General features: G+C 63.9%; 115 protein-coding genes and 1 tRNA gene (2 of these 116 running past the window's edge). 62 read left to right on the top strand and 54 right to left on the bottom strand.

Annotated features, from left to right (window positions below):
* The 4 genes from AC58NV_RS13320 to hmgA form a co-directional block, all read right to left on the bottom strand.
* A protein-coding gene (locus AC58NV_RS13320) for an FAD-dependent oxidoreductase (protein WP_497227558.1) crosses the window boundary here: on the bottom strand, positions 1–453 show its 5' portion. 1,158 nt of this gene lie to the left of the window's left edge; only the first 453 of its 1,611 coding nucleotides appear in the window; its start codon is at positions 451–453; its stop codon lies off the left edge, out of view.
* A gap of 151 nt (positions 454–604) precedes the next feature.
* Positions 605–1,555: an MBL fold metallo-hydrolase gene (locus tag AC58NV_RS13315; RefSeq protein WP_497227557.1), complete on the bottom strand. Its 951-nt coding sequence runs from the start codon at positions 1,553–1,555 to the stop codon at positions 605–607.
* An 11-nt stretch (positions 1,556–1,566) separates the two neighbouring features.
* Positions 1,567–2,823 carry a fumarylacetoacetase gene (fahA, locus tag AC58NV_RS13310; RefSeq protein WP_497227556.1) on the bottom strand — a complete coding sequence of 419 codons (1,257 nt, stop codon included), beginning with the start codon at positions 2,821–2,823 and terminating at the stop codon, positions 1,567–1,569.
* Positions 2,824–2,929: 106 nt separating this feature from the next.
* Positions 2,930–4,285: a homogentisate 1,2-dioxygenase gene (gene hmgA, locus AC58NV_RS13305; RefSeq protein ID WP_497227555.1), complete on the bottom strand. Its 1,356-nt coding sequence runs from the start codon at positions 4,283–4,285 to the stop codon at positions 2,930–2,932.
* Between the two features lie 71 nt (positions 4,286–4,356).
* On the opposite strand from hmgA, the gene AC58NV_RS13300 reads away from it, so the two are divergent.
* Positions 4,357–4,797, top strand: coding sequence for a MarR family winged helix-turn-helix transcriptional regulator (locus tag AC58NV_RS13300; protein ID WP_497227554.1), 441 nt, complete (start codon positions 4,357–4,359; stop codon positions 4,795–4,797).
* A 51-nt stretch (positions 4,798–4,848) separates the two neighbouring features.
* Positions 4,849–6,081 carry an adenylate/guanylate cyclase domain-containing protein gene (locus tag AC58NV_RS13295; RefSeq protein WP_497227553.1) on the top strand — a complete coding sequence of 411 codons (1,233 nt, stop codon included), beginning with the start codon at positions 4,849–4,851 and terminating at the stop codon, positions 6,079–6,081.
* A gap of 18 nt (positions 6,082–6,099) precedes the next feature.
* On the opposite strand, the gene AC58NV_RS13290 is transcribed toward AC58NV_RS13295, so the two are convergent.
* The 4 genes from AC58NV_RS13290 to rplS form a co-directional block, all read right to left on the bottom strand.
* Positions 6,100–6,909 carry a division plane positioning ATPase MipZ gene (locus AC58NV_RS13290; RefSeq protein WP_497227552.1) on the bottom strand — a complete coding sequence of 270 codons (810 nt, stop codon included), beginning with the start codon at positions 6,907–6,909 and terminating at the stop codon, positions 6,100–6,102.
* Positions 6,910–7,020: 111 nt separating this feature from the next.
* Complete coding sequence (locus tag AC58NV_RS13285; RefSeq protein WP_497227551.1) at positions 7,021–9,087, bottom strand: DEAD/DEAH box helicase; 2,067 nt, start codon at positions 9,085–9,087, stop codon at positions 7,021–7,023.
* A 114-nt stretch (positions 9,088–9,201) separates the two neighbouring features.
* Complete coding sequence (rpmE, locus tag AC58NV_RS13280; RefSeq protein WP_039132115.1) at positions 9,202–9,423, bottom strand: 50S ribosomal protein L31; 222 nt, start codon at positions 9,421–9,423, stop codon at positions 9,202–9,204.
* An 11-nt stretch (positions 9,424–9,434) separates the two neighbouring features.
* The gene (gene rplS, locus AC58NV_RS13275; RefSeq protein WP_019296661.1) at positions 9,435–9,809 is read right to left on the bottom strand and encodes a 50S ribosomal protein L19; all 375 of its coding nucleotides are present in this window, start codon (positions 9,807–9,809) and stop codon (positions 9,435–9,437) included.
* A gap of 393 nt (positions 9,810–10,202) precedes the next feature.
* Between rplS and AC58NV_RS13270 the strand changes: the two genes are divergently transcribed.
* The gene (locus AC58NV_RS13270) at positions 10,203–12,281 is read left to right on the top strand and encodes a hypothetical protein (RefSeq protein ID WP_497227550.1); all 2,079 of its coding nucleotides are present in this window, start codon (positions 10,203–10,205) and stop codon (positions 12,279–12,281) included.
* Between the two features lie 38 nt (positions 12,282–12,319).
* Here AC58NV_RS13270 and AC58NV_RS13265 read toward each other — a convergent pair whose 3' ends face one another.
* The 12 genes from AC58NV_RS13265 to AC58NV_RS13210 all read right to left on the bottom strand — a co-directional run bounded on the left by AC58NV_RS13265 (position 12,320) and on the right by AC58NV_RS13210 (position 20,554).
* The gene (locus AC58NV_RS13265) at positions 12,320–12,655 is read right to left on the bottom strand and encodes a YegP family protein (RefSeq protein WP_497227549.1); all 336 of its coding nucleotides are present in this window, start codon (positions 12,653–12,655) and stop codon (positions 12,320–12,322) included.
* A gap of 106 nt (positions 12,656–12,761) precedes the next feature.
* Positions 12,762–13,571, bottom strand: a complete 810-nt coding sequence (gene trmD, locus AC58NV_RS13260) for a tRNA (guanosine(37)-N1)-methyltransferase TrmD (protein WP_497227548.1) — start codon at positions 13,569–13,571, stop codon at positions 12,762–12,764.
* Between the two features lie 173 nt (positions 13,572–13,744).
* On the bottom strand, positions 13,745–14,248 hold the full coding sequence (rimM, locus tag AC58NV_RS13255; RefSeq protein ID WP_497227547.1) for a ribosome maturation factor RimM: 504 nt from the start codon (positions 14,246–14,248) through the stop codon (positions 13,745–13,747).
* Positions 14,249–14,401: 153 nt separating this feature from the next.
* Complete coding sequence (bluB, locus tag AC58NV_RS13250; protein ID WP_497227546.1) at positions 14,402–15,040, bottom strand: 5,6-dimethylbenzimidazole synthase; 639 nt, start codon at positions 15,038–15,040, stop codon at positions 14,402–14,404.
* Between the two features lie 4 nt (positions 15,041–15,044).
* A complete protein-coding gene (gene rpsP / locus AC58NV_RS13245) occupies positions 15,045–15,413 on the bottom strand; it encodes a 30S ribosomal protein S16 (RefSeq protein ID WP_019296654.1) in 369 nt (122 codons plus the stop codon).
* A gap of 61 nt (positions 15,414–15,474) precedes the next feature.
* A complete protein-coding gene (locus AC58NV_RS13240) occupies positions 15,475–15,783 on the bottom strand; it encodes a chorismate mutase (protein WP_019296653.1) in 309 nt (102 codons plus the stop codon).
* 114 nt (positions 15,784–15,897) lie between these two features.
* The gene (locus AC58NV_RS13235) at positions 15,898–16,500 is read right to left on the bottom strand and encodes a GNAT family N-acetyltransferase (protein WP_497227545.1); all 603 of its coding nucleotides are present in this window, start codon (positions 16,498–16,500) and stop codon (positions 15,898–15,900) included.
* On the bottom strand, positions 16,500–17,018 hold the full coding sequence (locus tag AC58NV_RS13230; RefSeq protein ID WP_497227544.1) for a GNAT family N-acetyltransferase: 519 nt from the start codon (positions 17,016–17,018) through the stop codon (positions 16,500–16,502). The genes AC58NV_RS13235 and AC58NV_RS13230 overlap by 1 nt, the downstream gene beginning before the upstream one ends.
* Positions 17,019–17,079: 61 nt before the next feature.
* Positions 17,080–17,646, bottom strand: a complete 567-nt coding sequence (locus tag AC58NV_RS13225) for a GNAT family N-acetyltransferase (RefSeq protein WP_497227543.1) — start codon at positions 17,644–17,646, stop codon at positions 17,080–17,082.
* A gap of 140 nt (positions 17,647–17,786) precedes the next feature.
* A complete protein-coding gene (locus AC58NV_RS13220; RefSeq protein ID WP_497227542.1) occupies positions 17,787–18,338 on the bottom strand; it encodes a GNAT family N-acetyltransferase in 552 nt (183 codons plus the stop codon).
* A gap of 2 nt (positions 18,339–18,340) precedes the next feature.
* Positions 18,341–19,861: a signal recognition particle protein gene (gene ffh / locus AC58NV_RS13215; protein WP_497227541.1), complete on the bottom strand. Its 1,521-nt coding sequence runs from the start codon at positions 19,859–19,861 to the stop codon at positions 18,341–18,343.
* A gap of 24 nt (positions 19,862–19,885) precedes the next feature.
* The gene (locus AC58NV_RS13210; protein ID WP_497227540.1) at positions 19,886–20,554 is read right to left on the bottom strand and encodes a hypothetical protein; all 669 of its coding nucleotides are present in this window, start codon (positions 20,552–20,554) and stop codon (positions 19,886–19,888) included.
* A gap of 276 nt (positions 20,555–20,830) precedes the next feature.
* On the opposite strand from AC58NV_RS13210, the gene AC58NV_RS13205 reads away from it, so the two are divergent.
* Together AC58NV_RS13205 and AC58NV_RS13200 are read left to right on the top strand one after the other, a co-directional pair.
* Positions 20,831–22,738, top strand: a complete 1,908-nt coding sequence (locus AC58NV_RS13205; RefSeq protein WP_497227539.1) for an elongation factor G — start codon at positions 20,831–20,833, stop codon at positions 22,736–22,738.
* A 229-nt stretch (positions 22,739–22,967) separates the two neighbouring features.
* On the top strand, positions 22,968–23,495 hold the full coding sequence (locus AC58NV_RS13200; protein ID WP_497227538.1) for a prolyl-tRNA synthetase associated domain-containing protein: 528 nt from the start codon (positions 22,968–22,970) through the stop codon (positions 23,493–23,495).
* Here AC58NV_RS13200 and AC58NV_RS13195 read toward each other — a convergent pair.
* A complete protein-coding gene (locus AC58NV_RS13195) occupies positions 23,492–24,244 on the bottom strand; it encodes an aspartate/glutamate racemase family protein (RefSeq protein ID WP_497227537.1) in 753 nt (250 codons plus the stop codon). The two genes, AC58NV_RS13200 and AC58NV_RS13195, sit on opposite strands and share 4 nt — an antisense overlap.
* A 123-nt stretch (positions 24,245–24,367) precedes the next feature.
* Entirely contained in the window at positions 24,368–24,949 is a 582-nt protein-coding gene (locus AC58NV_RS13190) for an FMN-dependent NADH-azoreductase (RefSeq protein ID WP_366660914.1), read from the bottom strand.
* Between the two features lie 124 nt (positions 24,950–25,073).
* Between AC58NV_RS13190 and AC58NV_RS13185 the strand changes: the two genes are divergently transcribed.
* The 3 genes from AC58NV_RS13185 to AC58NV_RS13175 all read left to right on the top strand — a co-directional run bounded on the left by AC58NV_RS13185 (position 25,074) and on the right by AC58NV_RS13175 (position 27,336).
* On the top strand, positions 25,074–25,952 hold the full coding sequence (locus AC58NV_RS13185) for a LysR family transcriptional regulator (protein ID WP_497227536.1): 879 nt from the start codon (positions 25,074–25,076) through the stop codon (positions 25,950–25,952).
* A complete protein-coding gene (locus AC58NV_RS13180) occupies positions 25,940–26,845 on the top strand; it encodes a DMT family transporter (RefSeq protein WP_497227535.1) in 906 nt (301 codons plus the stop codon). The genes AC58NV_RS13185 and AC58NV_RS13180 overlap by 13 nt, the downstream gene beginning before the upstream one ends.
* An 80-nt stretch (positions 26,846–26,925) precedes the next feature.
* Positions 26,926–27,336, top strand: a complete 411-nt coding sequence (locus AC58NV_RS13175; protein WP_497227534.1) for a universal stress protein — start codon at positions 26,926–26,928, stop codon at positions 27,334–27,336.
* A gap of 9 nt (positions 27,337–27,345) precedes the next feature.
* On the opposite strand, the gene AC58NV_RS13170 is transcribed toward AC58NV_RS13175, so the two are convergent.
* Positions 27,346–27,690: an ArsR/SmtB family transcription factor gene (locus AC58NV_RS13170; RefSeq protein WP_039186793.1), complete on the bottom strand. Its 345-nt coding sequence runs from the start codon at positions 27,688–27,690 to the stop codon at positions 27,346–27,348.
* A gap of 86 nt (positions 27,691–27,776) precedes the next feature.
* Here AC58NV_RS13170 and AC58NV_RS13165 point away from each other — a divergent pair, with 86 nt between their 5' ends.
* From AC58NV_RS13165 to AC58NV_RS13140, 6 genes are all read left to right on the top strand, one after another.
* Positions 27,777–28,673 carry a DMT family transporter gene (locus AC58NV_RS13165; RefSeq protein ID WP_497227533.1) on the top strand — a complete coding sequence of 299 codons (897 nt, stop codon included), beginning with the start codon at positions 27,777–27,779 and terminating at the stop codon, positions 28,671–28,673.
* Positions 28,674–28,868: 195 nt separating this feature from the next.
* A complete protein-coding gene (locus tag AC58NV_RS13160; RefSeq protein WP_175392902.1) occupies positions 28,869–29,213 on the top strand; it encodes an AtpZ/AtpI family protein in 345 nt (114 codons plus the stop codon).
* Between the two features lie 40 nt (positions 29,214–29,253).
* Positions 29,254–30,054, top strand: a complete 801-nt coding sequence (locus AC58NV_RS13155) for a F0F1 ATP synthase subunit A (RefSeq protein ID WP_039132155.1) — start codon at positions 29,254–29,256, stop codon at positions 30,052–30,054.
* A gap of 89 nt (positions 30,055–30,143) precedes the next feature.
* Complete coding sequence (locus AC58NV_RS13150; RefSeq protein WP_008553903.1) at positions 30,144–30,380, top strand: F0F1 ATP synthase subunit C; 237 nt, start codon at positions 30,144–30,146, stop codon at positions 30,378–30,380.
* 83 nt (positions 30,381–30,463) lie between these two features.
* Positions 30,464–30,991 (top strand): F0F1 ATP synthase subunit B', encoded by a 528-nt coding sequence (locus AC58NV_RS13145; RefSeq protein WP_497227532.1) that lies wholly within the window; start codon positions 30,464–30,466, stop codon positions 30,989–30,991.
* 4 nt (positions 30,992–30,995) lie between these two features.
* Entirely contained in the window at positions 30,996–31,553 is a 558-nt protein-coding gene (locus AC58NV_RS13140; RefSeq protein ID WP_019296634.1) for a F0F1 ATP synthase subunit B, read from the top strand.
* 139 nt (positions 31,554–31,692) lie between these two features.
* On the opposite strand, the gene AC58NV_RS13135 is transcribed toward AC58NV_RS13140, so the two are convergent.
* Positions 31,693–32,463, bottom strand: a complete 771-nt coding sequence (locus AC58NV_RS13135; RefSeq protein ID WP_497227531.1) for a FadR/GntR family transcriptional regulator — start codon at positions 32,461–32,463, stop codon at positions 31,693–31,695.
* A gap of 157 nt (positions 32,464–32,620) precedes the next feature.
* Here AC58NV_RS13135 and AC58NV_RS13130 point away from each other — a divergent pair, with 157 nt between their 5' ends.
* From AC58NV_RS13130 to AC58NV_RS13115, 4 genes are all read left to right on the top strand, one after another.
* On the top strand, positions 32,621–33,829 hold the full coding sequence (locus AC58NV_RS13130) for an aminotransferase-like domain-containing protein (RefSeq protein WP_497227530.1): 1,209 nt from the start codon (positions 32,621–32,623) through the stop codon (positions 33,827–33,829).
* A 165-nt stretch (positions 33,830–33,994) separates the two neighbouring features.
* Positions 33,995–37,450, top strand: coding sequence for a chromosome segregation SMC family protein (locus AC58NV_RS13125; RefSeq protein WP_497227529.1), 3,456 nt, complete (start codon positions 33,995–33,997; stop codon positions 37,448–37,450).
* A gap of 65 nt (positions 37,451–37,515) precedes the next feature.
* On the top strand, positions 37,516–37,983 hold the full coding sequence (locus AC58NV_RS13120; protein WP_497227528.1) for a YbjN domain-containing protein: 468 nt from the start codon (positions 37,516–37,518) through the stop codon (positions 37,981–37,983).
* Positions 37,984–38,053: 70 nt separating this feature from the next.
* The gene (locus AC58NV_RS13115; RefSeq protein WP_497227527.1) at positions 38,054–38,398 is read left to right on the top strand and encodes a hypothetical protein; all 345 of its coding nucleotides are present in this window, start codon (positions 38,054–38,056) and stop codon (positions 38,396–38,398) included.
* Here AC58NV_RS13115 and AC58NV_RS13110 read toward each other — a convergent pair.
* From AC58NV_RS13110 to AC58NV_RS13095, 4 genes are all read right to left on the bottom strand, one after another.
* Positions 38,395–39,564, bottom strand: coding sequence for a lytic murein transglycosylase (locus tag AC58NV_RS13110; protein WP_497227526.1), 1,170 nt, complete (start codon positions 39,562–39,564; stop codon positions 38,395–38,397). The genes AC58NV_RS13115 and AC58NV_RS13110 overlap by 4 nt on opposite strands.
* 46 nt (positions 39,565–39,610) lie before the next feature.
* On the bottom strand, positions 39,611–40,522 hold the full coding sequence (gene cbiB, locus AC58NV_RS13105; protein ID WP_497227525.1) for an adenosylcobinamide-phosphate synthase CbiB: 912 nt from the start codon (positions 40,520–40,522) through the stop codon (positions 39,611–39,613).
* Positions 40,519–41,481, bottom strand: coding sequence for a threonine-phosphate decarboxylase (locus AC58NV_RS13100; RefSeq protein WP_497227524.1), 963 nt, complete (start codon positions 41,479–41,481; stop codon positions 40,519–40,521). Before AC58NV_RS13100 ends, cbiB begins: the two co-directional genes overlap by 4 nt.
* A 128-nt stretch (positions 41,482–41,609) precedes the next feature.
* A complete protein-coding gene (locus AC58NV_RS13095) occupies positions 41,610–42,584 on the bottom strand; it encodes a glutathione S-transferase family protein (protein WP_497227523.1) in 975 nt (324 codons plus the stop codon).
* Between the two features lie 214 nt (positions 42,585–42,798).
* Here AC58NV_RS13095 and AC58NV_RS13090 point away from each other — a divergent pair, with 214 nt between their 5' ends.
* Positions 42,799–43,167 carry a hypothetical protein gene (locus tag AC58NV_RS13090; protein WP_497227522.1) on the top strand — a complete coding sequence of 123 codons (369 nt, stop codon included), beginning with the start codon at positions 42,799–42,801 and terminating at the stop codon, positions 43,165–43,167.
* A gap of 9 nt (positions 43,168–43,176) precedes the next feature.
* On the opposite strand, the gene AC58NV_RS13085 is transcribed toward AC58NV_RS13090, so the two are convergent.
* Both AC58NV_RS13085 and AC58NV_RS13080 read right to left on the bottom strand, forming a co-directional pair.
* Entirely contained in the window at positions 43,177–43,707 is a 531-nt protein-coding gene (locus AC58NV_RS13085) for a L,D-transpeptidase family protein (protein WP_497227521.1), read from the bottom strand.
* A gap of 2 nt (positions 43,708–43,709) precedes the next feature.
* Positions 43,710–44,882 carry a MalY/PatB family protein gene (locus AC58NV_RS13080; RefSeq protein WP_497227520.1) on the bottom strand — a complete coding sequence of 391 codons (1,173 nt, stop codon included), beginning with the start codon at positions 44,880–44,882 and terminating at the stop codon, positions 43,710–43,712.
* A 99-nt stretch (positions 44,883–44,981) separates the two neighbouring features.
* Here AC58NV_RS13080 and def (AC58NV_RS13075) point away from each other — a divergent pair, with 99 nt between their 5' ends.
* The 4 genes from def (AC58NV_RS13075) (at position 44,982) to AC58NV_RS13060 (ending at position 47,278) form a co-directional block, all read left to right on the top strand.
* Positions 44,982–45,500, top strand: a complete 519-nt coding sequence (gene def / locus AC58NV_RS13075) for a peptide deformylase (RefSeq protein WP_497227519.1) — start codon at positions 44,982–44,984, stop codon at positions 45,498–45,500.
* 13 nt (positions 45,501–45,513) lie between these two features.
* A complete protein-coding gene (def, locus tag AC58NV_RS13070; RefSeq protein ID WP_497227518.1) occupies positions 45,514–46,011 on the top strand; it encodes a peptide deformylase in 498 nt (165 codons plus the stop codon).
* Positions 46,012–46,123: 112 nt separating this feature from the next.
* Entirely contained in the window at positions 46,124–47,029 is a 906-nt protein-coding gene (gene fmt / locus AC58NV_RS13065) for a methionyl-tRNA formyltransferase (protein ID WP_497227517.1), read from the top strand.
* Positions 47,030–47,041: 12 nt separating this feature from the next.
* Positions 47,042–47,278: a GlsB/YeaQ/YmgE family stress response membrane protein gene (locus tag AC58NV_RS13060; RefSeq protein WP_497227516.1), complete on the top strand. Its 237-nt coding sequence runs from the start codon at positions 47,042–47,044 to the stop codon at positions 47,276–47,278.
* Between the two features lie 9 nt (positions 47,279–47,287).
* Here AC58NV_RS13060 and AC58NV_RS13055 read toward each other — a convergent pair whose 3' ends face one another.
* The 5 genes from AC58NV_RS13055 to ispH all read right to left on the bottom strand — a co-directional run bounded on the left by AC58NV_RS13055 (position 47,288) and on the right by ispH (position 50,672).
* Positions 47,288–47,911, bottom strand: a complete 624-nt coding sequence (locus AC58NV_RS13055; protein ID WP_497227515.1) for a trimeric intracellular cation channel family protein — start codon at positions 47,909–47,911, stop codon at positions 47,288–47,290.
* Positions 47,912–47,927: 16 nt separating this feature from the next.
* Positions 47,928–48,389 (bottom strand): ribonuclease HI, encoded by a 462-nt coding sequence (gene rnhA / locus AC58NV_RS13050; protein ID WP_497227514.1) that lies wholly within the window; start codon positions 48,387–48,389, stop codon positions 47,928–47,930.
* Entirely contained in the window at positions 48,382–48,981 is a 600-nt protein-coding gene (locus AC58NV_RS13045) for a class I SAM-dependent DNA methyltransferase (protein ID WP_497227513.1), read from the bottom strand. Before AC58NV_RS13045 ends, rnhA begins: the two co-directional genes overlap by 8 nt.
* Before the next feature lie 23 nt (positions 48,982–49,004).
* Positions 49,005–49,619: a LysE family translocator gene (locus AC58NV_RS13040; protein WP_497227512.1), complete on the bottom strand. Its 615-nt coding sequence runs from the start codon at positions 49,617–49,619 to the stop codon at positions 49,005–49,007.
* 102 nt (positions 49,620–49,721) lie between these two features.
* On the bottom strand, positions 49,722–50,672 hold the full coding sequence (ispH, locus tag AC58NV_RS13035; protein WP_497227511.1) for a 4-hydroxy-3-methylbut-2-enyl diphosphate reductase: 951 nt from the start codon (positions 50,670–50,672) through the stop codon (positions 49,722–49,724).
* A gap of 143 nt (positions 50,673–50,815) precedes the next feature.
* Here ispH and AC58NV_RS13030 point away from each other — a divergent pair, with 143 nt between their 5' ends.
* The gene (locus AC58NV_RS13030) at positions 50,816–51,280 is read left to right on the top strand and encodes a c-type cytochrome (protein ID WP_497227510.1); all 465 of its coding nucleotides are present in this window, start codon (positions 50,816–50,818) and stop codon (positions 51,278–51,280) included.
* A gap of 64 nt (positions 51,281–51,344) precedes the next feature.
* On the opposite strand, the gene AC58NV_RS13025 is transcribed toward AC58NV_RS13030, so the two are convergent.
* The gene (locus AC58NV_RS13025) at positions 51,345–51,914 is read right to left on the bottom strand and encodes a LabA-like NYN domain-containing protein (protein ID WP_019296609.1); all 570 of its coding nucleotides are present in this window, start codon (positions 51,912–51,914) and stop codon (positions 51,345–51,347) included.
* A gap of 135 nt (positions 51,915–52,049) precedes the next feature.
* On the opposite strand from AC58NV_RS13025, the gene folK reads away from it, so the two are divergent.
* The 5 genes from folK to AC58NV_RS13000 all read left to right on the top strand — a co-directional run bounded on the left by folK (position 52,050) and on the right by AC58NV_RS13000 (position 56,776).
* Positions 52,050–52,619 carry a 2-amino-4-hydroxy-6-hydroxymethyldihydropteridine diphosphokinase gene (folK, locus tag AC58NV_RS13020; protein WP_497227509.1) on the top strand — a complete coding sequence of 190 codons (570 nt, stop codon included), beginning with the start codon at positions 52,050–52,052 and terminating at the stop codon, positions 52,617–52,619.
* A 93-nt stretch (positions 52,620–52,712) separates the two neighbouring features.
* Positions 52,713–53,066 carry a DNA-directed RNA polymerase subunit omega gene (gene rpoZ, locus AC58NV_RS13015; RefSeq protein ID WP_039186722.1) on the top strand — a complete coding sequence of 118 codons (354 nt, stop codon included), beginning with the start codon at positions 52,713–52,715 and terminating at the stop codon, positions 53,064–53,066.
* Positions 53,067–53,102: 36 nt separating this feature from the next.
* Positions 53,103–55,238, top strand: a complete 2,136-nt coding sequence (locus tag AC58NV_RS13010; protein ID WP_366660882.1) for a RelA/SpoT family protein — start codon at positions 53,103–53,105, stop codon at positions 55,236–55,238.
* Between the two features lie 43 nt (positions 55,239–55,281).
* Positions 55,282–55,923: a DUF2062 domain-containing protein gene (locus AC58NV_RS13005; protein WP_497227508.1), complete on the top strand. Its 642-nt coding sequence runs from the start codon at positions 55,282–55,284 to the stop codon at positions 55,921–55,923.
* 106 nt (positions 55,924–56,029) lie between these two features.
* Entirely contained in the window at positions 56,030–56,776 is a 747-nt protein-coding gene (locus AC58NV_RS13000; RefSeq protein WP_497227507.1) for a pyridoxine 5'-phosphate synthase, read from the top strand.
* Between the two features lie 76 nt (positions 56,777–56,852).
* On the opposite strand, the gene AC58NV_RS12995 is transcribed toward AC58NV_RS13000, so the two are convergent.
* A complete protein-coding gene (locus AC58NV_RS12995) occupies positions 56,853–57,590 on the bottom strand; it encodes a hypothetical protein (protein ID WP_497227506.1) in 738 nt (245 codons plus the stop codon).
* 90 nt (positions 57,591–57,680) lie between these two features.
* Between AC58NV_RS12995 and AC58NV_RS12990 the strand changes: the two genes are divergently transcribed.
* The 5 genes from AC58NV_RS12990 to rnc are packed head-to-tail and all read left to right on the top strand — an operon-like array spanning position 57,681 to position 60,678.
* Complete coding sequence (locus AC58NV_RS12990; RefSeq protein WP_497227505.1) at positions 57,681–58,259, top strand: MarR family winged helix-turn-helix transcriptional regulator; 579 nt, start codon at positions 57,681–57,683, stop codon at positions 58,257–58,259.
* A 2-nt stretch (positions 58,260–58,261) separates the two neighbouring features.
* Positions 58,262–58,681, top strand: coding sequence for an ABZJ_00895 family protein (locus tag AC58NV_RS12985; protein WP_366660877.1), 420 nt, complete (start codon positions 58,262–58,264; stop codon positions 58,679–58,681).
* Complete coding sequence (gene acpS / locus AC58NV_RS12980) at positions 58,678–59,109, top strand: holo-ACP synthase (protein WP_497227504.1); 432 nt, start codon at positions 58,678–58,680, stop codon at positions 59,107–59,109. The genes AC58NV_RS12985 and acpS overlap by 4 nt, the downstream gene beginning before the upstream one ends.
* A 58-nt stretch (positions 59,110–59,167) precedes the next feature.
* Positions 59,168–60,004: a signal peptidase I gene (lepB, locus tag AC58NV_RS12975; RefSeq protein ID WP_497227503.1), complete on the top strand. Its 837-nt coding sequence runs from the start codon at positions 59,168–59,170 to the stop codon at positions 60,002–60,004.
* On the top strand, positions 60,001–60,678 hold the full coding sequence (gene rnc / locus AC58NV_RS12970) for a ribonuclease III (RefSeq protein WP_497227502.1): 678 nt from the start codon (positions 60,001–60,003) through the stop codon (positions 60,676–60,678). Before lepB ends, rnc begins: the two co-directional genes overlap by 4 nt.
* 2 nt (positions 60,679–60,680) lie before the next feature.
* Here rnc and AC58NV_RS12965 read toward each other — a convergent pair whose 3' ends face one another.
* Entirely contained in the window at positions 60,681–62,063 is a 1,383-nt protein-coding gene (locus tag AC58NV_RS12965) for a multicopper oxidase family protein (protein WP_497227501.1), read from the bottom strand.
* Between the two features lie 204 nt (positions 62,064–62,267).
* On the opposite strand from AC58NV_RS12965, the gene era reads away from it, so the two are divergent.
* The 3 genes from era to recO all read left to right on the top strand — a co-directional run bounded on the left by era (position 62,268) and on the right by recO (position 64,386).
* The gene (era, locus tag AC58NV_RS12960; protein ID WP_366660872.1) at positions 62,268–63,173 is read left to right on the top strand and encodes a GTPase Era; all 906 of its coding nucleotides are present in this window, start codon (positions 62,268–62,270) and stop codon (positions 63,171–63,173) included.
* Positions 63,174–63,261: 88 nt separating this feature from the next.
* Positions 63,262–63,591 carry a DUF1491 family protein gene (locus AC58NV_RS12955; RefSeq protein ID WP_497227500.1) on the top strand — a complete coding sequence of 110 codons (330 nt, stop codon included), beginning with the start codon at positions 63,262–63,264 and terminating at the stop codon, positions 63,589–63,591.
* A 69-nt stretch (positions 63,592–63,660) separates the two neighbouring features.
* The gene (recO, locus tag AC58NV_RS12950) at positions 63,661–64,386 is read left to right on the top strand and encodes a DNA repair protein RecO (protein ID WP_497227499.1); all 726 of its coding nucleotides are present in this window, start codon (positions 63,661–63,663) and stop codon (positions 64,384–64,386) included.
* Here recO and AC58NV_RS12945 read toward each other — a convergent pair.
* From AC58NV_RS12945 to AC58NV_RS12935, 3 genes are all read right to left on the bottom strand, one after another.
* Positions 64,370–64,759, bottom strand: coding sequence for an META domain-containing protein (locus AC58NV_RS12945; protein WP_497227654.1), 390 nt, complete (start codon positions 64,757–64,759; stop codon positions 64,370–64,372). The two genes, recO and AC58NV_RS12945, sit on opposite strands and share 17 nt — an antisense overlap.
* Positions 64,760–64,973: 214 nt before the next feature.
* Positions 64,974–65,657 (bottom strand): SGNH/GDSL hydrolase family protein, encoded by a 684-nt coding sequence (locus AC58NV_RS12940; RefSeq protein ID WP_497227498.1) that lies wholly within the window; start codon positions 65,655–65,657, stop codon positions 64,974–64,976.
* Positions 65,658–65,835: 178 nt separating this feature from the next.
* Entirely contained in the window at positions 65,836–67,521 is a 1,686-nt protein-coding gene (locus AC58NV_RS12935) for an acyl-CoA dehydrogenase family protein (RefSeq protein WP_497227497.1), read from the bottom strand.
* A gap of 145 nt (positions 67,522–67,666) precedes the next feature.
* On the opposite strand from AC58NV_RS12935, the gene AC58NV_RS12930 reads away from it, so the two are divergent.
* From AC58NV_RS12930 to dgt, 3 genes are all read left to right on the top strand, one after another.
* Complete coding sequence (locus AC58NV_RS12930) at positions 67,667–68,434, top strand: sulfite exporter TauE/SafE family protein (protein ID WP_497227496.1); 768 nt, start codon at positions 67,667–67,669, stop codon at positions 68,432–68,434.
* 15 nt (positions 68,435–68,449) lie between these two features.
* Positions 68,450–69,346, top strand: coding sequence for a cation diffusion facilitator family transporter (locus AC58NV_RS12925; RefSeq protein ID WP_497227495.1), 897 nt, complete (start codon positions 68,450–68,452; stop codon positions 69,344–69,346).
* A gap of 64 nt (positions 69,347–69,410) precedes the next feature.
* A complete protein-coding gene (gene dgt, locus AC58NV_RS12920; RefSeq protein WP_497227494.1) occupies positions 69,411–70,772 on the top strand; it encodes a dGTP triphosphohydrolase in 1,362 nt (453 codons plus the stop codon).
* Here the strand turns inward: dgt and AC58NV_RS12915 are convergent.
* Together AC58NV_RS12915 and AC58NV_RS12910 are read right to left on the bottom strand one after the other, a co-directional pair.
* Positions 70,763–71,446: a PAS domain-containing protein gene (locus tag AC58NV_RS12915; protein ID WP_497227493.1), complete on the bottom strand. Its 684-nt coding sequence runs from the start codon at positions 71,444–71,446 to the stop codon at positions 70,763–70,765. The genes dgt and AC58NV_RS12915 overlap by 10 nt on opposite strands.
* A 173-nt stretch (positions 71,447–71,619) precedes the next feature.
* On the bottom strand, positions 71,620–73,218 hold the full coding sequence (locus AC58NV_RS12910; RefSeq protein WP_497227492.1) for a phosphoenolpyruvate carboxykinase: 1,599 nt from the start codon (positions 73,216–73,218) through the stop codon (positions 71,620–71,622).
* Positions 73,219–73,559: 341 nt separating this feature from the next.
* Here AC58NV_RS12910 and AC58NV_RS12905 point away from each other — a divergent pair, with 341 nt between their 5' ends.
* The 7 genes from AC58NV_RS12905 to AC58NV_RS12875 are packed head-to-tail and all read left to right on the top strand — an operon-like array spanning position 73,560 to position 78,956.
* Positions 73,560–74,264: a response regulator transcription factor gene (locus AC58NV_RS12905; protein ID WP_497227491.1), complete on the top strand. Its 705-nt coding sequence runs from the start codon at positions 73,560–73,562 to the stop codon at positions 74,262–74,264.
* A 50-nt stretch (positions 74,265–74,314) separates the two neighbouring features.
* A complete protein-coding gene (locus tag AC58NV_RS12900) occupies positions 74,315–76,018 on the top strand; it encodes a sensor histidine kinase (RefSeq protein ID WP_497227490.1) in 1,704 nt (567 codons plus the stop codon).
* 15 nt (positions 76,019–76,033) lie between these two features.
* Positions 76,034–76,471 carry an HPr kinase/phosphorylase gene (locus AC58NV_RS12895; RefSeq protein WP_497227489.1) on the top strand — a complete coding sequence of 146 codons (438 nt, stop codon included), beginning with the start codon at positions 76,034–76,036 and terminating at the stop codon, positions 76,469–76,471.
* Entirely contained in the window at positions 76,464–77,342 is an 879-nt protein-coding gene (gene rapZ, locus AC58NV_RS12890) for an RNase adapter RapZ (RefSeq protein WP_497227488.1), read from the top strand. The genes AC58NV_RS12895 and rapZ overlap by 8 nt, the downstream gene beginning before the upstream one ends.
* Positions 77,343–77,351: 9 nt before the next feature.
* A complete protein-coding gene (locus tag AC58NV_RS12885; RefSeq protein ID WP_019296581.1) occupies positions 77,352–77,759 on the top strand; it encodes a PTS sugar transporter subunit IIA in 408 nt (135 codons plus the stop codon).
* Entirely contained in the window at positions 77,760–78,029 is a 270-nt protein-coding gene (locus AC58NV_RS12880; protein WP_019296580.1) for an HPr family phosphocarrier protein, read from the top strand.
* A gap of 33 nt (positions 78,030–78,062) precedes the next feature.
* Entirely contained in the window at positions 78,063–78,956 is an 894-nt protein-coding gene (locus AC58NV_RS12875; RefSeq protein WP_497227487.1) for a lysophospholipid acyltransferase family protein, read from the top strand.
* A gap of 69 nt (positions 78,957–79,025) precedes the next feature.
* Here AC58NV_RS12875 and AC58NV_RS12870 read toward each other — a convergent pair whose 3' ends face one another.
* On the bottom strand, positions 79,026–79,901 hold the full coding sequence (locus AC58NV_RS12870) for a 3-hydroxybutyryl-CoA dehydrogenase (RefSeq protein WP_497227486.1): 876 nt from the start codon (positions 79,899–79,901) through the stop codon (positions 79,026–79,028).
* A 153-nt stretch (positions 79,902–80,054) separates the two neighbouring features.
* Here AC58NV_RS12870 and AC58NV_RS12865 point away from each other — a divergent pair, with 153 nt between their 5' ends.
* The gene (locus AC58NV_RS12865) at positions 80,055–80,876 is read left to right on the top strand and encodes a DUF6473 family protein (protein ID WP_497227485.1); all 822 of its coding nucleotides are present in this window, start codon (positions 80,055–80,057) and stop codon (positions 80,874–80,876) included.
* A 95-nt stretch (positions 80,877–80,971) separates the two neighbouring features.
* Here AC58NV_RS12865 and AC58NV_RS12860 read toward each other — a convergent pair whose 3' ends face one another.
* The 6 genes from AC58NV_RS12860 to AC58NV_RS12835 form a co-directional block, all read right to left on the bottom strand.
* Positions 80,972–81,901, bottom strand: coding sequence for an electron transfer flavoprotein subunit alpha/FixB family protein (locus AC58NV_RS12860; protein ID WP_366660855.1), 930 nt, complete (start codon positions 81,899–81,901; stop codon positions 80,972–80,974).
* Positions 81,901–82,659, bottom strand: coding sequence for an electron transfer flavoprotein subunit beta/FixA family protein (locus AC58NV_RS12855; protein WP_222508859.1), 759 nt, complete (start codon positions 82,657–82,659; stop codon positions 81,901–81,903). The genes AC58NV_RS12860 and AC58NV_RS12855 overlap by 1 nt, the downstream gene beginning before the upstream one ends.
* Positions 82,660–82,944: 285 nt before the next feature.
* Positions 82,945–83,517, bottom strand: a complete 573-nt coding sequence (locus AC58NV_RS12850; RefSeq protein WP_497227484.1) for a cob(I)yrinic acid a,c-diamide adenosyltransferase — start codon at positions 83,515–83,517, stop codon at positions 82,945–82,947.
* Between the two features lie 6 nt (positions 83,518–83,523).
* Positions 83,524–83,727, bottom strand: a complete 204-nt coding sequence (locus AC58NV_RS12845) for a twin transmembrane helix small protein (protein ID WP_366660852.1) — start codon at positions 83,725–83,727, stop codon at positions 83,524–83,526.
* 65 nt (positions 83,728–83,792) lie between these two features.
* The gene (locus tag AC58NV_RS12840) at positions 83,793–84,623 is read right to left on the bottom strand and encodes an SDR family NAD(P)-dependent oxidoreductase (RefSeq protein ID WP_497227483.1); all 831 of its coding nucleotides are present in this window, start codon (positions 84,621–84,623) and stop codon (positions 83,793–83,795) included.
* Positions 84,624–84,657: 34 nt separating this feature from the next.
* A complete protein-coding gene (locus tag AC58NV_RS12835) occupies positions 84,658–85,296 on the bottom strand; it encodes an SH3 domain-containing protein (protein WP_497227482.1) in 639 nt (212 codons plus the stop codon).
* A 235-nt stretch (positions 85,297–85,531) separates the two neighbouring features.
* Between AC58NV_RS12835 and parC the strand changes: the two genes are divergently transcribed.
* The 3 genes from parC to tuf all read left to right on the top strand — a co-directional run bounded on the left by parC (position 85,532) and on the right by tuf (position 89,909).
* The gene (gene parC / locus AC58NV_RS12830) at positions 85,532–87,880 is read left to right on the top strand and encodes a DNA topoisomerase IV subunit A (protein WP_497227481.1); all 2,349 of its coding nucleotides are present in this window, start codon (positions 85,532–85,534) and stop codon (positions 87,878–87,880) included.
* A gap of 128 nt (positions 87,881–88,008) precedes the next feature.
* A complete protein-coding gene (locus AC58NV_RS12825) occupies positions 88,009–88,608 on the top strand; it encodes a hypothetical protein (RefSeq protein ID WP_497227480.1) in 600 nt (199 codons plus the stop codon).
* 125 nt (positions 88,609–88,733) lie between these two features.
* Positions 88,734–89,909, top strand: coding sequence for an elongation factor Tu (tuf, locus tag AC58NV_RS12820; protein ID WP_497227479.1), 1,176 nt, complete (start codon positions 88,734–88,736; stop codon positions 89,907–89,909).
* A gap of 253 nt (positions 89,910–90,162) precedes the next feature.
* On the opposite strand, the gene AC58NV_RS12815 is transcribed toward tuf, so the two are convergent.
* Entirely contained in the window at positions 90,163–90,927 is a 765-nt protein-coding gene (locus tag AC58NV_RS12815) for a hypothetical protein (protein ID WP_497227478.1), read from the bottom strand.
* Complete coding sequence (locus AC58NV_RS12810; protein WP_497227477.1) at positions 90,928–91,638, bottom strand: lysophospholipid acyltransferase family protein; 711 nt, start codon at positions 91,636–91,638, stop codon at positions 90,928–90,930. It abuts the gene before it with no gap.
* A 178-nt stretch (positions 91,639–91,816) separates the two neighbouring features.
* Here AC58NV_RS12810 and AC58NV_RS12805 point away from each other — a divergent pair.
* Positions 91,817–91,892, top strand: a tRNA-Trp gene (locus AC58NV_RS12805).
* 60 nt (positions 91,893–91,952) lie between these two features.
* Here AC58NV_RS12805 and AC58NV_RS12800 read toward each other — a convergent pair.
* Positions 91,953–94,082 (bottom strand): O-linked N-acetylglucosamine transferase, SPINDLY family protein, encoded by a 2,130-nt coding sequence (locus AC58NV_RS12800; protein WP_497227476.1) that lies wholly within the window; start codon positions 94,080–94,082, stop codon positions 91,953–91,955.
* Positions 94,083–94,330: 248 nt separating this feature from the next.
* On the opposite strand from AC58NV_RS12800, the gene secE reads away from it, so the two are divergent.
* Together secE and nusG are read left to right on the top strand one after the other, a co-directional pair.
* Positions 94,331–94,528, top strand: a complete 198-nt coding sequence (secE, locus tag AC58NV_RS12795) for a preprotein translocase subunit SecE (protein ID WP_019298606.1) — start codon at positions 94,331–94,333, stop codon at positions 94,526–94,528.
* A gap of 224 nt (positions 94,529–94,752) precedes the next feature.
* A complete protein-coding gene (gene nusG, locus AC58NV_RS12790) occupies positions 94,753–95,286 on the top strand; it encodes a transcription termination/antitermination protein NusG (protein ID WP_039150217.1) in 534 nt (177 codons plus the stop codon).
* Between the two features lie 144 nt (positions 95,287–95,430).
* On the opposite strand, the gene AC58NV_RS12785 is transcribed toward nusG, so the two are convergent.
* Complete coding sequence (locus AC58NV_RS12785; protein WP_497227475.1) at positions 95,431–96,315, bottom strand: ankyrin repeat domain-containing protein; 885 nt, start codon at positions 96,313–96,315, stop codon at positions 95,431–95,433.
* Between the two features lie 277 nt (positions 96,316–96,592).
* Here AC58NV_RS12785 and rplK point away from each other — a divergent pair, with 277 nt between their 5' ends.
* The 8 genes from rplK to AC58NV_RS12745 all read left to right on the top strand — a co-directional run.
* Positions 96,593–97,018: a 50S ribosomal protein L11 gene (gene rplK, locus AC58NV_RS12780; RefSeq protein WP_019298608.1), complete on the top strand. Its 426-nt coding sequence runs from the start codon at positions 96,593–96,595 to the stop codon at positions 97,016–97,018.
* A 1-nt stretch (position 97,019) separates the two neighbouring features.
* Positions 97,020–97,718: a 50S ribosomal protein L1 gene (rplA, locus tag AC58NV_RS12775; RefSeq protein ID WP_497227474.1), complete on the top strand. Its 699-nt coding sequence runs from the start codon at positions 97,020–97,022 to the stop codon at positions 97,716–97,718.
* 221 nt (positions 97,719–97,939) lie between these two features.
* Complete coding sequence (locus AC58NV_RS12770; RefSeq protein ID WP_497227473.1) at positions 97,940–98,992, top strand: Hint domain-containing protein; 1,053 nt, start codon at positions 97,940–97,942, stop codon at positions 98,990–98,992.
* A gap of 304 nt (positions 98,993–99,296) precedes the next feature.
* Complete coding sequence (rplJ, locus tag AC58NV_RS12765; protein ID WP_174149354.1) at positions 99,297–99,815, top strand: 50S ribosomal protein L10; 519 nt, start codon at positions 99,297–99,299, stop codon at positions 99,813–99,815.
* Positions 99,816–99,896: 81 nt separating this feature from the next.
* Complete coding sequence (rplL, locus tag AC58NV_RS12760; RefSeq protein ID WP_027236232.1) at positions 99,897–100,271, top strand: 50S ribosomal protein L7/L12; 375 nt, start codon at positions 99,897–99,899, stop codon at positions 100,269–100,271.
* A 248-nt stretch (positions 100,272–100,519) separates the two neighbouring features.
* Positions 100,520–104,656 carry a DNA-directed RNA polymerase subunit beta gene (gene rpoB / locus AC58NV_RS12755; RefSeq protein ID WP_497227472.1) on the top strand — a complete coding sequence of 1,379 codons (4,137 nt, stop codon included), beginning with the start codon at positions 100,520–100,522 and terminating at the stop codon, positions 104,654–104,656.
* A gap of 53 nt (positions 104,657–104,709) precedes the next feature.
* The gene (gene rpoC, locus AC58NV_RS12750) at positions 104,710–108,951 is read left to right on the top strand and encodes a DNA-directed RNA polymerase subunit beta' (protein ID WP_497227471.1); all 4,242 of its coding nucleotides are present in this window, start codon (positions 104,710–104,712) and stop codon (positions 108,949–108,951) included.
* Positions 108,952–109,096: 145 nt separating this feature from the next.
* Positions 109,097–109,600, top strand: the 5' portion of a protein-coding gene (locus AC58NV_RS12745) for a DMT family transporter (protein WP_497227470.1). The gene runs 381 nt beyond the window's last position; only the first 504 of its 885 coding nucleotides appear in the window; the start codon lies at positions 109,097–109,099; its stop codon lies beyond the right edge, outside the window.

The following is a 109,600-nucleotide window of genomic DNA, read 5'->3' as shown; positions in this document are numbered from 1 at the left end:
GCCGCGGATCTCGATTGGCGCGCCCTGCTCCTGCAGTTCGCGGACCCGGTTTACCAGGTATTCCTCGAAGTAATACTGCTGCAGATTGATGAAGGCGGGGCGCTTGTGGCCCTCTTCCGGCAGCAGGTTGAAGTCATAGACCTGACGGTCGTCAAAGAACACCTTGCCGACATTCCACTGCACGCCCTTGTCCACCATCGGCTGGCCGCAGCCCAGCCGGTCGAGGATTTCCAGCGGCCGCTTGGCAAAGCAGATCGCGCGGGAGCCGAAGCTCACCTTGTCGTTGTCATCCAGAACCACCACTTCGGTGCCCTGCTGGGCCAGGTCGATGGCCGCTGCCAGGCCGATGGGGCCTGCCCCGATCACCACCACCTTACGGCGTACGGGGGCAGGGGCATCCTGATCCGCGTGACGCGCGTAGGGGTACAACGGGACTTCAAAGATCTTGTTCATCAGGTCTCCTCCCAATATCCGGGTGCCGTCAGGCACAGCTCAACCCTTTCCCGGCAGGGGGCAGCCGGGAGCAGGGTCTAGCGTCTCACAGGTTCTGCCGGGGCGATACGATCTGGATCAAACCGCCCCGGTTGCAATTTTTGCCCGGGGCTCAGCCCTGCAGGGCCTCCCACATCTCCAGATCGCGCTGGGCGGTCCAGATCCGCGGGGTGTCGATGCCGCGGGCCTCGTCATACGCACGGGCAACGTTGAAGGGCAGGCAGTGCTCGTAGATCGCATAGTCTGCGAACTTCGGGTCGCATTCGGCGCGCACCGCGTCCCAAGCCTCTTTCAGGGTGCCGTTGCGGGCCGCTACCTTGGCTGCGGGGCGGTAGGTGCTCTCGACGAAATCGCGGGTGTTCTCGATGGCGGCATTGACCATTTCCTTGCCCACCAGCGCATCGCCGCGGCCCGGCGCGATGGCGTCAACGTCATAGGCCTTGATGTTGTCCAGCGTCCGGCCCCAGTCGCCGAAATGCCCGTCGCCGCAGTAGCAGGCAGAGTGGTATTCGACGATGTCGCCGGTGAATATCACGTTCTGATCCGGCACATGGATCACCGCGTCGCCTGCGGTATGGGCGCGGCCAACGTGCTTGATGTCGACGCGGCGGTTGCCGAGGTAGACGGTCATCGAGTCGCTGAAGGTGGTGGTCGGCCAAGTCAAGCCGGGAATGCTCTCATGGCCTTCGAACAGACGCGGGAATCGCTGGAACTCGCTGTCCCAGTCCTCCTGCCCGCGCTCGACCACCATCGAGCGTGCCTTGTCCGACATGATGATGTTCTGCGCGCCGAAGGCGGAGGCGCCCAGCACCCGCACAGCGTGGTAGTGGGTCAGCACCACATGGGTGATCGGCTTGTCGGTCACGGACCGCACGCATTCGATCACCTTGTTTGCCAGCCGCGGGGTCGCCTGTGCCTCGACGATCATCACGCTGTCATCGCCGATGATCACGCCGGAGTTCGGGTCGCCCTCGGCGGTGAAGGCATAGAGCCCCTCGCCGATCTCATCAAAAGTGATCTTTTTTTCGGTCAGGTCCCCTTGGGACGCAAAAGCCTTTGCCATGGTGGTCTTCCTTATCTTGCGTAGGGGTCTTCAAGCGCGGGCAGGACGGTGCCGGTGCAGTCGCCGAAGCCGATGGTGTAGCCGTCGCCCTTGGCCGCGCCCTTCAGGGTCAGGGTGTCGCCATCGGCGATGAAGGAGCGCTCCTCGCCGCTGTCCAGCGTCAGCGGCTCCTTGCCGCCCCAGCTCAGCTCCAGCAGCGAGCCGCGGCTTTCCTTCACCGGGCCGGAGATGGTGCCGGAGCCCAGCAGGTCGCCTGCGTTCATCGGGCAGCCAGAGGTGGTGTGATGCGCCAGCTGCTGCGCGGCGGAGTAATACATTTCCTTGTAGTTGGTCCGCGCGATGGTGGTCGCCGCCTTGCCTTCCGGCGCCAGGGTCACTTCGAGGTCGATGTCATAGAGCATCGGGCCGCAGTCCTTCAGGTGGTCCAGCAGTTCCACCTCACGCTTCGGGGTGTCGCAGCGGAACGGCTCCAGCGCCGGCTTGGTCACGATCCAGGGGGAGATCGTGTTGGCAGTGGCCTTGGCCTGGAACGGGCCAAGCGGCTGGTACTCCCAGGCCTGGATATCGCGCGCCGACCAGTCGTTCAGCAGCACGTAGCCAAAGATATTGTCGTCCGCTTCCTGAACGGTGATGGGTCCATCGGAGGGTGTGCCGACGATGGCGCCCATCTCCAGCTCGATATCGAACCTTGCACAGGGTGCCCAGCGGGGGGCGGCGTCATTCGGGCCTTTCAGCTGACCCCAGGGACGGCGCACATCAGTGCCGGACACCACCACAGAGGACGCCCGCCCGTTGTAGCCGATCGGGATGTGCAGCCAGTTCGGCGGCAGCGCGTTTTCCGGGCCGCGGAACATGGTGCCGACGTTGAAGGCGTGGTTCTTGCCTGCGTAAAAGTCGGTGTATTCACTGACGGCAAAGGGTATGTGCAGTTCGGCATCCGCTGCGGCAACCAGCAGAGGTTCCAGCTTCTCCTGCTCGGCAGCGCCCTCGGACAGCAGCGTCGTCAGACGGTCGCGCAGCGCGGCCCAGACGGCCGGGCCTTCTTCCATCAGGTCGTTCCAGTAGGGCACGTCGAACAGCGGCGCATCGCCCAGCTGGACCAGACCGGCCTCCTCGGCGGCCTGCATGTCCAGGATCATGTCGCCGATGGCCACACCGCAGCGCGGGTCGTCGCCACTAACGGAAAACACGCCATAAGGCAGGTTGTTCAGCGGGAACGGGTGGTTAGCGTCGTTTGCCGAGGCCACCCAGGATTTCAGCAGAGGCATCGTGTCTCCAGTTTCCGGATCCGAAGATCCTTTTCATCTTTGCCGGAAATACTCCGGGGGTGAATGGGCCGGTAAGGCCCAGAGGGGGCAGCGCCCCCTCACCGTTTCATTTCAGGCCGGGCGTGCCGTCGAACTTCTTCTCGATGTCGCTCCAGCAATCGATGTAGTCATCCTGCAGCGGCGCGTCCTTGGCTGCAAATGCGGTCAGATGCTGCGGGAAGCGGGTCTCGAACATGAAGGACATGGTGTTGTCCAGCTTTTCCGGGCCGAGGTTGGAGTTCGACGCCCCCTCAAAGGCGTTCTTGTCCGGACCGTGCGGCAGCATCATGTTGTGCAAGCTCATGCCGCCCGGCACAAAGCCCTGCGGCTTGGCGTCGTACTGGCCGTAAATGTTGCCCATCAGCTCCGACATGATGTTCTTGTGATACCACGGCGGGCGGAAGGTGTTCTCCGCCACCATCCAGCGCTCGCGGAACAGCACAAAGTCGATGTTGGCGGTGCCCGGCACGCCCGACGGCGCGGTCAGCACGGTGAAAATCGATGGGTCCGGGTGGTCGAACAGGATCGCACCGACCGGGCAATAGGTGGTCAGGTCGTATTTATAGGGCGCGTAGTTGCCGTGCCAGGCGACCACATCAAGCGGCGAGTGGCCGATTTCGGTCTCATGAAACTGGCCGCACCATTTGATGGTCACGGTTGAGGGCACCTCGCGGTCCTCAAACGCCGCTACCGGAGCCTTGAAGTCACGCGGGTTGGCCATGCAGTTGGCGCCGATCGGGCCGCGGCCCGGCAATTCGAACTTCTGGCCGTAGTTTTCGCAAACAAAGCCGCGGCAGGGGCCTTCGAGCACTTCCACCTGGTAGACCAGCCCGCGTGGGATGATCGCAATCTCCTGCGGCGCCAGGTCAATGATGCCCAGTTCGGTCGCAAACCGCAGCCGTCCTTCTTGCGGAACCACTAGGAGCTCCGAGTCGGCGGAGAAGAAATAGCTGTCCACCATCGACTCGGTGACCAGATAGATATGGCTGGCCATGCCCACTTGGGTGTTCACATCGCCGGCGGTGGTCATGGTGCGCATGCCAGTGAGCCAGGTGAGGCCTTCATCCGAATGCGGCACCGGGTCCCAGCGGTACTGGCCCAGCGAGATCACGTCCGGATCGACGCAAGGCGCCGACTTCCAATGCGGCAGGTCGATTTTTTCATAGCGGTGCGAATGCTTGACCGACGGGCGGATGCGGTAGCACCAGGTCCGCTCCGGCACGTCGGCGGTGAAGGCGGTGCCGCTCAGCTGTTCGCCGTAAAGGCCATAGTTGCACTTTTGCGGGCTGTTCATGCCCTGCGGCAGCGCGCCGGGCAGCGCCTCGGTTTCAAAGTCGTTTGCAAAGCCGGGCATATAGCCCTCGTGCGGCCCCTGAAGAGAGGGAGCCTGGATCATTTCATGGGGATCGGCTGGCCGATTCATCGCGCGTTTCTCCTCTTGCTGCTTGCGGAATATTAGTTGTTTTTGTAACTAACAAGGGGAAGGGGACGAAAATGGACGAAAAAGATGATTTCGCTTTGCAGGATTTCCTGCCCTATCTGCTGAACCGCGCGGCAGAGGAAAGCTCGCTGGGGTTCCAGAAACACTACAAGAACCGCTATGGAATGCTGCGCACCGAGTGGCGGGTGCTGTTCCATCTGGGCAATTACGGCCAGATGACAGCCAAGGAAATCGGCAGCCGCGCCAAGATCCACAAGACCAAGATCAGCCGCGCGGTGGCCAAGCTGGCAGAGAAGCGCTTCGTGACCCGCACCCGCGATGAAAGCGACCGCCGGTCTGAACATCTGGCGCTGACCCCGGCAGGGGAGGCCGCCTACAAGGACCTGCGCGAGCACGCGTTGGAGTTCGATACCCGGATCTGCGCCCGGTTCACCACCGGCGAGGTTGCAATTTTGCGGTATATGCTGCGCAATTTAGCAGGGATCGAACCATAGACATTGTACGGCCCAGACCCCAGATAAAGCAGCGGGATTGAAGGTGAAGCGATGATACAGATTGATGTCAATTCAGGGCCGCTGATTGCCTGGCTCATGGAGCAGGGCCTGCACGGGGCGCCGCAGCAGGATCTTTTACAGGGGTATTGCCAGCGTCTGGTTGATGCAGGGGTGCCGCTGTGGCGCTTTCATGTGGCGCAGCGGGCGTTCCACCCGAAGTTCGGCGGCATCGGCTTCAACTGGACCCGGGCCGACGGCATCAGCCACGAGCACTACGAATACCGCGAATCCCCGCGCGAGGAATGGCTGCGCAGCCCGTTCTTCCACATCCTCGAACATAATCTGGAAGAGTTCCGTGAGCGGCTGGAAGACGGCGCGCCGGAACAGTTCCCGTTGCTGCCTGAGCTCCGCGAGCGCGGGGCGACCGACTACTTCGCTAAGGGTGTGCGTTTTGCACCGCCGGATGACGAGCCCAACGATCCGCGCCATCCCAGCGAGGGGATGCTTGTCTCCTGGGCCTCGGACCGCCCCGGCGGGTTTTCCAGCCGCGAACTTGACCTGATCCGCACCACCCTGCCGCATCTGGGGCTGGCGCTGAAATCCTCCTCCAACCGGCAGATGGCCAGTGACCTGCTGCAGGTCTATCTGGGGCGCGACGCCGGCCGCCGGGTGCTGTCCGGCGAGATCCAGCGCGGTTCTTCGCAGCAGATCGGCGCGGTGATCTGCCTGTTCGACCTGAAGGGATTTACCCAGCTGGCGGAGCGGCTGCCCGGCACCGAGCTGATCGAGATGCTGAACGGCTATTTCGGCCTGGCGGTGGAAACCATCCAGGCGCATGGTGGCAATATCCTCAAGTTCATGGGGGATGGCATGCTGACCATGTTCAACCTGGGCAGCATTGAGGAAGACGCCCACGCAGCGCTGGCGGCAGCAAATGAGCTGTGCGGCAAGGTGCGGGCCTATAACAGCGAGCGCGAGGAGCAGGGTCTGCCAACAGCAGGCTTCACCTTGGCGCTGCATGCGGGCGACATTCTCTATGGCAACATCGGGGCCGAGAACCGGCTGGATTTCACCGTGATCGGCCAGGCGGTGAACCAGACCGCCCGGATTGCCGGCATGCACCGCTCCGTCGGCCAGAACATCATCATGTCCGAAGATGTGAAGGCCGCGGCCAGGGGGACCAATCATGACCTGGTGTCCCTGGGCCGCTACATGCTGCGCGGCGTGGCAGAGCCGATGGAGCTGTACACGATCTACCGCGGCAATTGCGGCTGCGACAGCTAAGCAGCCGCACGATCGGGGTCAGATGCTGATCTCGACCCCGGGCAGGTTCACCTCTTTCATCATGTCGCGCAGCTCCTGCCGGGCGGCGATGTTGGAGATGTTCAGCTGCTTGACGCCGATGTCCTTGAGGTCCAGCAGCGTCAGCCCCCGCGGGAACAGTTCGCGGAAGATCACCCGTTCGGAAAAGCCGGGGGCGACGCGGAAGCCGATCCGCTTGGACAGCATCTTGATGGCGCGTTCCATCTTTTCCTTGTTGACCATGCGCTGGGTGCCGACCCGGTTGCGGATCACGATCCAGTCGATCGGCTTGAGCCCGGCCTGCGCCCGCAGCTGGCGGGCGTTCCAGACCATTTCCGAATAAACTGACGGCCCGGTGATGGTCTCACCCTTCTGGTCCACATGCGCCAGCAGGTCGAAATCGACAAAGCTGTCGTTGAGCGGCGTGATCAGGGTGTCCGCCAGCGAATGCGCCACCTGGCTGAGGCGCGTGTGCGAGCCGGGGCAGTCGATCAGGATGAAATCATGGCCCGGCTCCAGCGCGGAAACCGCCGCCGACAGGCGGTGGTCATAGATGTTCTCGCCCGGCTGCAGGCTGGCCGGGTCGATCTCCGGCAGCTCGTGGATTTCCACCATCGGCAGGTTCAGGCCGGATTTGACGCAGAAATCCTTGCGGTTTTCCAGGTAACGCCCCATCGAGCGCTGCCGCAGATCCAGATCCAGTGCCGCGACCTTGTGGCCCAGTCGGGCCAGGGTGGTTGCGACATGCATGGAGACAGTGGATTTGCCCGCGCCGCCCTTCTCGTTGCCGACGACAATGATATGCGCCATGTACAGGTCCCTTCGCTCGTGCTTTCTCGCACGTCTTTCGCTTTGGGACCCTGTATAGGCTCTGGTTTCCGCCAAGAAAAGCCGCGCGGGCAGGCTGGTAAACTTAGTGTATCACCTGTGTTTTGCAGGACCCGCCGGCTTGCGCTTGGGGCGGGCATCGCCGCCCTTGCCGCCTTTTACAGTCAGGGCTGCTGCAGCACGCGCCTTGTTCTTCTTGCTGTTCGGCTTGCCGACCGGCGGCTTGGGGCCTTTCGCCTTGAATGGCTTGGCCGCGGGCGCGCCGGGCCGGGTCATGCGTTTGGACGGATCCGATGCGCCTTTGGGCTTGGCGGTCACAGCCGGTTTGGGCTTGCTGGGGCGTGCGTCGCTGCGCGGCTCGCGGCGCTCTTCCCGTGCGGGTTTGTCTTTCCACTCCTTGCGCGGCGGACGGCTGTCCTCGGAGCGCTCGGATTTGGCGCGGTAGGGTTTGGAGCTCTCCTCTTTGGCGCGGTACGGCTTCGGGCCGTCGTCCTTGCCGCGGTGCGGCTTGGGCTTGCGGTCGCCCTTGAAGCCGCCTTTCGGCCCGCCGGGTCCGCGGCGCGGGGCTGGGGCCAGTTCCGGTGCTTCAGCCAGCTGGGTCAGGACGGCGCCCGGCTCCAGCTCTGTCTTGCCGTCCAGCGCCTTGAGGAAGCCCTCAACCGCGCCTTCGCTGATTTCGGCAAAGGTCTCATTGTCCTGCACCCGGATTGCGCCGATGGCATCGCGGTCGATATTGCCGGCCTTGCACAGCATCGGCAGCACCTTGCGCGGGTCGGCCCCGGCCTCGCGGCCGCCCGACAGGGAGAACCAGACGGAGGGGCCGAAGGCTTTGCGTTCCTTACGCTCTTTGCGCGGCTCCGGCGTGTCCGCCGGGCGCAGGTCTTCGGGTGCCGAATGGCGGCTGCGGAACAGGCGCAGGTAGGTTGCGGCGATCTGTTCGGGTGTGAACGTGTCCAGCAGGGTCTGAACGCCTGCCTGCTCGTTTTCGGCAACCGGCTCTTGCCAGACCGGATCGGCCAGCATCCGTTCTTCGTCGCGCGCCAGCACGTTATCAGCAGAGGGGGCTTCGCAATGCTCGGCGGTCAGCTTGGCCCATTTCAGCAGGCGCAGCGCCTTGGCGCGCGCTTTCGGCGGAGCGATCAGCGCACTGACGCCCTTACGGCCCGCACGGCCGGTGCGGCCGGAACGGTGGAGGAGGGTTTCGTGATTCGAGGGCAGCTCAGCATGGACCACCAGTTCCAGCCCGGGAAGGTCGATACCGCGTGCCGCCACATCGGTGGCCACGCAAACCCGCGCGCGCCCGTCGCGCATTGCCTGCAGCGCGTGGCTGCGTTCGGTCTGGCTCAGCTCGCCCGACAGAGACACTACCGGCAGGCCGCGGTTGGTCAGCCGCGCCGCCAGACGGTTCACGGCAGCGCGGGTGTTGGCAAAGACGATGGAGCTGGGCGCCTCATAGTAGCGCAGCACGTTGATGATGGCGTTTTCCGCATCTGCTTGCGCCACGCTCATCAGGCGGTATTCGATATCCGCGTGCTGCTTGGTCTCGCCCGCGGTCTTGATCCGCATCGCATCGCGCTGGAAGGTCTCGGCCAGGCTGGCAATCGCAGGCGGCACGGTGGCGGAGAACAACAGGGTGCGGCGGTCTTCGGGCGCCTCGCCCAGGATGAACTCCAGATCCTCGCGGAAACCGAGGTCCAGCATTTCGTCGGCCTCATCAAGCACCACGCCGCGCACCTGGCTGAGGTCAATGGAACCGCGCGCGATGTGGTCGCGCAGACGGCCCGGAGTGGCCGCCACGATATGGGCGCCGCGTTCCAGCGCCCGGCGCTCGTCGCGCATGTCCATGCCGCCCACGCAGGAAGCAATCCGTGCGCCCGCGCCGCGGTAGAGCCAGCCCAGTTCGTGTTTCACCTGCAATGCCAGTTCGCGGGTCGGGGCGATCACCAGCGCCAGCGGCGCCGCGGCCTCGCCGAACTCCTCGTCGTCACCCAGCAGATCCTGGGCCAAGGCCAGGCCAAAACCGACGGTCTTGCCCGATCCGGTCTGTGCAGACACCAGCAGGTCGCGCCCTTCCACGTCGGGTTGGGTCACAGCCTCCTGCACTTGGGTCAGGGTTTCATATCCGCGCTCTTGCAGTGCGTTGGCCAGGGCTTGTTTCACGAGGGGGCTGTCTTTCCCGCGGGGTGCGCATCCGGCCCCAGCGTCAGGAGAAAAAGAAAGAAGGCTGCCCGTCCGGGGCAGCCTTCGGGAGTTCTGCAAAATACGGCAGGCGGCTTAGAAGCCCAGGCCTTCGTATTTCTTCTTGAACTTGGACACGCGGCCGCCGGCGTCCAGCAGGCGCGAGGTGCCGCCGGTCCAGGCCGGGTGCACGGTCGGGTCGATGTCCAGAGCCAGCTGATCACCCTCGGAGCCCCAGGTGGAGCGCATCTTGATGATGGTGCCGTCGGTCATTTTGACGTCGATGAAGTGGTAATCGGGATGGGTGTCTTTTTTCATGATACCGCTCCTTAGGCTTTCTTGGGCTTGTAGTTCGCATCTTCTGCGATACGGGCCGACTTACCGCGGCGGGCGCGCAGGTAGTACAGCTTGGCGCGGCGGACGCGGCCGCGGCGCACCACTTCGATCGAGTCGATGTTGGTCGAGAACAGCGGGAACACACGCTCCACGCCTTCGCCGAACGAAATCTTGCGGACGGTGAACGAACCGGCAATGCCCGAGCCGTTTTTGCGGCTGATGCAAACGCCTTCGTACATCTGCACGCGCGAACGCGAGCCTTCGGTCACCTTGTAGCCGACACGGATGGTGTCACCGGCTTTGAAGTCGGGGATCTCTTTCCCCAGGGCGGCGATCTGTTCCGCCTCCAGCTGTGCGATCAGGTCCATCGCAACTCTCCTAATCTGCCTGCGGTTCATTCCGCAGAGGTTTGTGCCGTCATGAGAGCTCCTGGTCTTCACCGGGTCCCGCCAAAGGCAGCCCGCCAGAGATCACGCCGTCTGTTCCTTGCTGCTGGCGGGCTGGATCCGGAAGGAAACCGAAGAAGATTTCCATGGCTGATCCAACAGCCAGCGGCCCGGGGCCGATTCCCGGCACCAGACGAGCGGCTTTTATGCCTGCCGGGCCAATGTTTCAAGGGAATTTTGCGGCAGCGGTCTGAACGCAGGCGGTGATTTCATTTTGATCGGGTGCCGATCTGCGGTTACCGTTCAAATACAAAAGTTTACGCGGCGGGAAGATAAACAAGCAGCCGGGCGCGCCTCACCAGGGAGGGAAACAGCATGCCATTTAAGAAGACCGACGTTTTCAACAGCGAACAGACTTACAAGGCAGAATTGAAGAAGGAGCTCAAAAAGCTGGATGCCTCGCTGAGTGATTTCTACTTCTACGATGAGGTCACGCTGAACGGGGCTGCTCAGTCTATCCTTATTGTCGGCGAGGTGTCTGCCCCCCTGCTGAAGGAGTTGAAGTCCAAGGCCAAGCAGCGGGCCGTCGGGCAGTGTTTCGTCGAAGGCAGCACCCTGAAGCTGAGCCTTGTGAAGGGCAAGATGCCTGACAAGAAGCTGAAACCGCTGATGAAGGGCACCCAGTTCGACTACAAGATGGTGGCCGCAGACCTTGACGCAGGCGGTGAGGAAGACCCGGACAAGCGTTTCCTGAAGCGCCTTCAGGCGGTGGAAAGCCGGTTCGACAAGATCAAGGGCAGGATTACGGATGACGAGCGCAAAGAGCTGCGCATCCTGTTCGGTCAGATAGAGGAGCAGAAAGACACGGATCAGGCAAAGGCTGCCAAGACCCTGATCGCCCTCAACACCCGAATGGAGGAGCTGATCAAGCTGATCGGTGGCGGCAAAGAGGCCTCCAAGGAAGAAACCAACGCCAAGACCCGGCTTAAGGCCACGACCGCCCGGTTCGACAAGGTCAAAGGCAAGATCATGGATGACGAGCGCAAGGCGCTGCGCCAGCATTTCGGAGCTGTCGCGGAACATTTGGAGAAAGGCGAATGGCAGCAGGCCTATGCCCGGCTGGAGGTGCTCGACAAGGAAATGGTCGGTTACGTGAAGGCGGCGCTGGCGTCGGATGAGCAAGACGCGGAAAAGCGCAGCGAGGAGTTCGCGCAGTCGGATAGCGGCAAAGCAGCCAAGATGCTGGCCAGCCGGATCAAGGAGGAAATCGCGAAGCTGGGCAAGCTGGAAACGGCCGTGACCCGCGAAGCCGGGGTGCTGAAGGACTTGCAGGAAACCCTGTCAGGGCTGACCAAAGCCAAGGACATCAGCAAGAAGCAGCAGCAGGTCGACGCCAGCGCCGAGCGGCTTGAGAAGGCCAAACAGGTGCTGGAGCAGTCCCGCGGCCAGCTGCTGAAAAATGTCGAGGAGCTGAAGGCCGAGAAGCTGGAAAAGGAAAAAGCTTTTGTCACAGCCTTAGGCAATATCAAATCCCGCATCACGGCTTTGGATGAAATGCTGGACAGCGTGCCGGTGGATCAGGCCCGCAGCCAGATCGAGGCGCTGATCAAGAAGCAGGCCGAGGCGCAGCAATGGCAGGAAGAGCGCATCAAGGCAGAGGACGGCGGCGAAGGCCACGGCACCGGCCGCCACGGCGCGCAGACCGGCATGGAACGCCAGGCGATGCGGGCCTCTTCGCAGGACGGGGTGACCCCGGATCAGAGCGGCAATTCCTCCGGCACCGCGCAGGTGACCGAGAAGTGGAACAAGGTGAAAATCACCTATACCGAGGAGGACGGCAAACGGGTGATCGCCAACCGCTCGGAAGTCGAAAAGCAGATCGCAGCCAGCTTTGACCGCAAGCAGTACAGCGGCGGCAATGCCTCCATGTGGGCAACCCCGGTGCTGGAAAAGGAAGCCTTCGACCGGGCCACCTCCATCGCCGCAAAGTTCAAGGGGTTCACGCATTATGCCACCGGCAAAAAGACCCAGGCCAATCAGGTTACGGACGAACTGACCTCGCTGACCTTGAAGATGGGGCCGCCGGCCTCGGCGCCGGGCTGGGGTTATGCGCTCAAGCGTGACGGAGCTGCCGTTTCGCTCAACGATATCAAATCCGCGGTTTCCGACTTTGAACAGGGCAAATCCAGCCTGGATGACATGTTCAAGGCCCTGAACGTGAAACTGGTTGAAAAATCCGGTGGCGACGGTGTGAAGATGGTGCCCCACTGCCTGGTTGTGCTGACCCGCTCGTCCACGGCTGGCGACTGGAAGTTCAAGACCCACTTCCCGGATGACCGGCTGGGCAGCAGTGATATTGGCTGGGAAACGGAGCGGAACCAGTCCAAGGGCGATGTCACCTTCAAGCAGGGAACAACGCTGACGGTCTGGAAAAACAATAAGATGCCGAACTAGCCGGCTGCGGCCGGGCCCGGACAGGGCCCGGTGCTGTTTCAGGCGGTCTGGTCGTCCAAAGCCGCGTCAGGCGCGTTCTTCTTGACCGACTCGATGCCGTTATCGCGGCCAGAGGTACTGGTGTAGCTCTGTGAGGTGCCGATCACCTGGCCATTGGTGGCCTTGAGGTTGAACATATGTTTGCCGGCCGCGGTTTCCTTGCGCTCATAGCGCGCGTCGTCGCCGGCATTCTTGCGGACCGATTCAATACCGTTCTCGGCGCTGGCCTTCTGCTTGTAGCCTTCGCTGGCCAGAATGTTCTCGCCGTTGCCTGCCTTCAGGCGGAAGCGGAATTCGCCTGCGTTGTCGGTGTAGAGTTCAAATTTCCCAGCCACCCTGCTGTCTCCTGTCATTTAACTTATGCAGGAGGAGTAAAACACGGGTTCGCCAATGCGGCAACGGCTTGCATTGGGGAAAAGCCAGGCTGGTGCGTCACTTGCGCTATGGCTTGCCGCTATCCTTGGAGCGGATGTAGGCCTCCCACAGGTCCGGGCGGCGGGCCTTGGTGATCTCTTCGCTCATCCCGTGGCGCCAGTCTGCGATCTTGCCGTGATGGCCGGACATCAACACATCAGGGATTTCCCGGCCTTTCCATTCGGCAGGGCGGGTGTATTGCGGGTGTTCCAAGAGGCCGGAGGAAAAGCTCTCCTCCTCGGTCGAGGCGTGGTTGCCCAGAACCCCCGGGATCAGCCGAACGGTGGCGTCGATCAGCGCCTGCGCCGCCAGTTCACCACCGGTCATCACGAAATCGCCCAGCGAGACCTCCTGAATGCCGTAGTGCTCCAGCACCCGTTCATCGACGCCCTCGAACCGCCCGCAGAGCAGGGTGATGCCGTCGCATTGGGCAAAATTATGCATCATCTGTTGGTTCATCGGCCGTCCGCGCGGGGTCAGGTAGACCAGGGGCCAGTTGCCGCGGGTATCCGCCATCGTGTGTTCGATCGCTTCGCCCAGCACATCGGCGCGCAGCACCATGCCGGCGCCGCCGCCTGCGGGCGTGTCATCGACATTGCGGTGCTTGCCAACGCCGAATTCGCGCAGATCGGTGGTCTCCAGCTGCCAAAGGCCCTCCTGCAGCGCCTTGCCGGTCAGGCTTTCGCCCAGCACACCGGGAAAGGCCCCTGGAAACAGGGTGATGATCTTGGCCTTCCACACGCCTGCCAGGTCCGGCGTCGGCGTCATCAGCTCACGCGGTTTCAGCGTGGGGCGGATGGCCTTGCGGCCATGGGAGCGGGAGGGCGTGTCTGTCATGGCGTCCTCTTAGGCGATGGCGCGCTGCGAAGAAAGCGGAGTTATGCGAGGCTCTGCCTCGCGCTCCGGGATATTTTCGGCCAGATGAACAAGAGATCCAGTCTTCTTCTGGCAGGTAGTATCCTGGGGGTGAGCGCCAATGGCGCAAGGGGGCAAAGCCCCATATGCACCTTTCAGAACAATCCTTCGGGCGGGTCGGCGACAATACGGCGCTGGGTCAGATCCACGGTTGGCACCGCTTCCAGGGTGAAGGGCAGCAGCACGGTTGTCTTGAGGCCGGGGCCGTGGATCTCCAGCAGGTCAGAGGCGCCGTGGTTCTGCACCGATTTCACCGTTCCCAGCAGCGTGCCGCCGGTGTCATAGACTTCCAGCCCGATCAGGTCGGTGTGGTAGAACTCGTCATCCGGCAGCTGCGGCAGCTGATCGCGGCGGGCAAACAGCCGCAATCCCTTGATAGCGTCGGCCTCTTCCTTGGTTTCAACACCTTCCAGCAACGCGGCAAAGCCGTTCTTGATCGGGCGGGTGATGGTCAGGGAGTAGGTCTTGGTCCCGTCCTCATTGCTGAGCGGCGAGTACTCCTCGATCTCTTCCGGGATGGCACAGAAGCTCTTGAGCCGCACCTCGCCGCGCACCCCGAAGGACCCGGAAATGGCGCCTACGCAGATCAGATCGCTCATGCTGTCAGTCCTTTGCACAGAACCCCGCGCGCAGCCATTGGCCGCCGGATTGTTCGCAGAGTTCACTTTGATGGTTGCGTTCAAAGAAGATGCCCGCGGTAAAGGCCACTGCAACAAAAAACACAAGCCTTATCAACCGTCCCATGACAGGCCTCAGCGGGTTTCAAGCGGCAGGTCCGCCATCCGGCTTTCCCAGCCGGTTTCTTCCAGTTCCGGCGTGTCCGACAGCCGCTCCGGGTAGCCGATGCAGAAATAGCCGATCAGCTGCCAGCCTTCGGGGGCGTTCAGATCGCGGTTCAGCTGCTGGGGGTCCAGCACCGAAACCCAGCCCAGCCCCAGTCCTTCGGCGCGCAGCGCGAGCCAGAACAGGGTGATGGCGGTAACCACTGAATAGCGGCGCATCTCCGGCATGGTGGCGGCGCCCAGGCCGTGGCCCTGGGTGGTCTCATCGTCGCAGTAGACCGCAAGCTGCACCGGAGCATCGCGCATGCCGGACAGTTTCAGTTCCGCGTAACGCTCAGCCCTTTCGCCGGAATACCCGGTCAGCGCCTGGGCATTGGCGGCTTCGAAATTCTTCAGCGCAGCGGCGCGGGCGGTTTCGCTCTCCACCCGCAGGATGCGCCAGGGTTCGCTCAAGCCCACCGAAGGGGCGAGCGGAATGGCAGAGAGGCAGCGCATCAGCACTGCCTCCTCCACCGGATCGCTGCGGAACCGGCGCACGTCGCGCCGGAGCCGCATCAGCAGATCAAGCTGGCTGCGGAACTCCTCGGGAAAAGCGCCCCGCAGCTCCACGGAATTATTCCGCGTCTGCAGCTGCTTCGGCGGCTTCAGCGGCCTTTGCAGCTTTCTCTTCGGCGCGCTCCTGGGCTTTCTTGCCCGGGGTGCCTTTTTTCGGGTTGCTGCGCTCGGCCTTGGCACGGACGCCTGCGGCTTCCAGCATGCGGGCGATACGGTCGGTCGGCTGCGCACCCTGGTCCAGCCAGTGCTGCACGCGCTCCAGGTCCATTTTCACGCGGTCTTCCGAGTCTTTCGGCAGCAGCGGGTTGTAGGTGCCCAGCTTCTCGATGAAGCGGCCGTCGCGCGGCATGCGGCTGTCAGCAGCCACGATGCGGTAGAAGGGGCGTTTTTTGGAGCCGCCGCGGGCCAAACGGATTTTCATTGCCATGGGTACATCTCCTTTGATGGCATTGTCCGGGGTATGCCCCGGTTGTTCCTGTTGTTCGTTGTTATTCTTGGTGTTTCTTGTGGTGGCGGATGACTTCATCAATGATGAAGTTCAGGAATGCCTTGGCGAATTCAGGGTCCAGATCGGCCTGATCCGCCAGGTCTTCGAGCCGTGCGATCTGGGCCGCTTCGCGGGTGGGATCGGACGGGGGAAGGTCGTGTTCGGCCTTGAGCCGGCCCACCGCCTGGGTGTGCTTGAACCGCTCGCCCAGAGTATAGACGAGGATTGCATCCAGACGGTCGATGCTTTCGCGGTGGCCCTTCAGCAGCGCGGCTGCGCGGGCAACGGGATCTTGGATATCTGTTGTCATCGGGGTCTCCGCAATACAGCAGGGCGGGGTGCCGTCGAGGGGGTGCCAGGCGTGCACCGGCTGTGCACCACCTGTGCACCGCCGCAGCGCAGCATCCGGGAAATCGCGCGCAGTTCAGTCAATGGCCCAGCCCTCCGGTTTGAAGAGCGGATCGGCGTAATGGCTGATTTCCATTTCGATCCCATGTCCAATCTGGCTGTCCTTCAGGGCGTCCGGTGCGGGGTGGCGGTAGACGGCATCGTTGCCGTCAATGGTGTCGGCACCGTGGTCCTTCCGGGCGCCGAGCCGTTCCGCGAGCCGGATCGAGTCGAGATTCTTCGGGTCGATATAGCTGACCGCAGTCTCCCAGCCCAGATTTGAATAGAAATGCTGGCGGGCGGCATGGGCTGCCTCCAGCGCATAGCCCTTGCCGGCGGCGCCGGGCCAGATGATCCAGGCAATCTCGCGCTCCGGCCAGCCCGCGGGCTGCCAGCCGCCGGCCATGCCGTAGGTCTCGTTGCTGTCCTTGTCGTGGATCATCCACATGCCGAAGCCGCGCACCTGCCAGTGGCCGATCTCGGCGGCATAGAGCATCCAGGCCTCGTAGGGGTTCAGCGGCCCGCCCATGAAGCGGGAGCGGTAGGAGCTGAAGGTGGCCTTGAAGTCGGGGTAATCCTGCGCCTCGGGGCCGCGCAGCACCAGGCGGCGGGTTTCGATCACCGGGATGTCAAACGGCATCAGGCGGCCTCCCCTTGGCTGGGGTGGCGCCAGACCTGGCAGGGGATGCCCATGACGGTGCCTTCGCGCTCGTACCGGGCGCCCAGGCGCTCGGCAAGTGCAAGCGAACGGGTGTTGGCAGGATCGATATAGGAGATCACGCCATCAAGACCGAATTGCTTGGCGCCATAGCTGCGCGCGGCTGCTGCAGCCTCGAAGGCGATGCCTTTGCCTTCGGCCGAGGCATAGAGGTGCCAGCCGAGTTCTGGCTCGTCCCAGCCTTCGTGGTACAGGAAACCAGTGCGCCCAAGCGGGGTGCCATCTGCCTTGTCCGCGATCGTCCACATTCCATAGCCGCGGGCGGCCCAGTGGCCAAGGCTGGTGCAGAAGCCGAACCAGGCATTTTGGCGGTCTTGCGGCCCGTCGACATAGCGGCTGCGCTCAGAGGCCAGGAAAGCGGCATGCGCCTCGAAATCCCCGGTGCGCGCAGCGCGCAGCACCAGGCGTTCGGTTTCGATCACCGGGATGTCAAACGGCATCAGCGCGCTCCTTCCAGCGGAAGGGCGCGGCAAGGCCGGGATATGACCCGGTGCAGGCGCATCAGTGCAGCAGCCCTTGTGCAGCGCCGGGGCTGGCCGGACGGGACGAGGGCATATGGCGCCAAGCGCGGATGTTGGGCGCAGGCTGCAGCCGGAAAGATGCCAGCCGTTCCGGCTGGGCGCCGACGCGGCGGGCCAGCGCGATGGAGGCCTCGTTTTCCTCCGGCACGTAAGAGACGATGCTGTCCCAGCCGGCCTCGGCAAACAGCCAGTCCAGCACGCAATGAACCGCTTCGCTGGCATAGCCCTTGCCCCCGCCGGTCTCCATCAGGTGCCAGGACAGTTCCGGTTCCGGCCAGCCCTTGGGGAACCAGGGGCCGACCAGGCCCACGGTGCTGCCGGTGCTGCGCTCCACCACGGCAAACAGGCCGTAGCCGTGCAGGTGCCAGTGGCCGATGATGGTGGCGATCGACCACCACAGGGAATCGGAATCATCCGCCGCATTGATGAAACGCGGCGCGCCCGGTGCCAGGAAGGCGGCCTGGGCGTCGAACTCCGGGTCCGCCGGAGAAATCAGCATCAGCCGCTTGGAAAGCAGCCGCGGATACCGCTGTTGCGCGTCTTTCATGTCATACCCCATTGCGCGGGCGGCGGGCCGCCCGGCGTCTTTTTCACCCATCCGGTGAAGGAGTATCTGAGAGACTGCGTAATATTCCGTTAAACGGCCGCGGCCTGCGGCGGTCCGGACAGCGCGGATCTGGCGGGAGGTCATGCGTAGGCCTCCATCCCGCCGTCGCAGGGCGCGTTGGGGGCAGGGTGGCGGTAAACCAGCTCGCGCCCGTGTTTCGGGTTGTCGATTTTTTTTTCGAATACGGCACCCAGCCGCTCGGCCAAAGCCACCGAGCGTGTATTGCCGGGGAAGATATTGGAGCTCAGCGCCGGCAGGCCCATGACTTCATAGGCGTGGGTGCGCGCCGCCAGGGCCGCCTCGGCCATGATGCCGCGGCCTTCTCCCGCCGGGAAGGCAACCCACCCCAGTTCCGGTTCCGTCCAGCCTTCGGGCTGCCAGATGCCGGTGATGCCAAGCGCCTCGCCGCTGTCCTTGCAGGTGATGGTCCAGAAGCCGAAGCCGCGCATCGCCCAGTGGCCCACCGACATGGTGAACCAGCGCCAGGCCTCGTTGCGGTCGAGCGGCCCGCCGAACCCCCAGGAGCGTGCTTCATCAGCGAAGAACGCAGCCATCGGGCCGAGATCCGCCGCCTCCGGTCCGCGCAGGACCAGGCGTTCGGTTTCAAGCTGAGGGATGGCGGGGAGCTGCATGATTACTTCTTCTTGCCGAAGCCGCTGAGGCCCGCGGGCAGGCCCATGCCACCGCCGAGGCCGGGGAGGCCGCCGGGCAGGCCGCCTTTGCCGCCCATCGCCTTTGCCGCCGCTTCCAGCGCCTTGGGGTCCATCTGGCTGGGATCCATGCCGCCCATATCCGGCATTCCGCCTTTGCCGAACATGCCCTTCATGGCCTGTTTCAGCATCTTGCCTTTGCCCATTTTGCCCATCTTCTTCATCACATCGGCCATCTGGCGGTGCATTTTCAGAAGCTTGTTGAGGTCGGAGACCTCCATGCCGGAACCGGCCGCGATGCGTTTCTTGCGGGAGGCCTGCAGAAGTGCGGGGTTGGCGCGCTCTTTCTTGGTCATCGACTGGATCATGGCGATCTGGCGCTTCAGCACCTTGTCGTCCATGCCGGCGTCCTGCACCTGCTTGGCCATTTTGCCCATGCCGGGCATCATCTGCATCATGCCCTCCATGCCGCCCATCTGGAGCATCTGCTCAAGCTGCATCTTCAGGTCATTCATATTGAAATGACCCTTCATCATGCGCTTCATCATCTTCTCGGCCTGTTCGGCCTCGATGGTTTCCTGTGCTTTTTCGACCAGCGCCACGATGTCGCCCATGCCGAGGATGCGGCCGGCGATCCGGTCAGCCTCGAAGGTCTCCAGGGCGTCCATCTTCTCGCCCAGGCCGACAAAACGGATCGGCTTGCCGGTGACGGCGCGCATCGACAGCGCGGCACCGCCGCGGCCGTCGCCGTCCATCCGGGTGAGAACAACGCCGGAGATGCCGATCTTGGCGTCGAATTCTTCTGCAACTTCAACGGCCACCTGGCCGGTCAGGCCATCGACGACCAAGAGGGTCTCGCGGGGGGAGACCACGTTGCGGACGTCTTCGACCTCCTGCATCAGCACTTCGTCGATATGCAGGCGGCCGGCGGTGTCGAGCATGTAAACGTCATAACCGCCAAGCGTCGCCTGCTGCTTGGCGCGTTTGGCGATGTCGACGGGTTTCTGGCCGGGCACGATGGGAAGGGTGTCGACGCCGATCTGGGTGCCGAGCACCGCCAGCTGGTCCATCGCCGCCGGGCGGTAGACGTCGAGCGAGGCCATCAGGACCTTTTTGCCCTCTTTCTCCTTCAGCCGTTTTGCCAGCTTGCCGGTGGTGGTGGTCTTACCGGAGCCCTGCAGGCCGACCATCAGGACGGGGGCAGGCGGGTTGTCGACCTTGAGCTTGCCGGGGTCTTCGTCGCCGCGCAGCACGTCGACCAGCGCGTCATGCACGATCTTGACGACCTGCTGGCCCGGGGTCACCGATTTGGTGACCGCCTGGCCGGTGGCCTGTTCCTGCACTTTCTTGACGAAATCGCGGGCAACCGGCAGCGAGACGTCGGCCTCCAGCAGGGCGACACGGACTTCGCGCAGGGCGGATTTGACGTCCTCTTCGTTCAGGGCGCCCTGTTTGGTCAGCCGGTCAAAGACGCCGGAAAGGCGTTCGGATAGATTTTCAAACATGCCTGCGGCCTCCTAATGCCGGTTTCAACGTGTGGCGCCCCCGTATGTAGGGGACAAGCGAACCATGCGCAAATGCCCCCACGGGCGTAACACGCTGGTGGGGGGCGATCCCTGGCACGGGCAGGGACCGGAAGACTCGGGTTCTTCCGGATGTTGGGGCGGGGGTAACGCGGAATGGGGGGCAGAGTCAACCTTTGCGGGGCCGCTGGCGGGGAGCCATGCGTTTATCGCATCGCTCAGCCGCTGGGCGCCGCGGCCGCTGGTGTAGGCCTCGACCACCGGGTGGCGGCCGGCGCTCATGCCGCCGTCCAGCACCAGGACGGGGCGGTAGAGGGTGCGGGTGCCGCCCTCGCTGCGGCTGGTGGTGCTTTCCAACTCGGCGTGGGACAGGTCGGCGAGGCGGTGCTCTACCTGGCTGTAGCCGAACACCGACTGGCGGCGGATCATGATGCTGCCGTCAGGGCGGTCGAGGATCACCTGCACCCGGCGCACGAACAGGCAGAAGGCTAGCGCCCCCATGCCGCCGCCGGCCAGGGCAAAGACGAGGCCTGGCAGGATCAGGTCGCCGCCCTGGCTGAGCATGCCGAGGCCGGCGCCTGCAAAGACCAGAATGAAAACCGCTAGCATGATGCCGATCAGCCAGGGCGTGTCGGACAGGATCAGCTGCTCAGGCGTGTTGCGGGTGATATTCATGACGTCAGCTTACTTGGGGGCAGCCCCGGGGAGAGGGGAAAGTGGCGCCCAAAACGTCAAAACCGTGCGCGCGGCGCCGCCGCTACGCCCTCTGCACGCTTGACTCGGGGGGCGGCGCTTGGCCAACATCGGAAGACTGGCCCATGCTGCCCACTCAGCGGCCGGGCCTGCTCAAGCGAGCATCGAGGCAGATCTTCATCACAGGCATGGCGCGCGATCCCGCGCGCCCGCAAACCTTGGCGGGCAGCCGCATTAGCTAAGGGAGGATCTGAGAACATGCGCGTTTTCACTATTCTGGGACCGTCGCAGTCCGGCAAATCAACGCTGGCCTCGGCGCTGGCCAATCTGGGCGGCGCTGCGGGCAAGCGGCAAGAGGTTGCAGGCGTCGCCGCTTTGCAGCCTTTTTCATTTATGGACGAGGACTGGGCTGCGATCGACATCGCGGGCGGGGCCGACAACCTGGCGCAGGCGGGACCGGCATTGGCTGCCAGTGATGCTGCCGTCCTCTGCGTTCCGGCTGACGCCGGCGCTGCGGTGCTGAGCGCGCCGTATCTGCGCAAGCTGGAGGAGGCGGGCATCCCCGCCTTTATTTTTGTCAACCGCATGGACCAGGCGGCGGACCGGGTGGCGGAGATCGTTGCCGCGCTTCAGGCCTATTGCAGCCACAACATCATCCTGCGGCAGGTGCCGATCCGCGAGGATGGGCAGGTTGTGGGTGCTGTGGATCTGATTTCCGAGCGCGCCTGGCAGTATCAGGAGGGCAAGCCCTCGGCGCTGATCGAGCTGCCGGTGGCGATGTATGCGCGCGAGCAGGAGGCCCGCACCGAGCTTTTGGAGGCGCTGGCGGATTTTGACGACACGCTGCTGGAGGAGCTGATCGAGGATCAGCAGGTGATGGCGGAGGAGGCCTATGAGGTGGCCACCAAGGTGTTGCAGCACAACGACCTGATCCCGGCGCTGATGGGATCGGCGGAGCACAAGAACGGGATCATGCGGCTGATGAAGTCGCTGCGCCATGAGGCGCCGGATGTGGGTGCGGCGCTGGAGCGGCTGTCGCCGGACGGCAGCGTTGTGGCGGTCGGCTGCATGGCGGATCTGGTCAAGCATCTGGGCAAGACGGTGATGGTGCGCGCATTTGACGGCAGCGTCGGCAATGGCACCCCGGTCGGGGGCGCGGCGCTGGGGTCGCTGACCGGGGTCGGATCAGCCGCAAACACCAGCCTGACGCCGGGCGATATGGGGCAAGCGGTGAAGTCGGACCATCTGAACCTGGGCTTTGCCTATGGCCGCGATGGCGCGGCGCCGCTGCCGGACTGGGCGCAGCCGCGGCCCTCGACCTTCCGTCGGGTGATCACTCCGGTGCATGAGAAGGACGACGCCCGGCTGTCGGGCGCTCTGGAGCGGCTGGCGGAAATCGACCCGGCGCTGGTGGTGGGGCAGGACGAGGCCAGCGGCCATGTGTTGCTTAACTTGCAGGGGCCGCTGCACATGCGCCGGATCAAGCAGGCGCTGAAGGATGAATTCGGTGTCGAGGTGGAGGAAGGGCCGGTGCCGCCGGCCCTGCGCGAGACCATCAAGAAACCGGTGCAGGTGCATCACCGCCACCGCAAGCAGTCCGGCGGCGCCGGCCAGTTCGCCGATGTGGTCATAGAGGTGAAGCCTTTGCCGCGTGGCAGCGGCTTTGTGTTCGAGGAAACGGTGAAGGGCGGCGCGGTGCCCAAGAACTACATTCCCTCGGTCGAGGCAGGCGCGCGCGAGGCGCTGGCGCAGGGCCTGAACGGCCACCCGGTGGTGGATGTCTGCGTGACGCTGAAGGACGGCAAGCATCACTCGGTCGACAGTTCCGACTATGCCTTCCGCACCGCAGGCAAGAATGCGGTCCGTGAGGCGCTGACAGAGGCCGGCGCGGTGCTGCTGCAGCCGATCATGCGGGTGCACATCCATGTGCCGTCGGTGTTCACCGGCGGGCTGGTGCCTGTGGTGAGCGGCATGAAGGGGCAGATCCTGGGCTTTGATGCCGAAGACGGCGTCGCCGGCTGGGATGTGTTCGAGACGCTGCTGCCGATGTCGGCGCAGGACGATCTGTGCAGCACGCTGGCCAGCGCCACCCGTGGCACCGGCTGGTTCAGCACCGATTTCGACCACTACGAGGAAGCGCGGCGGGCGGATTTCGCCGAGGCGTAATGCGGCAAGGAATGGTGGGAGGACAGCCGTGACCGGATCGGTGGGCGGAAACGCCCGCCCTGCGGCGTGGATTGGTAGGGTGGGCAATATGCCCGCCACCCGGCGCGCGGTCTGCCCGCCCGCTTGAATTGGCGCAAAACGGGGCGCAGGGGGCGGAACAGCTCTTGCGCCCTGCGGCCGTTTTTTGTGATCTGCGCAGCAACTCGACACTGGCTTGCGGAGAAAGATCATGGATGCCTCATCGGCCTATCAGGACAGCCTGCCCATTTCCTCGGATGCGCTGCTGAAGCAGCTGGACGATTGGGGCATTGCCTACCGGCTGCATACCCATGTGCCGCTGCGCACGGTGGAGGATGCAAAAGGCGTCGAGGAACAGTTCATGGTGCCGGGCGAAAACGCGCTGCGGCTGAAGAACCTGTACCTGCGGGACAAGAAGAAGCGGAACTACCTGGTGACGCTTCAGCAGGACCGCGAGATCGACCTTAAAGGCCTGGGTGCGGAGATCGGCGTGGGCAACCTGTCATTCGGCTCGGCGGACCGGCTGCTGGAGAACCTCGGCATCCGCCCGGGCGCGGTCAGCCCGCTGGCGATGATCACCGGCGCACAGAAGGGCGTGACCTTCTACATGGACGCGCAGGCGCAGGAGGCGGATGTCATCTATATGCATCCGCTGGTCAATGACCGCACCGTGGCAATGAAGCGCGATGACGTGATGACGTTCTTTGAAAAGACCGGCGCCGAGGTGAACTGGGTCTAACCGCCCCTTTCCTCCGCCAGCGCGAGGTCCAGCGCCGCGGCCACATGGGCGGCGGAGGGGTTCACGAACAGGAAACCGCCGACCTCGAAGCTGACATCGTCGATGCGGTCCGGGAAGGCCAGCGGCAGCTCGGTGCAGGCCAGCAGGATGGCGGTGCCAGGCCGGGCATGTTTGCTGCAGAACCGCAGCAGGCGGTCCTGCGCGCCACTGGCCGCGCCGCCGTAGAACTCCTCGTCGACCATCGCTTGCATTTCGGCGATCTCGGCGTCCGGCAGGGCATCATTCGCGCTGATGCCGTGTTCGGCAAGCACCTTGGCGTAGTTATGGGCCTGCATGGTGACCGCCGTGCCCAGTACCAGCGCCTGAGTGGCGCCGGTTGCGGCGGTGGCCCTGGCGGCAGCGTCGAAGATGCTGAGGATCGGCATCATCACACCCTCCTTGATTGCATGCAGCCGGGCGTGCGGGGTGTTCGAGGCGATCAGGGCGAAATCGCAGCCTGCGCGCTCCAGCGTCAGCATCGCCTCGCGGAAGACGGCGTCGAAGGCGGCCCAGCTGGCCTCATCCCCCGGGCGGCCGCGCAAAGACCGTGTCTGGGCCTGCACCACGGATTCGATGGTGACCGGCGGCACCGGCAACGGCGAGCCGGCACCGCGGTCCGCAAAGAACCTTCCGGCGCCTTCGCAGATGGCGCGGTAATAGTCGATTGTGGAGGCCCAGCCGACGCCGCCCAGAATGCCGATCTTCTTCATGGGAATGCCTGTGGTTTGAAATGCTGATGCGGGCAGACTGGCACATCGGAGCGCTGGCCGCCAAACGCAAAAATACCGCCAGCCGGAACGGCTGGCGGCAGTTGCGCCGGACAGTGCAGGGGATCAGGCTGCCAGCGCTTCGATCTGGGTTTGTGCTTTGGCCAGGGCGCCCTCGGCGTCGATCGACATGGCGTCTGCCGCCACGATCTCAACGTCGGTGATGCCGATGAAGCCCAGCACATGGCGCAGATAGGTGGTGGCAAAGTCGATGTCGGACCCCGCCTGGGTGCCGCCGGAGGCCACCGCAACGATGGCGCGCTTGCCTTCCAAGAGGCCGATGGGGCCGGATTCCGTGTAGCGGAAAGTGACGCCGACGCGGGCCACCAGGTCGATCCAGGCCTTCAGCGTGGAGGGCACCGAGAAGTTGTAGATCGGCGTGCCGATCACGATGGTATCGGCCTGCTTCAGCTCCGCAATCAGCGAGTCGGAAAGGGCGAGCAGCTGTTTCTGCTCGTCGCTGCGCTGGTCTGCCGGGGTGAAGTTGGCCCCGATCCAGGCGCCGTCCAGCAACGGCAGCGGCGCGGCCAGGTCGCGGCGGACCACATTGCCGGCGCCAAGGCGGCTGACGATCTGTGCGGAGAGGTCCCGAGTGACCGAACCTTCGGTACGGGCGGAGGAGTCGATATGCAGAACGGTGCGGGTCATTTTGGTGTTCCTGTGCTTGTTGCTGACAGGAATTTGGGGTATTGCAAATTCGAACGCAACGCCGCAAAACTCACAGCGAGTGTGCATTTGCGCGCATGATGCGCGGAGCGGCAAGGAGGCTGCCATGGAAAATTGGGATGAAGTCCGCACCGCCTATCAGGTGGCCCGGATGGGGACCGTGAGCGGCGCCGCCGAGGTGCTGGGCGTGCACCATGCCACGGTGATCCGGCACATCGACGCGATCGAGGCGCGGCTGGGGGTGAAGCTGTTCCAGCGCCATGCCCGCGGCTACACCCCGACCGAGGCCGGCCAGGATCTGTTGCGGGTGGCACAGGCGACTGACGACCAGTTCAGCCAGCTGGTGGGCAGGCTGAAGGGGCACGGGGACGATGTCTCCGGCGAGCTGGTGGTGACCTCGCTGGCCTCTTTTGCACCGATGCTGGTGCCGGCGCTAAAGGACTTTCAGGACATGCATCCGGACCTGATCATCCGCTATCTGACCGGCGACCGTCTCTTCCGGCTGGAGTACGGCGAGGCGCATGTGGCGATCCGGGCGGGCAATGCGCCGGACCAGCCGGACAATGTGGTGCAGCCCTTCATGAAGCAGCAGATCGGGCTGTATGCGTCCAAGGCTTACGTGGAGAAGTACGGCGTGCTGAAAGGGGTGGAGGACATGCCCAACCACCGGTTCATCGGCAATGACGATGAAAACAGCCGCGCGCCGTTTTCGCGCTGGCTGCGGGTCAATGCGCCGGCGGAGGCGATCTCCTTCCGCTGCTCGAACGGGTTCACCATGCAGAATGCGGTGCGCAGCGGCGCGGGTATCGGGTTCATGGCGGCCTGGGAGGCGCGGCAGCAGCCGGACATGGTGGAGATGATGGCGCCGGAGGAAGAATGGGAAGGCACCCTGTGGCTGGTGACCCATGTGGACCTGCACCGCACCACCAAGGTGCAGGCGTTTCTGAAATTCCTCAAGGAGCAGGCCAAGGAATGGCAGCTGTGAGCGAGGCGCTGCGCGGGCATCTGGCGATGCTGCTGTTCTCGGCGCTGGTGGCGGGATCGTTCTCGCTGGGCGTGATGGTGGCAAACGAGATCGCGCCGGCGGCGCTGAACGCGGCGCGGTTCGGCATCGCCGCGGTGGTGATCGGCGCCGCGGCGCTGGCAACCACCGGGATGCGGCGGGTGCATTTCCAGGCGCCCTGGCGGTTCGCGGTGCTGGGCGGGCTGTTCGGCGGCTATTTCGTGCTGATGTTCTACGGGCTTCAAACCGCGGCGCCGGTCAGCGCGGCGGCGGTGTTCACGCTGGTGCCGGTGATGAGCGCAGCGTTCGGCTGGCTGCTGCTGCGGCAGGTGACCACCCGCTGGATGGCGCTGGCGCTGTCGATCGGCGCCGCTGGCGCGGTCTGGGTGATCGTGCGCGGCGATCTGGGGGCGCTGGCGGCGTTCCAGATCGGCCAGGGCGAGATCATCTATTTCTGGGGCTGCGTGCTGCATGCGATCTACACGCCGATGGTGCGCAAACTGAACCGGGGCGAGCCGGCCGTGGTCTTCACCTTCGGGATGCTGCTGGCGGGCGGCGCGCTGCTGGCGGCGTTTGGCTGGCAGGACATTCTGGCCACAGATTGGATGCGGCTGCCGGGCATCGTCTGGATCGGCCTGGTCTACCTCGCGGTCTTTGCCAGCTCTGCCACCTTTGTGCTGCTGCAATACGCCACCCTGCGGCTGCCATCGGCCAAGGTGATGGCCTATACCTACCTGACCCCCAGCTGGGTGATCCTGTGGGAGATCGCGCTGGGCCGCGGCGCGCCGCCGGGCATGGTGCTGATCGGGGTGGTGATGTCGGTGGCGGCGCTGGTGATGCTGCTGGAAGGCGACGCCAAGCCGGTGCGGGCCTGACCGCTTGCGGTGAGTCAAGAAAGATCCCTTGTTTTTCGCTATACTGGTCCTGAGGGACGTGCCAGGAGAAGGAGGGAGAAATGTTCAAGCATATCATGGTGCCCGTCGACCTGCACATGCCCCCGGCGGTCAAGAAAGCCCTGAACGTGGCCACGGATTTTGCCAGGAACCACGGCTCGCGGGTGACGCTGGTGCATGTGACGGATCAGCAGGTTGAAGGCGCCCACACCCTGGGGCCGTCCGGCGAGGAACTGGCAGCACTTGCCAGCAAGATGGCAGAGAGCAGCGGCACAAGGGTCGAAGCGCTGCCGATCCATTCTGTGGATGTCGGATCAGAGATCGACTCCATCCTGGCCCGGACCGCGAAGGAACTGGAGGTGGACCTGATCGTGATCGCGACGCATATGCCCGGTATCCTGGACTATGTGTTCTCGTCCCACGCCAGCCATCTGGTGCTGCATTCCGAAATTTCGGTGTTCGTCGTCCGCTAGGTCAGACCCCTAGGTTTCGGACGGGGCATCCTCTGACAGGTGCTCCGCCTCCAGGAAGCGTTCGAAGGCATCCAGGTTCACCGGCTCGAACTGGCCGAAGCCCTGCATCCAGACAGAGGCGGCCCGCATCGCGTCGGGCTGCAGCTTGCACCATTTGACCCGGCCGCGCTTCTCCTGCGCGATGAGGCCTGCGCGGGTCAGGATCGTCAGATGCTTGGAAACTGCCGCCAGCGACATCTCGAACGGTTCCGCCACGTCAGTCACCGCCATGTCGTCCTCAAGCAGCATGGTGAGGATCGCCCGGCGGGTCGGGTCGGCCAGGGCCGCAAAGACAGTGTCGAGGGTGTCGCTCATGCCTCCACTCCTATCCACAGCCCGGGGATTTGACAATCTGTCCCGAGCCGTCATGGTAGCGCCTTTCAGGCGCGGAGATTGATGGCATGGCATTGAAGTACTGGCTGGTGATCTTCATCCTCGGCATCGGCTGGGGCATGTCTTTCATGTTCAACGCCATCCTGCTGCGAGAGCTGGGGCCGCTGTCGGTCTCGATGGGGCGGGTGGGCTTCGGCGCGCTGGGCTGCTGGATCTATGTTCTGGCGGCGCGCAAGAAGGTGCCGGCGGGCATGGGACGCTGGCTGGCGCTGTTCGGGTTCGGCGCGCTCAGCTATGCCGGCCCTTTTGCCTTCTACGCTCTGGGGCAGCAGCATATCGCCAGCGGTGTCGCCGGGATCGTCAACGCAACCACGCCGGCGCTGGCGGTGGTGGTGTCGCATTTCTGGCCGGGCGGCGAGCGGGCGACGGTGCTGAAGTCGCTGGGGGTGATCTGCGGTTTCCTGGGCATCGTGCTCCTGTCGCTGCCATTGCTGCAGGGCGGCCAATCGTCGGAGGTCTGGGCGGTGCTGATCACCCTGTGCGCGCCGCTGTGCTATGCCTTCTCGGTCAATATCGCCCGCAGCTTCCGGGACATGGAGCCGGTGGTGCTGGTGGCGATTGCGCTGACCGGCTCCACAGTGGCGATTGCCCCGCTGGCCATCTGGAGCGAGGGGCTTCCCCATATCACCCGGATGGAAACCTGGGCGTCGCTGTTCGTGATCGGCTTTGTGCTGACCTCGGCGGCCTTCATTGCCTTCTACTGGGTCTTGCCCAAGGTGGGGCCGACCAACATCACCATGCCGACGCTGATCGCGCCGGTCTCGGCCCTGTTTCTGGGAACGTACATTCTGGGCGAGACGCTGCTGGCGGAGCATCTGTGGGGCATGGCAGCGATCCTGTTGGGGCTGTTGCTGATCGACGGGCGGATTGTGCCCTGGCGGCTGGTAAAGCGGCCTGTCCGCTAAAATCAACCTTTCGGTTGAATATGGATTCCGGACAGGTTTGGCGCTAACGGCGGCTGCGGCAGAGCGGCGCGGCGCGCGCAGGTTGGGGTAATTTAATTCTAAAACAACATGTTAGGCGCAATCTGAATCTTCAATCCTTGTAATTGACTCCTAAGCCCCGTGGCCTTAGCACCCTGCATAGAAATTCGCGTGAGGATGGCGCCCGTGACCGACGACGACCAAAAGCAGCGCATGGCGCAGCTGGAGGAGAAGCTCGCGGCGGCGCGTAAGGCCCAAGAGCCCAAGCCGCGCGCGGATGAGCATTATTCCCTGGCCAATCAGGCCTGGCGGATGGTGATCGAATTGGTGGCCGGTCTCGGGATCGGCTTTGGCATCGGATACGGGCTGGACCATCTGTTTGGAACCCTGCCCATCTTTATGGTGCTGTTCATAATGCTGGGCCTGGCGGCTGGGGTGAAGACGATGCTTCGCACCGCGCAGGAGATCCAGAAAGAGAAACTGGCCGAAGAGGCCGACAAAAATGCGCAAGACCGGGATTGATCCGACGGGATCGGCGACCGGCGACAGGAGAAGCGGACCGATGGGCAAAATTTTCTTTTTCGCAGCTCTGGCACTGGTAGTTGTGTCGGGTCTGATTTTCGCTCCGGCGGAAGCAAAGCTGGCGATCCACCCGATGGATCAGTTCCAGGTGAGCGCGCTGTTCGGCGATCACATCTCCTGGTACACTCCGACCAACGTGACCCTGTGGATGGCACTGGCCGTTGCCGCCGTGTTCGCGCTGCTGGTGCTGGGATCCTCGCGCCGCGCCATCGTGCCGGGCCGCGCCCAGTCGGTTGCGGAACTGGCCTATGGCTTCATCTACAAGATGGTTGAGGACGTGGCCGGCAAGGACGGCGTCAAGTTTTTCCCCTACATCATGACCTTGTTCATGTTCATCGTGATGGCCAACTTCCTGGGCCTGATCCCCGGCTCCTTCACCACCACCTCGCACATCGCGGTGACCGCGGTTCTGGCGGCGCTGGTGTTCGTGACCGTGACCGTGGTCGGCTTTGTCAAGAACGGCGTTGGCTTCCTGGGCCTGTTCTGGGTGTCGAGCGCGCCGCTGGCGCTCCGCCCGATCCTGGCCATCATCGAGCTGATTTCCTACTTCGTGCGCCCCGTCAGCCACTCCATCCGTCTTGCCGGTAACGTGATGGCGGGCCACGCGGTTCTGAAAGTGTTCGCAGGCTTTGCCGCGGCACTGGGCATGTTCAGCTTCCTGCCGATCTTTGCCATCACCGCTGTCTACGCACTCGAAGTTCTGGTGGCCTTCATCCAGGCCTACGTCTTCACCATCCTGACCTGCGTGTACCTGAAGGATGCGCTGCACCCGAGCCACTAAGGCCAGGATCTGAAAAGCTAAGCGGGCGGCGCCCTGACCGGGCCTGCCCACCCTAGAAATCACCACATTCCATCGTAAGGAGAGAAATCATGGAAGGCGATATCGCACAACTCGGTCAGTTCGTCGGCGCAGGCCTGGCAGCAATCGGTTCCGGCGCAGCCGCAATCGGTGTGGGCCACGTGGCTGGCAACTTCCTGGCAGGCGCTCTGCGTAACCCGTCGGCAGCTGCCGGCCAGACCGCAACCCTGTTCATCGGCATCGCGTTTGCAGAAGCACTGGGCATCTTCTCGTTCCTGGTCGCTCTGCTGCTGATGTTCGCCGTCTAAGACCTTAGGAACCTATTTCCTTACGGCCGGGCAGTGCAGATCCTGCGCTGCCCGGTGTAACGGCAAGTTCCTGGGAGGACGACATGGCATCAAATACGCAAGAGGCAGCACACGGCGGCGGTTCCGCAATGCCGCAGCTGGACTTCTCGACCTTCGGGAACCAGATCTTCTGGCTCGTGGTCGCCCTGGTCGTGATCTACCTCATCCTGTCGCGCGTCGCGCTGCCCCGCATTGCTGCGGTGCTGGCCGAGCGTCAGGGGACCATCACCAACGACCTCGCCGCGGCTGAAGACCTGAAAGCCAAGGCTGTCGAGGCCGAAGACGCATATAACAAAGCTCTGGCGGATGCCCGTGCGGAAGCGCAGCGCATCGCTGCCGAGACCCGCGCAGAAATTCAGGCCGGGCTGGATGAGGCCATCGCCAAAGCAGACGAACAGATCGCTGCCAAGGCCGCCGAATCCGAGAAGGCTATCGCCGAAATCAAGGCTGGCGCGCTGGAAAGCGTGAAGGCCGTGGCCACCGATACCGCAGAGGCGCTGGTTTCTGCTCTGGGCGGTTCGGCAGACAAAGACGCAGTTGCCGCGGCAGTTGCCGAGCAGACGAAAGGATAAGGACATGCGCAATATTCTCGCTCTTGCCCTGACCCTTGGCGCGGCTTCGCCCGCGTTTGCTGCCGGCGGCGGCATGGACCTGTCCAACACCAACCTGGTTGTTGCGCTGGCGTTCATCCTGTTCATCGGCATCCTGCTGTTTGCCAAGGTGCCGTCGCTGCTGGCTGGCCAGCTCGACAACCGCGCCGAAGGCATCCAGAAGGAACTGGACGAAGCCCGTGCGCTGCGTGAAGAGGCCCAGACCGTTCTGGCGTCTTATGAGCGCAAGCAGCAGGAAGTTCAGGCCCAGGCCGACCAGATCGTGGCTGCCGCCCGTGACGAAGCTGCCCGTGCAGCTGAGCAGGCCAAGGCCGATCTGCAAACTTCCATCGCCCGCCGTCTGGCGGCTGCCGAGGAGCAGATCGCTTCGGCAGAAGCTTCGGCTGTGAAGGAAGTGCGCGACCAGGCGATCTCCATCGCTGTTGCCGCTGCGGACCAGGTGATCTCCAAGCAGATGACCGCCGCCGAGGCCAACAAGCTGATCGACGCCGCCATCGCGGATGTGGACGCCAAGCTGCACTAAGCGCTGGCTGATACAGACAAGTTAAAAGAACCCGGTCCAGAGCGGCCGGGTTTTTTTGTGCCCGCAGGTGGTGGGCGGAACTGCGCACCCTACGGGGCTGGCATGGCTGTAGGGTGGGCAATTTGCCCACCGTTTAGCGTCAACCCTTCCCCGTCTCATGCTCCAGCCGCTGCTTTGCAACTTCGGCGTTGCGCTCGGCGCGCTGGTGGTCGGTGAGGGCCTGTTTCACATAGTCCAGATGCGCCTCGACCGCGGTGCGGGCTCCTTGCGGGTCGCGGGCCTGCAGGGCGGCGTTGATGGCGCGGTGCTGCTCCAGCAGCGCCTCATAGGTGGTGTGCTGCTGGAACATGATGCGGCGGTTGTAGAAGACGCCCTCTCGCAGCAGATCGAACATCGAGCGCATCATGTGCAGCATGATCACGTTGTGGCTGGCGTCCATGATGGCTGAGTGGAACTGGGCGTCGAGCTTGGCCGCTTCCTCGGATACGGCGGGATTGCCGGCGGCTTCCATCTTGTCAAAGATCGCCTGGATCACCTGCAGGTCGTAGTTCGACCCGAACCGGGCGGCGCGCTCGGCAGCCAGCCCTTCCATGTCGCGGCGGAAGTTGAGGTAGTCGAACACCGCCTCATCATGGGTGGCGAACAGCTGGATCAGGGCGGGGGAGAAGGCGGAGCCCAGAACATCCGCCACAAACACGCCGGAACCGGCCTTGGAGGCCAGCAGCCCGCGGGCCTGCAGCTCGCCAATGGCGTCGCGCAAGGAGGGGCGGGAAACGCCGAGCCGCTCCGCCAGTTCCCGCTCGGCGGGCAGCCGTTCGCCGGGCGACAGGATGCCGCGCAGGATCAGCTGTTCGATCTGTTTGACGACGGAGGCGGAGAGTTTCTCGGGCTGGACTTTCTGGAAGGGCATCTGGTCGCTCTGGCGGATTGGTCAATTTATATGACCACGCAGGGCGGGCAGCCGCAAGAGCGGACCGCATCACGAAGGCTGTAACAATAGGTCAGCATTGTTGACTTTAATTTGGAGCCTCCTACCGTGGTCCTAGATGTTCAGCGAGGAGAGAGCCATGCAACTGGACCAGATCTTTGCCACCCGCAACAGCCGGATGAAGGCGTCGGAAATCCGCGAGCTGCTGAAGCTGCTGGACCAGCCGGATATCATCTCCTTTGCCGGCGGAATTCCGGATCCGGCTCTGTTCCCGGCCGACGAGTTTGCCGATGCTTTCAAGGCGGCGCTGAGACCGGACCGGCAGGCGCAGGCGCTGCAGTATTCGGTGAGCGAGGGCTATCTGCCGCTGCGCCAGTGGATCGTGGCGGAGATGGCGAAGATCGGCATTGCCTGTGAGCCTGAGAACGTGCTCATCACCTCCGGCTCGCAGCAGGCGCTGGATTACCTGGGCAAGCTGTTCCTGTCACCGGGCGACACCGCGCTGGTGGGCTGGCCGACCTACCTGGGTGCGCTGGCGGCCTTCAACGCCTATGAGCCGCGCTATGACCGGCTGTCGCTGAACGGGAACCGCACCGCGGAGAGCTATGCCGAAGGCGCGGCAGAGGCGGGCAGTGCGGTGAAATTCGCCTATCTGTCGCCGGACTTTGCCAACCCCACCGGTGAGACGCTGGATCGTGCCGGGCGGCTGCGGCTGTTGGACATCGCGGACACGCTGGACTGTGCGGTCATAGAGGACGCCGCCTATCAATCGCTGCGCTATGACGGGGCGCCGGTGCCGCCTGTGCTGGCACTGGAGATTGAACAGAAGGGCACGATCGAGGACTGCCGGACGATCTATTGCGGCACCTTCAGCAAGACGCTGGCGCCTGGGGTGCGGATCGGCTGGGCGGTGGCGGCCAAGCCGGTGATCTCGCAGATGGTGCTGCTGAAACAGGCAGCAGACCTGCACACCTCGTCGATTAACCAAATGGCGGTGCATGGTGTTGCCGGGGCCTGTTTCGACGATCACGTGGAGCAGCTGCGCGCGGTCTATCAGCGCCGCCGGGACGTGATGCTGTCGGCCCTGGAGGAACACATGCCGGAGGGCGTGGACTGGACCCGTCCGGAGGGCGGCATGTTCATCTGGGTGACCCTGCCGGAAGATTTGGACGGGGCGCAGCTGCTGGCCCGGTCGCTGGAGACAGAGCGGGTGGCCTTTGTCCCCGGTAAGGCGTTTTTTGCCGATGGCAGCGGGGCCAACACGATCCGGCTGAGCTTCTCAAACTCAAATCATGCAGCCATTGAGGAAGGCATTGCCCGGCTGGGACGGCTGCTCGGTTCCACCTGAGGGCGGAAAACGCCGGGTTGAGCAAAAGACCGCTTGAACCTTCGGGTTATCCACAAGATATGGTGTGATTTGCCGGAAATTCGCCCCGATTTGGGGGTGCGGAGCGTTGACTCACGCGATAGGAACCGCTGAACTTTCTCGATACGGAATCACGAAGGGGCAGCTTTGCGGTTTTCCAAGCTCAGGCTGAACGGCTTCAAAAGCTTTGTTGATCCTACCGAACTGGTCATTGCCGATGGGCTGACAGGGGTTGTGGGTCCAAACGGTTGCGGCAAATCCAATCTTCTGGAGGCATTGCGCTGGGTGATGGGGGAAACCCGCGCCAAGGCGATGCGCGGCGGCGGCATGGAGGATGTAATCTTTGCCGGCACCTCGTCGCGGCCAGCGCGCAACTTTGCCGAGGTCAGCCTCAACATCGACAACTCGGAGCGACTGGCGCCTTCGGGCTTCAATGATGCCGACGGGCTGGAGATTGTGCGCCGCATCACCCGCGATGTGGGCAGCGCCTATAAGTCCAACGGCAAGGACGTGCGGGCGCGCGATGTGCAGATGCTGTTTGCCGATGCCTCCACGGGTGCGCATTCGCCGGCGCTGGTGCGGCAGGGGCAGATCGCGGAGCTGATCAACGCCAAGCCCAAGGCGCGCCGCCGCATTCTGGAAGAGGCGGCGGGGATCTCCGGCCTCTACCAGCGCCGTCACGAGGCGGAGCTGAAGCTGAAGAACACCGAGGCCAACCTGCTGCGCGTCGATGACGTGATCGAGCAGCTGGCGGCCCAGCTGGCGCAACTGGCCAAGCAGGCCCGGCAGGCGCAGCGCTACCGCGAGATTGGTGAGAAGCTGCGGCTGGCCGAAGGCATGCTGCTCTACCGGCGCTGGCGCGAGGCGGATGAGGCGCGGCTGGCCTCAGAGGATGAGCTGCGGGTGCGGGTTGAGCAGGCTGCCAAGGCTGAGGCGCTGGTTCGTGCCGCCGCTGCGCAGCGCGGCACGTTTGAGGAAAAACTGCCGCCCCTGCGCGAGGAAGAGGCCATTGCGGCGGCCATCCTGCAGCGGCTGGTGGTGCAGCGGGATTCACTGGGCGATCAGGAGGCGCAGGCGCGCCAGACCATCGAACGGCTCAGCAGCCGGATTGTGCAGCTGGGCAATGATATCGAGCGTGAGGCGGGCCTGAACAAGGACGCGGGCGAGACCATCGAGCGGTTGGAGTGGGAGCAGCGCGAGCTGTCCAAGGCCGGTGATGGCCACGACGGCAAGCTGGCTGAGGCCGCGGAACTGGCGCGCGATGCGGGCTCGATCCTGCAGGCGCGTGAGGATCACCTGGCGCAGGTGACCGAGGACGTGGCCCGCCTGGCGGCCCGTCACCAGTCGGCGCGGCGTGCGGTCGAGGACTGCCAGCGCGCGTTGGGCCGCTCCGAGGGCGAGGCGGAGAAAGCCCGCGCCGCCCAGGGCGAGGCGCAGGAGGCGCTGGAACTGGCGGCTGAGAAATTCGAAACAGCGGTGACGGCTGAGGAAGAGGCGCGTGAAGCCTCTGAGATGGCAGAGGAAGCGCTGGAAGCTGCGGACGAGGCGCGCACAGATACCCAAGCCCGTGAAGCCGAGGCGCGCTCGCAGCGCTCTGAAGCTGAGGGCGAACTGGGTGCGCTGCGCGCCGAGGTGACGGCGCTGGCCAAGCTGGTGGAGCGCGACACCGCCGAGGGCGGTCAGGTGCTGGATGAGCTGACTGTCTCGCCCGGCTATGAGAAGGCGCTAGGCGCGGCGCTGGCGGATGACCTGCGCGCGCCGCTGGCGGATGCCGACGGGCCGACCGGCTGGCTGTCTCTGCCGGGCTATGACCGTGACGCGGCACTGCCGGAGGGCGTTGAGCCGCTGGCGCTGTTTGTCTCCGGCCCCGAGGCCCTGTCGCGCCGGGTGGCGCAGATCGGGCTGGTGGATGGCGACGCGGCAGCGGGCCTGCAGGCGCAATTGCAGCCGGGCCAGCGGCTGGTGACGCTGGAAGGCGATCTGTGGCGCTGGGACGGCTACCGCGCCTGGGCCGAAGATGCGCCGAGTGCCGCAGCCCTGCGTCTGGAACAGCTGAACAAGCTGGAAGCGCTGAAGCAGGAAATGGAGCGTGTCAGCGCCACTGCCGACGGCGCCCGCGCTGCGCATGAGATGCTGCTGCGCAAGCTGGAAGAGGTGACGCAGGCCGACCAGAACGCCCGTCAGGCGCGCCGGGTGGCGGATCAGCGGGTGGCCGATGCCGCCCGTGCCCTCAGCCGGGCAGAGGCCGACCGCAACCTGGCCGAGGGCAAGCTGGAAACCCTCGGCATTGCGGTGTCGCGCCACGAGGAAGACGCGCTGAACGTCAGCCTGCAGCTGAAGGAGGCGGAAAAGGCGCTGGGGGAACTGGGCGATCTGGACCAGGCGCGCACCGCGGTCGAGGACATCAAACAGTCGGTGGAAGCGGCGCGGATCACTATGCTGACCCACCGCTCGAGCCATGACGAGCTGCGCCGCGAGGGCGAGGCCCGCACCAAGCGCGCGCAGGAGGTGACCAAGGAGCTGTCCGGCTGGCGCCACCGCCTGGAGAGCGCCGAGGCGCGGATCGAGGAGTTGGCGGAGCGCCGTGAAGCCTCGCAGGAGGAACTGGAGGAAGCCAATGCGGTTCCGGCGGAAATTGCGGAGAAGCGTGAAGAGCTGAACGAGGCGATCTCCGAGGCCGAAGCGCGTAAGTCCGCAGCCACCGAAGCACTGATCGCCGCTGAGGCCGAACTGCGCGAGGCGGTCCACAAGGAGCGCGAATGCGAGCGGCTCGCCTCCGAGGCGCGCGAAGCGCGGGCCCGGTCCGAGGCACGCAGCGACGCGGCCAAGGAGGCGGTGACCCAGGCCGCGGGCCGGATCATCGAGGCGCAGCAGATCACTCCGCAGGCGCTGCTGGAAAAACTGGGCGTGTCGCCGGACGAAATGCCTGCCTCGGATGATCTGGAGCACGACGTAGACCGCTACAAGCGGCAGCGCGATGCCCTGGGCGCGGTCAACCTGCGCGCCGAGGAAGACGCCCGCGGTGTGCAGAATGAGCATGACACGCTGGTGGCTGAAAAGCTGGACCTGGAAGGCGCGGTGAAGACCCTGCGCGATGGGATTTCCAGTCTCAACCGCGAGGGCCGCGAGCGGCTGCTGACCGCGTTCGAGCAGGTGAACAACAGTTTTGCCATGCTGTTCACCCATCTGTTCGGCGGCGGCGAGGCCAATCTGGTGATGGTCGAGAGCGACGACCCGCTGGATGCGGGCCTTGAGATCATGTGCCAGCCGCCGGGCAAGAAACTTTCAACCCTGTCGCTGCTCTCCGGCGGCGAGCAGACGCTGACCGCGATGGCGCTGATCTTTGCGGTATTCCTGTCGAACCCGGCGCCGATCTGTGTGCTGGACGAGGTCGACGCGCCGCTGGATGACGCCAACGTCACCCGCTTCTGCGACCTGCTCGATGAGATGTGCCGCCAGACCGACACCCGTTTCCTGATCATCACCCACCACGCGGTGACAATGGCGCGGATGGACCGGCTTTTTGGTGTCACTATGCAGGAAAAGGGCGTCAGCCAGCTGGTTTCGGTTGACCTTAAGAAAGCAGAGGCGATGGTGGCTTGAGTTCCGGCGCGGCGGGGATCTGTGCCGGAGGCTGTTTGCAAAGACAAAGTTTTGTGGAGTGACAGATGAATATGCTCAAGATCTTTGCCGCCGCTGCGGCGCTGATGGTGCCTGCCGCCGCGATGGCGGAAAACGTGGTTGCCAAGACCGGCGACAGTGTCGCCAATTTTTTTAAGGATGAGGGCGCCAATGTTGAGGTGACCACCGACAGCGTCGGCGACCCGAACCTGAAGGTCGAATACTACGGCAATGATTTCTCGGTTTACTATTACGGCTGCGACAACAACACCAACTGTGAAGCGATCCAGTTCTTCTCCGGCTATCAGACCGACGGCAGCGTGCGCTTGTCCAAGATCAACGAATGGAACACCAACAACCGTTTCGCCCGCGCCTATGTCTCTGCGGAAGGTTCTGCCCGGATCGAGATGGATGTGCTGCTGGGCGACAAGGGCATGAGCCCGGATGATTTTGCCGATGCGGTGGGGATCTGGAACCGCGCGGTGCAGGACTTCGAGGAATTCATCGACTGGTAACCTGGCCTGTCACCGGAACGTGACTCCGGGCCGCAAGATCAAGCGCTAGGGTGGGGGCATGAGATGGATCATGCCCCTTTTCCTTTGCCTGATCGCAGGCGGTGCCGCGGCGGACAGCTGGCAGCTGCGTCCCGGCGACACGCCCTTTGCGCAAGCGGAACTTGAGGCGCTGCCGGGCCGTGCCTTCCGCTTTTTTGACGGCGGCGAGTCGCAATACGGCGGCGATGGCGCCTATGCCTATACTTACTCCGCCGAAAACGGCGGCGGCACCGCCTGGGGCACCTACCGGATTGCCGATGACGGCAGCATCTGTGTGGATTTCACAAATGGGTTTGGCCGCTGCGACCTGTATGTCCGCAACGGCAGCCGGATCATTCTGATCACCGAAAAGGGCGAGAGGTTCCCGGTGCGTTAAAGCTTCTTGAGCAGTGCCGGCGTCGGCCAGGCGTCTGCGGGCAGGCCGAGGCGTTTCTGCTCTTTCTGAACTGCTACCCGGGTTCGGGCGCCGAGAATGCCGTCGATGTCGCCGACATTGTGGCCGCGGGCCTGCAGTTTCTGCTGCAGCTGCTGCATCTGGGCGCCGTTCAGCCCGCTGTCGGGTTTGCCGGCCTCGTAGACGTCAGCGCCTTGCAGCCGGTTGGCGAAATAGGCGGCGGTCAGAACATAGGTGAAGCTCTGGTTCCACTCGAAATAGACGTCGAAGTTCGGATAGGCGAGGAAGGCCGGCCCCTTGTGGCCCTGCGGCAGCAGCAGCGACGCTCGCAAGGAGGGTTCCGGCAGATTGCCATCGCGCGCGGCAACGCCCAGCTTGCGCCACTGGGACACGGATTTCTTGTGCGCCGTGCCGCTATTGGACAGGTCCAGGCCTTCGGGGATGGTGACCTCTTGCAGCCATGGCTGGCCCGGCTGCCATCCCATGTGCGACAGCATCCTCGCGCCGGACATCAGCGCGTCAGGGGCGGAGGTCTTCAGGCTGACCTTGCCGTCGCCATCGGCATCAACGCCATGCTGCAGGATGTCACCCGGCAGCATCTGCACCATGCCGATCTCACCGGCCCAGGCGCCGGTGGTGCGTTTGGGGTCGAAATTGCCCTGCTTGAACAGCTCCAGCGCGGCAAACACCTGCGGCCGGAACAGCTCCGGGCGGCGGCAGTCATGGGCTAGGGTGACCAGCGCGTCGCGGGTATTGAAATCGCCCTGAAAGCCGCCGTAGTCGGTTTCAAATGCCCAGAAGGCCAGTAGCACGCCGCGGTCGATGCCATAGGTGCTCTCGATCCGCTGGAAGGTTGCGTCGTGTTTCTGCGCCATCTGGCGGCCGGCCTTCAGCCGGTTCTGCGAGATCAGGCGGCGGGAAAAGTCGATGAAGGGTTTTTGAAAAACGCCCTGGCCGCGGTCGGCCTTGAGCACGCGGGCGTCCTGGCGGGTGCCGGCAAAGAAGGCATTGACCGTCGCGGTGTCATAACCGGCCTGAACGGCCTCTTCCTTCATCAGTTTCACGAAGTTCTGAAAACCGCCGCCGCATTGGGCCGCCGCTGCAGCAGGCAGCAGCGCTGCTGCGAGGACAAAGGGCAATAGGCGCATGGTTCTGGCGCTCCTTGGTCTTACCGCTCCCACAGGAACTTATGTGCTAGAAAACCGCGGCAATGGCAACCGTCAGGGCCAGAGCAAGCGCCCAGGTTTTCCAAAGGAGCGCAACGGAACGGGTTATGGTTTCAGCGCTGGCGCTTTTGGTGCCCTCGGCGTGGACCCAGGCGAAATCGCGCATCTCACCGTCGTAGGAACGGGGGCCGGCCAGCGATGTGTCCAGCGCCCGTGCCATTGCGGCCTCGGGCCAGCCGGCATTGGGGGAGCGATGCTTGCGCGCATCTTCCGCGATGGCGCGCCAGTGGCGCAGCTGGCCGCCGGCGGCGGCGATCAGCAATCCGGTCAGGCGGGCTGGGATCAGGTTCAGCAGGTCGTCCAGCCGGGCAGAGGCCCAGCCGAAGTCCTCGTACCGTTTGTTGCGGTATCCGATCATGCTGTCTGCGGTGTTGACCATCTTGTAGATGATCAGCCCCGGCAGCCCGGCGATCAGGAACCAGAAGGCAGGTGCAATGACCCCGTCTGACAGGTTCTCGGCGCCGCTTTCGATGGCGGAACGCGCGGCCTGTGGTGGGGTCATCGCGCCGGTATCGCGGCTGACGATCATCGCCACGGCCTCGCGGCCTTCCTCCAGGCTGCTGCGCAGGCCCTTGGCAACCGCGGCGACATGTTCGGTCAGGGACCGCTGGGCGATCAGGATTGCCGCCACCAGGATTTCCACCAGAGTGCCGGGCAGGGCCAGCAGTTTGCCAGCGAAGAAGCCGGCCAGAACCAGAGCCGCTGCTGCCAGCACGCCATTGATGCGGCGGCTGGGGCCAGTGTTGAGCTTGCGGTCCAGAAAGCCGACCAGCTTGCCCATCAGCACTGCCGGGTGGGCCAGGCGCGACCACAGCCATTTCGGCTCCCCCAGGACAGCGTCCAGCAGCAGGGCAACGGCGAGCATTCCGGCAGTGGTCATAGCGCGGTCTCCAGCCGGTCCCAGCCGTCCGCGGGCGGCAGTCCAAGACGCAGGTAGGTTTTCGAGTAGGGAAAGATGCGGCTCCAGATGTGGGCGCGGGCCAGTTTCCGCTGCCAGGCTTCGGCATCATCCACATAGTAGAGCCGGAACAGATCGGTGCCGCCTGCCAGGCTGGCGCCCTTGGCAAGCACCAGTTCATCCAGCCGGGCCGCATCCTGATGCAGCCGGGTGCGGGTTGCCTCTGCCCAGGCGTGATCCTGCAAGGCAAGCGCGCCTGTGCGCAGGGCCGGGCCGGACACCGCCCAGGGGCCCTGCCAGGTGGCCAGCTGCGCAATCAGCTTGGGGTCGCCGATGGCAAATCCCAGCCGCAGCCCGGCGAGGCCCCAGAACTTGCCAAAGCTCTTCAGTACCACCACGCCGGGACGGGCCGCCATGCGGATCAGGCTTTGACCGGGGCAGACATCGCAGAAGCTCTCGTCGATGATTGTCAGCGGCGCGGTAAGTTCATCCTCGCGCCATATGCGGCCATCCGGGTTGTTGGGGTGCACAGCAACCTTGGCTTCTGCCGGTCCATGCACCCTGACGATCCAGCCGCGGGCCTCGAAGGCGGCGGCGTGTTCATTGTAGGTGGGTTTGGTGATCTGCACCCAGCGCGGTTCGGCCAGGGCGGGCAATGCGGCAATCAGGGCCGAGGCGCCGGGCGCCGCCAGAACCGCAGCCTGATCCGGGATTTTCCAGAAGCTGCGGGCGGCTTGTTCCAGATCCGCCAGCGCGTCCGCATCCGGCAGCGCGCCCCAGTCGCCGGCGGAGAACTCCGGCAGAGTGTAGGGGTGCGGGTTGATGCCGGTGGACAGGTCCATCCAGCCGTCGCGGCCGCCGCCGAATTCGGCGATGGCGGCGCTCAGGTTGCCGCCATGATCGCGGGGCTGGGCTGCGGGGTCGTGAGAGAGGTCATGCATCGCGGTCGCCACCGGTGAGAGTTCGTTCCGGCCCGGGCCGGATGCCATCTGAGGCACTGCGCGTATTAACCTATGCCGCGCGGGGCGTGAACTCCCTATTTACGGCGGGGCAACGCCGCGGTGCGGCGTCAGCCGCGCCCGTGCGGCTCCTGCCAGTTGATCTCCGGGTTGATCGGGATGATCCGGTGCGGATTGATGGTGTCGTGGCTGTAGTGGTAGTGGCGCACGATATGCTGCATCCCCACGGTGCCGGCCACCTCTGGCCACTGGTACAGCTCGCGGGTGTAGGTCCAGAGGTTCGGGTAGTCCATCAGCCGATTGCGGTTGCATTTGAAATGGGTGTGATAGACCGGATCGAAGCGCAGCAGGGTGGTGAACAGGCGCCAGTCGGCCTCGGTAATGCGCTCGCCCAGCAGGTAGCGGTGCTGCGACAGCAGGTCCTCCAGCCATTCCAGGCTTTCGAACAGCGGCTCTACCGCAGCGTCGTACGCCTCCTGCGAGGTAGCAAACCCGCATTTGTAGACGCCGTTGTTGATGGTGCTGTAGATGCGGGCGTTCACCGCCTCGATCGGCTCGCGCAGCTCTTCGGGCCAGTAATCATCGCTGTTGCCGGTGATCCCGTCAAAGGCTGAGTTGAACATGCGGATGATTTCGGCGCTTTCGTTGGAGACGATGGTGTTCTGCGCCTTGTCCCACAGCACCGGTACCGTCACCCGGCCGGTATATTCCGCATCCGCGCGGGTATAGACCTGATGCATATGCGAGCTGCCGAACAGGCTGTCGCCGGTGGCGCCGTGCTCGTCTGTTTCGAACGTCCAGCCCTCCCCCAGCATGTCCGGGTGCACGACGGAGACGGAGATGTGATCCTCCAGCCCTTTCAGCTGGCGGAAGATGAGCGTGCGGTGGGCCCAGGGGCAGGCCAGCGACACATAGAGGTGGTAGCGCCCGCTTTCCGCCTTGAAACCGCCCTTGCCCGACGGGCCTGCGCTGCCGTCCGCGGTGATCCAGTTGCGGAACTGCGATTCGCTCCGCTTGAAGGCGCCGCCGGTGGATTCGGTGTCATACCACTGGTCGTGCCATTTTCCGTCGATCAAAAGGCCCATCGCGTCTGCTCCTGCTGCTGTGCAGGGCAAACATATGCAGACAAGGCGCGTGCGCCTATGCAAGCCAGCGCGCAGGCTGTCTGCACCCCTGCACAGGAGCAACAAAATTGCGCGACCGTTAAATTTTCGAAAATGTTCACTTGATTTTATATATTTGTGACGCACCGTTGAAAGAAGGACCCGTGTAGACCCAAGCATTTGGAAGGCCGCTGCTATGAACACCTACGTACCCAAAGCCGTGCAGGAAGCGCTGGACACCGCCCGCCTGCAGGGGATGCGGCGCAAGAGCCGTTTGCGGGTGATGGCTGATAATGAGCTGTATCCGGTGCTGCGGCTGTGGAAGACCGGTTTCTCGGTCGAGGCGGAAACCGCGCCGATGCTGCGCGGGCTTGTCGATATCTACGACGGTGCCCGCCATGTGTCGCAATGCCTGATCGTGGCCGGCGAGGAAGAGGGCGGCGAGATGCGCTATGAGTTCAAGCGCTCCACCCCGGCAGCGAACCAGGCGCCCCTGGATTTCTACAAGTCGCCGGACGGGCCGGCGGGGCTGATCCCCTTCGACCAGTCGCAGGGCAAGATCTGATCCGGCGCCCTAAGGCCGGATCTCCACTTCTGTCCCGATCTCTGAAAGGCGCCATAGCGTTTGGATCTGTTCATTGCTGACAGCAATGCAGCCGGCGGTCCAGTCGCCGGGCAGGGTGATCAAATTGCCCACCGAATTGGGCTGCCCGTGAATGAAGATATCGCCGCCGGGGCTGACCCCTGCGGCCTTGGCGCGGGCGCGGTCATCGGGCTGCGGATAGTTGATTCCCAGCGACAGGTGATAGGCGCTGTTGGGGTTGCGCCGGTCGATCCGGAAGATGCCCTCCGGCGTCTTGCCGTCGCCTTCCTGCTGTTTGTCGCCTGCAGGCGCAAAGCCCAATGCGATAGGGAACTCCAGCACCGTTTCTCCATCCCGGCTGGCGGTGAGGCGGCGGGCGGATTTCTCGATCAGGATGCGGTCGATCCGGTCCACCGCCGCGGATAGCGGCGGAGGTGCGGGGGGCGGGGCAAAGGCCTGCCAGGCCATCCAGGCGGCGCCGGTCAGGAGGACCAGCGCCAAGAGGCGCAGCAGGCGCTTCATGGTTACTGCAGGTCCGAGAAGGCTGCGGTCAGGCGGCGGCAGGCGTCCTCCACCCGCGACCGCTGGGTGGCTAGGTTGAAGCGCTCCATGAATTCGCCGCCGGTGCCGAAGCCGTCACCGGGCGACGTGGCGATCCTGGCGTCTTCGCGCAGCCGCTTGATGAATTCTTCCCGGCTCATGCCGGTGCCGGAGAAATCGACCCAGGCCAGATACGTCGACTGCAAAGGCAGCGACTTCAGCCCCGGCAGCGCGTTCACGGTCTCGTCAAACAGTTTCCGGTTGCCCTCCAGATGGGTGAGTTGGGCATCGACCCATTCGGCGCCTTCGGGCGAATAGGCGGCAGTGATCATCGCCACGCCAAGCGCGCTGGGGTCATAGTCCAGCGTGTTCTGGCGGTGCCGCATCGCCGCCCGCAGGTCCGGGTCCGGGATGATCATGTTGCCGGTGCGCTGACCCGCAATGTTGAAGGTCTTGGAGGGCGCTGTCAGGGTGACGGTCCAGGGGCGCGCATCCGGCGCGGCGACGTCCATCGGCACAAAGGTGCTGCCCGGGTAGACCAGGTCATGGTGGATTTCATCCGCGACCAGGATCAGCCCGTTGCGCTTAGCAAACTCCGCCACCGCGCGCAGCTCTTCCGAGGTCCAGACCCGGCCCGAGGGGTTCTGCGGCGAGCACCACAGCAGCAGCTTCTCCGTCCCGTTCAGGCGCGCCTGCGCATCGTCCAGGTCCAGATTGTAGGTGTCGCCGTCGCGCGCCAGCGGGCATTCGGTCACCTTGCGCCCGGATTTGTTCACCTTGTGGGCGAACTCATGGTAGACGGGCGAGAAGATGACGACGCCGTCGCCCGGTTCGCTCCAGACATCCAGGCAGAGCGCAATGGCATTGCCCAGGCCTTGGGAGGTCAGCACCCATTCGGTTTCGATGTCCCAGCTGTGGCGGTTATTCATCCACCATTGCACCGCCTTCAGATACTCCGGGTGCTGCCAGGAATAGCCGAACACGCCATGCTCTGCAGCCTGTTTGACCGCCTCGATCACGCAGGGCGCTGTCTCATAGTCTGAGTCCGCTGTCCACATCGCCAGACCATCCTCGGGGGAGACGCCGAACAGCTGCTCCATCTTGTCCCATTTCGAGCTGTGGGTGCCGCGGCGGTCGGTGGGTTTGTCAAAATTCATTTGGTGAACTCCCGTGTCGTTGGCAGCGAAGCTAACCGTTGCGGCGGCGCGTGCAAGGGGGGCGTTGCGATGGGGCTGCTGATCGCATACATGAAGCACATGAAAAGACCGATCCTGATCCACCCCGATCCCCGCCTGAAAAAGGTCTGCGTGCCTGTGCCGGACTTGAGCGATGAGTTGCGCGCGCTGGCGGATGATATGCTGGAAACCATGTATGCCGCGCCCGGCATCGGCCTGGCGGCGCCGCAGATCGGTATCCTGCAGCGGCTGATCGTGCTGGACTGCGTCAAGGAAGAGGACGGCGAGCCGCGCCCGCTGGTGATGTTCAATCCTGAGATCATCTCCTCATCTGACGAGACCAATGTCTACGAGGAAGGCTGTTTGTCGATCCCGGATCAATATGCCGAGGTGACCCGCCCCAAGGTGGTGGAGGTCGAATGGATGGACCGCGACGGTAATGCGCGGCGGGAGACCTTTGACGGGCTGTGGGCGACTTGCGTGCAGCATGAGATCGACCACCTGAACGGCAAGCTGTTCATCGATTACCTGAAGCCGCTGAAGCGCCAGATGATCACCCGCAAGATGCAGAAGCTGAAGCGCGAACGCGCCCGCGCCTGAGGGATAGCCCGACATGACCGTCCGTACCTGCCTGCCCTGGCCTGACAAGCGCCTGCGCACCGAGGCTGATGAGGTGACAGAGATCACCGACGAAATCCGCGGCATCTGGAATGACATGGTCGACACCATGGACGCAATGCCGGGCGTGGGCCTGGCTGCCAATCAGATCGGCGTGATGCTGCGGCTGGCGGTGGTGGACGGCTCCACCGGGCGCGGCCGGGCCGTGAAGCTGGCGAACCCAGAAATCCTGCATGCCTCGGTCGAGCTGCGCGAGCATGACGAGGCCAGCCCCAACCTGCCGGGCGTTTCGGCCAAGATCAAACGCCCGCGCGCGGTGACCGTCCGGTTCATCAACGAGCAGGGCGCGGTGGACCGCAAGGATTTTGTCGGCATCGAGGCGACCTCGGTGCAGCACCAGATCGACCATCTGAACGGCAAGATGTATTTCGACCGCCTCAGCAAGGTGAAGCGCGACATGCTGATCCGAAAAGCGAAGAAGCTGAACGGCTGAAACCTGAATTCATTCCCGGATCGCATGCGGTCCCTTTTGCGTCCGGCGACGGACTGCAAGGCGCTCCGGGGAAGGGCATGGCGGGCAGATTGCCCACCCTACGGAGGCATAGATGCGCATCATCTTTATGGGAACGCCTGATTTCTCGGTGCCGGTGCTGGATGCGCTGGTGGAGGCCGGGCACGACATTGCCGCCGTCTATTGCCAGCCGCCACGGCCTGCGGGCCGCGGCAAGAAGGACCGTCCAACCCCCGTTCACGCCCGCGCCGCGGCCTTGGGGCTGCAGGTGCGCCACCCGGTCTCGCTCAAAGGCGGGGAGGAGCAAGGAGCCTTTGCGGCGCTGAATGCGGATGTGGCGGTTGTTGTGGCCTACGGCCTGATCCTGCCGCAGGCTATTCTGGATGCGCCCCGGCACGGCTGCATCAACATCCATGCGAGCCTGCTGCCGCGCTGGCGCGGCGCGGCGCCGATCCACCGGGCGATCATGGCAGGCGATGCGGAAACCGGCGTCTGCATCATGCAGATGGAGGCAGGGCTGGACACCGGCCCGGTGCTGTTGCGCGAGGCCACCGCGATTGGAGCGGAGGAAACCACCGCCCAACTGCATGACCGGCTTTCGGGGATGGGGGCCGGACTGATCGTTGAGGCCTTGCGGCGCCTGCCGGGGTTGACACCGGAAGTGCAGCCCGAAGAAGGCGTCACCTACGCGGAGAAGATCGACAAGGTGGAGGCTCAGATCGACTGGTCCCGTCCGGCGGCGGAAGTGGACCGCAAGATCCGCGGATTGTCGCCCTTTCCCGGCGCCTGGTGCGAGATCGAAGGCCAGCGGGTCAAGCTTCTGGCCTCACGGCTGGCAGAGGGGCAGGGCGCGCCCGGCGAGGCGGTGGACGACGCCCTGACCGTGGCGTGCGGGACCGGCGCAGTGCAGCTCTTGCGCTTGCAACGGGCGGGCAAAAGCGCGCAGGATCCGGATGTATTCCTGCGCGGCTTCCCGGTTCCGAAGGGCAGCCGCCTGTAACCGGAGGGTCTGATGCCCATAATAGCCCTGATCATCATCGGCGCCGCGGCGGGTTTCCTGGCAACCCGGCTGATGAAACTGGAAACCGACATCATCACCACGGTCTGCATCGGCATGGCCGGGGCGCTGGTCGGCGGCCTGGTGCTGCGCGCGCTGCTGGCGGTGATGGGCTTCATGGCAGGTTTCGTGGGCGCGGTGCTGGGCGCTCTGCTGCTGATCTGGCTTTGGCAGAAATACGCCCAGCGCTAGCAGCCCCGTCTAGCTGCGCGGCGGGCGGCTCTTGTAAACCGGCAGGTGCCAGCCGAATGTGATCGAGCCCGCGCGCAGGGTCCAGCAGACGATGGCGCAGGCGAGCAGGGCAAACCTCAGCTCCAGCCCTGCCGAGATTGCCAGCACGGCGGTGATCGCGCCGGCCATGGCGCAGGTGATGTACAGCTCGCCCTGTTTCAGGACCAGCGGCACCTCGTTGCAGACCACATCGCGCATCAGCCCGCCCAGCGAACCGGTGGCCATGCCCATCAGCACCACGATCACCGGCCCCTTTCCCAGCGCAATCGCGGCGCCGGTGCCGGCGGGCACGGCAACCGCCAGGGCAAAGCTGTCCAGCCAGATCACCCAGCGCAACCGGCTTTCCACCAGATGCGCGGTAAAGAACACTACCACCGCGGCACCCGCCGCGAGCAGGATGTAATTCGGATCGCCGATCCAGAAAACCGGATCACGGTTCAACAGCAGATCCCGGACCGTGCCGCCGCCGACCGCTGTCAGGCAGGCGACGAAGGCAAAGCCGACAATGTCGAGCTGCGCCCGGCTGGCGACCAGCGCCCCGGTCAGGGCAAAGACCAGCACCGAGGCGTAGTCGAGCAGGGTCAGAAAGCTCATGCGCAGGCCCTGCGCATCAGGCGCTTTTCTTCTTGAAGGGGGCCATTCCGGCCCTGGCCAGCTCATCCGCGCGCTCGTTTTCGGGGTGGCCCGCGTGGCCCTTGACCCATTCCCAGGTCACCTTGTGGCGGGCTTGCGCCTCGTCCAGCCGCTGCCACAGCTCGACATTCTTCACGGGCTTCTTGCTGGACGTCTTCCAGCCGTTCTTCTTCCAGCCGAAGATCCAGCCGGTGACGCCGTTCTTCACATAGGCGGAGTCGGTCACCACGGTGATCGTGGACGGCCGCGCCAGGCTCTCCAGCGCGTTGATTGCGGCCAGCAGTTCCATCCGGTTGTTGGTGGTCTCAGCCTCGCCGCCCCTCAGTTCTTTTTCTTTGACGATGGTGTCACCGTCCATGGCGCGCAGCAGAACGCCCCAGCCGCCGGGGCCGGGGTTTCCAGAGCAGGCGCCGTCGGTATAAGCAAATAATTCAGGCATGCGCCGTCAGTACTACGAACTCCTGGGCAGTGCCAGCCAGTCCTTTGCCCTCGCCGCGGCGGCTGCCAAGGACCGTGAAACCGGCGGTTTCGAGTTTTCCGCGCAGTTCTTCCTCGCTGTAGTAGGCATAGAACCGGCCCAGTTCATCGCGGCCCTCGCTCTCGCCCAGTTTCATCGCCAGGCATAGTGTCCCGCCAGCAGTCAGGGCCCGGTGCGCGGCGGACAGGTGAATGGCCAGCTCTGCCCGCGGCACATGCAGCAGGCTGAAATAAGCCCAGATGCCGTCAAAGACCGCCTCTGCGTCCAAGGCCTCAAACCCTGCGACCGTAACTTCGACCCCATAGGCGGCGCGGGCGGCTTCCGCCATTTCCGGCGAGGCGTCCAGCGCCGCCACCCGGTAGCCCGCATCCCGGAACCGCGCTGCCCAATGGCCGGGGCCGCAGCCGAGGTCCAGCACTGTGCCGTCCCCGGGGAGCCGGGCGGTGAAAGCGAGATAATCAGCTTCTTCGCCTTCATCCCTGCGGCCCGTAAAGCACTCGGCGTAGTCCGCGGCACGGTCGTCGTAGACACTGACGGTTCTGTCGTCGCTCATCTGGTTGTCTCCGGCCTATGCATTCAGGCGCGCTCCGCGGCTAGCCGGGCGGCGAGGCCGGCAAAGACGGCGGCAAAGCCGCGGCTCATCCATTTCAGCACCCGCTCGCTGTTCAGAAGGTAGGTGCGGGCCTGGGCGGCAAACAGTCCGTAGAGCACGAAGATGGCAAAGGTCATCGCCATGAACACCAGCCCCAGAACGGACATCTCCAGCGTGGCGCTGGCGGGATTGCCGCTCAGGAACGGCGGCAGCAGCGCCAGGAAGAACACCGACAGCTTGGGGTTCAGGATATTGATCAGCGCGCCGCGCCAGGCGATTTTCCAGCCGGGCTGGCTGGTGCGTTTCGAATCCACTGCCAGCACGCCGCCGCTGCGCAGGGCCTGCCAGGCGAGGTACAGGAGATAGGCAACACCCGCGGCCTTGACGATTTGGAACAGCAGGGCAGAGCTGTGCAGCACCGCCGCCAGCCCCAGCGTGGCAGCGGCCAGATGCGGAACAATGCCGAAGGTGCAGCCGATTGCGGCCCAGATGGAAGCGCGCCAGCCTTGGCCGAGGCCAAGCGCCAGCGTGTAGATGACGCCCGTGCCGGGCGCGAGGACGACAATAAAGGCGGTAATCAGAAAGTGCAGCGTGATCATCAATATGGCTCCAGAAATAGTGCCCGGGGACTAATGCGTAGCACGGTTAGCCCGAAGCGGGTGCAATTTCTGTAACCTGGGTTGCTTTCAACGGGCTTTCAATCACGCAGGCTGCCGCAACACGCGGGGCACCTTGAATTCCACCGTCTCAACCGCGGTTTCCACCACTTCGACCGTGACGTCATAACGCTCGCGGAAGGCATCGATCACCTCGTTGACCAGCAGTTCGGGGGCAGAGGCGCCGGCAGTGATGGCGACCGAGCGGATACCCTCCAGCGCGCGCCAGTCGATGTTTTCGGCGCGCTGCACCAGTTGGGCGTAGCCGCAGCCGTTCTTGGCCCCGACCTCCACCAGACGGCGGGAGTTCGAGGAGTTTGGCGCGCCGACCACCAGCAGGGCATCCGCCTTGGGCGCCACCGATTTCACCGCCTCCTGGCGGTTGGTGGTGGCATAGCAGATGTCTTCCTTGTGCGGGCCGATGATGTTGGGGAAACGCTCTTCCAGTGCCGCAACGATGCCCTTGGTGTCATCGACCGACAGGGTGGTCTGGGTCACATAGGCCAGACGGTCCGGGTCGCGCACTTCAACCGTCGCCACATCAGCCGCGGTTTCCACCAGCAGCACCTCGCCCTCGGGCAGCTGGCCCATGGTGCCGATGGTTTCCGGGTGGCCCTTGTGGCCGATCATGATCATCTGCAGCCCGGCCTCGGCGTGGCGCTGCGCCTCGATATGCACCTTGGAGACCAGCGGGCAGGTGGCATCGACATAGATCATTTCACGCGCCTCAGCCGCGGCGGGCACCGATTTCGGTACGCCATGCGCGGAGAAGATCACCGGCCGGTCGTCGGGGCATTCGTCCAGCTCCTCGACAAACACCGCGCCTTTTTCGCGCAGGGAATCAACCACGAATTTGTTGTGCACGATTTCATGGCGCACATAGACCGGCGCACCCCATTTGCCGATTGCCATTTCGACAATCTTGATGGCGCGGTCCACTCCGGCGCAAAAGCCGCGCGGTGCGGCGAGGTAGAGGGTCAGGGCTGGCTTGGTCATGGGCGTCTCCTTGCGCGCCAGAGGTAAGCACTTCAGGCCGCGAGGTCCAGTGCTGCAGGCGCCTCACGCGGATGTGATTTCAGCTTCCAGCGCCGGAAGGCGGCAGGGAGTGCTATGGTAAATGAGGACGGGAGGCGGAATTAATGCGGGCAATCACAAGGGCTGCGGCTTTGGTGCTGGCGGGCGGTGGCGGCGTCGGGCTTGCAGCTGTGCAGGGGCAGGCAGCAGGCATCCTGCCGTATGACGAACCGGCTGCCGTCGAAGCGGGCAGGGCGGTCTATGATGAAAATTGCGCCAGCTGCCACGGCAGCACCCTGCAGGGGGAGCCGGACTGGCAGTCAAGGGACAGCGAAGGGTATCTGCCCGCACCGCCATTGGACGGGACCGGCCATGCGTGGCACCATCCGGATGAGCAGTTGCTGGAAGTTGTCAGGAAAGGCGTGGCGGCGATTGCCGGCAATGGCTACAAAAGCCGCATGACCGGCTTTGGCGGCGTGCTGAGCGAAGAGGAAATGCGCCAGGTGCTCGCCTATGTCAAAAGCCGCTGGCCTGCGGCCACCGTTGCCCGCCACAATCAGATCAACAGCCAAGGGCACGCGCACAACTGAGTTGTTCCGGAACAGGCGCCACCCCATCTGGCGTCTGTTCCGGGCTGTTTTCCAGCGTCTCCGATCAGCCGTGGGCGGCTGTCGCGGAGCGCGGCTCGCTCTGCTCGCGCGGCGGGCGGCCGATCACGTCGCGCAGCTCCTCCAGCTCGATGAAATTGTCGGCCTGGCGGCGCAGGTCGTCAGAGATCATCGGCGGCTGGCTGCGGATGGTCGACACCACCGAAACCCGAACGCCTTGGCGCTGCAGGCTGGCAATCAGCGGGCGGAAGTCCCCATCGCCCGAGAACAGCACGATATGGTCCACCCGCGGCGCCAGCTCCATGGCATCGACCGTCAGTTCGATGTCCATGTTGCCTTTGACTTTGCGGCGGCCCATGCTGTCGGTGTATTCCTTGGCCGGTTTGGTGACCATGGTGAAGCCGTTGTAATGCAGCCAGTCGACAAGCGGCCGGATCGGCGAATACTCGTCGTTCTCGAGCAGAGCGGTGTAATAAAAGGCCCGCAGAAGCTTGCCGCGGCGCATGAATTCCTGCCGCAGAAGCTTGTAGTCGATATCAAACCCAAGCGCCTTCGCTGCGGCGTATAGGTTTGATCCGTCTATGAACAGCGCGAGCCGTTCGTCCTTGTAAAACATCAAATTTCCCTTCCGGTATATCCGCTTCGGCCGGGGAGTCCGTGAGTGAATGCCTGAAATCGGCGAAACGGGTAGACTTAATGTAAGTTATTTGTCATTTGCCGCAAGTATGCTGTCCGTTGAATGGGGTCAAAGATGGCCGCAAACCGAAAAACAGCGCTGATTGCTCTTGGCGGCAACCTGCCGGCTGACGCTGATGCGCCTCAGATCACCCTGTCAAAGGCCATTCGCGCGCTGCAGTCGGAGGATATTGCCCTGCGCTGCGTGTCCAGGTTTTTCCAGACGCCTTGTTTCCCGGCGGGGGCAGGGCCGGACTACGTGAACGCCGCGGTTTCAGTGGAAACCGGGCTGTCCGCGGGCGATCTTCTGGCACGGCTGCATCAGGTCGAGGCGCAGTTTGCCAGGGTGCGGGAACAGCGCTGGGGGATGAGGACGCTGGATCTGGACCTGGTGGACTATGATGGCGCGGTGCTGCCGGACGAGGCTGGATACGCCCGCTGGCAGGGGCTGCCTTTGGACCAGCAGATGCAGGAGGCGCCGGGGCAGCTGATCCTGCCGCATCCGCGCATTCAGGACCGCGCCTTTGTGCTGGTGCCGCTGGCTGACATTGCACCGCGCTGGCGCCACCCGGTGCTGCAGAAATCCGTAACGGAGATGCTGGCCGAACTGCCGCCGCAAGACGTGGCTGAGGTGGCACCGCTCTGAGCCGCGCAATGCGTTGTTTTCCGCCCTTGTCAAGAGAAAGATATGGGCGTAAATGTCTGCCTTCTGGACCAGGAATGAAATGGAGAGTCGCTGATGGCCCGCGTGACGGTTGAAGATTGCGTCGATAAAGTGCCCAACCGCTTTGAGCTGGTGATGCTGGCTGCGCATCGTGCCCGCGAAATCTCGGCTGGTGCCCCGATCACCGTCGAGCGCGACAACGACAAGAACCCGGTTGTGTCCCTGCGCGAGATTGCCGACGAGACCCAGAGCGCCGATGAGCTGCGCGAGCGCCTGATCGAAAGCAACCAAACCCAGATCGAAGTGGACGAGCCGGAAGAAGATTCCATGGCTCTGCTGATGGGCGCGGACAACGACAAGCCGGCCGACGACGACATGTCGGAAGAGAAACTGCTGCGCGCGCTGATGGAGGCCCAGGGCCAGGGCTGAGGCGCGCGTCTGGACTTTTGAGGCTGCGGACCGGACATGATTTCCCCTGACGACCTGATTGCTCTGGTCCGCAACTACAATCCCAAAACCAACGCGGACAGGATCGCCGAAGCCTATGCCTTTGGCGAGCAGATGCATGAGGGGCAATTCCGCCATTCGGGCGAGCCCTATTTCACGCATCCGGTGGCGGTGGCCGCCATCCTGACCGAACAGCGCCTGGATGATGCAACCATCATCACCGCGCTGCTGCACGACACCATCGAAGACACCAAGGCCAACTACGAGGAAGTCGCCCGCCGCTTCGGCGATGAGGTGGCGATGCTGGTCGATGGCGTCACCAAGCTGACCAACCTGCAGCTGTCCAGCCGTGAAACCAAGCAGGCGGAAAACTTCCGCAAGCTGTTCATGGCGATGTCCAAGGACCTGCGGGTGATTCTGGTGAAGCTCGCAGACCGTCTGCACAACATGCGCACCATCAAGGCGATGCGCCCGGAAAAGCAGGCCCAGAAGGCACGCGAGACGATGGATATCTATGCACCGCTGGCAGGCCGCATGGGTATGCAGTGGATGCGCGAGGAGCTGGAGGATCTGGCCTTCCGGGTGCTCAATCCCGAAGGGCGACAGTCGATCATCCGCCGCTTTGTGACCCTGCAGCGGGAAACCGGCGATGTGATCCACCGGATCACCGGCGACATGCGGCTGGAGCTGGAAAAGGCCGGGATCGAGGCGGAGGTCTTCGGCCGCGCCAAGAAACCCTATTCGATCTGGCGCAAGATGCAGGCCAAGGACCAGGGATTCTCGCGGCTCTCCGACATCTACGGCTTCCGCGTTATTACCCTCTCTGAGGAGGACGCCTACCGCGCGCTGGGGGCCATTCACCAGCGCTGGCGGGCGGTGCCGGGCCGGTTCAAGGATTACATCAGCCAGCCGAAATCCAATGGCTACCGTTCTATCCACACGACCGTGTCGGGTCGTGACGGCAAACGGGTGGAGGTGCAGATCCGCACCCGCCAGATGCATGATGTGGCGGAAACCGGGGTCGCAGCGCATTGGTCCTACCGGGACGGGGTGCGCACCGAGAACCCCTTTGCGGTGGACCCGGCCAAGTGGATCGCCTCGCTGACTGAGCAGTTCGATGCCGAGGACGACCACGACGAATTCCTCGAGGCCGTGAAGCTCGAGATGTATTCGGACCAGGTGTTCTGCTTCACCCCCAAGGGCGATGTGATCAAGCTTCCCAAGGGCGCCACGCCGATCGATTTCGCCTATGCCATCCACACCCGTATCGGCCACGCCTGCGTCGGTGCCAAGGTGGACGGCATCCGGGTGCCGCTGTGGACCCGGCTCCGGAACGGCCAGTCGGTGGATGTGATCACCGCCGAGGGCCAGACCCCGCAGGTCAGCTGGCTGGAAATCGCCACCACCGGCAAGGCCCGCACCGCCATCCGCCGCGCCCTGCGCGAGGCGGACCGGGCACGGTTCGTGAAGCTGGGCCACGAGCTGGCACGTTCGGCGTTTGAACACGTCGGCAAGAAGGCCACGGATAAGGCATTGGAAACCGCTGCCCGTGCCCTCCGCGCCAGCGGGGTGAATGAGCTGCTGGCGCGGCTGGGTGCGGCAGAAATCACTGCGCATGATGTGGTGCAGTCGGTCTACCCGGAACTGACCACCACCGGCGACAGCGACGAAATTTCCCCGCGCCGCGCGGTGATCGGCCTCGAGCCGGGCCAGAGCTTTGAGCGTGCGGCCTGCTGCCAGCCGCTGCCGGGCGAGCGCATCATCGGCATCACCTACCGCGGCCGCGGGGTGGTGGTGCACGCCGCCGATTGCGACAAGCTGGGCGAATTCGAGGACCAGCCGGAGCGCTGGATGGACGTGCATTGGCACAGCGGCACCCACCCGGCGGTCTATGGCACCACGCTGGAACTGACCATCGGCAACGACGCCGGGGTGCTGGGACGCATTTGCACATTGATCGGCGAGAAAAAGGCCAATATCTCGGACCTTGAATTTGTAGACAGGAAACCAGACTTTTACCGGCTCATGATCAATGTGGAGCTGCGGGATGTGGAGCAGCTGCACTCGCTGATGCTGACGCTCGAGGCGGAAAGCGATGTTGCCGCGGTGGCGCGGTTCCGGGAACGGCCGGAAGAGCGCCACTTTCCGGGGTAAGCCGCTGAAATTCTGAGCCGGAAACTGGGAAGGACGGACAGCTTTGGTATTCAGGCGCCGGGACAGACGTCCGCCCCTCCGGGTGCTGGCGGACTTTCTCTGGCCGCGCGGCGGCTGGGGCCGGGCGTTCCTGTATGTGAAGCACCGGGTGCGCCGCCTGCCTGATTCGCCCGAACGCATCGCCCGCGGCATCTGGGCCGGGGTGTTCACCACCTTCACACCGTTTTACGGGCTGCATTTCTTTATCGCCGCATTCATTGCCCGGCTGATGAACGGCAACATCCTGGCCTCGCTCAGCGCCACCTTCTTCGGCAACCCGCTGACCTATGTGCCGATCGGCGTCGCCTCCCTGCAGACCGGGCACTGGCTTTTGGGAACCGAGTTCGACCAGGAGGTCGACAAATCCCTGGTGGGCAAGTTCCTGGCGGCCGGCGGCGATCTGAAGGACAACCTTATTGCCCTTTTCATGGACCGGCCCGCCGATTGGCAGGGGTTGCACCTGTTCTATAACGAGGTGTTCTATCCCTACCTGATCGGCGGCATCATTCCGGGCGTCATTGCCGCCACGGTCTGCTATCTGCTCAGCCTGCCGGTGATCCGGGTTTACCAGCAGCGCCGCCGGGCCAAGATCAAGGCCAAGTTCGAGGCGATCAAGAAACGCGCCGAGGTCGACACCAGCGTCTGAGCCTGGCACCGGGATTGTACCAATATTGCCTGCGAGCTTGCTCTTGCCCGTTCTGTGCCTAGTCTTTGTGCCAAGCCTTTGACTTCAGACGGATGAGATACCTCTCATGACAGATAAAAAGCTGCGCCTGGGCGTGAACATCGACCATGTGGCCACCGTGCGCAACGCCCGCGGCGGCGCCTATCCGGATCCGGTCCGCGCCGCAAAACTGGCCGAGGAAGCCGGCGCCGACGGCATCACCGCGCATCTGCGTGAAGACCGCCGTCATATCACCGACACCGATATCGACGCGCTGATGGAAGCGTTGAGCGTGCCGCTGAACTTTGAGATGGCCGCGACGGAGGAAATGCAGAAGATCGCCCTGCGCCACAAACCGCACGCGGTCTGCATCGTGCCGGAAAAGCGCGAGGAGCGCACCACCGAGGGCGGACTGGAAGTGGCGCGAGAGGAAAACCGCCTGGCCCACTTCATCGCGCCCCTGCGCGATGCCGGCTGCCGGGTGTCGATCTTCATCGCGGCTGACCGGAAGCAGATCGATGCCGCCCACCGTATTGGGGCGGAGGTTATCGAACTGCACACCGGCGCTTATTGCGACTATCACGCGGAGGGGCGTTTCGAGGACCGCGACCGCGAGCTGGAGGCGCTGCGTGACATGTCCGCCTTTGCCCATTCGCTGGGGCTGGAGGTGCACGCGGGCCATGGCCTCACCTATGAAACGGTCCAGCCCGTTGCGGCCCTCCCGGAGGTGCGTGAGCTGAACATCGGCCACTTCCTGATCGGCGAAGCGATCTTCCGCGGCCTGACACCGGCAGTGCAGGAAATGCGCCGCCTGATGGACGCCGCCCGCGGCTGACAGCCGCCTGACGGATTAGGGCCGGGGCAAGGCTTTACCGCTGCCCCGGCCGGTCTTCACACGCGCATGGCGCGGGTCATTCCAGCTTGCCGGGCAGGCTCAGGTCGCCCGACACAATGTCGAACACATCGGTCACACACAGCAGCGGCGCGTGGATGTTCGCATTGACCTGCAGCCCGGCCGTCACCCCGTCAAACGCCAGCGCCTCAGGCTCCAGAGGCACTGTCAGGCTGACCTCCTTGCCGTTCAGGACCGGAGAGTAGCCGGGGCTGTCGATGTAGAGGGGCAGTCCCGGCCAGGTCGCGGGCAGCGCAGGCGTTGCGCCTTCGGGAATGTCCTTGACCGACAGCATCCCTTCGCCGCAGCCGTCGTTGGCGATCAGCACGACCCAATGGCTGTGCCAGCCGGCCCCGTCATTGGCCAGATCGCCATCTCCGTTCTCGTCGAACAGCGGCGTGTCGTCAAAATCCGGATGCGCCGTGGCCACCAGTGCCAGCGTACCGCTGCCGGCTTCAAAGCCAGCGGTTGAGGGATCCAGCGACAGCGGCCAGACGTAGGCCTGCACCCCGGCACCACCCAAGGAGCCGGTGGCGGCCGGCACCGTGCTGCCAGCCTCGCCGCCGGTTTCCATCCGGAAGGTGACATGCCCGCCGCTGCGGCTGGCATGAACGCTGCGGATGTCGGTGTCCGGTGCAATCCCTTCCTTGGCTTCTGACAGCAGCTCAGCATGGGCAGCGGCATGGCTGCCGCCCGCCTGTGCGGCTTGCCCGGACGCCAGCGCGGCAAGTGCCGCTGCATAAATCGCAAGTTTCATTTCGATCTCCTTGATTTCGACTCGATGTCATATCGATAGTATCGAGTCGAAAGTATTGCAATGGTAATTTTGACTCGCTATCAAGCTTGCATGACAGCGGCATATGAAATCGCCAGCTTGCTTGACCGGCTCTCGCGCCTGCATGGCACCGGGCGCCGGGCTGCCGGGCTGAACCCGGCGCAGGCTTCGGCTCTGGACTATCTTGCGCGGGCCAACCGGTTCTCCAGGACGCCGTCGGCGGTAGCCGACTACCTGTCGGCGACCCGCGGCACGGTTTCCCAGACACTGAAGTCGCTGGCCGCCAAGGGTTTGGCGCAAGAAGGGCCGGGCGGCAGCGACCGGCGCTCCCGGCGCTATGACCTCACGCCGCAAGGCCAAGCCGTGGCTGAAGCACTGGACGCAGCACCGCCAGCGGACTTGACGGACCGCCAGATGGAGGACGTGCGGGATGCGCTGCGGCAGCTGGTCAGGGGCATAATCGAGGCCCGCGGCGGGCGCAGTTTCGGGCTCTGCCGCAGCTGCCGCCATCACCGTGCATCAGTGCAGGGCGCCCATTGCGCTCTGCTGGATGTGCCGCTGCGGGATGAGGAAACAACGCAGATCTGCCAGGAGCATGAGCCCGGCATTGCGGAAAATGCGCGGCCGGATGGCTGCACTGGGAGAGGGTGAAAATGCAAGTCAATCTGATCCGGTACGGGCTTTGGTGGATGGGGGCCTCAGTTGCGATGCTGCTGGCAGGCCTCCTGCTGGCGCAGTTCGGCATCGGCATGCCGGCCGGGCTGGCAACGGTGCTGCCGCCGATGGTGGCTTCGGTTGCCGAAGGCATGCGCATTGCCCGGGCCACCCGCGCGCCTTTGCCGGGAAGGGACGCCTGGGTTTGCGCAGCGGCAATGACCGGGGTGGTGGCGGTGCTGACCGTCATCCAGCTGCCGCTCTACTGGAACAGCCCGATGGTGACCGAGGCGCGGCAGACAATTCCCTTTGTCTATCTCGCCGGGATCTTCCTGCTCCTGCTGGCCGTCATCCTGATGGTCAACCGGCTGTTTCTGGGTCACGGCATCAAACTAGGCCTCAAGCGGCTGGAAGAATGATCCTGGGCATCGGAACCGACCTCGCCAATATCGAGCGCATCCAGCGCACTCTGGACCGCTTCGGCGACCGCTTCCTCAACCGCGTGTTCACCGACGTGGAGCAGCGCAAAGCCGAGCGCCGCCGCGATGTGGCCGGCACCTACGCCAAGCGCTGGGCCGCCAAGGAAGCCTGTTCCAAGGCGCTGGGCACCGGCCTGCGCATGGGCATCGCCTGGAAGGACATGGCCGTCTCCAACCTGCGCACCGGCCAGCCGGTGATGCATGTGACCGGCTGGGCTGCCGAGCGGCTGCAACAGATGACCCCGCCCGGCCATGAGGCGATGATTCACGTGACATTGACCGATGACCACCCCTGGGCGCAGGCCTTTGTGCTGATCGAAGCCCGCCCCATTGAGCCGAACCCGGCGGAATTGCCCGCCGGAACTTGACTTGCCCCCTTCAGGCCCGCATGTAGCCCCGGACCCTGTTTTCAAACCGGAGAGCCTGATGACGGCCAAAGCAAAGACCAGCAGTTCGATCATCGAGACGATCAAGACCGTCGTCTACGCGCTGCTGATCGCCGGTGTCTTCCGCACCCTGTTCTTCCAGCCCTTCTGGATTCCGTCCGGTTCGATGAAGGAAACCCTGCTGATCGGGGATTTCCTGTTCGTGAACAAGATGGCCTATGGCTATTCCTATGCCTCCTGCCCCAGCCTCCGCTTCCCGGCAATCGGGGTGAACATCGATGCCAAGAAGATCTGCGCTTTCCTGGACGGCGACAACACCCGCCTGATCGGCAGCGAGCCGGAGCGCGGCGACGTGGCAGTGTTCCGCCACCCCGTGAACGGCAACGACTTCATCAAGCGTCTGGTCGGCCTGCCGGGCGACAAGATCCAGATGAAGAACGGCGTGCTGTTCATCAACGGCGAAGCGGTGAAGCTGCAGGACGCAGGTGAGTTCGAGGAAGTGATGGAACGCCAGGGGCCGCAAGGTTCGATGCCGCGCTGCGAAAACGCGCCGGTAGGCCAGGGCGCCGTCTGTAAGAAGTCGCGCCAGGTCGAATCCCTGCCGGGCGGCACCGAGCATACCGTGCTCAACATAACCAACCAGGGCGTTGACCACACCCGCGTCTACCATGTGCCCGAAGGCCACTACTTCTTCATGGGCGACAACCGCGACAACTCCTCGGACAGCCGCCTGCCGCAGACCGCAGGCGGGGTTGGTTTCGTGCCGTATGAAAACCTGATCGGCCGCGCCGACCGGATCATGTTCTCCTCCGCCGGGCGCTCCATGCTCTATTTCTGGACCTGGCGCGGCGACCGTTTCTTCAAGGGGATCCAGTGAAGCTGTCCAAGGAACTGCGCGCGTTCGAGGAACGGATCGGGCACAAGTTCGCCCGCCCCGACCTGCTGCAGCGCGCCGTGACCCATGCCTCGGTGTCCTCCTCCACCCGCAAGGACAACCAGCGGCTGGAGTTTCTGGGCGACCGGGTTCTGGGGCTGGTGATGGCCACTGCGCTGCTGGAGCATGACAAGACCGCCACCGAAGGCCAGCTGGCGCCGCGCTTTAACGCGCTGGTGCGCAAGGAAGCTTGCGCCGACGTTGCCAAGGAGATCGACCTCGGTGCGGTGCTGAAACTGGGCCGCTCCGAGATGATGTCCGGCGGCCGCCGCAAGCAGGCGCTGCTGGGCGACGCGATGGAGGCGGTGATCGCCGCGGTCTACAAGGACGCGGGCTTTGACGCCGCCGCCGAGGTGATTCTGCGTCTTTGGGGCAGCCGTATCCACCAGGTGGAAACCGACGCGCGCGACGCCAAGACCTCTTTGCAGGAATGGGCGCAGGCGCGCGGGCAGAAGCCGCCGTCCTATGTCGAGGTCTCCCGCAGCGGCCCGGACCACGCGCCGGTCTTCACCATCGCCGCGCGGCTGCAGGACGGCACCGAGGCGCAGGCCACCGCAGGCTCCAAGCGTCAGGCCGAACAGGCTGCCGCCAAGGCCCTGCTGGAACAGTTGGGTTAAGGTCAGACCACGCGGATATAGCCCGCAAGCCCGGTCTTCTGGTGCTCGATCACATGGCAGTGGAACGCCCAGTCGCCCGGGTTGTCGGCGACCAGAGCAATCTCGGCCACCTCGTCCTTAAGCAGCAGCATGGTGTCGGTGAACAGAGGTGGCAGCTTTCGCAAGTTTGAGTTGATGGGCACAAACGCCAGCCCGTGCAGGTGGATCGGATGCAGGTTCGGCGACTCATTCCGTAAGCGAAGCACATAGCTTTTGCCGCGCTCCAGCGTGGCCAGCGGCCCGGTGCCCTTGGCCGCATCCCCGGCCCAAGGCGTGCGGTTGATAGACCAGAAGCTGTAGCCCATGGAGCCGCAATAGCCGTCATTCGGCGGCCCGCCCTCCGGCGTCCAGCCAAAGACAAAGTCATGCACCTCCGCGTTCGAGAGGTCAGGACGTGAAACCGGGTTCGGCGGCAGCGGTTTCAACTCCCGCAGGTCCCGCTTGCGGTCTGCTCCAACCGAACGCAGCTGTGCCATGGTGCGGGTGGGCTGTCCCGGCAGCTCCGCCAGCAGCTCCGCCGTCTGCCCTTCTCCCGCAGGCATCTGCACCGCAAAATCCACCCGCTGGCCCGGGCCGACCAGCAAAGGCTCCTCCCCTGAGGGCAGGGGCAGCTCAATCTCCACCGGATGCCCGTCCCAGGCAATGATCCGGGCCTGTTCCGTGCTCAGGTGCAGCTTGTAAATCCGCGTGGTGTCGGTGTTCACCACCCGCAGCCGAACCAAGCCGCCCGCCGGATGGTCGTAAACCGGCGCCTGCAGCCAGTTCGCGGTCAGCACATTGCCATGCGTCCCGCCGCGGGCCGCGCCGCGCGCCGTGTAATAGGGCAGGAAGGTGCCGTCATCCTTCAGCCGGAAGTCCCGCAGGTTGACCGCCTGGTCGCCGTCGAACCCGGGGTCCTCCGTCTCCCGGATCACCATCACCCCGGTCAGCCCATGCGCCATCTGCGCCATGGTCGTGCAATGCGGGTGATACCAATAGGTGCCTGCATCAGGCGGGGTGAACGCGTAGTCATAGCTCTCGCCGCCTGCGATCGGCATCTGAGTCAGATACGGCACCCCGTCCATCCGGTTTATAATGCGCAGCCCGTGCCAGTGCATCGCGGTGTAGTCTTCGGTGCCATTGGCCACCCGCAGATGCATGGGATTGCCCTGGGTGCCATAGAGGACCGGCGGCGGAGCATCCGGCGACAGGCTAACCAGCCCCTTGGTCGGCGTCTCCCGGAAAGCAAAGCTGGCAGGCTGGATGGTCAGCTGCTGCTGCGCTGGCGCGCCCGCGAGGCTCAATCCCCCCGCGCCAAGCGCCCCGGCAGATGCAGCGGTTCCCAGCAGAAAATCCCGGCGGTTCATCAGGCAGGCCCCTTTATGTGTACTCAAAGAAAGGCCTGGCTTGCGGAGCTGGCTCGGCGCTGCGGTATTGACACGGGATCTGCCACAGGTCTTTGACATAGGGCAAGCCTGTGCGGCTGTGCCTGAAACGCCGTTTCAAAACGCCTCTGGCCCCTGTGGGTAAAATCCTGTAGAGGCACTGATCTGCAAACAGGACCAGTACAGATGACCACACGCGCCGGATTCGTTGCCCTGATCGGAGAGCCCAACGCGGGCAAATCCACCTTGTTGAACCGCATGGTCGGGGCCAAGGTCTCAATCGTGACCCATAAGGTGCAAACCACCCGCGCCCGCATCCGCGGCGTGGCGATGGAGGGCGACGCGCAGCTGGTGTTTGTTGACACGCCGGGCCTGTTCAAACCCCGCCGCCGATTGGACCGGGCGATGGTGGCTGCCGCCTGGGGCGGTGCCGCGGACGCTGACGTCGTCGTGCTGATGGTCGAGGCCCACCGCGGTATCACCGAAGGCGTCGAAACCATCCTCGAAGGCCTTGGCGAGATCGGCGAGGGCCGCACCGTGGCGCTGGCGATCAACAAGATCGACAAGGTACCGGCCGAGAAACTGCTGGGCCTCACCCAGGACCTGAACAGCCGCTATGAATTTGCCGAAACTTTCATGATCTCGGCAGAGCGCGGCCATGGCGTCGACGATCTGCGCCAGTGGCTGGCGGGCAAGCTGCCGGAAAGCCCCTGGCTCTACCCCGAAGACCAGATCGCCGACCTGCCGATGCGGATGATCGCAGCGGAAATGACCCGCGAGAAGCTGACCCTGCGTCTGCACCAGGAACTGCCTTACCAGCTGACCGTCGAGACCGAGAAGTGGGAAGAGCGCAAGGACGGCTCTGCCCGCGTCGACCAGATGATCTATGTGGTCCGTGACGGCCACAAGGGCATCGTGCTGGGCAAGCGCGGCGAGACCATCAAATCCGTCTCCCAGGCCGCCCGTGCCGAGCTGGAGGAATTCCTGGGCCGTAAGGTGCACCTTTTCCTGCAGGTGAAGGTGCGCCCGAACTGGCTGGAAGAGGCGGAACGCTACTCGGAAATGGGCCTCGACTTCAAGGACGGCAACTGAAGAGCCCCATGCTTTTCACCTTTGTGAAAATACTCCCGCCGGAGGCTCCCGCACTACCGGCAGGCGCTGTCACAGGCGGGGGCGCGGCATGACCCGCCTCACCGCCCGGTTCTGGGTGGACGCCTATCTGGCCCGCCTGCGGTTCCAGGACATCCCGGCCTTCATCACGTCGCACGGCGACGACACCGCCGGTGCGGTTCTGGTCAAGCTCAACTCGCTCGACGGCCAGGCCCGGGCCTTCCACCGCACCTATGATCTGATGAGCGGTGACCGCACATGGGATGAACTGGCCGCCGGGACGGAAACGGAGGTCGATGCCTCCATCCGCCGTCAGCGGGAGTTCGACCCCGACCTTTGGGTGATCGAGGTCGAGGACCGGCAGGGCCGCCACCTGCTGGACGAACCCGGCCTGGAATGACCCTGCCGCTTGCAGCCCGCCCGGCAATGCGTTCTGGTAGGGCGGACCGCAGGACAGGGAGGCCCGGTGTTGGAGTGGCGTGATCACGGCATATTGCTTTCGGTGCGCCGCCATGGCGAAAGCTCGGCCATCATCGACGTCTTCACCGAAGAGCACGGCCGCCACGCGGGCGTGGTGCGCGGTGGCGCCGGCCGCCGGATGGCCCCGATCCTGCAGCCCGGTGCGCAGCTGGACGTGACCTGGCGGGCGCGGCTGGAGGATCACCTGGGCAGCTACCACGCCGAGCCCCTGCGCAGCCGGGCTGCCGCGGCGCTCTCCGGGCGGCTGGCGCTGGCCGGGCTCAACACGGTCACCGCGCTGTTGTCCTTCTGCCTGCCGGAGCGCGAGCCGCACGCCGATCTTTATACCCGCAGCGAACAGCTGCTGGACCTGCTGGGGAATGAGGCGCTCTGGCCGCTCGCCTACTTGCGCTGGGAACTGGCATTGTTGGAGGAAATGGGGTTCGGCCTCGACCTCTCAGCCTGCGCCGTGACCGGCAGCCGCTTCGGACTGGCCTATGTGTCGCCGAAAACCGGCCGGGCTGTTTCACGTGAAGGCGCCGGCGACTGGGCCGGCCGGCTGCTGCCGCTGCCGCCGGTGATGCTTGGCCAGGGCAATGCTGACGATAGCGAAATCGTCCAGGCCTTGCGCACAACCGGCTATTTCCTGGAGGCGCATTTGGCGCCCTCGCTGGGCAACCACCCGCCGCCGGAAGCACGCGGAAGGCTGCTGGACCTGCTCAGCCGCCGTCCTTGAACAGCATCTCGCGGCCTGCCTCATTGCTGAGGATCAGCACACCGCCCGTGACTTCCGCCAGCGTCATCTCCTGCAGCGCTTGCAGGAACGCGGCCTCAGCCTCCAGTTCCGGACAGGCCATGCGCGTCACCGCCAGCGGCCCGGTTTCAAACCAGGGATAGGGCGCGTTCTGGCTGCCCAGAAACAGGTTGCAAGGCCCCCGACCGGCGATTTTACCTGTTTCAGGGAATGTCAGGGTAGCTGCGGCGGGAAAGGCGGCGCCGTCAATGACTTGCAGCTGCCATTCGGTACCTGCGGCGCCGTAGGCCGACAGGGTTTCATCGCGCGCGCAGGCGGTCAGCAGCAGGCAAGTGATCAGAACAGCACGCAGCATGACGACGTCCATCAGCAGTTTCTTAAGCCACATTGAAATGCAGCCGCGGTCAGCGCAAGGTCTGCCGGCGCAGGATGCTCCCGTCGGCCGCCACGGCATCAGAGGTGCCTTGCACCCGTTGGGCCCGGTATCGCGCTAAGGCGCGTCGCCTGCCGTTTCATTGCAACGGTGCATTGCCGCGCTGTGCGCAGCCAAGGGGCGGCAGCCGCCAGTTTCAGTTCTCTCGGATGATCTCGGCCACCTTGCGTCCGATCTCGCTGCTGGCCTTGACCGATGGATGGATCATGTCCAGCGCGTGGTAGGAGCGGTCGCCGTATGGCACCAGGTCCTTGTTCGACAGGAAGAAGATTCCTTCATCCTGGGCCGCCAGCTGCCCGATACGGTCTTCCAGCTCGTTGCCCTCGTCCCGGCAATGCTCGATCAGCGATCCCACCCCGGGGCTGCGCAAGTAGCCGACGTAAATGACCTTGGCACCGGTCGCGCGCAGCTCCGACAGCATGCCGGGAATGGCGCCCTCGCGCCCGTCAGCTGAGATCAGCTTGTCCATCTTGCGATTGCAGGCAAAGCAGCCGCAGCCGAGCCACAGGTCATTGCCGCCGCCGTTGACGATTACCCAGTCCCATTCGCCGGGCAGGTACTGCTTGCGGATGTTCATCCCGGCGGCACCGGAAATGGGCAGTTTGTAAATGATCCGCGCGGCAGAGACTGAGCGGTCCACCACAGGTTCCTGCAATTCCCGCGCCACCGTGTCCGAAATGGATTTGCCCGCCAGGCTGTGCCAGGCCAGCAGTGAATCCCCCATTGCCAGAATGCGGGAGGGCTGGTCCGCGGGCATCGTATCGCCGCAGGCGGACAGCAGAAACAGAAACGGCAGAAGGAGGCGGCGAAAGAGTGTCATACCCCTTGTTAAACACGTTTCACCCGGGAGCGAATAACCAGTATCGGAAACAGTATTTTTTTAACGCTGCGGTTGCAGGCCGGACGCATCCAAAGCGGTTCCGGGCTCGACAAATAAAGCCCGGCGCGAACGCCGGGCAAGAAGGGGATTGCTCCCCTGCGGTGGTCACTGGCAGGGCTTAGCCCAGCAGGCGGCGGGCGATGACCTGCGCCTGAATTTCCGCAGCGCCCTCGAAGATGTTGAGGATGCGGGCGTCGCACAGCACACGGGAGATCTTGTATTCCATCGCAAAGCCGTTGCCGCCGTGGATCTGCAGCCCGTTGTCGGCTGCCGCCCAGGCGACCCGCGCGCCCAGCAGCTTGGCCATGCCGGCCTCCAGGTCGCAGCGGTGGCCGTGGTCCTTTTCCCAGGCTGAGAAATAGGTCAGCTGGCGGGCAATCATGATCTCCACCGCCATCATCGCCAGCTTGCCGGAGACCCGCGGGAAATTGATCAGCGACTTGCCGAACTGCTTGCGCTCCTGCGCGTATTGCATGGCGATGTCCAGCGCCGACTGCGCCACGCCGATGGCACGGGCTGCGGTCTGGATGCGGGCCGATTCAAAGGTTTCCATCAGCTGCTTGAAGCCCTTGTTTTCCTCGCCGCCCAGCAGGTTTTCCTGCTTCACATGGAAATTGTCGAAGCCGAGCTCGTATTCCTTCATGCCGCGGTAGCCCAGCACCTCAATCTCGCCGCCGGTCATACCGGGGGTGGGGAAGGGGGCCTTGTCGGTGCCCGGCGTCTTCTCCGCCAGGAACATCGAAAGCCCGCGGTGGTCGGTGGTGTTCGGATCGGTGCGCGCCAGCAGGGTCATCACATGGGTGCGGGCGGCGTGGGTGATCCAGGTCTTGTTGCCGGTGATCTTGTAATCGCCGTTCTCGTCCTTCACCGCGCGGGTGCGCAGGGAGCCAAGGTCGGAGCCGGTGTTCGGCTCGGTGAACACGGCGGTCGGCAGGATCTCCGCGCTGGCTAGTTTCGGCAGCCAGTTGGCCTTCTGCTCGTCGGTGCCGCCGCACAGGATCAGCTCCGCTGCAATCTCGGATCGGGTGCCCAGGGAGCCGACACCGATATAGCCGCGCGACAGTTCCTCGGAGACCACAACCATCGAGGCCTTAGACAGGCCGAACCCGCCGTATTCCTCCGGAATGGTCAGCCCGAAGACGCCCATCTCGGCGAGCTCCTCGATCACTTCCATCGGGATCAGCTCGTCCTTCAGGTGCCACTCGTGGGCGTTCGGTTCGACCTTCTCCACCGCATAGCGGCGGAACTGGTCGCGGATCATCTCCAGCTCTTCCTCCAAGCCGGAGGCGCCGAACATGGTGGAACCGGCCTGTTCTTCCATCAGCTCGACCAGGCGGGAGCGAGCAGCTTGGCTGTTGCCCTGCTCGCAGAGCGTCATCACCGCAGGCACCATCAGCGCACGCTGGGCGTCCTGGCTCAGGCCCAGGTCCTGCAGGCGGATGATCTCGCCCTGGTTCATCTGGATGCCGCCGTAGACCTGCCACAGGTATTCGCCAAAGCCGATTTGGTGCAGCAGCTGCTCCATCTCGCCGAACTTGCCCTCACCCTGCAGCTTTTCCGCCCATTTCTGCATCTGCCGCAGCGAGTAGACATAGGTGGCAAGCCAGGACAGCCCGTGCGCGGCCACCTGGTTTTCCTCGATCAGCTTGCCGGAAACGCGGCCGTCGCTGCTCACCATGTCCTTGACGGAGGCGCGCGCGGCCTCAAGCAGCTGGTCCAGCGGTTCCAGCGCTGCGCCGGTCAGCGCCAGCAGGTCGGGAATGAGAGTCGGTTTCATATGCAAGTCCTGTCCGTCGTGGGCCATGAATCAGATCCTTCTTCGGTCGCCCGGTGGTAAATCATTTTGCAGGTGCAGCGCAACAAAAATACTCACCGGTGCGTTATTTGGATCAAATCTTGCGTGTTGATTTTGCCCGTGCAGCACGCTGCGGATGTGATAGAGCGGAAGGATGACCGCATTGTTTTCGCTTCTTTCCCCGGCAGAGCTGGCAGCGGCCTTTGGCATCGCGCTGCTGGCAGGCACGGTCAAAGGCCTGGTCGGCTTTGCCATGCCGATGATCTTCATCTCCGGCCTCAGCATGTTCCTGGCCCCGGACCTGGCGCTGGCCGGGCTGATTCTGCCCACCTTGGTGACAAACGGCATGCAGGCGCTGCGGCAGGGGCCTGCGGCAGCTGTAGCCTCGATCCGCAAGTTCCGGGTGTTCCTGCTGATCGGGCTTGTCTGCCTGCTGCTCAGCGCCCAGTCCGTGCGGTTGCTGCCGCAACAGGCACTGCTGCTGGTAATCGGTCTGCCGGTCACGGTCTTTGCCTGCATCCAGCTGATGGGAAAGGTCTTCAGCATCGCTAACCCCACCCGCCGCAGCGAGGCGCTGGTGGGCGGCATTGCGGGCCTGATCGGCGGTGTCTCCGGCGTCTGGGGGCCGCCGACGGTGGCCTATCTCACCGCTTTGAATACTGAGAAGACAGAACAGATCCGGGTGCAGGGGGTGATCTACGGCCTCGGCGCGGTGGCGCTGCTGGTGGCGCACATCGGGTCCGGTGTGATCCGGGCTGAGACCGCGCCGTTCTCGCTGGCGCTGATCGTGCCGGCCGTGGCGGGCATGTGGATCGGCGGGCAGCTGCATGACCGCATTGACCAGGTGTTGTTCCGCCGTGCGACGCTGGTGGTGCTGCTGATCGCAGGGCTGAACCTGCTGCGCCGCGGCGTGCTGATGTAGCGGGCGCAGGGCGCCATGCAGCAACGGCTCAGCGCAGAACAACTGGCAACCGGCTCCATCCTGATTGCGCTGGCGGTGATGGCGCTGAAAGTTGCGGCCTGGATGATGACCGCCTCCGTGGCGCTGCTGTCGGATGCACTGGAATCGCTGGTGAACATCGGCGGCGCGGTAATGGCCTGGTTTGCGGTGCGCTATGCCCAGCGGCCCCCGGACGCCGGTCACCCCTACGGCCACCACAAGGCAGAATATTTCTCGGCAGTGATCGAGGGTATTCTGATCGTGATTGCCGCCCTGGTGATCCTGCACGAGGCCATCAGCGCGCTGACCCGCCCTTCACTGGCTGACTGGGGCGTTGCCGGCATGGTGGTGAACGCTCTGGCGATGCTGGTGAACCTTGCCTGGGCGCGGGTGCTGCTGCGCGCGGGCACACTGCTGAAATCCCCGGCCCTGTCGGCTGGCGGCCGCCATCTGATGAGCGACGTCTGGACCTCTGCCGGGGTGCTGGCCGGGCTGGGTCTGGCGCTTGCCACCGGCTGGGCTGTGCTCGACCCGCTCTTGGCGCTGCTGGTCGGCGTCAATATCCTGCGCGAGGGCTGGCTGGTGATTGCCGCCTCCGTGAACGGCCTGATGGACACAGCCGCCCCGGAGGAGGAACGCGCCCGGATCGAAGAAATCATCCACCGTACTGCCAATGGCGCGATGCAGGTCCACGGGCTGAAAACCCGTCGCGCCGGCCGCGCCCTGTTTGTCGAATTCCACATGGTGGTTGACGGCGCCATGTCTGTCCGAGCCGCCCATGACATCTGCGACCGGGTGGAGGCAGCCCTGCGTTCCTCCATCCCCGACGTGCAGCCGGTGATTCACGTGGAGCCGGAGCACAAGCTGGAGCCCGCCGGGATCGAGCCGCGCTGAAGCGTTTGCATTTCCCCGCCGCCTCCCGTTTAACCGCGCTTAAATCAGGCAAAGGAGCAGGTACATGGCGATGGAGTGGAACAGGCTGCTGAACCCGGGGCGGCTGTGCCGGCCGGACTTCCCCGAGGCGCCGGGGCGCGAGGCTTATCTGCAGGACTATGACCGTATCCTGTTCTCCGAGCCGTTCCGGCGGCTGGCGCAGAAAACCCAGGTGCATCCGCTTTACAGCCATGACCATGTGCATCACCGGATGATCCACAGCATGGAGACCTGCAGCGTCGGCCGCTCACTGGGCTCCGGCGTCGGCCAGGCGCTGCTGGCAGCAGGCCGCATCACCCCGGATCAGGTGCTGCGCATCGCCGGCCACGTTCAGGCCGCCTGCCTGCTGCATGACATCGGCAACCCGCCTTTCGGCCACTCCGGCGAGGACAGCATCGGCGGCTGGTTTGCCGCGCAGTTCAAGGCAGGCGCAGGCCTGGCCGCCCAGATCCCGGCAGACCGGCAGGCTGAGTTCGCGCATTTCGAGGGCAACGCCCAAGGTTTGCGCATCGCCGGATGGCTGGAAATGGCCCGGCGCGAGGGCGGCATGCGGCTCAGCTACGCAACATTGGGCGCCTTCCTGAAATACCCCTGCACCCGGCAGGTGCGCGATGCAGTCTGCGGTGATGGCCCGGCGCCTTATGCGGGCCTCAAGAAATTCGGCGTCTTTGCCGCCGACACCGCGCTGCTCGATGAAATCTGCACCGCCACCGGCATGATCCGCGAAGAAGGGGGCTGGTTCCGCCGCCACCCGCTCGCCTTCCTGGTCGAGGCCGCAGACGACATCTGCTACCGCATCATGGATATCGAGGACGCAGGCGCGGTGGGCGACCTGGACCGGGGTGATGTGGCCGCGGTGCTGGAGGACATCACCGGCAAGCCCAACCGCGAGGAAGACGCCGAAATGCCGCTGGGCGAACGTGTCGCCCTGCTGCGGGCGCTGTCCATCGGTGCCGCCACCAGCGCCGCGGTGCAGGCCTTCCTGGACAACTACGACGCCATCATGAGCGGCGAGTTCGACGGCGACCTGATCGGCGCCTCGGCCAAGGCGGACGCCTTTGCGGAGCTGCAGCGGCTGTCGGTGGAACGGATTTTTGCCGCCCGCCGCAAGACAGAACTGGAGGTCGCGGGCCGCCAGGTGCTGCACCGCATTCTCGACCACTTCCACGGGCTCTACACCAATCTGGCCGCATGTGGCTGGGACCCGGTCAGGCTGGGCAAGGAGCATTCCCACTGGGCGCAGCTGATCCGCGCCGTGGATCTCGACCTGCGCGGCGTGGAAGACGCCTATACCGCCATGCATTCGCTGGCGGATTTCGTCTCCGGCATGACCGACCGCTACGCGGTCAAGGTCCGGGACATGGTGACAGGCAGCCTTCAGGTCTGATCGGTTTCCCGTGCGCGCATGGTATTTTCCCGGGCCGTGCTGTCGCGGCCCGCCATCTGGTCGGTGATCCGGTTTGCCCAGGCGTTGTTCTCGTCCGCCAATGCCTTGATCTCCCGCGCCAGAAAGGCAAAGCCCTGGCCGGCCTTACCTGCCCGCGCTGCCTCGATCCCTGCGTTGATCGCCAGAATGGACAGCTTCTGCACCGACCGCAGAATGTTCTCCGCCAGTTTCAGGATTTCTGCATTGTCCGCTTCGGTCTTTTTCAGCGTGCCTTCCAGTACCTTGCGCAAGTTGACTTCAGCCGAAGCATCCACAACCAGCCCTTCAAGAAAGACCATCTCTCCGCTGTCGTCATAGACCGCATTGCCGCGCTCGCGGACCCATGCGGCTGTGCCGTCAGGCCGGTTCAGCCGGTAGGCCACGTCCCAGTTTTCTCCGGCTGCAATGGCGGCATCCACGTCGGCAAAGACACGGTCAATGTCATCTGCATGGGTTAAACCGACGTAAGACACCTTGGCATTGCCAAGGATGTCGGACTTCGGGCAGCCGCAGAGTTTCTCAACCTGGCCGGCCATGAATTCCATCGTGAAATTCTCGTCATTGGCACAGCGGTACACAAAGGCGCTGCCGGTGCTGAAAATGCTGTTGAAAACGGTTAATGCCTGTTGGTCCATCCCGCCCCTCCCTGGGTGTGGCGCAAAACTCAGTAAATCAGCCGCAAAGCTGCGCTTGCGGAAGATTTGCGGTGGAATGGTTAAGGAAGCGTTTACTGGAAAATTAATTTCCTGAAATGAAAAACCCCGGCGCGGAACCGGGGTTTTCTTTACTTGGAGGAATTTAAAAAGCGTCAGCCGATGGCGGCGGCCTTCACGTCCTCGTCAATGAACGGCAGGTACTGCTCGAAGTTGTCGGAGAACATCTGCACCAGCTTGGCCGCCTGGGTGTCATAGGCGTCCTTGTCGTCCCAGGTGCGGCGCGGGTCCAGCAGCAGTTCCGGCACGCCCGGCACGTTAACCGGCACATCAAAGCCGAAGTTCGCGTCCTTGCGGAATTCCGCATCCGCCAGTGAGCCGTCCAGCGCAGCGGTCAGCAGCGCGCGGGTGGCCTTGATCGGCATCCGCGAGCCGGTGCCATAGGCGCCGCCGGTCCAGCCGGTGTTGACCAGCCAGCAGGTTGCTCCGTGCTGGGCGATCTTCTCGCGCAGCAGGTTGCCGTAAACCTCCGGGCGGCGCGGCATGAAGGGGGCGCCGAAGCAGGTGGAGAATGTGGGTTCAGGCTCGGTCACGCCGCGCTCAGTGCCCGCCACCTTGGAAGTGAAGCCGGACAGGAAGTGGTACATCGCCTGCGCCGGGGTCAGCCGCGCGATCGGAGGCAGCACGCCGAAGGCATCGCAGGTCAGCATGATAATGTTCTTCGGGTGGCCGCCGCGGGCGCTGGACGATGCATTGGAGATATAATGCAGCGGGTAGGCGCAGCGCATGTTGGCGGTCAGGCTGTCGTCGTTGAAATCCAGTTCTTTGGTTTCCGGGTCGAACACCATGTTTTCGATCACGGTGCCGAACTTGGAGGTGGTGGCGTAGATTTCCGGCTCTGCCTCGGCATTCAGATTGATGGTCTTGGCATAGCAGCCGCCCTCGAAGTTGAAGGTGCCGTTGTCGGCCCAGCCGTGCTCGTCATCGCCGATCAGCACCCGGTCCGGGTCAGCCGACAGGGTGGTTTTGCCGGTGCCCGATAGGCCGAAGAACACGGCGGTATCGACCGGGTTGCCCTTGGCGTGGTTGGCGGAGCAGTGCATCGGCATGATGCCCTTTTCCGGCAGCAGGTAGTTCAGCAGGGTAAAGACGGATTTCTTGTTCTCGCCTGCGTATTCGGTGCCGCCGATCAGGATCATCTTGCGGTCGAAGTTCATCGCAATGATGGTTTCGCTGCGGCAGTCGTGCTTCTTGGGGTCAGCCTGGAAGCTGGGGCAGTTGATGACAGTGAAATCGGCGATGAAATCATCCAGGTCTTCGCGGTCGGGACGGCGCAGCATGGTGCGGATGAACAGGTTGTGCCAGGCCAGCTCGGTCACCATGCGGACGTTGATCGCATGCGCCGGGTCTGCCCCGCCCACCAGGTCCTGGACGTAGTAGTCCTTGCCCTTCATGTGCTCCAGCATGTCGGCGTAGAGCGCATCAAAGCCCTCGGCGCTCATCGCGGCGTTGTTGTCCCACCAGATGGTGTCGCGCACGCTGTCGGTTTTCACGACATGTTTATCTTTGGGCGACCGGCCGGTGAATTTGCCGGTGGTGACCAGGAAGGCGCCGCCATTGCCCAGCGTGCCTTCGCCGCGCTTCAGCGCAGCTTCGATCAGCGCAGACTCCATGAAGTTGTAATAGACATTGCCCAGACCCTCGATGCCCTGATCCTCGAGGCGGAATTGCGGGTTAACCCGTCCAGATGTCATGCGTTTTTTCTCCTGTGGCGGCGCGGGCGGCACGCAGGCTGCGCGGCTGCGCCAATGGGGCAATAGAAACGGCATCGCTGCCGGTGGCGCGGTCTTAACATGGCGTTTTGGGGGGTGAACAGGCCGGTTTCAACCAGTTAGCGCCATCAGGGCGATGTTTAGCGCAACCATTGTTCTGCACCGCGGCATGTGCCCGGCCATTCAGCAGACGCTAAGGTATTTTTGCCCCAATTGTGTCCAAAGATTGTCCCGATTCTTCAAATGGGATTGATTCGGCGCACCAGAACGGCGATGAAAGTGGTAAAAACAAACTAGAACAGAGCAGATTAGGGGCAATTCCGATGTCGAAGATTGCTTTGGTGGACGATGACAGGAACATCCTGACATCGGTTTCCATGACGCTTGAGGCCGAGGGCTTTGAGGTCGAAACCTATAACGACGGCCAGGCCGCGCTGGACGCCTTCAACAAGAAGCTTCCGGACATGGCTGTGCTGGATATCAAGATGCCGCGCATGGACGGCATGGATCTCTTGCAGCGGCTGCGCCAGAAATCCCAGATGCCGGTGATCTTCCTCACCTCCAAGGATGATGAGATCGACGAGGTGCTGGGCCTGCGCATGGGCGCCGACGACTACGTCAAGAAGCCGTTCTCACAGCGCCTGCTGGTCGAACGGATCCGGGCACTGCTGCGCCGTCAGGAGGCGATCAGCAGCGATGCCTCCGGAGCCGCCACGCCAGAAGCCAAGGTGATGGAACGCGGCAACCTGCGGATGGACCCGTTGCGCCACGCGGTCAGCTGGAAGGGCAAGGACGTGTCCCTGACGGTGACCGAATTCCTGCTGCTGCAGGCACTGGCCCAGCGACCCGGCTTTGTGAAAAGCCGCGACCAGCTGATGGATGTGGCCTATGACGACCAGGTCTATGTGGACGACCGCACCATCGACAGCCACATCAAGCGTCTGCGCAAGAAGATGCGCAGCGCGGATTCGGATTTTGCGGCAATCGAGACCCTTTATGGAATCGGTTACCGTTATAATGAAGAATAAGCGGCACATCTAAGCGGGGCCTTGTGCCCCCGGCCAAGGGAGTGGCGCGGATGCGCGATACCAGCATAGTGCAACGCCAGCAGGACGGCGATGTGGTTCTGGGGGAGGACTGGGTCACCCCCGACCAGTCGGTCACGCGGGAAATGCAGGTCAAGCGCGCGCACCGCGGTCTCTTGCCGCTCAAGGGATCGCCGCTGACCCGCCGGATCATCACCTTCAACCTGATTGCGCTGATCATCCTGGTCACCGGCATCCTCTATCTGAACTCCACGCGCCAGAGCCTGGTGCAGCAGCGGGCCGGTGCGCTGGTCTCTGAGGCGATGCTGGCCGCCGATGTGTTCGAGGCCGAAATGCCCGCGGCTGGCGCCGTCAACTTTGCCGCCGGCGACGGCATCCAGGTGGAGGACACGCTGGCCCGGCTCAGCCTGCGCGGCGGTGTCGAGGCCTTTGTGTTCGACACCACCGGCAACCTGATTTCCAGCATCAAGGGCGTGGACCGCAGCGATGCGCTGAACGTGCTCAACGACAGCGGCCGCAGCCGCACCCTGATCAGCGATGCGCTGTCCCGCCTCTGGGGGCTGGCTGATGGCGGTGAAGCGCCCGCCGCTTCCGGCCCGTCGCTGGAGGAGCGGCTCAGCGGGCTGGTGGACCAGGCGATGAATGGCAGCACCGGGGTGGAAACTGTGGCGGACACCGGCGGCAGCCGGGTGATTTCCGCGGCCACCCCGATCATGCACAACGGCACCGCTGTGGGGGTGATCGCGCTGACTTCGCCCACCGGCGAGGTGGACGCGCTGGTCCGCGGCGAGCAGGAGCGGGTGCTGCAGATGTTCGTGGTGGCACTGCTGGTCTCCGTCGGCCTCAGCCTGGTGCTGGCCTCGACCATTGCCAACCCGCTGGCTGATCTGGCTGAGGCGGCGGAGTTGGGCCGCGACCGCGGCAGCCGCAAATCCAATCCGGGACGGATCCGCATCCCGGACCTGTCTGCCCGCCCTGATGAGATCGGCCGTCTCAGCCGGGCCCTGCGCGGCATGGTCAAGGCGCTCTATTCCCGCATCGACAGCAATGAACAATTCGCCGCCGATGTCGCGCATGAGATCAAGAACCCGCTGGCCAGCCTGCAATCCGCGGTCGGCACTCTGCGCATGGTCAAGCGCGACGACCAGCGTCAGAAGCTGATGGACGTGATCGAACACGACGTGCGCCGCCTAGACCGCTTGGTCAGTGACATCTCCAACGCCTCGCGGCTGGATGCCGAACTGGTCAAGGAGGAGGAAGAGGAATTCGACCTGCTGGCCATGCTGGGCAACCTGAACCAGTACCTGGGCGAGGATGCCCGCGCCAAGGGCATCGACTATATCACCGACCTGCCCGCTCAGCCGATCCAGCTGCAAGGGCTGGAGGCCCGGCTGGCGCAGGTCTTTGTCAACCTGATCACCAACGCGATTTCCTTCTGCGAGGAGGGCGACGCCATCCGTGTCTGGGCGCGGCGCCGCGCCAACCGGGTGCTGGTGGTGGTCGAGGACACCGGCCCCGGCATTCCCGACCAGGCGCTCTCCAAGATTTTCAAACGCTTCTACTCGCAGCGCCCGGTGGAGCATTTCGGCAACAACTCCGGCCTTGGCCTGGCAATCTCCAAGCAGATCGTCGAGGCGCATGGCGGCGTGATCTGGGCCGAGAACATCCGCCCGACAGAGGCCGATGTAACTTCTGAGCCGCTTGGCGCGCGTTTTGTGGTAGGCTTGCCTGTCTGAAGCCGGTGAAAGCCCATGTCTGAACCGCAAAGCCTCATCCTGCATGCCTCTTGCGTCGCGCTGGAGGGGCGGGGGCTTTTGATCACCGGCACTTCCGGGCAGGGCAAATCCGCGCTGGCGCTGCAGCTGATGGCCTTTGGCGCCCAGCTGGTAGCCGACGACCGGGTGCTGGTGCAGGTCTTGCACGGGCAGCTGGTCGCCAGTGCCCCGGAACCGATCCGCGGCCTGATTGAGGCCCGCTTTATGGGCCTGCTGCAGGCGCAGATCCGCAGCCCGGTGCCGGTGACGGCGCTGGTCGATCTCGACGAGGCAGAGACCGAACGCCTGCCGGTGCGCCATACCACTCAGCTCCTGGGACAGGAGATTGTCCGGGTCAAACGGGTGGACGGCGCCCATTTCGCCCCGGCCCTTATGCAATACCTCAGATGCGGGGCGCTGGACCCGGATGCCTGAACAGAAAAAACAGGCGGTGCCGGCGGTTCTGGTCACCGGGCCTTCCGGCGCGGGCCGGACCACCGCAATCAACGTGCTGGAGGACCTCGGCTTCGAGGCGATCGACAACCTGCCGCTGCGCCTGCTGCCCGGCTTGTTCGACGCCGCCGCCGCGCCGCGCCCGATGGCCTTGGGGCTGGACAGCCGCAACCGGGACTTCTCGCCGCGTGCGCTGCTCGATGTGATCGACATGCTGTCGGGCCGCCGCGAGCTGGACCTGACCGTGCTTTATCTCGATTCGCAGCCCGACGTGCTGCTGCGCCGCTACTCGGAAACCCGCCGCCGCCACCCGCTGGCACCCGCGGAATCCCCGGGCGAGGGCGTGCGCCGCGAGCTGGATCTGATGGGCCCGATCCGCGACCGGGCCGATATCCTGCTCGACACCTCCGATATGAACGTCCACCAGCTGAAGGCTGAGATCGAGCGCTGGTTCGCCCCCGGCGGCCGCACCCTGGCGCTGTCGGTGCAGAGCTTCTCCTACAAGCGCGGCATGCCGCACGGTATCGATATGGTGTTCGACTGCCGCTTCCTGGCAAACCCTTACTGGGACCCGGGCCTGCGCGCGCTGAACGGCCGGGACCCCGCGGTGCAGGACTATGTCCGCGCCGACGGCCGGTTTCAGCCGTTTTTCGACCGGGTGCTGGACCTCACCCGGCTGCTGCTGCCGGCCTACCGGGACGAGGGCAAGTCCCATTTTTCCATCGCCTTCGGTTGCACCGGCGGCCAGCACCGCTCGGTCACAATGGCGGAAACCCTGGCCAAGGCCCTTGCAGAGGACGGCCTGCAAGTGTCAATTAGACACCGCGAGCTGCAAGGCCAGCAAAAGAAGTGAGAGGCCGGGTTGATCGGGATTGTGATCGTAGCGCATGGCGGACTGGCAAAGGAATACCTTGCCGCGGTGGAACACGTTGTGGGTCCGCAGCCCAGCCTGGTGGCCATTGGCATCGGCCCGGAAGATGACCGCAGTGCCAAGCAGAAAGAAATTGCCGCCGCAGCCGACAAGGTTGACAGCGGCGGCGGCGTGGTTGTGGTGGTGGACCTCTTCGGCGGCTCGCCCTCTAACCTCAGCCTCAAGGCTTGCGCGCCTGCGGACCGCCGGATTCTCTATGGCGCCAACCTGCCGATGCTGATCAAACTGGCGAAATCCCGCCACCTGCCGGTGGCTGACGCGGTCCGGCAGGCGATGGAGGCCGGTCGCAAGTATATCAACGCGCAAAACGTAAACCCTGACGGGGAGCAGGCACATTAAATGGCTCTGAAGACGCTGAAAATCATCAATGAAAAAGGGCTGCACGCCCGCGCCTCGGCCAAGCTGGTGGAGGTGGTCGAAGCGTTTGACGCCACGGCAGAGGTGCTGAAGGACGGAATGTCAGCCTCCGGCGACAGCATTATGGGCCTTTTGATGTTGGCAGCCTCGAAAGGAACGACTATTGACGTCGAGACCTCGGGGCCCGATGCTGACGCGCTGGCGCATGCGCTGGAGGCTCTGGTGGCCGACAAGTTCGGCGAGGGCTACTAGGCCCGCGCCGGTGACGGGACGGGAACAGGCACATTGGCGGATACCGCACAAGACAGGAATACCGGCATCGCTCCGGAAACCACGGATCAGACCGGCGAGGTCTATGACCGCCGCACGCTGACCTACGCCAACTCCTTCGACGACCGCTGGACCTCGTTGGCGATCAAGACCATCGAGTGGCTGACCGGCAAGCTGACGATCCTGCGCATGGTCAGCAAGTTCGAGAAGCGGAACGCCGAATACCGCGGCCAGAAGTTCTGGCGCGGCGCGCTCAACACCATGGGCATCGACCTGCAGACCCCGCAGGAGCAGATCGATAACATCCCCGCCGACGGCCCGGTGGTGATCGTCGCCAACCACCCGCACGGGATGGTCGACGGCATGATCTTTGCGGACCTGATCGGCCGCCGCCGCCTCGATTACCGCATCCTGACCCGCTCGGTGCTGACCGGCCTGGATGAGGCTGCGACCTCCTTCATGATCCCGGTGCCCTTCCCGCATGACCCCGAAGCGCAGCGCAAGATGGTGGACATGCGTGCCAAGACCATGGCCTTCCTCAAGGACGGCGGCGCCGTGGCCCTGTTCCCCTCGGGCGTGGTGATGTCGTCGGACAGCTGGTTCGGCCCCGCGGTCGAGCGTGAATGGAACGTCTTCACCGCTCAGCTGATCCGCCGTTCCGGCGCCCGGGTGGTGCCGATCTACTTCCCCGGTTCGAACTCGCGCTGGTATCAGATCGCCTGCCAGATCTCCCCAATCCTGCGCCAGGGCCTGCTGCTGCACGAGATTGTCCGCTCCTGCAACAAGCCGCAGGCGCCGGTGGTCGGCAAGCCGCTGACCGATGAACAGATGGCGCAGCTGCAAACCGATCCGCGCGGCTTCATGGCCTGGCTCCGTGAGCACACGCTGAGCCTCGGCAAGCAGGGTTGAGCCCTCCTGATCCACACGGCTGGAAACGAAAAAGCGCCCCGCGGGGCGCTTCTTTGTTTGTGCCGGCTGTTACCGGGTCGGCACTGGTGTTTCGCCGCGGTAGTCATAGAACCCGCGCTGGGTCTTGCGGCCCAGCCAGCCGGCCTCGACGTATTTGGTCAGCAGCGGGCAGGGGCGGTACTTGGTATCCGCCAGCCCGTCGTGCAGCACGTTCATGATCGCCAGACAGGTGTCCAGGCCGATGAAATCCGCCAGCTCCAGCGGCCCCATCGGGTGGTTGGCGCCCAGCTTCATCGATTCGTCGATCGACTTCACCGACCCCACGCCTTCATACAGGGTATAGACTGCTTCGTTGATCATCGGCATCAGGATCCGGTTGACGATGAAGGCCGGGAAATCCTCAGCGCTGGCAGAGGTCTTGCCCAGCCGCGCCACCACGTCCTGGCACGCCTTGAAGGTCGGCTCATCCGTTGCGATGCCGCGGATCAGCTCCACCAGCTGCATCACCGGCACCGGGTTCATGAAATGGAACCCCATGAAGCGCTCGGGGCGGTCGGTGCGGCTGGCCAGCCGGGTGATCGAGATCGACGAGGTGTTGGAGGTCAGGATCGTATGCGGCTGCAGATGCGGCTGCAGGTCCTCGAAGATCGCCTGCTTCACGGTCTCCCGCTCGGTCGCGGCCTCGATCACCAGATCGGTTGCGCCCACATCCGCCAGCTTCAGAGACGGCACGATGCGCGCCAGCGCGTCCTTCACATCGGCCTCGGAAATCTTCCCTTTGCTGGCCTGGCGCTCCATGTTCTTGTGGATCAGGCTCAGCGCGCCGTCCAGCGCCTGCTGGCTGACGTCATTCAGCACGACCTCGTATCCGGCCAGCGCCATGACATGGGCAATGCCGTTGCCCATCTGACCTGCGCCGATCACACCAACCTTCTGAATTTCCATGCCTCAGGCTCCTGAAATAGCTGCCGCAACCATACTGGCCGCGCACGGGCAGGCACAAGGGCGGCTGGCCCGGATTTGAGGCAAATTCTCACTTTAGGGAAATTGCAATGGTTGCCCGCCAAGGTGAGTCTCGGGTGAAAAATTGGTGGTACTATGAGCTATGAACTCAAAAGCGCGGGGGCGCTTGCGGGGGAACCATGCAGATATGGTCAATCCAGACTGCTGGTAAGGGGGCCGCGAAGGTCCCTGGAAGACCCTTATGTTGCCTTCCTGGGCGGAACCGAAGTCTACGGGCGATTCGTTGAATTTCCCTTCGTCGACTCGCTGCAGACCCGGCTGGGCATGGATTGCGTCAACCTGGGCAGCGTGAATGCGGGCCTGGACAGCTTTGCGCAGGACGACACCCTGATCGAGGTCGCCCGCAAGGCCCGTCTGACCGTGGTGCAGATGCTGGGCGCGCAGAATATCTCCAATCCCTATTACCGGGTGCATCCGCGCCGCAACGACCGTTTCCTGGCGGCCCAGCCCGCGCTCAAGTCTCTGTACCCTGAGGTCGACTTCACCGAATTCCACTTCAACAAGCACCTCCTGTGCACCCTGCGCGAAATCTCCGCCCAGCGGTTTGAGCAGGTGCGCGAACAGCTGCAGCGCAGCTGGGTCGACCGGATGAGCAGGCTGGTGGATGATCTGGACGGCCGCGTCCTGCTCCTGTGGCTTCGCTATGCGCTGGACGCCGGTGCCGGCTTCCCGGAGGAGCCGGTGCTGGTTGACCGCGCCATGGCTGAGGCGCTGCGCCCCAAGGTGCAGGGCATCCTCGAGATCAAGGCCGCCTCCGCCGCCGCGGCGCAGGATATCTCCGGCATGATCTTCGGCCCGATGGAGCTGCCCGCAGCCCGCCACATGATCGGCCCCAAGGAACACCTGAAAATCGCAGAGGCGCTGGCCGGCGACCTGAAACCGCTGCTGCGGGCCTGAGGGCCAGGCCCTGGCTCCAAACAGCCCGGGCTCCCGGAACGGAAAAAGGCCCGCCAATTGGCGGGCCTTTCCTTTGATCAGCTGTCCGGCTGGGCTCAGCCCAGCTTCTCGGTCAGGGCCGGGACGGCGTCGAACAGGTCGGCAACCAGGCCAAAGTCCGCAACCTGGAAGATCGGAGCTTCTTCGTCCTTGTTGATCGCCACGATGACCTTGGAGTCCTTCATGCCGGCCAGGTGCTGAATGGCGCCGGAGATGCCGATGGCGACATACAGGTCCGGGGCAACAACCTTGCCGGTCTGACCCACCTGCCAGTCGTTCGGGGCATAGCCCGAGTCGACGGCCGCGCGGGAGGCGCCAACAGCGGCGCCCAGCTTGTCGGCCAGGTTCTCGATCAGTTTGAAGTCTTCCTCGGAGCCGACGCCGCGGCCGCCGGAGACAACGATGCCGGCCGAGGTCAGCTCGGGACGGTCGCTTGCGGCAACCTTGTCTTCGACCCACTCGGACAGGCCCGGGTTTGCGGCAGCCGAGATGGTCTCAACCGATGCCGAGCCGCCTTCGCCAGCTGCGTCAAAGGACGCGGTGCGGAAGGAGACGACTTTCTTGGCGTCGCTGGATTTCACGGTCTGGATCGCGTTGCCGGCATAGATCGGGCGCTCGAAGGTGTTGCCGTCGACAACGCCGGAGACGTCCGAGATCACCATCACGTCCAGCAGCGCGGCAACGCGCGGCAGAACGTTCTTGGCGTCGGTGGTGGCCGGAGCAACGATGTGCTCGAAGTCGGAGGCCAGGCCTGCGATCAGCGCCGCGGTCGGCTCCGCCAGGCGGTGGCCCAGCGATGCGTCTTCGGCAACCAGTACTTTGGACACGCCTGCGATCTTGGCAGCTTCTTCGCCGGCCGCAGCAGCGGAGGCGCCAGCGGCCAGAACGGTCACGTCGCCCAGCTTGGAGGCAGCGGCAACGGCTTTTGCGGTTGCGTCCAGCGCCAGCGCGCCGTCGGTCACTTCAGCAAGGAGAAGAACAGCCATTACACAGCCCCCGCTTCTTTGAGTTTCTCAACCAGCTCGTCGACGGAGCCGACCACGATGCCTGCGGCGCGTGCCGGCGGCTCTTCGGTCTTGACGATTTCCAGGCGCGGCGTGACGTCGACGCCGTAGTCGGCGGCGGTTTTCTCGTCCAGCGGCTTCTTCTTCGCCTTCATGATGTTCGGCAGCGACGCATAGCGCGGCTCGTTCAGGCGCAGGTCCACGGTGATGATGGCGGGCATCTTCACGGAAATGGTCTGCAGGCCGCCGTCGACCTCACGGGTCACCTTGGCGCTGTCGCCTTCGATGTCCAGTTCAGAGGCGAAGGTGCCCTGGGACCAGCCCAGCAGCGCCGACAGCATCTGGCCGGTTGCGTTCATGTCGTTGTCGATTGCCTGCTTGCCGCAGAGCACGACGCCCGGCTGCTCTTCCTCGACCACTTTGGCCAGGATCTTGGCAACCGCCAGCGGCTCGATGTCGGTGTGCACGTCGTCGGCAGCAACCACCAGGATGGCGCGGTCTGCGCCCATGGCCAGCGCGGTGCGCAGGGTTTCCTGAGCCTGCTTCACGCCGATGGAAACCGCAACCACCTCATCAGCCTTGCCGGCTTCTTTCAGGCGGATGGCTTCTTCGACAGCGATTTCGTCGAAGGGGTTCATCGACATTTTCACGTTGGCGAGATCGACACCGCTGCCGTCCGCTTTGACGCGGACCTTCACGTTGTAGTCAATCACGCGTTTGACAGGCACGAGTACCTTCATTTTGCGTTCTCTCCTTAACAAACGGCAAGCCGCCCAGGGCGACTCCCCCTCTATGCTCTCGCAGCGTTGATACCGGCTGGTGCGGGCGCGCAACAGGGCAAAATCGTCACGTTAGCGCACGCCGACGTCGCGTTTGCTCATTTGGAACATCATTTTTTCAAGAATGTTTCCGGTGGGAAATCCGCCTGCCGCAACGGCAGGGCTCAGCAGCCCCGCATGACGTGTTTGGCGCCGGATTCGCAAGAATCCGGCGCCAAAGTGCGAATCAGACCGGGGCAGGGGGCCTCAGCGGTTGGCGCCGGGCACCCACAGGACGTCGTCCTTGCCGCCGTTGTTGGCGGTGCGGGCGGCGACAAAGAACCAGTCGGACAGGCGGTTCAGGTATTTCACCGCCGCCGGGTTCACGTCTGCCGTTGTGCTGAGGTCGGTGGCCAGCCGCTCGGCGCGGCGTGCCACAGTGCGGCAGACATGCAGGTGCGCCGCCAGTTTCGACCCGCCCGGCAGGATGAAGCTGCGCAGCGCCTCCAGATCCTTGTTCATCACGTCGATCTCGGCTTCCAGCCGCTCGACCTGCGCCACCGCAATCCGCAGCGGCGGGTACTCGGCGTCCGCATCCTTCTCCATCTCCGGCCGGCACAGGTCTGCGCCCAGATCGAACAGGTCGTTCTGGATCCGCGCCAGCGCCGCATCCATCTCGCCGTCCGCCTCCAGCCGGGCGACGCCGACAAAGGAATTCAGCTCATCCGAGGTGCCATAGGCATTGACCCGCGCCGAATGCTTGGCCACCCGCTCGCCGTTGCCGAGCGCGGTTTCGCCCTTGTCGCCGGTGCGGGTGTAAATCTTGTTCAGAACGACCATCGCCGCTTATCCTCCCTGGTTGCGCAGGTAGACGTACGTCAGCACCAGCACCACCGCAATGAATTGAAACAGGATGCGCAGCCGCATCATTTTGTTGGCATTGCGGCGGTTGAACTCGCCGCCCTTGCCGAAACCGCCAATGCCGATGACCAGCGCCACAACAACGGCCGCCACGGCTGCCAGTGCCAGATAATACAGCGGATCGCTCATCCTGTCCCCCAAGACCATCTATTCTGCTGGCAACCGTCTACCCTGCACGGGCGCCGATGGCGACCCTATCCGAGCTTCACAAGGATGCGGTCAATTGCCCGTGTCGGCAGGATGCGCCGCAGGAAGCCGGCGATATGCGTGGGCGTGGTGACATAATAGCGCGGATGCGGTCGCCTGGATTCGCAGGCATGCGCCAGCTTGGCGGTGACGGCTGAGGCCGGCAGCTCGAACCGGTCAGGTCCTGTGCCCTCGTAAAGCCGCTTCAGCAGCCGCGATTCGTACAGCTCGCGCAGCGGCGACGCCTTCCAGTCAATGAAGCGCTCGAAATGCGGGATCGATTTCTCGCGGATTTTCGACGTCACCGGTCCCGGCTCGATCAGCACCATGTGAATACCGGTCCCGCGCAGCTCCACCCGCAGGGTGTCCGTCAGCCCCTCCAGCGCGTATTTCGTCGCCACATAGGCGCCGCGCCAGGGAAAGGTCACAAACCCCAGGATCGAGGAATTCTGCACGATCCGCCCGTGCCCCTGCCTGCGCATCACCGGAATCACCTGCCGGGTCAGCTCGTGCCAGCCAAAGAAATTAGCCTCGAAGATCGCGCGCAGCCCTTCGGTCGGCAGATCCTCCACCGCGCCCGGCAGCCCGTGCGCGCCGTTGTTGAACAGCGCGTCCAGGGTGCCGCCGGTGGCCTCCAGCACTTCCGCCAGTCCCGCGGTGATGCTCTCCGGATCGGTGTAATCAATGCGCGGGCTCTCGAAACCTTCGGCCCGCATCCGGTCGCAGTCGCGCTGCTGCCGGCAGGAGGCAAACACCCGCCAGCCGCGCGCCCGCATGCCGCGGGCCGCATCCAGGCCGATTCCGGAGGAGCAGCCTGTGATCAGGATAGTCTTTTTCAAGTGATCGCCCTTTTGCCGGAAACCTCCGGAGCACTTATGGGCGTTTCTTGCTCACCAGGGAAGCGGCAATCCAGCCCACCTTGCCCTTGCCGGGCGCGCGCAGGTGCAGCCAGCCGGTGCCGCTGTCCTCGAACACGATCACCTCATCCCCGCCCAAGAGGCGGGCAATCACCGGGTAATTGGTGCCCGGCCCCTGCCGCATGTTCACCCGCGAGGCGCGGATGCTGCGGCGGTCGACAAAGGTTTCGGGCGCGGGCGAGGCGGGTGCCGTGGTTTCCTCCGCTGCCAGCGCAACCGGTGTTGCGCTGACCGCCGCCAGTCCGCCTTCCAGCGAGGCCAGCTGCAGGGTTGCCGCTTCCGGCTCCGCCGAGAACGCCGTCTGGGTCGAAGCCAGCACGCCGGATGCACTCACAAGATGCTGGGCCGCCACGCGCTGGCGCAGATTGGGATCGGCTGCGGGACGGGCGGGCGGCTCGGTTTCGCTGCGCCGGGTCAGGACCGGCTGCGCACTCAATGCGGCAGTGGTGATTCTCTCGGGCCCCTGCGCCGCTGCGGCCGGTTTGGCTTCGGCCACAGGCTTCGGACGTTTCGGCGGCTCAAAATCCGCCCCTCCGCTGAGTTCGTAGAATCCCCAGCCCAAAAATGCGAAAGACACAAAAATAAATCGCGACATAACCTAGTCCCCCTCGTACCACCACACAGGGCAGCTGCACGGAATAGCATTGGTTTGAAAAAGAAACGCACGGCGCGGCTGCCTGGTTCCATTTAACCTAGGGCAAGTTAACGGTGGGGAAACAGGGGAGAGTCAGACTTCTTCTCCCCCCGGAATCCGTTGGCGCGCTGCGGCAGCCTGCGAATTTCGCGCGCGCCCGCTTTACCAATTCCGGCGGCGGCAGTATCACGATTTCATGACCGACCTGGTAGAAGATCCCGACATGCCGTCTGCCCCCGAACAGGGTGAAATCCTGGAACCGCTGCGCCGCGCCATTGGCGAGCGCTATCTGACCTATGCGCTCAGCACCATCATGCACCGGGCGCTGCCCGACGCGCGCGACGGGCTGAAGCCGGTGCACCGGCGCATCCTATATGCGATGAACCGCCTGCGCCTCAGCTCCACCGGCGGCTTCCTGAAATCGGCCAAGATCTCCGGCGACACCATGGGCGACTTCCACCCCCACGGCGACGCCGCGATCTATGACGCGATGGCGCGCCTGGCGCAGGACTTCAACGTCCGCTACCCGCTGGTCGACGGCCAGGGCAACTTCGGCAACATCGACGGCGACAACCCGGCGGCCTCGCGCTACACCGAGGCGCGGATGACCTTCGTGGCCGAGGCGATGCTGGAAGGCCTGAACGAGGATTCGGTCGATTTCCGCGACAACTACGACGGCCGCCTCACTGAGCCGGCGGTGCTGCCCGCGACCTTCCCGAACATCCTGGCCAACGGCGCCGCAGGCATCGCGGTGGGCATGGCGACCAACATCCCGCCGCACAACATTGCCGAGCTGATCGACGCCTGCCTGCATCTGATCCGGACGCCGGATGCCCGCGACGACACCCTGCTGAACTACGTGCCCGGCCCGGACTTCCCCACCGGCGGCATCATCGTCGAGCCCAAGGAAAACATCGCCAAGGCCTACAGCACCGGCCGCGGCTCCTTCCGCCTGCGCTGCAAGCACGAGGTCGAGGATCTTGGCCGGGGCCAATGGCAGGTCGTCGTCACCGAGATCCCCTATCAGGTCCAGAAGTCCAAGCTGATCGAGAAGATCGCTGAGCTGATCCAGACCAAGAAGGTGCCTATCCTCGCCGACGTGCGTGACGAATCGGCGGACGACATCCGCATCATTCTGGAGCCCAAGTCCAAGAACGTGGACCCCGAGGTTCTGATGAACATGATGTTCCGCAATTCGGACCTGGAAATCCGCTTCAGCCTCAACATGAACGTGCTGATCGACGGTGTGACCCCCAAGGTCTGCTCCATGAAGGAGGTGCTGCGCGCCTTCCTCGACCACCGCCGCGACGTGCTGCAGCGCCGCTCGCGCCACCGGATGGAAAAGATCGACCATCGGCTGGAAGTGCTCGAAGGCTTCATCATCGCCTTCCTGAACCTCGACCGGGTGATCGACATCATCCGCTATGATGAGGATCCCAAGGCGGCCCTGATCCGCGAGGACTGGAGCAAGGACCACCCCCGCGCCTTCACCGAGGCCGAGTATGTCTCCCCGGCCGCCGGCACCGGCGAGCTGACTGAGGTGCAGGCCGAGGCGATCCTCAACATGCGCCTGCGGTCTTTGCGTAAGCTTGAGGAAATCGAACTGGTCCGCGAACGCGATGCCCTGCGCGAGGAGCGCGCCGGACTGGTCGAGCTTCTGGCTTCCGAAGATCTTCAGTGGTCCCGCATCTCCGAACAGCTGAAGGAAACCAAGAAGCAGTTCGGCAAGGATTACGCAGGCGGCGCCCGCCGCACGTTGTTTGCCGAGGCAAGCGAGGTTGAGGACGTGCCGCTGGAGGCGATGATCGACCGCGAGCCGATCACCGTGGTCTGCTCCCAGATGGGCTGGATCCGCGCCATGACCGGCCACATCGACCTGAACCGCGAGCTGAAGTTCAAGGACGGCGACGGCCCGCGCTTCATCTTCCATGCGGAAACCACCGACCGCCTCTTGGTGTTCGGGTCCAACGGCCGCTTCTACACCCTGTCGGCGGCCAACCTGCCCGGCGGCCGCGGCATGGGCGAACCGCTGCGCCTGATGGTCGACCTGCCGAACGAGGCCGAAATCGTCGACCTGCTGATCCACAACCCCGACGGCCGCCTGCTGGTTGCCTCGGACGCGGGCAACGGCTTCATCTGCGCCGAGAAGGAAATCGTCGCCCAGACCCGCAGCGGCAAGCAGGTGCTGAACGTCAAGGACGACGAGCGCGCCAAGATCTGCATCCCGGTCGACGGCGACCACGTCGCCGTGGTCTCGGAGAACGGCAAGTTCCTGGTCTTCGCGGTCGAGGAGATGCCCGAGCTCACCCGCGGCAAGGGCGTGCGCCTGCAGAAATACAACATGGCCCGCGGCAAGCAGGGCTCGCTGGAACTGGACGGCGGCCTCAGCGACATCACCACCTTCAACTGGGATGACGGCCTGCGCTGGGAAATGGGCGGCGGCAAGACCCGCCACGAGGCTGACCTCACCCAGTGGCTCGGTAAGCGCGCCGGGGTGGGCAAACGCCCGCCGCACGGCTTCCCGCGCAACTACAAGTTCAAGTAAGGCGGCAGAAACCTGCTGCCTGCCTGTGCCCCCCGCGCCACCCGCGCGGGGGCTGCTGAACCCGGGCCTTTACCCTGTATGCTGCGCCCGGCTATCTGAGCAGGACCGATTTACCGTGGGGGACTACCATGATCCGCATTCTTTCCATGCTGGCTGCGCTGGCCCTGCTCACCGCCTGCGGCGAAACCCGCCTGGACGAGGCGCCGGAGGATCTGGGCGCCTTCCAGGCCCGCGTGACCCACGTCTACACTGAGAAAGCGCTGCAATGGCCGCTGTCGCGCGACGCCGAGCACAGCGAATGGACCGCGCCGATCGAAAACGCGCTGAACACCCGCCTGCGCCGCTACCAGGGCGCGCAGCAGTACGACGTCGCGGTGACGCTCGAAGGCTTCATGCTGGCGCCGCCCGGCGTGCCGGTGCTGTTCTCCCCCAAAAGCGCGGTGGTTGTGAACGTCTTTGTCTATGACGTGGCGCAGAAGAAATTCCTCGCCAAGAAGCATCAGATGGAGATCTTCGAAAGCACCACCGGCGAAAGCGCCCTCCTGGGCTCCGGACATGCCCGCACCAAGCAGGAGCAGATCCAGGGGCTGGCGGTCAATATCGCCGACAAGGTCGAGGAATGGATGGCCGAGCAGCACCAGGAGGAGGGCTGGTTTGCCCCGCGCGCCGCGGCGGAATCGGGCAGCAGCGCAGAGGCCGCTGCGGCAGAGACGCAACCGGCTGGCTGAGCCTTGTGAAAACCGCCCCTGTCAAGCAGGAACGGGTTGATTTTTGCCGGCAAACCAAATAATCCGCCGGCGCAGAGGAAACCGGGTCGGCATGCGACCCCTCATTTCAAAAGGGCGCCTAAGCAATGGCTAAGGAAAAGTTTGAACGTAATAAACCGCACGTCAACATCGGCACCATCGGCCACGTTGACCACGGCAAGACCACTCTGACCGCGGCTATCACCAAATACTTCGGTGACTTCAAAGCCTACGACCAGATCGACGGCGCACCGGAAGAAAAAGCCCGCGGCATCACCATCTCGACCGCGCACGTCGAGTATGAGACCGAGAACCGCCACTACGCGCACGTCGACTGCCCCGGCCACGCCGACTACGTCAAGAACATGATCACCGGCGCGGCCCAGATGGACGGCGCGATCCTGGTTGTGAACGCTGCTGACGGCCCGATGCCGCAGACCCGCGAGCACATCCTGCTGGGCCGCCAGGTTGGCATCCCGAAGATGGTCGTGTTCATGAACAAGGTTGACCAGGTCGACGACGAAGAGCTGCTGGAGCTCGTCGAAATGGAAATCCGCGAGCTGCTGTCCTCCTACGACTACCCGGGCGACGATATCCCGATCGTTGCAGGCTCCGCTCTGGCGGCGATGGAAGGCAACAAGCCGGAAATCGGCGAAGAGAAGATCAAAGAGCTGATGGCGGCTGTCGACGAATACATCGACACCCCGGCGCGTGCGGTTGACCAGCCGTTCCTGATGCCGATCGAAGACGTGTTCTCGATCTCCGGCCGCGGCACCGTTGTGACCGGCCGTGTCGAGCGCGGCGTGATCAACGTGGGCGACTCGATCGAAATCGTCGGCATCCGCGACACCACCACCACCACCTGCACCGGTGTGGAAATGTTCCGCAAGCTGCTGGACCGCGGTGAAGCCGGCGACAACATCGGCGCCCTGCTGCGCGGTGTGGACCGTGACGGTGTTGAGCGCGGCCAGGTGCTGTGCAAGCCGGGTTCCGTGACCCCGCACACCAAGTTCGAAGCCGAAGCCTACATCCTGACCAAGGAAGAAGGCGGCCGCCACACCCCGTTCTTCGCGAACTACCGTCCGCAGTTCTACTTCCGCACCACCGACGTGACCGGCACCGTGACCCTGCCGGAAGGCACCGAGATGGTGATGCCGGGCGACAACCTGAAGTTCGGCGTTGAGCTGATCGCGCCGATCGCGATGGAAGACGGCCTGCGCTTCGCCATCCGCGAAGGCGGCCGCACCGTCGGCGCCGGCGTCGTTTCCAAAATCATTGAATAATGATTTTGAAACGGTGGGCGGCAGGCGGTTTTCGCTAGAAAATCGCCGAGAGCTCACACGGTTCTGATCTTAGAGAGGGCCTCCTTCGGGAGGCCCTTTTCTTTTGGGGTGACGCTCGAGAAGGGCGGGGACCGGCCTGGGGCCGGAGGCCGTCTTGCAAAAGCTCCAGCGGAGCTTTTGAGGCCGCAGGGAGCGTCAGCTCCGGCTGCGATGCAATCGCGCCCACCCGTTTTGCCAAAGGCAAACCTCCGGTTCAGCGCAGGCCGGGCGCGGCCAGAACGCGGGGCGTCCGGAGGGGAATGGAATGCGGCCTATTTTCCCTCAGTGCTTTGATAAACATCAGCCTTGCGGGGATGTCCGCCAGGGCGTGGTTCGTATTCTCCGGGGTGGCCTCTATCCGGTATCTGCCGGTGGACAGCTGAGCTAAGGCAACTTCCAGGCCGAATTCTTCGTTACGGCTCATAATCAAATTTGGTAGCAAATTCGATTGCTCGAAGACCAACTCATCGCTGCGATCTCCCCGTTTGTAGATTTTCACGTTAAAGGTCAAAAGACCGGGGTCTTCTGATGAGTTGTTAAGTAACGAGACGTCATACCCGCTCTTTCTCAGTTCGCTGGCAAGCCCCGCGTGCTTCTGCAGCATCAGATACAAACCGTACTCTTTGGGCCAGAGCACTTTTGTTTCCAAGGAAACCGTGTTGCGGGACCCAAGATCAATTTCCGCCTCTGCCCGGGCCTCGCCGGAAATCAGAAAAGCGGCAGAAACGGCAAAGAACGCTGTGGTGCGCAGAAAGCGCAGGGTGATGGACTGCATTTTGACCTGTGGAAATTCAAATTGAAGAAAGGAAAGCTGGTTCCAGCCACCCTTCCGCATCTTGCGGTTGACTGCAATCTGGTGTGGTCTTTTCCAGATCAAAAACCAACGAACTTCTGGCAGACAATCTGCCTGCCCAAGAATTGCCAAGAATTGTATTGTGTTCGTAGGGTGGGCACTCAGCCCGCCGCCGCAAATATCCACTCAGCCCGCCTGCGTCTTTGGGTCCTCACTGCCGCGCCCCGCTGCCGCATCCGCGGCATCTGTTATGGCATCCAGCGATGCCTCCAGGCTTTGCCGCAACCCTTCCACCTGCTCGTCGCTGGGCTTCTTCGGCACCTCATCCGTCCACTCCCGGCACATCAGCACGCCGCGCGAAAACGGCAGCGGCAGCATCTGCTGGTCCCAGGTCGGCAGCTTCATCACCTTCTTCTCGGCAAAGGCCACGGTGAACACCCGGCAGCCGGTCATCCGGGCCCAGACCACCGGCACGGTGGAGGACACCCGCGCAGGCCCGCGGGGGCCGTCGGCGGCGATGCCGATGGAGCAGCCCTCGCGGGTGCGGCGCAGCACCTCGCGCGACAGGGCGACGTGGCGCTTGTGGCTCGACATCGGGATGGTCTCGAACCCCAGGCGCACCAGGATCTGCCCCGCCAGCCGTCCGGCGCGGGCGGCGGAAGTCAGCGCGCAAATGCGGCCCAGCGAGGTGTCGAACAGATAGGGCGCCATGATCAGCCGCTGGTGCCAGAGCACGAAAATCACCGGCTCGCCGCGGCGCACGCAGGCGTCCATCTCCTCAAACCCCGTGCGGGTCCAGCGGGAGGTGCGGAAGGCGAATCGCACATAGGCGGCAAACAGCCCCTCCACGGCGCGGTTGACCCTTGGGCTGTCGGCGATTTTCTTTCTCAGGCTCACGGGGCTACGGCTCATTCCTGCAAGGGGCACAGGGCCTTGGCCCCGGTATTTTCCCCGTCATACTGCATGGCTGCGCCGGGGCAAAGCCCGCGGCCTGCAATCCGCGCGGGCGGCGCAAGAAAATCCGCTTTTCCCTCTTGCCTCTGCGGCGCGGCTGCCGTAGGACATGCCGCACCACAGGGGTATAGCTCAGTTGGTAGAGCGACGGTCTCCAAAACCGTAGGTCGCGGGTTCGAACCCTGCTGCCCCTGCCATTTTCCCGCACATCGCCGGTCCAGAGCTGCCCTTTCGGGCAGGCCGTTTGTTTTGGCCGGTCACTCCAGGTCGATGTGGCCCGGCGCCTGCCCCTGCAGCTGCCGCTCGCAGGCGGCGTCAAAGGCGTGCTCCACTTGCCGGGCCAGCCGCTCGGGGCTGAACAGCGCGGCGGTCTGCTGCTGTGCGCGGAGCCGACCGCGCAGACCGGCTGCGGCCTTGTCGTCCGCAGCCAGTTCCGCGGCTTTGGCCTCGTACTCCTCCGCGGTGGCGGCGATCATGTCCGGCAGGCCGGCGGCTTGCAGCAGGCTGGCCGAGGTGCGGGCGGCGAATTGCTGGCCGGGCAGGGTGAGAACCGGCAGGCCGGCGGACAGGGCGTCGCGGGCGGCGGCGGTGGCGTTGACGGTGAAGCTGTCCAGGAACAGATCCGCCAGCGGCAGGCGGGCCAGGTGATCCGCGCGGCCGGCCGCCGACGCAAAGACCAGCCGGTCCGGGTCAACTCCGCGGGCAGCGGCAGCGCGGCGCAGGTTGGATACGGCATGTTCGCCGTTGTCAGCCAGCCACAACGCGCTGTCCGGAGCGCCTTGCAGCAGCCGCATCCAGATATCGAATTCCAGCGGTGTGATTCGGCTGCCGCCGGCAAAGCTGCAGAACACGAACCCCTCCGCGGGCAGGCCGCAGGCGGCGCGGTCCGGGGCGGCGGAGGAAACCGCCGGGGCCACGGCCTGATGGCCGCCGGCGAGGCGCAGCAGGTGTTCGTTGTGGTAGCGCTCGCTGCCGGGCGGGCAGGCGGCCGCATCGCTGATCAGGTATTCATAGGCGGCAGAGCCCATGGTGCCGGGGTAGCCGGGGAAGGCGATGTGCAGCGGCGCCAGCCGGGCGGCGAACAGCTGCAGTGCGCCGCCGCCGGAATAGCCAGAGAGATCCACCGCGGCATCAAGCCGGTCTGCCTTCACGGCTTCGGCCATCCGGCCGGCGGCGCCGCTGTCCAGAACCGTGATCCCGCAGGCCATCCCGGCAAGCGCCTGCGCGTCGCTGTCAGTAAGGCCTGGACCGATGGCATAGATGCGGATCTCGAACCGGCACCGGTCATGGGCGGCGAGCATGGCGCCGTGCTGGTCCAGCACCGCCGCGGCGTCGCGGGCGGCGAAGAAATAGCCGATCCGCAGCCGTTCGGGGCGCTGGCCGGACGGCGGGGTGCTGTTCAGTTCAGCTGCGCCGAACAGATCGCTGGCGTAGGACTGGGCGCGGGCGCGCAGGAGGTCTGGATTGTCCTCCATCAGCATCAGGGCGCTGGGATCGCAGCCCGGGCCGCGCAGGCCCAGCTGGCGGCGGTAGCCGCTGTATTCCGGCAGCCATTTCCAGTCGCAGAGCTCTGCCAGCACATGCAGCCGCTGGGTGCGGGCGCGGTCGTCCGAGGGATCAGCCTCCAGCACCTTGTCGAAACACGGCAGCGCATCGGCAAAGGCGCCCTCAGCCTTCAGCAGCAGGCCCAGCTGGTACTGCGCTTCTGTCAGGGCGGGGTTCAGCTTGACCGCTTGGGTGTAATGCGCCTTGGCCTCTGCCGGGGTGCCGAGCTGGTTCAGCAGGCCCGCCAGCGTGAGGTGCGGCGCGGCGTCATCCGGCGCCTGGGCCACCGCCTTGCGCAGCATGATGGCTGCCTTCTGGTGGAGGCCCTGCCGGATCAGCACCTCTGCCTTGCCGTGCAGCGCCTGCAGGCAGCCGGCGTTGAGGGTCAGGGACTTCTCAAACAGCGCCAGGGCGTTGTCCAGCTCGCCGCGGGCGGTTTTCACGCGGCCCATGGCGGCATAGGCCGACGGGGCGCGGGGGTTGAGGCCGATCGCCTTGTTCAGGCAGGTGGCGGCATTGTCCAGATGGCCGGCGGCCAGGTGGCAGCGGCCCAGGAAATCCCACAGGAAATGCGATTCGCGGAAAGTCTTGAGCAGCGCGCCGCAGCTTTCCGCGGCCTCGAAATGGCGGCCCTCCGCCAGCGCGGCCTCCAGCCCGGCCTGATGCACCGGTGACGGGTCGGTCTGCGAGTCCAGCCGTTTGCGCAAACCCTCCAGCGCGGATTGGGCGCGCCTGTTCCTCGGATTGCGGGACAGGATGCCGGCATAGGCCATGGCGGCATCCTCCAGCTGGGCATCGCGTTCGAACTGTTCGGCCTGGGACAAGGAATATGCGGGCGTCATGGCATCCTATCTCGATATTTCACACAGTCCGGCCCCCGGACGGCGCACTCGGCCGCAGGGAACCGCTGGAGTCAATTTTGCCAGTAGTGGATTAAAATTGGATTGACCGGGCGTGCGCTGCCCGCGCAACGGCGCGCAACGGGCCGGATGGAGGCCGGGTGCAGGCCTGTCAGGGGCGGGGCAGGGCTTGAATTCGGGCCCGCCACCGGTTACATCGCCCTGACTGCTAGCAGAGAGACACCCCCAGTATGGCGACTATCAACCCCGTTCAGTTCATCCAGCAGGTTCGCGCCGAAGTATCCAAGGTCGTCTGGCCGACCCGCCGCGAAGTGCTGCTGACCACGGTCATGGTGTTCATCATGGCAGCGCTGACGGCGCTGTTCTTTGCGCTGGTCGACCTGCTGATCCGCTTTGGCCTGCAAGGGCTTCTGGGGATGTTCGGGTAAGCCCGCAGCGGTTTTCAGGCGTCCCCTGCCGCGCAGGCCATTATCTTGGCGGCCCTTGATCTTGGCAGCAATGGGCGGTAGGTAATCCGGAACTATTGAGGCGGGCGTGCAGCGATTCGGTTTGCACGCCGCTTTTTGTTGGAGAGCGCAGCGTTAGGGCTGCAGCGGGATGAACAGGCAGCGGCGCGGCACAGGCCCGCCCGGCAGAACAAGGACAACGGTTCATGGCGAAACGGTGGTATTCGGTCAGCGTTCTTTCGAACTTCGAAAAGAAAATCGCAGAGCAGATCCGCACCTCGGTCGCAGAACAGGGCCTTGAGGACGAGATCGACGAGGTTCTGGTCCCCACCGAAGAGGTGATCGAGATCCGCCGCGGCAAGAAGGTCTCGACCGAGCGCCGCTTCATGCCCGGCTACGTGTTGGTGCATATGGAAATGTCCGACCGCGGCTATCACCTGATTTCCTCGATCAACCGCGTCACCGGTTTCCTGGGCCCGCAGGGCCGCCCGATGCCGATGCGCGACGCAGAGGTGCAGGGCATCCTGGGCCGCGTCGAGGAAGGCGTCGAGGCGCCGCGCACCCTGATCCACTACGAGGTGGGCGAGAAGGTGAAGGTGAACGACGGCCCGTTCGAGGATTTCGACGGCATGGTCGAAGAGGTCGACGAGGACAACCAGAAGCTCAAGGTCACCGTGTCGATCTTCGGCCGCGAGACCCCGGTGGAGCTGGACTTTACCCAGGTGACCAAGCAGGGGTGATTGGCAGCGGGCAAGGTGCCCGCGCTACGGGATTTGAGGCGCCGCGTTGGGTTCAACGCGGCGTTTTTTTGTTTGGGGGCGAGCTTGGGGTGTAATTGCTCTTTAGTGACACACCGCAATCCATGAAGCCGCGGTGGAAAGGTTTCATTTTAGAGTGATAAGATAGGCAATCAGCGACCAGCGGGTTTCCTGGTCCGCAATTTCGACGCGATCATTGCTGGCAGCCATCATGTTGCCTGGCAAGGCCATTTTGGGATCTGCAAGGAATGCATCAAGCTTTGCGATATCCCAGACCCCGCCATCCTGGCGTAGAGCTATGGAATACCGGTAGGTCTCAATGCCGGCAACGGGCCTGCCGACAATGTCCCACAAAGTCGGCCCCTTGGACACTTCGCCTGCGTTTAGCGGATGGCATATCTGGCACAGCTCAGCGGCAAGGCGGCCCTTTTCCTCGTCTGCCTCTGCGAGGTCGGCTTCGGTTGGCGGTTCGGGTGGCTCCCAAATTGTTACTTCGCGCAGAATATCAACAACCGCTGTTCGGTTTTTCTGAACGGCTAAATGCAGCGGCGGATCGCCAAATTTTGCGCGCGCCAGCGGGTCGGCTCCGGACTCAAGCAACATCCGTACTGCGTTCACGGCTCCTGAGGCGGCAGCCGTATGAAGCGGCGTCTGTTTTTCGCGCCCTCCTCTCGCTTCGAGGTCGGCGCCGTGGTCAAGCAAAAGCTTAATAAGCTCCGTACGGTCCCGGCCCGCTGCCACCATCAGCGGGGTGCCAAGCGCGGAATTCGCGTCGGGATCGGCGCCGTGTTCCAGCAGAATGCGTGCCGCGTCCTCGTGGCCTGACATGAGCGCGAAGTGAAGCGGGTTGGCGACTCCCGGCTCGTCCGCTGGCGCCCCGCTTTCAAGAAGTCCGGTCAGGGCGGCGACATCGCCTTTTCGTGCTGCATCCGCCAGTTCGCCGGCATTCGATCCGATGGCAGACAGAACGCAAAGTGCCGTCGCAGAAAGGCTTGCGATAAGAGGTTTCATCGAACACACTCCTTCCTTGGCCGTAACATGACCGAAACAATAGCACGTTTCAGGTGTCAAATCTTTGGGCGGTAACGTCTTGTTGCGGAGCTACAGATGCCGTTTGAAACTATAGGGTGCGCCCACTTGCCAACCCCCGCGTTCCCCTGTAAATGCCGCCTCTATCGTCTTCGGGCGAGATTCTCTCGTGGGAGATGGACGGATCGCGATCCTGAAATCCGACCACGCAACACTCTCCGGGCGGAACGCGTTCCGTCCCCGTTGAAAGGAAAACCAAATGGCTAAGAAGCTTGTTGGTTCGATGAAGCTGCAGGTTCCTGCAGGTCAGGCAAACCCCTCTCCGCCCGTCGGCCCGGCCCTGGGTCAGCGCGGCATCAACATCATGGAATTCTGCAAGGCGTTCAACGCCAAGACCGCAGACATGGAGCCCGGCGCGCCGTGCCCGACCGTGATCACCTACTATCAGGACAAGTCCTTCACCATGGACATCAAGACGCCGCCCGCGTCTTACTACCTGAAGAAGGCGGCCAAGGTGAAATCCGGCGCCAACAACCCGAGCCGGGAAACCGTCGGCACCGTGACCGTGGCCCAGGTGAAAGAAATCGCCGAAGCCAAGATGAAAGATCTGAACGCCAACGACATCGACGCGGCAATGCAGATCATCCTGGGCTCCGCCCGCTCCATGGGCATCGAGGTGAAGTAAGATGGCAAAGCTCGGTAAACGCACCCGCGCCGCGCGCGAAGCTTTCGCAGGCAAAGAAAACCTGTCCGTGGAAGAAGCAGTTGCCCTGGTGAAAGCCAACGCAACCTCGAAATTCGACGAGACCGTCGAGATCTCCCTGAACCTGGGCGTTGACACCCGCCACGCAGACCAGATGGTCCGCGGCGTGGTCGGCCTGCCGAACGGCACCGGCAAAGCCATGCGCGTTGCTGTGTTCGCCCGCGGCCCCAAAGCGGACGAAGCGACCGCAGCCGGTGCAGACATCGTCGGCGCCGAAGACCTGATGGAAGCGATCCAGGGCGGCAAGATCGATTTTGACCGCTGCATCGCCACCCCGGACATGATGCCCGTCGTCGGTCGTCTGGGCAAAATCCTGGGCCCGCGCAACCTGATGCCGAACCCGAAAGTCGGCACCGTGACCATGGACGTGAAAACGGCCGTGGAAGCAGCCAAGGGCGGCGAAGTCCAGTTCAAGGCGGAAAAAGGCGGCGTTGTGCACGCCGGCGTCGGCAAAGCGTCCTTCGACGAAGCCAAGCTGGTCGAGAACGTCCGTGCCTTCGTGTCGGCCGTGGCCAAAGCCAAGCCGTCGGGCGCAAAAGGCGCCTACATGAAAAAGATCAACCTGTCCTCGACCATGGGTCCGGGCATCACGGTTGACGTGGACAACGCTGTCACCGAGTAATCGGGCGGCATTGCCGGACTAGAAAGCTCCGGGTGCGCAAGCGCCCGGGGCTTTTTCTATGGATGCGCGCTCTGCACCGGATGACGATTGAGGTTTTGTGTCCTTACGCACCTCGGGGCGAATTCCCGCTGCTTGCTGGCGCGGGACTTCTCACGGAAACATTATACGGATAACCTGAGGTTAGACACTGTTCACGCCTCACCGGGGATAATCTGCGGCCTATGGCACTTCGAAGCTTCTTTGCACAGGACAGTTCGAGTCTGGTTGTTGCGTCGAGTTCCAACGGCGCGATCGTTGGCAACCCGGTTATCAACAATTCGGACACGCCGGACGGCACCGTCTTCACCTATTCCGGCGGCACCGGAACCACGGTGACACTGGATGATACGGGCGGCGGACGGAAACGGTTCAATGACGACCGGGAGGACGACCACGTCATCACGGACGGCGGCGGCATTGTTGCCGATGGCACGGAGGTCGAGGCTGAGTCGCATATTCTGGTGCGGCAGCTGGACGAGAGCGGCAATCCCACCGGCCCGGAAATCACCGTTTTTGTCTTTTCCCAGAACGGGCAGACCTCCAATGTATGGGGCTATGCCACCAGTGCCCGGCTGGAAGGCGGCAAATCCTACGTGAAAACCGGCGGCGCCAACGATGGCACTGCCCGCTACAATGATTTCATTACCTGCTTTGGCGATGGAACCCTGATCGAAACCGCCGGCGGCCCGGTTCCGGTCGAAGAACTGACGAAGGGGCAGCTGGTCTGGACAAGGGATGGGGGCTTTCAGCGCATCCTCTGGCTGTCATCTGCCGAGGTCAGCGGCGAGGGCGCCTTTGCCCCGGTGGTGTTTGAGCCGGGGGCCATCGGCAATACCAGAGAGCTGGTGCTGTCGCAGCAGCACAGGGTGCATATCGCGCTGCCGGAGGCCGAAATGCTGTTCGGACAGGCCGAGGTTCTGGTGGCGGCCAAGCACCTGTGCGGGCTGCCGGGGGTTGCCATCCGCGAGCAGGAGACGGTCCGCTATCATCACTTCATGTTTGACCGTCATCATATCGTGAAATCAAACGGCATTCTGACCGAGAGTTTCTTTTTTTCGGCGGACTCTGTTGCGGCGCTGGAAAGCGGTCAGCGCCGGGAACTGGCGGCGATTTTCCCGGACCTGGCGCGCGGGGCTGCGGGGTTTGGCGGGACGGCTGCCATGACCCTGACCGGCAGGGAGGCGCGGGTGATTCGCAGCTGCCTGCAAGCGCAAGAGCCGGCGGCCGCGGCCTGAGCCTGCGGGAAATCGCCGGAAGGGGCGGATTGCCCCTTGGAAATCCCCTCAAATGCGACTAACTACGGCCTTGAGGTAAAGCGTGCGATTCGTCGTGCGCTTTATTTCATTTCGTCCAAGATGGTGGGTGGCCTTTCGATCGGGCCTTAATTTCCCTCCTGAGACGGGTAAGACCAGGAAGATCGAGGGTTTTCATTCCCTCGGGCGACTTTGGCTCATCCCGTAAAACGGACCTGAACGCCGGGCCATCTGGTTCGGCAAATATGAGCCGGGATGCGCAAGCATCCCTAACTTGGAGAGAACTGTGGATAGAGCCCAGAAAGAGAAAGTGGTCGAGGAACTCGGCCAGATCTTCGAAAGCTCTGGCGTCGTGGTGGTAGCTCACTACGCCGGTCTGACAGTTGCCGAGATGCAGGATCTGCGCGCGCGTGCAAGCGACGCGAACAGCTCCGTGCGTGTTGCCAAGAACAGGCTCGCCAAAATCGCCCTCGAGGGTAAGCCGTGTGCAAGCATGGCCGGCCTGCTGACAGGGATGACCGTTCTGACCTACTCCGAAGATCCCGTGTCCGCTGCCAAAGTGGCCGAGGATTTCGCCAAGGATAACAAAAAGTTTGAGATCCTCGGCGGCGCAATGGGTGAGAACGCTCTGGACCGTGCCGGTGTCGAAGCCGTGTCGAAAATGCCGTCCCGCGACGAGCTTATTGCTCAGATCGCAAGCTGCATTGGCGCACCCGCTTCCAACATCGCCGGCGCGATTGGCGCACCTGCAAGCAACATCGCAAGCATCCTTTCGACCATCGAAGAGAAGGCGGAAGCTGCGTAAGCGGTTGGCACTGAATGGCTGGCGTGGGGCACAAGCCCGCACGTTGGAACACACATACTGTAAACGGAAAGAGCTGATACAATGGCTGATCTGAAAGCACTCGCAGAAAGCATCGTGGGTCTGACCCTGCTGGAAGCACAAGAACTGAAAACCATCCTGAAAGACGAATACGGCATCGAGCCCGCAGCTGGCGGCGCAGTTGTCATGGCAGCTGGCGGCGACGCCGGCGGTGCAGCTGAAGAAGAAAAGACCGAATTCGACGTCGTTCTGAAGAACGCCGGCGCTTCCAAGATCAACGTGATCAAAGAAGTCCGCGGCATCACCGGCCTGGGCCTGAAAGAAGCCAAAGAGCTGGTCGAAGCTGGCGGCAAAATCAAAGAAGGCATCGACAAAGCCGAAGCAGAAGACATCAAAGCCAAGCTGGAAGCAGCTGGCGCCGAAGTCGAGCTGGCCTAAGTCCTGCCTCTGGTGCATCTCCGGTGCATCGGAAATTTGGCTGGGTCCGGAATTTTCCGGGCCCAGCCGAACCTGTCTTAAAAAGGGCCTCATCCGAGGGGCGCTTTTTCAGGCGAGGTTCAAGGGATCGGGAGGCTGCCTTCGGGACGGTGGCCATGAATTGATCCGAACACGCTGTCTCGTATGGGCAAGGAGCCGGGGCCCGGCGGCATCCTTGACCGGTGAGAACTCGAAAGGTGACATCTGACATGGCTCAATCGTTCCTTGGCCAGAAACGTCTACGCAAATATTACGGCAAAATCCGCGAAGTGCTGGAGATGCCGAACCTCATCGAGGTGCAGAAATCTTCTTATGACCTTTTCCTGCGCTCCGGCGATGCAGCAGAGCCGCTGGACGGCGAAGGCATCAAAGGTGTGTTCCAGTCGGTATTCCCGATCAAGGATTTCAACGAAACCTCCGTTCTGGAGTTCGTGAAATACTCGTTTGAAAAGCCGAAGTACGACGTCGAAGAGTGCATGCAGCGCGACATGACCTATTCGGCGCCGCTGAAGGTTACCCTGCGCCTGATCGTGTTCGATGTCGATGAGGACACCGGCGCCAAGTCGGTGAAGGACATCAAGGAACAGGACGTCTTCATGGGCGACATGCCCCTGATGACCCCGAACGGCACCTTCATCGTGAACGGCACCGAGCGTGTGATCGTGTCCCAGATGCACCGTTCGCCGGGCGTGTTCTTCGACCACGACAAGGGCAAGACCCACTCCTCGGGCAAGCTGCTGTTTGCCTGCCGCATCATCCCGTACCGCGGGTCCTGGCTGGACTTCGAGTTCGACGCCAAGGACATCGTCTTTGCCCGTATCGACCGCCGCCGCAAGCTGCCGGTGACCACCCTGCTGTACGCCCTGGGCCTGGACCAGGAAGGCATCATGGATGCCTATTACAACACCGTGCAGTTCAAGCTGGAAAAATCCCGCGGCTGGGTCACCCCGTTCTTCCCGGAACGCGTGCGCGGCACCCGCCCGACCTATGACCTGGTGGACGCTGCCACCGGCGAGATCATCTGCGAAGCCGGCAAGAAGGTCACTCCGCGCGCCGTCAAGAAGATGATCGAGGAAGGCACCATCACCGAGCTGCTGGTTCCCTTCGAGCACATCGTCGGCAAGTTCGTCTCCAAGGACATCATCAACGAAGATAACGGCGCGATCTATGTCGAGGCCGGTGATGAGCTGACCCTGGAATACGACAAGGACGGCGAGCTGATCGGCGGTTCCCTGAAGGAACTGCTGGATGCGGGCATCACCGACATTCCGGTGCTGGACATCGACAACGTCAACGTCGGCCCGTACATGCGCAACACTATGGCGCAAGACAAGAACATGGACCGCAACAGCGCGCTGATGGACATCTACCGCGTGATGCGTCCGGGCGAGCCGCCCACCGTCGAAGCCGCCTCCGCGCTGTTCGACACCCTGTTCTTCGACTCTGAGCGTTACGATCTCAGCGCCGTTGGCCGCGTGAAGATGAACATGCGCCTGGCGCTGGACGCCGAAGACACCCAGCGCACCCTGCGCAAGGAAGACATCGTTGCCTGCATCAAGGCGCTGGTCGACCTGCGTGACGGCCGCGGCGATGTCGACGACATCGACCACCTGGGCAACCGCCGCGTGCGGTCCGTCGGCGAGCTGATGGAAAACCAGTACCGCGTCGGCCTGCTGCGCATGGAGCGTGCGATCAAGGAACGGATGTCCTCCGTCGAGATCGACACCGTGATGCCGCAGGATCTGATCAACGCGAAACCGGCTGCGGCTGCGGTGCGTGAATTCTTCGGCTCCTCGCAGCTGTCGCAGTTCATGGACCAGACCAACCCGCTGTCGGAAGTCACCCACAAACGCCGCCTGTCGGCGCTTGGCCCGGGCGGCCTGACCCGCGAGCGCGCCGGCTTTGAGGTCCGCGACGTGCACCCGACCCACTATGGCCGGATGTGCCCGATTGAGACCCCGGAAGGCCCGAACATCGGTCTGATCAACTCGCTGGCGACCTTCGCGCGCGTCAACAAATACGGCTTCATCGAAACCCCCTACCGGGTGGTGAACGAAGGCCAGGTGACCGACGAAGTGCACTACATGTCGGCGACCGAGGAAATGCGCCACACCGTGGCGCAGGCGAACGCGACCCTGGACGAGAGCGGCAAGTTCATCAACGACCTGGTGTCGACCCGCCAGTCCGGCGACTACACCCTGGCGCCGCGCGAAAGCGTGGACCTGATCGACGTGTCGCCGAAGCAGCTGGTCTCTGTCGCTGCCTCGCTGATCCCGTTCCTGGAAAACGACGACGCCAACCGCGCTCTGATGGGCTCGAACATGCAGCGTCAGGCGGTTCCGCTGCTGCGTGCAGAGGCGCCGCTGGTCGGCACCGGCATCGAGGAAAAGGTTGCGATCGACTCCGGCGCGGCGATCCAGGCCAAGCGGGCTGGCATCATCGACCAGGTGGACGCGCAGCGTATCGTGATCCGGGCCACCGAGGACCTGGAACTGGGCGATGCGGGCGTTGACATCTACCGTCTGCGCAAGTTCCAGCGTTCCAACCAGAACACCACCATCAACCAGAAGCCTCTGGTCAAGGTGGGCGACACCGTGTCCAAGGGCGAGGTTATCGCCGATGGCCCGTCGACCGATATGGGCGAACTGGCACTGGGCAAAAACGTGGTCGTCGCGTTCATGCCGTGGAACGGCTACAACTACGAAGACTCGATCCTGATCTCCGAGCGCATCGCGCGTGACGACGTCTTCACCTCGGTTCACATCGAGGAATTCGAAGTCGCCGCCCGTGACACCAAGCTCGGGCCGGAAGAAATCACCCGCGACATCCCGAACGTCGGCGAGGAAGCCCTGCGCAACCTCGACGAGGCGGGGATCGTCTACATCGGTGCCGATGTGGAGCCGGGCGACATTCTGGTCGGCAAGATCACTCCGAAGGGCGAAAGCCCGATGACCCCGGAGGAGAAGCTGCTGCGCGCCATCTTCGGTGAGAAGGCTTCCGACGTGCGCGACACCTCGCTGCGCGTGAAGCCGGGCGACTACGGTACTGTGGTCGAGGTGCGCGTCTTCAACCGCCACGGCGTGGAGAAAGACGAGCGTGCTCTGCAGATCGAGCGTGAGGAAGTCGAGCGTCTGGCCCGTGACCGGGACGACGAGCTGGCGATCCTGGACCGCAACATCTATGCCCGCCTGCGCGGCATGCTGCTGGGCAAAGTGGCCGTCAAAGGCCCGAAAGGCGTGCGTGCCGGTTCCCCGATCGACGAGGAGCTGCTGGACTCGCTGTCCCGCGGCCAGTGGTGGATGCTTGCCCTTGAGGATGAGCAGGACGCCCAGGTCGTCGAGGCCCTGAACGAGCAGTACGAGGCGCAGAAGCGTGCCCTGGACGCCCGTTTCGAGGACAAGGTCGAGAAGGTCCGCCGCGGCGACGACCTGCCGCCGGGCGTGATGAAGATGGTCAAGGTCTTCATCGCGGTGAAGCGCAAGCTGCAGCCGGGCGACAAGATGGCCGGCCGTCACGGCAACAAAGGTGTGATCTCGAAAGTGGTGCCGATGGAGGACATGCCGTTCCTCGCCGACGGCACCCCGGTCGACTTCTGCCTCAATCCGCTGGGCGTGCCGTCGCGTATGAACGTCGGTCAGATCCTGGAGACCCACATGGGCTGGGCCGCGCGCGGCCTCGGCATCAAGGTGGACGAAGCGCTGCAGGAATACCGCCGCTCGGGCGACCTGACCCCGGTCCGTGAAGCGATGCACCACGCCTATGGCGACGATGTCTATGACGAAGGCATCGCCAGTATGGACGAGGACACGCTGATCGAAGCCGCAGGCAACGTGACCCGCGGTGTGCCGATTGCAACCCCGGTCTTCGACGGCGCCAAGGAAGACGATGTGAACAACGCCCTGGTGCGTGCGGGCTTTGACCAGTCCGGCCAGTCGATCCTGTTCGACGGCCGCACCGGCGAGCAGTTCGCGCGTCCGGTCACCGTTGGCATCAAATACCTGCTGAAGCTGCACCACCTGGTGGACGACAAGATCCACGCGCGTTCCACCGGCCCGTACTCGCTGGTTACCCAGCAGCCGCTGGGCGGTAAGGCGCAGTTCGGCGGTCAGCGCTTCGGTGAGATGGAAGTCTGGGCTCTGGAAGCTTATGGCGCCGCCTACACCCTGCAGGAGATGCTCACCGTCAAATCGGATGACGTCGCCGGCCGGACCAAGGTCTATGAGTCGATCGTCAAGGGCGAGGATAACTTCGAGGCGGGCGTGCCGGAATCGTTCAACGTTCTGGTTAAAGAAGTCCGCGGCCTCGGCCTGAACATGGAACTCCTGGATGCGGAGGTTGAGGAGTAAGGGCCCCGCGCCCTTCTCCCGCTCCCCCCTTCCGCAAGATTTGAGGTATCAAAATGAACCAGGAAATCACCAACAACCCGTTCAACCCGCTGACCCCGCCGAAGGTCTTTGATGAAATCAAAGTCTCGCTGGCCAGCCCGGAACGGATCCTGTCTTGGTCCTACGGCGAAATCAAAAAGCCCGAGACCATCAACTACCGGACCTTCAAGCCGGAGCGCGACGGCCTGTTCTGCGCCCGCATCTTTGGCCCGATCAAAGACTACGAATGCCTGTGCGGCAAATATAAGCGGATGAAGTACCGCGGCGTCGTCTGTGAAAAATGCGGCGTCGAAGTCACCCTGCAGAAAGTGCGCCGCGAGCGCATGGGCCACATCGAACTGGCCGCCCCGGTTGCGCACATCTGGTTCCTGAAGTCGCTGCCCAGCCGCATCGGCCTGATGCTGGACATGACCCTGCGCGATCTGGAACGGGTTCTGTACTTTGAAAACTACGTGGTCATCGAACCGGGCCTCACCGACCTGACCTATGGTCAGATGATGACCGAAGAAGAGTATATGGACGCCCAGGATGCCTATGGCATGGACGCCTTCACCGCCAACATCGGCGCTGAAGCGATCCGTGACATGCTGGCCCAGATCGACCTGGAATCGGAAGCCGAGCAGCTGCGCGCCGAACTGGCCGAAGCCACCGGCGAACTGAAGCCCAAGAAGATCATCAAGCGTCTGAAAGTCGTGGAATCCTTCCTGGAATCGGGCAACCGTCCGGAATGGATGATCATGACCGTGATCCCGGTCATTCCGCCGGAACTGCGCCCGCTGGTTCCGCTGGACGGCGGCCGCTTTGCGACCTCCGACCTGAACGACCTGTACCGCCGCGTGATCAACCGGAACAACCGTCTGAAGCGTCTGATCGAACTGCGCGCGCCTGACATCATCGTCCGCAACGAAAAGCGGATGCTGCAGGAGTCTGTTGACGCGCTGTTCGACAACGGCCGCCGCGGCCGCGTCATCACCGGCGCCAACAAGCGCCCGCTGAAGTCGCTGTCCGACATGCTGAAAGGCAAGCAGGGCCGCTTCCGCCAGAACCTTCTGGGTAAGCGCGTCGACTTCTCCGGCCGTTCGGTGATTGTGACCGGTCCTGAGCTGAAGCTGCACCAGTGCGGCCTGCCCAAGAAGATGGCGCTGGAGCTGTTCAAGCCCTTCATCTACTCGCGTCTGGAGGCCAAGGGCCTGTCCTCGACCGTGAAGCAGGCGAAGAAGCTGGTTGAGAAAGAGCGTCCCGAGGTTTGGGATATTCTGGATGAGGTGATCCGCGAGCACCCGGTGATGCTGAACCGCGCACCGACGCTGCACCGCCTCGGCATCCAGGCGTTCGAACCCACGCTGATCGAAGGCAAGGCGATCCAGCTGCACCCGCTGGTCTGCTCGGCCTTTAACGCGGACTTCGACGGCGACCAGATGGCTGTGCACGTCCCGCTGAGCCTTGAGGCCCAGCTGGAAGCGCGCGTCCTGATGATGTCGACCAACAACGTTCTGTCGCCCGCCAACGGCGCGCCGATCATCGTTCCCTCGCAGGATATGATCCTGGGTCTCTACTATGTGACCCTGGAGCGCGAAGGCATGCCCGGCGAAGGCAAGATCTTCGGCACCATCGACGAGGTTCAGCACGCGCTGGACGCCGGCGAAGTGCATCTGCACTCCAAGATCACCGCGCGGATCACCCAGATCGACGAGGAAGGCAACGAGGTTCTCAAGCGCTTTGAGACCACCCCGGGCCGTGTCCGTCTGGGCGCGCTGCTGCCCAAGAACGCCAAGGCGCCCTTCGAGCTGGTCAACCGCCTGCTGCGGAAGAAAGAGGTTCAGCAGGTCATCGACACCGTCTACCGCTACTGCGGCCAGAAAGAGTCGGTCATCTTCTGCGACCAGATCATGACCATGGGCTTCCGCGAAGCGTTCAAGGCCGGCATTTCGTTCGGTAAGGACGACATGGTGATCCCGGACACCAAGTGGACCATCGTCGACGACACCCGCGAGCAGGTGAAAGACTTCGAACAGCAGTACATGGACGGCCTGATCACTCAGGGCGAAAAGTACAACAAGGTTGTCGATGCCTGGTCGAAGTGTAACGACAAGGTCACCGAAGCGATGATGGGCACCATCTCCGCTGACAAGCGGGACGAGAACGGCGCCGTGATGGAACCGAACTCGGTCTATATGATGGCCCACTCCGGTGCGCGTGGCTCGGTTACTCAGATGAAACAGCTGGGCGGCATGCGCGGCCTGATGGCCAAGCCGAACGGCGACATCATCGAGACCCCGATCATCTCGAACTTTAAAGAAGGCCTGACCGTTCTGGAGTACTTCAACTCCACCCACGGTGCCCGTAAGGGTCTGTCGGATACCGCGCTTAAGACGGCGAACTCGGGTTACCTGACCCGCCGTCTGGTGGACGTGGCGCAGGACTGCATCGTTCGCGAGATCGACTGCGGCACCGAGCGTGCGATCACCGCAGAAGCGGCTGTGAACGATGGCGAAGTCGTGGCGTCGCTGGGCGAGCGCATCCTGGGCCGTGTGGCTGCGGATGACATCAAGAAGCCCGGCACCGAAGAGATCATCGTGGCCGCCGGCCAGCTGATCGACGAGCGCATGGCCGACGCAGTGGAAGAGGCCGGCGTGCAGTCGACCCGCATCCGCTCGCCGCTGACCTGTGAGTCGGAAGAGGGCGTCTGCGCCATGTGCTACGGCCGTGACCTGGCCCGCGGCACCCGCGTGAACACCGGCGAGGCCGTCGGCATCATCGCGGCGCAGTCGATCGGTGAACCCGGCACCCAGCTGACCATGCGGACCTTCCACATCGGCGGCGTTGCCCAGGGCGGCCAGCAGTCGTTCCTGGAAGCCTCGCAGTCCGGCAAGATCGTCTTCGAGATGCCGCAGACCCTGGAGAACGCCAACGGCGAGACCCTGGTTGTCGGCCGCAACATGAAGCTGATCATCCAGGACGAGCACGGCGAAGAGCGTGCCAGCCACAAGCTGGGCTACGGCTCCAAGCTGTTCGTCAAGGAAGGCCAGATGGTCAACCGCGGCGACAAGCTGTTCGAATGGGACCCCTATACCCTGCCGATCATTGCCGAGAAGCCGGGTACCGCCAAGTATGTCGACCTGATCTCGGGCCTGGCTGTCCGCGACGAGACCGACGAAGCCACCGGCATGACCCAGAAGATCGTGATCGACTGGCGTGCGGCTCCGAAAGGCTCCGACCTGAAGCCGGAAATCATTCTGGTCGACGGCAACGGCGAGCCGGTGCGCAACGACGCCGGCAACCCGCTGACCTATCCGATGTCCGTGGATGCCATCCTGTCGGTCGAAGACGGCCAGCAGATCCTGGCCGGTGACGTGGTCGCGCGGATCCCGCGTGAAGGCGCCAAGACCAAGGACATCACCGGTGGTCTGCCGCGCGTTGCGGAACTGTTCGAAGCCCGCCGCCCGAAAGATCACGCGATCATCGCCGAAATCGATGGTTACGTGCGCTTCGGCCGCGACTACAAGAACAAGCGCCGTATTGCGATCGAGCCGTCGGACGAGTCGATGGAAGCCGTCGAATACATGGTGCCCAAGGGCAAGCACATTCCGGTTCAGGAAGGTGACTATGTCCAGAAGGGCGACTACATCATGGACGGCAACCCGGCGCCGCATGACATCCTGTCCATCATGGGTGTCGAGGCACTGGCGAACTACATGATCGACGAGGTCCAGGACGTCTACCGCCTGCAGGGTGTGAAGATCAACGACAAGCACATCGAGGTGATCGTCCGCCAGATGCTGCAGAAGTGGGAGATCTCTGACTCCGGCGACACCACGCTGCTGAAGGGCGAACACGTGGACAAGCAGGAGTTCGACGCCGCAAACGAGAAGGCGCTGGCCCGCGGCAAGCGTCCGGCTCAGGGCGAACCGATCCTGCTCGGCATCACCAAGGCGTCGCTGCAGACCCGCTCCTTCATCTCGGCGGCCTCCTTCCAGGAGACCACCCGGGTTCTCACCGAGGCTTCGGTGCAGGGCAAGAAGGACAAGCTGGTCGGCCTCAAGGAGAACGTCATCGTGGGCCGCCTGATCCCGGCCGGCACCGGCGGTGCCACCCAGCGGGTGCGCCAGATCGCCCAGGGCCGCGACAACGTGGTTCTGGAAGCCCGCCGCGAGGAAGCCGAAGCCGCTGCAGCCCTGGCTGCGCCGGTGATGGACGAGGACGCGATGGACACCGATCTGGACAACCTGGTCGATACCCCGGAAAGCCGCGACTAAGCCGCGGCAGCAGACAAACGGAAAAGCCCCCGCATGGATGCATGCGGGGGCTTTTTCACATCTGCCGCCAAGGCTATCTGTTGCAGGGCAGGGAGGGCACAGGAATGGATGACGGTCTGCGGATGATCCCAGCAGCGGTGCGGCGATGACACCGAACCAGACGGGCGCGCTGCTGATGATGGGCGCCATGGCGGCCTATACCTTCAACGATGCGCTGGTGAAGCTGATCGGCGGCACGCTGCCGCTGCCGCAGATCCTGACCGTCCGCGGCCTGGCGGCCAGCGTGCTGATCTACTTGCTGGTACGGCGGATGGGCGGTTTACAGCTGCGACTGCCGCCCCGCGCCTGGGGCATGATCGCCCTGCGCTGCGCAGGCGAGGTGGCGGCCACCTATCTGTTCCTGACCGCGCTGATGGTGATGCCGATCGCCAATGTCACCGCGGTGCTGCAGGTGCTGCCGCTGGCGGTGACGCTGAGCGCGGCGCTGTTCCTGCAAGAGCCGGTGGGCTGGCGGCGGATGGCAGCGATTGCCGCGGGCTTCTGCGGCATGCTGCTGATCGTGCGGCCGGGGCCGGAAGGGTTCAGCGAGGGCGCGCTTTACGCGCTGGCCTCGGTGGCCTGCATCACCGCCCGCGATCTGGTCACCCGG

It is taken from the genome of Leisingera sp. ANG49, assembly GCF_059694505.1.
This window is presented reverse-complemented; position numbering and strand designations above follow the sequence as displayed.

Bases quoted from the DNA above. Each gene is read 5' to 3' on its own strand.
- AC58NV_RS13315 (WP_497227557.1), bottom strand. From the start codon at position 1,555: ATGGCAAAGGCTTTTGCGTCCCAAGGGGACCTGACCGAAAAAAAGATC.
- fahA (WP_497227556.1), bottom strand. From the start codon at position 2,823: ATGCCTCTGCTGAAATCCTGGGTGGCCTCGGCAAACGACGCTAACCAC.
- hmgA (WP_497227555.1), bottom strand. From the start codon at position 4,285: ATGAATCGGCCAGCCGATCCCCATGAAATGATCCAGGCTCCCTCTCTT.
- AC58NV_RS13300 (WP_497227554.1), top strand. From the start codon at position 4,357: ATGGACGAAAAAGATGATTTCGCTTTGCAGGATTTCCTGCCCTATCTG.
- AC58NV_RS13295 (WP_497227553.1), top strand. From the start codon at position 4,849: ATGATACAGATTGATGTCAATTCAGGGCCGCTGATTGCCTGGCTCATG.
- AC58NV_RS13290 (WP_497227552.1), bottom strand. From the start codon at position 6,909: ATGGCGCATATCATTGTCGTCGGCAACGAGAAGGGCGGCGCGGGCAAA.
- rpmE (WP_039132115.1), bottom strand. From the start codon at position 9,423: ATGAAAAAAGACACCCATCCCGATTACCACTTCATCGACGTCAAAATG.
- rplS (WP_019296661.1), bottom strand. From the start codon at position 9,809: ATGGACCTGATCGCACAGCTGGAGGCGGAACAGATCGCCGCCCTGGGG.
- AC58NV_RS13270 (WP_497227550.1), top strand. From the start codon at position 10,203: ATGCCATTTAAGAAGACCGACGTTTTCAACAGCGAACAGACTTACAAG.
- trmD (WP_497227548.1), bottom strand. From the start codon at position 13,571: ATGACAGACACGCCCTCCCGCTCCCATGGCCGCAAGGCCATCCGCCCC.
- rimM (WP_497227547.1), bottom strand. From the start codon at position 14,248: ATGAGCGATCTGATCTGCGTAGGCGCCATTTCCGGGTCCTTCGGGGTG.
- rpsP (WP_019296654.1), bottom strand. From the start codon at position 15,413: ATGGCAATGAAAATCCGTTTGGCCCGCGGCGGCTCCAAAAAACGCCCC.
- AC58NV_RS13240 (WP_019296653.1), bottom strand. From the start codon at position 15,783: ATGACAACAGATATCCAAGATCCCGTTGCCCGCGCAGCCGCGCTGCTG.
- AC58NV_RS13235 (WP_497227545.1), bottom strand. From the start codon at position 16,500: ATGCCGTTTGACATCCCGGTGATCGAAACCCGCCGCCTGGTGCTGCGC.
- AC58NV_RS13230 (WP_497227544.1), bottom strand. From the start codon at position 17,018: ATGCCGTTTGACATCCCGGTGATCGAAACCGAACGCCTGGTGCTGCGC.
- AC58NV_RS13225 (WP_497227543.1), bottom strand. From the start codon at position 17,646: ATGAAAGACGCGCAACAGCGGTATCCGCGGCTGCTTTCCAAGCGGCTG.
- AC58NV_RS13220 (WP_497227542.1), bottom strand. From the start codon at position 18,338: ATGCAGCTCCCCGCCATCCCTCAGCTTGAAACCGAACGCCTGGTCCTG.
- ffh (WP_497227541.1), bottom strand. From the start codon at position 19,861: ATGTTTGAAAATCTATCCGAACGCCTTTCCGGCGTCTTTGACCGGCTG.
- AC58NV_RS13210 (WP_497227540.1), bottom strand. From the start codon at position 20,554: ATGAATATCACCCGCAACACGCCTGAGCAGCTGATCCTGTCCGACACG.
- AC58NV_RS13205 (WP_497227539.1), top strand. From the start codon at position 20,831: ATGCGCGTTTTCACTATTCTGGGACCGTCGCAGTCCGGCAAATCAACG.
- AC58NV_RS13200 (WP_497227538.1), top strand. From the start codon at position 22,968: ATGGATGCCTCATCGGCCTATCAGGACAGCCTGCCCATTTCCTCGGAT.
- AC58NV_RS13195 (WP_497227537.1), bottom strand. From the start codon at position 24,244: ATGAAGAAGATCGGCATTCTGGGCGGCGTCGGCTGGGCCTCCACAATC.
- AC58NV_RS13190 (WP_366660914.1), bottom strand. From the start codon at position 24,949: ATGACCCGCACCGTTCTGCATATCGACTCCTCCGCCCGTACCGAAGGT.
- AC58NV_RS13185 (WP_497227536.1), top strand. From the start codon at position 25,074: ATGGAAAATTGGGATGAAGTCCGCACCGCCTATCAGGTGGCCCGGATG.
- AC58NV_RS13180 (WP_497227535.1), top strand. From the start codon at position 25,940: ATGGCAGCTGTGAGCGAGGCGCTGCGCGGGCATCTGGCGATGCTGCTG.
- AC58NV_RS13175 (WP_497227534.1), top strand. From the start codon at position 26,926: ATGTTCAAGCATATCATGGTGCCCGTCGACCTGCACATGCCCCCGGCG.
- AC58NV_RS13170 (WP_039186793.1), bottom strand. From the start codon at position 27,690: ATGAGCGACACCCTCGACACTGTCTTTGCGGCCCTGGCCGACCCGACC.
- AC58NV_RS13165 (WP_497227533.1), top strand. From the start codon at position 27,777: ATGGCATTGAAGTACTGGCTGGTGATCTTCATCCTCGGCATCGGCTGG.
- AC58NV_RS13160 (WP_175392902.1), top strand. From the start codon at position 28,869: ATGGCGCCCGTGACCGACGACGACCAAAAGCAGCGCATGGCGCAGCTG.
- AC58NV_RS13155 (WP_039132155.1), top strand. From the start codon at position 29,254: ATGGGCAAAATTTTCTTTTTCGCAGCTCTGGCACTGGTAGTTGTGTCG.
- AC58NV_RS13150 (WP_008553903.1), top strand. From the start codon at position 30,144: ATGGAAGGCGATATCGCACAACTCGGTCAGTTCGTCGGCGCAGGCCTG.
- AC58NV_RS13145 (WP_497227532.1), top strand. From the start codon at position 30,464: ATGGCATCAAATACGCAAGAGGCAGCACACGGCGGCGGTTCCGCAATG.
- AC58NV_RS13140 (WP_019296634.1), top strand. From the start codon at position 30,996: ATGCGCAATATTCTCGCTCTTGCCCTGACCCTTGGCGCGGCTTCGCCC.
- AC58NV_RS13135 (WP_497227531.1), bottom strand. From the start codon at position 32,463: ATGCCCTTCCAGAAAGTCCAGCCCGAGAAACTCTCCGCCTCCGTCGTC.
- AC58NV_RS13130 (WP_497227530.1), top strand. From the start codon at position 32,621: ATGCAACTGGACCAGATCTTTGCCACCCGCAACAGCCGGATGAAGGCG.
- AC58NV_RS13120 (WP_497227528.1), top strand. From the start codon at position 37,516: ATGAATATGCTCAAGATCTTTGCCGCCGCTGCGGCGCTGATGGTGCCT.
- AC58NV_RS13115 (WP_497227527.1), top strand. From the start codon at position 38,054: ATGCCCCTTTTCCTTTGCCTGATCGCAGGCGGTGCCGCGGCGGACAGC.
- AC58NV_RS13110 (WP_497227526.1), bottom strand. From the start codon at position 39,564: ATGCGCCTATTGCCCTTTGTCCTCGCAGCAGCGCTGCTGCCTGCTGCA.
- cbiB (WP_497227525.1), bottom strand. From the start codon at position 40,522: ATGACCACTGCCGGAATGCTCGCCGTTGCCCTGCTGCTGGACGCTGTC.
- AC58NV_RS13100 (WP_497227524.1), bottom strand. From the start codon at position 41,481: ATGCATGACCTCTCTCACGACCCCGCAGCCCAGCCCCGCGATCATGGC.
- AC58NV_RS13095 (WP_497227523.1), bottom strand. From the start codon at position 42,584: ATGGGCCTTTTGATCGACGGAAAATGGCACGACCAGTGGTATGACACC.
- AC58NV_RS13090 (WP_497227522.1), top strand. From the start codon at position 42,799: ATGAACACCTACGTACCCAAAGCCGTGCAGGAAGCGCTGGACACCGCC.
- AC58NV_RS13085 (WP_497227521.1), bottom strand. From the start codon at position 43,707: ATGAAGCGCCTGCTGCGCCTCTTGGCGCTGGTCCTCCTGACCGGCGCC.
- AC58NV_RS13080 (WP_497227520.1), bottom strand. From the start codon at position 44,882: ATGAATTTTGACAAACCCACCGACCGCCGCGGCACCCACAGCTCGAAA.
- def (WP_497227519.1), top strand. From the start codon at position 44,982: ATGAAAAGACCGATCCTGATCCACCCCGATCCCCGCCTGAAAAAGGTC.
- def (WP_497227518.1), top strand. From the start codon at position 45,514: ATGACCGTCCGTACCTGCCTGCCCTGGCCTGACAAGCGCCTGCGCACC.
- fmt (WP_497227517.1), top strand. From the start codon at position 46,124: ATGCGCATCATCTTTATGGGAACGCCTGATTTCTCGGTGCCGGTGCTG.
- AC58NV_RS13060 (WP_497227516.1), top strand. From the start codon at position 47,042: ATGCCCATAATAGCCCTGATCATCATCGGCGCCGCGGCGGGTTTCCTG.
- AC58NV_RS13055 (WP_497227515.1), bottom strand. From the start codon at position 47,911: ATGAGCTTTCTGACCCTGCTCGACTACGCCTCGGTGCTGGTCTTTGCC.
- rnhA (WP_497227514.1), bottom strand. From the start codon at position 48,389: ATGCCTGAATTATTTGCTTATACCGACGGCGCCTGCTCTGGAAACCCC.
- AC58NV_RS13045 (WP_497227513.1), bottom strand. From the start codon at position 48,981: ATGAGCGACGACAGAACCGTCAGTGTCTACGACGACCGTGCCGCGGAC.
- AC58NV_RS13040 (WP_497227512.1), bottom strand. From the start codon at position 49,619: ATGATCACGCTGCACTTTCTGATTACCGCCTTTATTGTCGTCCTCGCG.
- ispH (WP_497227511.1), bottom strand. From the start codon at position 50,672: ATGACCAAGCCAGCCCTGACCCTCTACCTCGCCGCACCGCGCGGCTTT.
- AC58NV_RS13030 (WP_497227510.1), top strand. From the start codon at position 50,816: ATGCGGGCAATCACAAGGGCTGCGGCTTTGGTGCTGGCGGGCGGTGGC.
- AC58NV_RS13025 (WP_019296609.1), bottom strand. From the start codon at position 51,914: ATGTTTTACAAGGACGAACGGCTCGCGCTGTTCATAGACGGATCAAAC.
- folK (WP_497227509.1), top strand. From the start codon at position 52,050: ATGGCCGCAAACCGAAAAACAGCGCTGATTGCTCTTGGCGGCAACCTG.
- rpoZ (WP_039186722.1), top strand. From the start codon at position 52,713: ATGGCCCGCGTGACGGTTGAAGATTGCGTCGATAAAGTGCCCAACCGC.
- AC58NV_RS13010 (WP_366660882.1), top strand. From the start codon at position 53,103: ATGATTTCCCCTGACGACCTGATTGCTCTGGTCCGCAACTACAATCCC.
- AC58NV_RS13000 (WP_497227507.1), top strand. From the start codon at position 56,030: ATGACAGATAAAAAGCTGCGCCTGGGCGTGAACATCGACCATGTGGCC.
- AC58NV_RS12995 (WP_497227506.1), bottom strand. From the start codon at position 57,590: ATGAAACTTGCGATTTATGCAGCGGCACTTGCCGCGCTGGCGTCCGGG.
- AC58NV_RS12990 (WP_497227505.1), top strand. From the start codon at position 57,681: ATGACAGCGGCATATGAAATCGCCAGCTTGCTTGACCGGCTCTCGCGC.
- AC58NV_RS12985 (WP_366660877.1), top strand. From the start codon at position 58,262: ATGCAAGTCAATCTGATCCGGTACGGGCTTTGGTGGATGGGGGCCTCA.
- acpS (WP_497227504.1), top strand. From the start codon at position 58,678: ATGATCCTGGGCATCGGAACCGACCTCGCCAATATCGAGCGCATCCAG.
- lepB (WP_497227503.1), top strand. From the start codon at position 59,168: ATGACGGCCAAAGCAAAGACCAGCAGTTCGATCATCGAGACGATCAAG.
- AC58NV_RS12965 (WP_497227501.1), bottom strand. From the start codon at position 62,063: ATGAACCGCCGGGATTTTCTGCTGGGAACCGCTGCATCTGCCGGGGCG.
- era (WP_366660872.1), top strand. From the start codon at position 62,268: ATGACCACACGCGCCGGATTCGTTGCCCTGATCGGAGAGCCCAACGCG.
- AC58NV_RS12955 (WP_497227500.1), top strand. From the start codon at position 63,262: ATGACCCGCCTCACCGCCCGGTTCTGGGTGGACGCCTATCTGGCCCGC.
- AC58NV_RS12945 (WP_497227654.1), bottom strand. From the start codon at position 64,759: ATGCTGCGTGCTGTTCTGATCACTTGCCTGCTGCTGACCGCCTGCGCG.
- AC58NV_RS12940 (WP_497227498.1), bottom strand. From the start codon at position 65,657: ATGACACTCTTTCGCCGCCTCCTTCTGCCGTTTCTGTTTCTGCTGTCC.
- AC58NV_RS12935 (WP_497227497.1), bottom strand. From the start codon at position 67,521: ATGGCCCACGACGGACAGGACTTGCATATGAAACCGACTCTCATTCCC.
- AC58NV_RS12930 (WP_497227496.1), top strand. From the start codon at position 67,667: ATGACCGCATTGTTTTCGCTTCTTTCCCCGGCAGAGCTGGCAGCGGCC.
- AC58NV_RS12925 (WP_497227495.1), top strand. From the start codon at position 68,450: ATGCAGCAACGGCTCAGCGCAGAACAACTGGCAACCGGCTCCATCCTG.
- dgt (WP_497227494.1), top strand. From the start codon at position 69,411: ATGGCGATGGAGTGGAACAGGCTGCTGAACCCGGGGCGGCTGTGCCGG.
- AC58NV_RS12915 (WP_497227493.1), bottom strand. From the start codon at position 71,446: ATGGACCAACAGGCATTAACCGTTTTCAACAGCATTTTCAGCACCGGC.
- AC58NV_RS12910 (WP_497227492.1), bottom strand. From the start codon at position 73,218: ATGACATCTGGACGGGTTAACCCGCAATTCCGCCTCGAGGATCAGGGC.
- AC58NV_RS12905 (WP_497227491.1), top strand. From the start codon at position 73,560: ATGTCGAAGATTGCTTTGGTGGACGATGACAGGAACATCCTGACATCG.
- AC58NV_RS12900 (WP_497227490.1), top strand. From the start codon at position 74,315: ATGCGCGATACCAGCATAGTGCAACGCCAGCAGGACGGCGATGTGGTT.
- AC58NV_RS12895 (WP_497227489.1), top strand. From the start codon at position 76,034: ATGTCTGAACCGCAAAGCCTCATCCTGCATGCCTCTTGCGTCGCGCTG.
- rapZ (WP_497227488.1), top strand. From the start codon at position 76,464: ATGCCTGAACAGAAAAAACAGGCGGTGCCGGCGGTTCTGGTCACCGGG.
- AC58NV_RS12880 (WP_019296580.1), top strand. From the start codon at position 77,760: ATGGCTCTGAAGACGCTGAAAATCATCAATGAAAAAGGGCTGCACGCC.
- AC58NV_RS12870 (WP_497227486.1), bottom strand. From the start codon at position 79,901: ATGGAAATTCAGAAGGTTGGTGTGATCGGCGCAGGTCAGATGGGCAAC.
- AC58NV_RS12865 (WP_497227485.1), top strand. From the start codon at position 80,055: ATGAGCTATGAACTCAAAAGCGCGGGGGCGCTTGCGGGGGAACCATGC.
- AC58NV_RS12860 (WP_366660855.1), bottom strand. From the start codon at position 81,901: ATGGCTGTTCTTCTCCTTGCTGAAGTGACCGACGGCGCGCTGGCGCTG.
- AC58NV_RS12855 (WP_222508859.1), bottom strand. From the start codon at position 82,659: ATGAAGGTACTCGTGCCTGTCAAACGCGTGATTGACTACAACGTGAAG.
- AC58NV_RS12850 (WP_497227484.1), bottom strand. From the start codon at position 83,517: ATGGTCGTTCTGAACAAGATTTACACCCGCACCGGCGACAAGGGCGAA.
- AC58NV_RS12845 (WP_366660852.1), bottom strand. From the start codon at position 83,727: ATGAGCGATCCGCTGTATTATCTGGCACTGGCAGCCGTGGCGGCCGTT.
- AC58NV_RS12835 (WP_497227482.1), bottom strand. From the start codon at position 85,296: ATGTCGCGATTTATTTTTGTGTCTTTCGCATTTTTGGGCTGGGGATTC.
- parC (WP_497227481.1), top strand. From the start codon at position 85,532: ATGACCGACCTGGTAGAAGATCCCGACATGCCGTCTGCCCCCGAACAG.
- AC58NV_RS12825 (WP_497227480.1), top strand. From the start codon at position 88,009: ATGATCCGCATTCTTTCCATGCTGGCTGCGCTGGCCCTGCTCACCGCC.
- tuf (WP_497227479.1), top strand. From the start codon at position 88,734: ATGGCTAAGGAAAAGTTTGAACGTAATAAACCGCACGTCAACATCGGC.
- AC58NV_RS12800 (WP_497227476.1), bottom strand. From the start codon at position 94,082: ATGACGCCCGCATATTCCTTGTCCCAGGCCGAACAGTTCGAACGCGAT.
- secE (WP_019298606.1), top strand. From the start codon at position 94,331: ATGGCGACTATCAACCCCGTTCAGTTCATCCAGCAGGTTCGCGCCGAA.
- nusG (WP_039150217.1), top strand. From the start codon at position 94,753: ATGGCGAAACGGTGGTATTCGGTCAGCGTTCTTTCGAACTTCGAAAAG.
- AC58NV_RS12785 (WP_497227475.1), bottom strand. From the start codon at position 96,315: ATGAAACCTCTTATCGCAAGCCTTTCTGCGACGGCACTTTGCGTTCTG.
- rplK (WP_019298608.1), top strand. From the start codon at position 96,593: ATGGCTAAGAAGCTTGTTGGTTCGATGAAGCTGCAGGTTCCTGCAGGT.
- rplA (WP_497227474.1), top strand. From the start codon at position 97,020: ATGGCAAAGCTCGGTAAACGCACCCGCGCCGCGCGCGAAGCTTTCGCA.
- AC58NV_RS12770 (WP_497227473.1), top strand. From the start codon at position 97,940: ATGGCACTTCGAAGCTTCTTTGCACAGGACAGTTCGAGTCTGGTTGTT.
- rplL (WP_027236232.1), top strand. From the start codon at position 99,897: ATGGCTGATCTGAAAGCACTCGCAGAAAGCATCGTGGGTCTGACCCTG.
- rpoB (WP_497227472.1), top strand. From the start codon at position 100,520: ATGGCTCAATCGTTCCTTGGCCAGAAACGTCTACGCAAATATTACGGC.
- rpoC (WP_497227471.1), top strand. From the start codon at position 104,710: ATGAACCAGGAAATCACCAACAACCCGTTCAACCCGCTGACCCCGCCG.